Origin of the sequence: Micromonospora sp. NPDC050795, assembly GCF_044456785.1 — a bacterium.
GTDB lineage: Bacteria > Actinomycetota > Actinomycetes > Mycobacteriales > Micromonosporaceae > Micromonospora.
Genome location: NZ_JBITGE010000030.1, coordinates 1 through 99,661, shown reverse-complemented (window position 1 = coordinate 99,661; position 99,661 = coordinate 1). Strand labels below are relative to the sequence as shown.

The window sequence follows — 99,661 nt, the reverse complement described above, 5'->3', positions numbered from 1 at the left end:
CCCGGATCATCCGAACAACAGGGGAAGGAAGTCATACCGGGCCGGGCGACCGAGGGTCCCCGGCTGGGGACGATCAAAAAGGTAACGGGGGGGGGGTGACGGCACGATGCCGATGGCCGTCGGCGACCCCGGGATTCCCGACGCTGAATCAGACAACCGGTCATAGAAATGTGAAAACCGGATTTGGCGGCGCATATTCCGCTAAGCAGTTAGGGGACGTTCGTGGCCCCTGACCTGCCCTGGGTCATCTTCGGCCACGGACAGGACAGGGAGTCGTAGATGCCGCCGGAGATACAACGGGTTGAGCAAACGGCGCCGACAGCCACCGGCCGGGCCAGGGTGAGTCGTCGGACCGCCATCTTCCTCGCCGCCGACGCCCTCGGCTGGGTCGGCGGGTTCACGGTCGCAGGCTGGGCGAGGTACGAGCTAGCTCTCACCATCGATCAGGCGGTCAACGCGATACTGCTCGGCGGCGGAGCCGCCGTGCTGCACGTCGGCGTCAGCGCACTGCGTCGCATTCGGTCCGGTCGTCAGCCCCTCGGCACCGTCGAGGAGGTTCGGGGGCTCGCCGGCACCACCGCCACCACGGCGGCTATCGTCCTCGTCGCCCTTCTCGCGCTGGGCGAACGTCCGGTGCCGGCCAGCACCCCGGTGATCGGTGCCGCGCTGGCGCTGCTGTTGATGCTCAGCTGCCGTCTCCTGCACCGCCACCGGCGGGACCGTGCGATGCGACCGGACGCCCGCTCGGCGACCCCGGTGCTCCTCTTCGGTCTCGGCGAGGCCGGGCAGGGGCTGGTACGCGCGATGCTCAGCGACCCGAAGGGCCGCTACCTACCCGTCGGCGCGCTCGACGACGACCCCGGCAAACACGACCTGCGCATCGCCGGTGTCCCGGTGCTGGGCGGCCGGCAGCACCTCGTCGACGTGATCCGCCGCACCGGCGCCACCACGGTGATCTTCGCGGTGGCCAACGCCGACGCCACGCTGATCCGCGAGGTGCGGGAGGCGACCCTGCGCACCGGCACGGCGTTCAAGGTCCTGCCACCGGTCCGGGAGTTGGTGGATCACCGGATCACGGTCAGCGACGTGCGGGACGTCCAGATCAGTGACCTGCTCGGCCGACGCCAGGTGGTCGGCGACCTGACCCTGGACGACAACGGGCTCACCGGTCGACGCGTTCTGGTCACCGGCGCCGGGGGCTCGATCGGCTCGGAGCTGTGCCGGCAGATCATGCGCGCCAACCCCGGTGAGCTGATGATGCTGGACCGGGACGAGTCGGCCCTGCACAGCCTTCAGATGTCGCTCACCGGGCGGGCGTTGCTGGACGGCCCCGAACTCATCCTCGCCGACCTGCGGGACGATGAGGCTGTCCGGCGCATCATGCGGGAACGCCGCCCCGAGATCGTCTTCCACGCCGCCGCGCTCAAGCACCTGACCCTGCTGGAACGGCACCCGGGCGAGGCGGTCAAGACGAACGTCTGGGGAACGCTCTCCGTGCTGGACGCGTGCCGGGACGTCGCCCGTTTCGTCAACATCTCCACCGACAAGGCCGCCGACCCGATCAGCGTTCTCGGCTACTCGAAGCGCATCACCGAGATGCTGACCGCGCACGCGGCGGCGACCTACCCGGGCACCTTCCTGAGCGTCCGGTTCGGCAACGTCCTGAGCAGTCGTGGATCGGTGGTGACCGCCTTCCAACGGCAGATCGAGGCGAGGCAGCCGCTGACCGTCACCGACCCCAACGTCACCCGTTACCTGATGACCGTGCAGGAGGCGGTGCACCTGGTCCTCCAGGCAGCCGCCATCGGCCGCGACGGAGAGGCACTGGTACTCGACATGGGCGAGCCGGTCCGGATCGACGACCTGGCCCGCCGCATGGTCGAGCAGGCGGCCAGCCCGGTCCCGATCGTCTACACCGGGCTACGCCCCGGGGAGAAGCTGCACGAGGACCTGCTCGGTCGGGGCGAGGCCGACCACCGACCGCTGCACCCGCTGATCTCGCACGTGACGGTACCGGTCCTGGACCCCTTCGAGGTGAGTGGACTGGACCCGTTCGACGAACCCGACAAGGTCACCGACCAGCTCGCCCGACTCTGCGGCATCCTGCCCGGTCCGCTTCCCGACCGACGCGCCGGGATTCCGCTGGCACGCTGACGCCGCCGCAACCGGGGCCGGCGCACTCCCCGCGTCGGCCCCGGCGCGAGCTGACGGAGCCTGCCCACACGACCCACCACCTGTCACAGCCGGCTCCGGCATCGACACGGGCAGCAACGACCCGCCCATCGACCGATTGACAGAGATCAGTCCACACCGAAGGCTCGCGCCTACAGGTCCTTCACCCAAGGAGGCGCGATGAGACCGAGACGACTGGCGATCGCCGGCGTGGTCACCCTGCTCGGCGCACTGGCACTGACCCCACCGGCCAGCGCGCGGCCGCCGTCCGACCCGGGCGTCCGCGACGGCCTGGAGGTGTACGTCGGCACTGTCGACGCGAAACAGCGGGATCAGCTACGCGCGGCGGGGGTCGACCTCGGCCACGACGCGAAGACGGACTCGACCGGCAAGACGACTGTCGAGACGGTGCTCAGCCGCCGGCAGGCGAAACGGCTGACCGACCAGGGCGTGCCGTTGGCGGTGAAGAAGGTGCGTGGCAAAGACGCGTCGCAGGCGCTGCGGGAGCAGGCGGCGGCCGGTTGGACGGCGTTCCGGCCCTATGGGGAGCCGGGCGGCCTGCGGGACGAGCTGAACGCCACAGCGGCTCGGTATCCCAAGCTGACCAAGGTGGAGACGATCGGCCGCACGCAGCAGGGCCAACCGATCGTCGCCGTCAAGGTCACCAAGAACGCGCGGACCGTCGCGGACGGGAAGCGGCCCGCCGTGCTCTACGCCGGCGCGCAGCACGCCCGCGAGTGGATCACGCCGGAGATGACCCGCCGACTGATGCACCACGTCCTGGACAGCTACGGCACCGACCGGGAGATCACCAGACTCCTGGACACGACCGAGCTGTGGTTCCTGCCGGTGGCCAACCCGGACGGCTACGACCACACCTTCACCTCCGGCAACCGCCTGTGGCGCAAGAACCTGCGGGACAACAACGGTGACGGCCAGATCGGCTCGGGCGACGGCGTCGACCTCAACCGCAACTTCAGCTACAAGTGGGGGTACGACAACGAGGGTTCGTCACCGGAGCCGAACGGCGAGACCTACCGCGGCCCGGGGCCCAACTCGGAGCCGGAGACCAAGGCACTGGACCGGCTCTTCAAGCGGGTCGGGTTCGAATTCTTCGTCAACTACCACTCGGCCGCCGAACTGCTGCTCTACGGCCTCGGTTGGCAGGTGAGCACTCCCACCCCGGACGACGAGATCTACAAGGCGATGGCCGGTGACGACGCGCACCCGGCCGTGCCCGGCTACGACCCGGACATCTCCGCCGAGCTTTACACCACGAACGGTGACACCGACAGCCACGCCACCGTTCGGTACGGCACGCTGGGCTTCACCCCGGAGATGTCCACGTGTGAGGCCGCCTCGGCGGTCGACCCCGACGACGAGTGGCGCCCGGAGGACTGCGTCAGCGGCTTCATCTTCCCCGACGACGAGGAGTTGATCGCTGGGGAGGTGAGCAAGAACCTGCCCTTCGCGCTGGCCGTGGCCAAGTCGGCGGCGGACCCGGACGAGCCGGTCTCGGTCGTCGGACGGAGCACCCCGGACTTCGTGGTGGACGCCTTCGACACCTCGTACGGGCGCACCCAGCAGGTCGCCGCGATCACCAGGCGGGCGCTGAAGAACGTGAAGATGCACTACACGGTCAACGGTGGGCGGCCGAAGACCGTCGCCGTCCGCGAGTGGCGCGGCGGTGAGCGGTACGGCGGCACGCACGACGACTACTACGCGGAGCTTCGCGGCAGGGTCGGCGGCACGAAGCCGGGCGACCGGGTGGAGGTCTGGTTCACCGGCAACAAACCCCGGTCCGGGGTGGTCGCCAGCGTTCACTTCACCTACCGCGTGCACACCGACGTCGGAGGGGACGTGCTGGTCCTCGCCGCGGAGGACGTCACCGGCCTCAGCCCGGCACAGACCGGCACCACCGCGAAGTACGCCGACGAGGTCGCGGCATCGCTGAGCGCCGCCGGGCGCACCAGCGACGTGTACGACTTCGACACGATGGGCCGCAGGGCCCCGCACCCGCTCGGTGTCCTGTCGCACTACAAGGCCGTGGTGTGGGAGACCGGTGACGACGTGATCATGCGCTCCCCCGGCCAGGTCGCCGGCACCACGTCCAGGGCCGCGCTGGACACCGAACTGGCCGTCCGTGACTACCTGAACGAGGGTGGGAAGCTCCTGGTCAGCGGCCAGTACGCGTTGTTCGCCCAGGGTGCCGACGGTTCGTACGTCTACCACCCGGACGCACCGCCGGAGTGCACGAACGCCGACGATCCCGTCTGCCTGCCGCTGCTGAACGACTTCCAGCAGTACTGGTTGGGGGCGCACACCTACGTCAGCGACGGCGGCACCGCGCCGGAGGGAGAGCCGTTCCCGGTCGCCGGACGCGACGACGCGTTCACCGGTTTCACCGGTCAGCTCAACGCCCCCGGTTCGGCGGAGAACCAGGGACACACCGCGTCGTTCCTGACCACGTCGAGTTTCCTGCCGCCGGACGAGTTCCCGCAGTTCGCCAGCTCCGCGCCGGTGGGCTGGAGCCGACCGGGTGGCGCGCCGTTCGACCCGCGCACGGGTGAGTGGTACCTGCACAGCGGGCAGGCCGACGAGTCGTACAAGCGGCTCAGCCGCACCGTGGACCTCAGTGGGGCGAGCAGCGGGGAACTGCGCTTCTTCACCTCGTACGAGATCGAGCAGGAGTGGGACTTCCTCTTCGTCGAGGCGCACGTGGTGGGCAGCGACGAGTGGACGACCCTGCCGGACGTCAACGGCAAGACCAGCACGGTCACCGGGGAGAGCTGCGCCTCGGGTTGGGGCCTGCTGCACCCGTTCCTCGCCCACTACCAGGGTGCGGGCTGCTCCCCCACCGGCAGCACCGGAAGCTGGAACGCGGCGACCGGGACGTCGAGCGGCTGGAAGGAGTTCGTTGTCGACCTGACCGCGTACGCCGGCAAACAGGTCGAGGTGTCGATCACGTACGCCTCGGACTGGGCCACCCAGGGTCTTGGCGTCTTCCTGGACGACGCCCGGGTGGTGGTCGACGGGTCGACAGTGGCGGAGACCTCCTTCGAGTCCGCCGACCTGGGAGGTTGGACGGTGGCCGGGCCACCGGCCGGCTCCGGTGGCAACGCCAACGACTGGTCGCGCAGCCAGCAGGCCTTCGAGGAGGGTTCGGTGGTGGTCACCGGGGACACCGTGTATCTGGGCTTCGGGTTGGAGGGCCTCCCCCCGGCGGCCCGCGACGACCTGGTCGCCCGCTCACTGACCCACCTCACCGGGCAGCCCCGCCCCTGATGGCGGCGAGGTGCGCCGACGGTCCGCGGGCCGTCGGCGCACCTTCGGTGTACGCCGGGTACGGTCGCCGCCGATGTGGTGAGCTGTACGGGTGTCGGGGCTGGGACTTGTGCTGCACCCCACCCGGGATGTCACCGAGGTGGTCGGGATCATCGAACGGTGGGCGACGCGTCACCGCAAGACGTTGTACGTGTCCGAGGAGGACCAGCACCGCGTCCCGTCCTCTGTCGAACCGGTGCCGGCGGACCAGGTGGCGTCCCGCGCCGACGCTTTGATCAGCATCGGCGGCGACGGCACCATGCTGGGTGCGCTGCGATCCGCCGTCCTCGACCCGAAGCCGGTGCTCGGCGTACACCTGGGTCGGGTGGGTTTTCTCGTCGAGATCGAACCGCCGGGGCTGCCCGAGGCGCTGAGCCGGCTGCTGTCGAGAGACTTCACGATCGAGTCGCACGCCTGCCTCGCCTGTGACGTGTGCGGCGACGACGTCGTGGCGTTCAACGACATCGCGTTGGTCCGTCAGCCGGGCGCCGGTTTCGTCAGCGTCACGCTCGCCATCGACGGCCAGCAGTACGGCTACTACCGCAGTGACGCCGTCGTGGTCGCCACGCCGATCGGCTCGACGGCGTACAGCTACGCGGCCGGTGGTCCACTGATCTCCCCGGCGGCGGACTCGGTGGTGATCACGCCTGCGGCGCCGATGGCCGGCATCTCCCGGGCGGTGGTGCTCTCCCCGGACGAGAAGATCCGGTTGGAGTTGCAGCCGAACTCGTCGCCGGTCGTCGTGGAGATGGACGGGTTGGTGTTCCGCGACGCCGCGACGGACGGGGCGGTGGACATCTCGTACCGGCGCGACGCCGGTCTGGTGGTCCGCTTCGACCCGCTGCGCTACCAGGAGCGCAACCAGTTGAAGATGACGCTGCTCGACCTGCCGTTCCTCCCCGAGCAGCTCCGCGAACTGCTCCCCGAAGAGCTACGCCGACGCGGCCAGGAACTACCCCCACCCGCCGACCCTCCACCCTGCTAACCCCCACCCCCACCTTGGACCTGGTTGATCATGAAGTTATTGCCATGACACGCCGTGCCAAATGGCAATAACTTCATGATCAACTGCGGCGGGGGTCAGGACTGGGTTAGGGCTTGGTCTACCAGGTTCTTGGCTTCTTCCTGGATCTGCTTGAGGTGGTCGGGGCCCTGGAAGGACTCGGCGTAGATCTTGTAGACGTCCTCGGTGCCGGACGGACGGGCGGCGAACCAGCCGGACTCGGTGCTGACCTTGAGGCCGCCGATCGCCGCGCCGTTACCGGGGGCGGTGGTCAGCGTCGCGGTGATCGGCTCACCGGCGAGCTCGGTGGCGGTGACCTGCTCCGGGGAGAGCTTGCCGAGCACGGCCTTCTGCTCCCGGGTGGCCGGAGCGTCGATCCGGGCGTACGCGGGCGCGCCGAAACGCTCGGCCAACTCCGCCCAGTGCTCGCTCGGGCTCCGGCCGGTGGTGGCCTGGATCTCGGCAGCGAGCAGGCAGAGCAGCAGGCCGTCCTTGTCGGTGGTCCACGTCGAGCCGTCACGCCGCAGGAACGACGCCCCGGCGCTCTCCTCGCCACCGAAACCGACCGCGCCGTCGAGCAGGCCGGACACGAACCACTTGAAGCCGACCGGCACCTCCAGCAGCGGACGACCCAGGTCGGCGGCGACCCGGTCGATCATCGACGAGGAGACCAGGGTCTTGCCCACCGCGGCGTCCGGCCCCCACTCGGTGCGGGTGCGGAACAGGTGACCGATCGCCACCGCCAGGTAGTGGTTGGGGTTCATCAGCCCGGCGTCCGGGGTGACGATGCCGTGCCGGTCGGCGTCGGCGTCGTTGCCCGTGGAGATCTGGTAGTCGGCCCGCGCGGCGATCAGCGACGCCATCGCATTCGGCGAGGAGCAGTCCATCCGGATCTTGCCGTCGCCGTCCAGGGTCATGAACCGCCAGGTCGGGTCGACAGTCGGGTTGACCACTGTCAGGTCCAGGCGGTGCCGCTCGGCGATCTCACCCCAGTACGCCACGCTCGCCCCGCCCAACGGGTCCGCGCCGATGCGGATCCCCGCATCGCGGATCGCGTCGATGTCGATCGCCGCCGGCAGGTCGTCGACGTAGTTGGCGAGGAAGTCGTACTCACCGGTGGTGTCGGCGACCCGCGCCCGCGCGTAGGTGATCCGGCGGACCTCCTTGAGCCCGGCGGCGAGGATCGCGTTGGCGCGGTCCTGGATCCACCTGGTCACGTCGGTGTCGGCCGGCCCACCGTTCGTGGGGTTGTACTTGAAACCGCCGTCGTCGGGCGGGTTGTGCGACGGGGTGATGACGATGCCGTCGGCGAGCCCGCTGGTCCGCCCACGGTTGTGCGTGAGGATCGCGTGCGACAGCGCCGGGGTCGGGGTGTAACCGTCGCGGCTGTCCACCAGCACGGTAACCCCGTTGGCGGCGAGCACCTCCAGGGCGTCCACCGCGGCCGGCGCGGAGAGCGCGTGGGTGTCCCGGGCGAGGAAGAGCGGCCCGTCCAGCCCCTGCTCGCGCCGGTAGTCGCAGAGCGCCTGGGTGACCGCCAGGATGTGGTCGGAGTTGAACGCGTTGCGCAGGCTGGAGCCGCGGTGGCCGGAGGTGCCGAAGGAGACCTGCTGGGCCGGGTCCGTGGGATCCGGATGCTCGGCGTAGTAGGCGGTCACCAGGCGCGGCACGTCGACCAGGTCGGCGGGCTCGGCGGGCTGGCCGGCACGGGGGTGGGTCACTGCGGGATCCTCCTCGGGGAGTGCCTGTCGGTCACGGCTCGACCTTCTGGCCCTTGCCGATCACCACGATGCCGTTGTCGGAAACGGTGTAACGCTGCCGGTCCTTCTCCAGGTCGACGCCGATCTCGACGCCCTCCGGGACGAACACGTTCTTGTCCAGGATGGCCCGCCGGACCACCGCGTGCCGGCCGATCTCCACACCCTCCATCAGCACCGAGCCCTCGACGTGCGCCCAGGAGTGCACCCGCACCTTCGGCGAGACGATCGAGTTCTCCACCAACGAGCCGGAGATCACCACGCCCGGGGAAACCATCGAGCCGACCGCACGGCCGACCCGCTCACCCCACTGGTGGACGAACTTCGCCGGCGGCCACGGCGGCTGCTCGGTGTAGATCGGCCAGTCGAAGTTGTACATGTTGAAGACCGGGTGCACGTTGATCAGATCCATGTGCGCGTCGTAGAACGAGTCGAGCGTCCCGACGTCGCGCCAGTAGCCACGGTCCCGGTCGGTGCTGCCCGGCACCTCGTTGTCGCGGAAGTCGTAGACGTTGGCCTCGCCCCGCTCGACGAGCATCGGGATGATGCTGCCGCCCATGTCGTGCTTGCTGGACTTGTCCTCCGCGTCGCGTTCGACCGCCTCGCACAGTGCCCGGGTGGTGAACACGTAGTTGCCCATCGAGGCGTAGATCTCGTCCGGCGCGTCGGGCAGGCCCACCGCGTCGGTCGGCTTCTCCCGGAACGCGCGGATGCGCTTGCCGTCCTCGCCGACCTCGATGACGCCGAACTGGTCGGCCATCGACAGCGGCTGGCGGATGCCGGCGACGGTCACCGCCGCGCCGGACGCGATGTGGTCCTCCACCATCTGCCGCGGGTCCATCCGGTAGATGTGGTCGGCGCCGAAGACGATCACGTAGTCAGGCTGCTCGTCGTTGATCAAGTTGAAGCTCTGGTAGATGGCGTCGGCCGAACCGGCGAACCACCACGGGCCACGGCGCTGCTGCGCGGGCACCGGGGTGACGTAGTTGCCGAGCAGCGTGGACATCCGCCAGGTCTTGGTGATGTGTCGGTCGAGGGAATGGGACTTGTACTGGGTCAGCACGACGATCTTCAGATAGCCGGCGTTGGCCAGGTTGGAGAGGACGAAGTCGACCATGCGGTACATCCCGCCGAACGGGACGGCCGGCTTGGCCCGGTCCGTGGTGAGTGGCATCAGGCGCTTGCCCTCCCCACCCGCCAGGACGATCGCGAGCACCTTGGCAGCCATGCCCCGACGCTATCCACCCGCGTCCCACTTCACCACTCGTACGGGGAGTCTTCTGCACTAGGGTGCGCACATGACCGACTCCTCCCCGGCCACCGGATCCCTGCGCGTCGATCTGCTCACCCGCGAGTACCCACCGGAGGTCTACGGCGGCGCGGGCGTGCACGTCGAGTACCTGGCTCGGGAGTTGCGCGGCCTCGCCGACGTACGGGTGCACTGCTTCGGCCTGCCGCGCACCGAGCCGGGCGTCACCGCGTACGCCGAACCGCCGGGCCTGACCGGTGCGAACGCCGCGCTGCGCACGATGGGCGTGGACCTGGAGATGGCCGCCGGCGCGGCCGGCACCGACGTGGTGCACAGCCACACGTGGTACGCGAACCTGGCCGGCCACACCGCGAAGCTGCTGCACGGGGTGCCGCACGTGGTGACCGCGCACAGCCTGGAGCCGCTGCGGCCGTGGAAGGCTGAGCAGCTCGGCGGCGGTTACGCGCTCTCCTCCTGGATCGAGCGCACCGCGATGGAGGCCGCCGACGCGGTGATCGCGGTCAGTGGCGGGATGCGCAACGACGTGCTCACCGCGTACCCGCAGATCGACCCCGACCGGGTCCGGGTGGTCTACAACGGCATCGACACCGTCCAGTACGCCCCGGATCAGGGCACCGACGTGCTCGACCGGCTCGGGGTCGACCCGTCCCGCCCCAGCGTGGTCTACGTGGGCAGGATCACCCGGCAGAAGGGGCTGCCGTACCTGCTCCGGGCCGCCCGGGACTTGCCGGCGGACACCCAGCTCGTCCTGCTCGCGGGCGCGCCGGACACCGCCGAGATCGCCGCCGAGGTGGAGGAGTTGGTCGCCGAGCTGCGGGCCAACCGTTCCGGCGTGGTCTGGGTGGCCGAGATGCTGCCCAAGCCCGAGGTGATCCAGGTGCTGACGCACGCCACCGTGTTCGTCTGCCCGTCGGTCTACGAACCGATGGGCATCGTCAACCTGGAGGCGATGGCCTGCGAGACGGCCGTGGTGGCGACCGCGACCGGCGGCATCCCCGAGGTCGTGGCCGACGACGAGACCGGCCTGCTGGTGCCGATCGCGCAGGCCACCGACGGCTCCGGCACCCCACTGGACCCGGAACGCTTCGTGGCCGACCTGGCGGCCGCGATCAACACGCTGCTCGCCGACCCGGCGCGCACCGAGCGGTTCGGCCTGGCCGGCCGGCGGCGCGCGGTGGAGCATTTCTCCTGGGACGCCATCGCCCGGCAGACCCTGGAGGTCTACCGCTCCGTCGGCGCGGCCTGAGGAGGACGGACGTCAGATCGGCGCGCTCGCGGCGATGCGGATCAGGTCGATGTTGACCCCGGCGGCACGACCGCATCGTCGAGGCCCTTCGTGACCGGTACGCCCGCTGTGGGCAGGTCACAGTCCAGCCGGGGAAAGTTGTTGGGTGCCAGGAAGATCGCCTCGCGTCGTGCCGGTGCGCAACGGAGAGTGACCTCCGCGCGAGGCAACACCCCGGCGAGCGTGATGTCCCTGAGTCATCAAGATGCCCCTGTGTCATCACGCTCACCGCAACGTCCGTCCCCAGGGCTCGACCCGCCGAGGCGAGCAACGGGCCCGGTTCGGGGAGAGTCCGACCGCCATTCCTCACCAGCCACCAGCCACTCGGGTCGGGCCGACGCCGCGTAGGCGGTCCCGGCAGAAGTCCGGCGGTATGCCGTTCGCGCTGTGGCGTGCGGCCAGTTCTGGTCCGGTGATGATGTGGTTGGTGTTGTGCGGCATCGGGTCCGTGAGAGCCCGCACCGCCACCTCGGCGATGTCGGCAGGGTCGACGAAAGCCGACCCGAGCAGCGTCCGCCGCCCGTCTGACTCCCGGGTATTCGCTCGACGCTGGGATGGCCGGCTGCCACGATGCTGAGCCATGGCGGCGGACGGGTTGAGGCACCTCCTCGACCGCATCCCTACGCCGGCTGACGCGCCGACGTGGAAGCTGCCGCGTGGACGGGGCATTGAGGCAGCAACTTCCCCGCAAGTGCGCGGATCTTGCCGTGCGTCCCCAGGTGTGGGGCGGACCGGCAGGCTTGACCGCGCGAGAACGGATCTCGCGCAGTAGGTTGGCGGGGTGACTGGACGGTTCCCGATCGAAGACGTCTCCCCCGTCGTCTCGTGCGGGCGATACCCGGCCAAGGCGGTGGTCGACGAGCCGGTTCCGGTGTCGGCGCGCGCCTACCGGGAGGGGCACGACGCGCTGGGCTGCAACGTGGTGTGGGCGGGGCCGGACGGCGCGAGCCGGCCGTTCACCCGGATGCGCCCCGGCGAGCCCGGCCAGGACCGCTGGCACGCCACCATCGCACCGGACGCCGTCGGCTCGTGGACCTTCTCCGTCGAGGCGTTCCAGGACCCGTACCTGACCTGGCAGAACGCGGTGACCAAGAAGATCGCCGCCGGGCAGGGGCCGGAGGACTTAGCCAACGACCTGGCCGAGGGCGCCCGGGTCCTCGCCGCCGCCCGGGGCCTCGTGCCCGCCGCCGACCGGCCCCGGGTCGCCGATGCGCTCACCGCGCTGGTCGACACCGACCTGCCGCTGGCCCAGCGGGTCGGCCCGGCGCTGGCCCTGGCCGACCTGCTCTGGGAGCACCCGGTGCGGGAGCTGGTCACCGCCGGTGACACGTACTCGATCTGGGTTGACCGCAAGCGGGCGCTCTACTCGGCCTGGTACGAGTTCTTCCCCCGCTCCGAAGGAGCGGCGGGCGGCCGGTCCGGCACCTTCGTGACCGCCACCGAGCGGCTGCCAGGGGTGGCCGCGATGGGCTTCGACGTGCTCTACCTGCCGCCGATCCACCCGATCGGCCGGGTCAACCGCAAGGGCCCGAACAACGCGCTCACCGCCGGGCCGACCGACGTGGGCTCACCGTGGGCGATCGGCGCCGCCGAGGGCGGTCACGACACGATCCACCCCGGCCTGGGTACGCCGGCGGACTTCCGGGCCTTCATCCAGGCGGCGGCGGCACAGGGCCTGGAAGTGGCGATGGACCTGGCGTTGCAGTGCGCGCCGGACCACCCGTGGGTCACCGAACACCCGGAGTGGTTCACCACCCGCGCCGACGGCAGCATCGCGTACGCGGAGAACCCGCCGAAGAAGTACCAGGACATCTACCCGGTCAACTTCGACAACGACCCGGAGGGCATCCGGGCCGAGGTGCTGCGGGTGGTGCTGCACTGGGTCGGCGAGGGCATTCGGATCTTCCGGGTGGACAACCCGCACACCAAGCCGTTCGACTTCTGGCACTGGCTGATCGCCGAGGTCAAGGCGGTCGATGAGGACGTGCTGTTCCTGGCCGAGGCGTTCACCCGGCCGGCGATCATGCACGGCCTCGGCAAGATCGGCTTCACTCAGTCGTACACCTATTTCACCTGGCGCACGACGGCCGCCGAGATGCGGGCGTACTGCGAGGAGTTGATCGAGGCGGCCGACTACATGCGGCCGAACTTCTGGCCGAACACCCCGGACATCCTGCACGAGTCGTTGCAGCACGGCGGCCCGCCGATGTTCAAGATCCGGGCGGTGCTGGCCGCGCTGCTCTCCCCCTCCTGGGGCCTGTACGCGGGCTACGAGCTGTTCGAGCACGTGGCCCGGCCGGGCGCCGAGGAGTACCTGGACAACGAGAAGTACGAGCTGCGACCCCGGGACTGGGCCGCAGCGGAGGCGCAGGGCCGTTCGCTGGCACCGTTCCTGACCACCCTCAACCGGGTACGCCGGGACAACCCGGCCTTGCACCAGCTTCGCAACCTGCGCTTCCACGAGATCGACAACCCGGCGCTGCTCTGCTGGTCGAAGCACGACGCGGAGACCGGCAACACGGTCATCGTGATCTGCTCGTTCGACCCGCGCGCCGTGCAGTGGGGCAACACGACGCTCGACATGCCGGCGCTCGGTTTCGACTGGCATGAGCGGTTCACCGTGTACGACGAGGTGACCGGCACGAGTTACGACTGGGGTCAGCGCAACGCGGTACGCCTCGACCCGTACCTGCAACCCGCGCACGTGCTGACCGTGCGCCGCCCGGTCGCACCCGCCGCGCCGGAACCCGCCGGCGTCGAACCGGCGGATCTCACCGTCGCCGACGTCCCGGCGGAGCTGTCCGGCGGCACCGCGCCGACCGCACCCGTGCCGACTCCGCCCCGCCGGTCAGGCCCTGTTCCGACCCCTCCGCGCCGGTCGCCCGCCCGCCCGCCCGCCTCCGCACCGACCGACGCCGCCCCGAAGGACGACCGATGGACCAGCTGATCTCCGGCGCGACGCACGACCCGCACGCGCTGCTCGGCGCGCACCCCGCCGACGGCTCGACGACGATCCGCACGATGCGCCGGGGCGCCGGCGACGTCGCGCTGCTCGTCGGCGACGAGCGACACCCGATGAAGCGGGTGCACGACATGGGCGTCTTCGAGGCACAGGTCGACGGCACGGTGCTCGACTACCGGGTCGAGGTCGACGGCACCGCCCACGACGACCCGTACCGCTACCCGCCGACCCTCGGTGAGCTGGACCTGCACCTGATCCGCGAGGGCCGGCACGAGCGACTGTGGGAGGCGCTCGGCGCCCGGGTCTTCGACGAGGGCGTGGCGTTCAGCGTCTGGGCACCCAACGCCCGTGGGATGCGGGTGATCGGCGACTTCACCGGCTGGGGCCCCGACGACGGCTGGCCGATGCGGTCGCTCGGCTCCAGCGGGGTGTGGGAGCTGTTCGTCCCCAACGCCCGGGTCGGGGCCCGCTACAAGTACCGGGTACTGGGCGCCGACGGGCAGTGGCGGGACAAGGCCGACCCGCTCGCGGCATACGCCGAGGTGCCGCCGGCCACCGCCTCGGTGGTGCACCACTCGACGTACCGGTGGAACGACGCGGACTGGCTGGCCCGGCGGGCCGAACGGCAGCCGCACCAGGAACCGATGAGCGTCTACGAGGTGCACCTCGGCTCGTGGCGGCCCGGCCTGGGCTATCGCGAGTTGGCCGAGCAGCTCACCGCGTACGTCACCGAGCTGGGCTTCACGCACGTGGAGTTCCTGCCCGTCATGGAGCACCCGTTCGGCGGCTCCTGGGGCTACCAGGTGACCGGCTACTACGCGCCGACCTCCCGGTTCGGCGACCCGGACGAGTTCCGGTACCTGGTGGACCGGCTGCACGAGGCCGGCATCGGCGTACTCCTGGACTGGGTGCCCGCGCACTTCCCGAAGGACGAGTGGGCCCTCGCGCGGTTCGACGGCACCCCGCTCTACGAGCACCCCGACCCACGGCGCGGCGAGCACCCCGACTGGGGCACGTACGTCTTCGACTTCGGCCGCAACGAGGTCCGCAACTTCCTGGTCGCCAACGCGCTCTACTGGTGCGACCAGTTCCACGTCGACGGGCTGCGGGTCGACGCGGTCGCCTCCATGCTCTACCTGGACTACTCCCGCAACCACGGCGAGTGGGCCCCCAACAAGTACGGCGGCCGGGAGAACCTGGAGGCCATCGCGTTCCTGCAGGAGGTGAACGCGACGGTCTACAAGCACCACGCCGGCGTCGTCATGATCGCCGAGGAGTCCACCGCCTGGCCGGGGGTCACCCGCCCCACCGCCGACGGCGGGCTGGGCTTCGGGTTCAAGTGGAACATGGGCTGGATGCACGACACCCTGCTCTACACCTCGAAGGACCCGATCTACCGCCAGCACCACCACCACCAGCTCACCTTCTCCCTGGCGTACGCCTGGAGCGAGAACTACGTGCTGCCGATCAGCCACGACGAGGTGGTGCACGGCAAGGGCTCACTGGCCGGCAAGATGCCCGGCGACACCTGGCAGCGGCTGGCGAACGTGCGGGCGCTGCTGGCGTACATGTGGGCGCACCCCGGCAAGCAACTGCTCTTCATGGGCTCCGAGATGGCCGACGACCGGGAGTGGAGCGAGGAGCGCGGCCTCGACTGGTACCTGCTCCACGACCCGGCCCGCGCCGGTGTGCAACGACTCGTCGGTGACCTCAACCGGGTCTACCGCGACACTCCGGCGCTCTGGGCACAGGACACCGAGCCGGCGGGCTTCCGCTGGATCGCCGGCGACGACGTCGCCAACAACACCGTGTCGTTCGTCCGGATCGCCCCGGACGGCTCGACGCTGGTGTGCGTGGCGAACTTCTCCGCCCAGCCGCTGCACGACTACCGGATCGGCCTGCCGGCCGGCGGCACCTGGCAGGAGGTGCTCAACACCGACGCCCACCACTACGGCGGGTCGGGGGTGGGCAACCTGGGCGAGGTACGGGCCGAGGACGTGCCGTGGCACGGGATGGTGGCCTCGGCGGCCCTCCAGGTCCCGCCGTTGGGCGCCGTCTGGCTCCGCCAGGGCTGATCCCCGGTCAGACCAGGCCGGCGTCGCGGAGCAGTTGCCAGAGGCCGGCGCCGTCCGGGGCGGACAGCCACTTCTGCCCCACCGGCCCCGACGACGGGCGGCCGGCGGGGGCGGGCAGGGTGCCGGCCAGCACCGACTGGGTTGGGGAGAGGCGGCGGATCGCCACCCCGGCGACGTTCTCCGGGTGGGCGGCGGCGAACTCCCGGTAGATCTCCTGGTCGTGCTGGCCGTCGTCGCCGACGAGCAGCCAGCGCACGTCGGGGAACTCCTTGGCCAGCCGGGCCAGGGTGGACCGCTTGTGTTCCATGCCGCTGCGGAACCAGCGGTCGGCGGTCGGGCCCCAGTCGGTGAGCAGCAGCGGCCCGGCCGGGTAGAGGTGGCGGGACAGGAAGCGGGTCAGGGTCGGGGCCACGTTCCAGGCGCCGGTGGAGAGGTAGAAGACCGGTGCGCCGGGGTGCGCGGTGACCAGCCGCTCGTAGAGCACCGCCATGCCGGGCACCGCGTTGCGGGCGTGCTCGTCGAGCACGAACGTGTTCCATGCGGCGAGCAGCGGCCGGGGCAGCGCGGTCACCATCACCGTGTCGTCGATGTCGGAGATGATGCCGAACTTGACCTCCGGGTCGAGGATGCGCACCGGGGCGTCGACCGGCTCGGCGTCCGGGACGCTGAGCCGGACCGTGCCCCAACCGGGCGGCAGGTCCGCCTCGACCAGCGTGTCGACGAAGCCGCTGCGGTCGGCCCGCGTCTCGTGTCGCACCCCGCCGGCCTCGATGGTCACCGTGACGTGCTTGTTGGGCAACGTCGTGAAGCTGCGCCAGCCGCGGACCTTGTCGAGCCGACCCCGCTGACGGGTGTCCGGACGGCCCAGCAGCACCCGACACATCACCCGCACCCAACCCGGCGCGCCGTAGCCGGTGTACGCGACGATGTTGACCCGCCAGCCGGTGCGGCGCAGCCGGCGCTCGACGAGCTGGTGCACGGCGTCCTCGATCCGCGCGGCCCGGTGCAGGTTCGGAACGGCCAGTTGGCCGGCGGGAGTGGGTGGCACGGGCCAACCCTGCCACACGTCGACAGCCACGGCCACGCGAGCAGAGCTCGGCCGCGCCGGTCCGGCCCCGCCCCCGGGTGGCCGACCCGGCCCCACCGGGCTGCGCCGATCGGCCTCGGCGGCCCGGCCGAACGTGAAACACTCCGGTCGGGACGACGACGGGGGCGTTGGTCGTGTCGCATCCAGAGCAGCACCGTGGGCGATGGCGCCCGCGACTCGATCGACCGGCGCTCGCCGCGCTGCTGTTCGGGCTCGCCGGTGTCGTCTACCGGCTGGTCCTGACGCTGTTCACGGTGCCGGTGTCGAACAGCGACGAGGCGACGTTCGGTCTCGCCGCGCTGCACATCGGGCAGGGTCGGGAACGCCCGGTCTTCCTCTACGGCCAGCACTACATGGGGATGCTGGAGTCATACCTGGCCGCTCCCCTGGTGGCGGTGGCCGGGCCGAGCTGGCCGGTGCTGCGCCTGCCGATGCTCGCGCTGTACGCGGTCTTCCTCTACCTGATCCACCGGTTGACCCGCCGCCTCTGCACCCCGTGGTTCGCCGCCTTCGTGGTGGGTCTGCTCGCGCTCGGGCCGGAGCGGGTGGTGCGCGACCAGCTCACCGTCGTCGGCGGGCGGCCGGAGGTGAAGCCGGCGGTGCTGCTGATGCTGCTGATCACCGTGGGGCTGGCTGCCGGCACGGTCCACCGACGGCGGTTGGCGGTCGGCCTCTTCGGGCTGCTCGTCGGGCTGGCCGTCTGGTCGGACTGGCTGATCCTGCCGTACCTCGCGGTCGCCGGGTTGGCCCTGGTCTGGGCGCTACGGCGGGAGCTGCTCGGCTGGTCCGGTCTGCTGCTGGTGGCGGGGGTGGTCGTCGGCGTCGCCCCGATGATCGTCGACAACGTTCGGGCCGGGCCCGGTGACGACTCACTGTCAGTGTTCCGGCAGGTCAGCACCAAGGTCGGCCCGCAGCCGCCGTGGTCTGACCGGGTCCGGGGCGGCCTGTTGGAGGGCGTGCCGCTGGCGCACGGGCTCTGCCCGGTGGACGGTTGCGGACGCTGGCAGCAGTGGTTTGGTGTGTTGTACCCGGTCCTGCTGCTGGCCGGCGCGGCACTCGCTGTGCTCGCGTACCGGCGCGCCGCCGGGGCGCCGCGTGCGGAGCGGGTCGGACGCGGGGCCGGCGGGCTGCGTGGGGAGCGGGTCGGGCCGGTCGTGCAGCTCGCGTTGGTCGCCGGCGCGGCGTTGACACTGCTGTCGTACGTGCGCAGTCCGCTCGCCGCGACCAGCCCGCTGGACAACGCCCGCTACCTGTCGGTGCTGCAACTGTCGTTGCCGGCGGTGCTCTGGCCGCTCTGGGTGGCGGCGTTGACGGCCTGGCGGGGCACCAGCAGCGTGCTGGGGCGATTCACCGGCGCGCTGTCCGCCGCGGTGCTGGCCGCGCTGACCGTGACCACCCTGGTGATCACCGTGCTGTTCGCGGCCACCGGCACCGCGGCGTCGCGGACCGAGGAACGCCAGGCCCGGGAGCTGGCCGCCGCGCTGCGCGCCGACGGACCCCATGAGGTGTACGGGGACTACTGGACCTGCAACCGGTTGATCTTCAACACGGATGAGTCGGTGGTCTGCGGGGTGCTCGACGGGAACCTGTCACCGGGGCAGAACCGCTACCGACCGTACTGGCGGCAGGTGGGGCGGGCCGAGCGGCCGGGCTACGTGGTGGAGATCGACTCGCCGATGGACCGGCGGTTGCGGAGGCTGCTCGCCGACCGGGCCGACGCCTCGCCGGTGCGGGAGGTCGGCGGCTATCGCGTGTACCACCCCGACACCCCGGTGCGGCCCTGGCGGTAGGGGCTGGTCGTACGCTGGCCGGGCCGGCGCGTGGGGCGCCGCCGTTTCGCCCGTCGAGGAGACCCATGCTCATCCTGTTGCCGCCCTCGGAGGGGAAGGCCGACGCCGGCACCGGACGGCGTTGGACCCCGGACCGGCTCTCGCTGCCCGAGCTGAACCCGGCCCGCGAGCGGGTGCTGGACGCCCTGGTGGCGCTGAGCGCCGGGCCGGACGAGGAGGCCGCGCGGGCGGCGCTCGGCCTCAGCGAGGGCCAGCGGGGCGAACTGCGGCGCAACGCCCGGCTGCGGGAGGCGGCCACCGCGCCGGCCGAGCGGCTCTACACGGGGGTGCTCTACGAGGCGTTGGACCTGGCCTCGTTGCCGGCCACGGCGCAGCGGGCGGCCCGCCGGTCGATCCTGATCAGCTCCGGGCTGTGGGGCGCGGTCCGACTGGCCGACCGGATTCCGCCGTACCGCTGCCCGATCGGTGCCCGCCTGCCCGACGTCGGGGCGCTGTCGACGTACTGGCGCAGGGAGCTGACGCCGACGGTGGACGGCGCCGCCGGGCGCGGCCCGGTGCTGGACCTGCGCTCCGGCGCGTACGGGGCCACCTGGACGCCGCGCGGCGAGCTGGCCGAGCGCACCGTCACCGTGCGGGTGCTGCACGAGCGGGAGGTCGACGGCGTGCCGGTCCGCTCGGTGGTCAGCCACTTCAACAAGGCGACAAAGGGGCGACTGGTCCGGGACCTGCTCGTCGCCGGCGCCCGGCCGCGCACCGCCGCGGAGCTGGTCGGCACGCTGCGGGAGCTGAAGCACACAGTGGTGGAGCAGTCCACCGCTCCCGGACGGATGCGGCAGGTGGATCTGGTGGTCACCGACCTCTAGCGGCACCGCAGCCGCAAGATTTGCTCAAGGCTGGGCCGGAGGAGTTCCGTAACGGCGTGGCAGGGGCCACGGTAGGGCAACCCAGACTCCGACAAGGGAGCCTCCGTTGACCCACGAACCCGCCCTGCTCGACCGGCCGCACACCCCGACCACCCCATCCCCGTTGGGCTGGCTGACCCTGGGCGACGCGTTCGAGGCTGCCTGCCTGCTGCGCTGCACACCACCACCGACCGCCGCCCGGCCCAGCGCGGTCCGGGCAGAGCACACCGCCGGGGTGGAGTTCAACCGGGAGGACGCCGCGCAGCGGATGCGGCAACTGCTCAACCGGCTGGACATCCCGGTCACCCACGAGGTGGCCGTCGGCGGCCTGCGTCGCCGCTACGAGCTGCACCGGCTGTGGGTGCCCCGGGAGCACCAGGGCGCGTACACCCGGATGTTGGACGCGGGCTGGTGGCAGGGGCGACGCGAGCTGCTCGGCGGGCCGCTGCCCGGTGCCTCACCGGCCCGCCGACGGTTGGTGACCCGCCTGGCGGAGGCAGCCTGGCGCTCGGCGTTGCTGGCCGCCGGGCGGCACGTCCGGCGGCACATCCTCGGTGTCCGGCTCACCGACCGGGAGCTCGCCGCGGTGCTGATCCGGGGAGCGGCCGTGCTCGACGTACCGGCCCGGCTCCGCCCCGGCACCGGTTGCTTCCTGGTCAGCGTGGCCGACGGCCCGGACCGGCAGCGGATCCTGCGCAGCGCGGCGTTGGAGCCGGCGCGCGGCCCGATGGCGGAACCCGGGACGGCGACGGCGCGCGGGATGACCCCGGCGTCGGCACGGGGCGTGGTCGTGGCGCCGGCAGGTCGCGCGGCCTGCTGATCGGGTCCCGACCGTCCGGCACATCGCCAACCGGGGCTTGCGCGCACCCGCCCGACGGCGCACAGTGCACCGCGTGAGTCGTACCTCGTCCCGCCGCGCCGGCCTGGCCGCCCTGTCGACGGTGCTGCTGATCGCGAACCTGGCCATCGCCAGCTGCCGGGACGCCCCGACCGAGCCGACGTCGATCCGGATCGCCACCGGCAGCCCCACCGCTGTCTACTACGCGTTCGGGCGGTCCCTGGCAGCCATCCTCAACCGGGAACTCCCCGACGTGCGGGCCAGCGTGGTGATCACCGCCGCCTCGGCGGAGAACGTCCAACTCGTCGGCTCTGGCGGGGCCGAGCTGGGCTTCACCCAGGCTGATGTGCTGCCCACCAGCACGGCGGGAAGCCCTGCTGTCGACGCCGTCGCCCGGGTGTACGACGACCAACTGCACCTGGTCACCACGAGCGGCGGCCCGGTCCGCACCGTCGCCGACCTGCGCGGCCGGCGAGTCTCCGTCGGCGCGGCCGGCTCGGGCACCGAGATCACCGCGACCCGGCTGCTGGAGGTGGCCCGCCTCGGTGGTGACGAGGTGCGCCGGGAACGGCTCGGACTGGACGACTCGGTGGCGGCGCTGCGCTCCGGGCGGATCGACGCGTTCTTCTTCTCCGGCGGGTTGCCGGTACGGGGAATCGAGGAGCTGGCCGAGGCCAGCGCCATTCGGATCGTTGACCTCAGCGAGTGGACCGAGCCGCTGCGCTCACGGTACGGCCAGGTCTACGTCTCCCGCGACATCCCCCGCTCGGTGTACGGGGTGGATGCGGTGACCACCGTGGCCGACCCGAACTACCTGATCGTCCGGGCCGACCTGCCGGAGCCGTTGGTCCGTGAGGTGACCCGGCTGCTGATGGAACGCCGGGCCGAGCTGGCCGCCGCCCATCCGGCGGCGGGACGGATGAGCCCCCGCTCGGCGATCGTCACCGCGCCGCTGTCGCTGCACCCCGGCGCCGCCTCCTGGTACCGCGCCACCAAACCGTGACGGCCGGGCCTCACCGCGCCGGGGAGGGTCGCAGGTCGGGGGCCGGTTCCTCCGCCGCCGGCTCCACCGGAGGGGCCGGCGTCGGGAACCACAGGGCGGCGATCAGCCCCCGCGACTCCCCCGGGCGCATGGTGAGCCGCCCGTCCGAGGCGTCCACCAGCACGGCGGCAATGGTCAGACCGAGCCCCGCGCCGTCCACATTCTGCGCGTCCGGGGCCCGCCAGAACCGCTCGGTCGCCTGGCCGAGCTGACTCTCGGTCATGCCGGGGCCGGAGTCGCGGACCTCCAGCGTCACCCCGCCGTCGCGACGGGCCACCGTCACCGTCACCGCCCCGCCCGCCCCGCTGAACTTCACCGCGTTGTCGATGAGGGCGTCCAGCGCCTGGTCGACGGCGGTCGGCACGGTCTGCGCGTACGCCGGGGCGTCGGTCGTGGCCAGCCGCAACGCGACCGACCGGTGCCGGGCCAGCGGCGCCCACGCGGCCACCCGGGAGGCGGCCACCGCGGCGGCGTCCACCGTGACGCGCTCGTTCTCCTCCCGTTCGGCCCGAGCGAGGGTCAGCAACGCGTCGAGCACCAGCGCGAGCCGGTCGGTCTCCTCCAGGGCCAGCCGGTGCTCGGACCGACCGTCGGGGTCGGTGAGACTGGGCCCCAACTCCTCCACCCGCAGCCGCAGCGCGGTGAGCGGGTTGCGCAGCTGGTGGCTGGCGTGGGCGACGAAGGCACGCTGCCGGTCCATCACGTCGGAGACCACGTCGGCCATGTGGTTGAAGCTGGCCGCGAGGCGGCGCAGCTCCGGCGGTCCCAGCCGGTGCTGTACCCGGGCACCCCGGTCGCCCTCGGCGATCTCGTGGGTGACCGCGTCCAGTTCGGTGACCGGGCGCAGCACCCAACCGGCCAGCCCGAACGCGGTGAGCACGCAGGCCAGCACGGCGAGCAGACCGGCCAGGGCGAGCAGCAGCCACCACGAGACGACCGCTCGGCGGATCGAGCCGGCCGGGGTCACGATCACCACCGCCCCGAGCACCTCACCGCCGTCGTTGATCGGTACGGCCACCACCACGGGGTCGGTCGTCCAGGGCCAGACCGACTCGGGGGCGCTGGTCTGCTGCCCGGACAGGGCGACGTCCAGCACGGTTGCGGTCCCCGGGCTGGCCTGCCAACCCGGCGACGAGACCGGGATGTTCCGGTCCCGGTCGACGATCGCGGCGCTGATCGCGTACAGGTCGTCGTAGCTGGTCAGCTCCGACTCGATCGGGCCGGGCCCGCCGTCACGCAACGCCGGTCCGGCCAGCGAGGCGAACCGGGTCGCGTCGGCGAGGCGGTCGGCGCGGACCCGTTCGGTCTCGCGGCTGGCCATGGTGGCGGCCAGTGGTGTCTCCAACGCGATGAGGACGAGGACCATCAGCAGCAGATAGCTGATCACCAGGCGACGGCGCACGTCAGCTCCTCACGAGTCGCGCAGCCGGTAGCCGACGCCGCGTACGGTCTCCACCAGGCGGGCGTCGCCGAGTTTGCCGCGCAGCGACCCGACATGCACCTCGACGGTGTGCCGGTCGGCCCAGGTGGTGCCCCAGGCGTCGAGCAGGATCCGATCGCGGGGCACGGCCACCCCGGGCTGGCGGGCCAGTGAGAGCAGCACGTCGAACTCCTTGCGGGTCAACGTGACGGCACGGCCCTCGACGGTCACCGTCCGCGCGGCCACGTCGATGCGGACCGGTCCGGCCTCGATGAGGTGCCGCTCGGGCGCGGCGTTCGCGGCGCGGCGCAACACCGCCTCGATCCGGGCCTGCAACTCCACCATCGAGAACGGCTTGACCACGTAGTCGTCAGCGCCCAGGCGCAGACCCAGCACCCGGTCACGTTCCTCACCCCGGGCGGTCACCGCGATGATGCCGAGCTGGCTGCTGCGCCGACGCAGCTCGCGGCACAGGTCCGTGCCGTCCCCGTCGGGCAGGGTCAGGTCGAGCAGTACCAGGTCACAGGGCGCGGCGGAGAGCGCGGCGGCGACGGTGGCGGCGTGCTCGACCTCGTACCCCCGGCGGGTGAGGGCCGAGGACAGCGCGGCGGCCACCCGGCGGTCGTCCTCCACCAGCAGGATCCGCACCCGTGCCCCCGTCCCTCGCAGCGCTGTTCTGCGAATGGTGGCAGAAGTGCGCGCGGACCGGGAGGCCGCCCACCCGCCCTGGGCGGGCTACAGGCCGAAGGTGTCGTCGGCGGTGGCGTCCCGGACGCCGTCGGTGAAGCCGCGGAAACCCGGGTCCTCGTGGCTGGCCGGCACGCTGGTGACGGTGACCCCGCCGGCCTGGGTGACCGCGTCGACCAGGGGCGGGTAGTCGATCTCGGCGTCCTGGAAGGCGTCGTCGTCCGCCTCCGCCAGGTTGATCACGTACTGCACGTCCTCGGACGGGGTGTCCGGGTCCTCGGCCCACTCACCGCCGGCCCGGTAGCACTCGTCGTACAGCGCGCGCTGGCTGTCGGTCCAGTCGTCGTCGTAGCTCTGCATCGCCCATCCCTCCGCGGCCCTTGACCTGAGCATGCCCGGCGGGAGGCGACGGGCGCGGCGGTACCGGCGAAAACCGGGCGGGCGCTTCGACCACCGCCCCGTACGCTGCTGTGGTGATCTACAAACTGCTGTCGAGCGCCGAATGGGACGACGCCCTCGCCGCCGGTGCCTTCACCGGCTCCGCGGTGGACCGGCAGGACGGGTTCATCCATCTCTCCGGTGCCGACCAGGTGGTCGAGACGGCGCGACGGTACTTCACCGGGGCGACCGGGTTGACGATGCTCAGCGTCGAGGAGGAGCGATTGGGCGACGCGCTGCGGTGGGAGCCGTCGCGCGGCGGGCAGCTCTTCCCGCACGTGTACGGCCCGCTGCCGGTCGCGGCGGTGGTGGCGGCGCGGGCGTTGCCGGCGGACGTTCCGGTCGCCGACGCGGTGGCCGCCCTGCTGGGCTGACCCGGTGGCCGCCCTACCGGCCGACACGGACGCGCCCGACCCGACAGTGTCGGGCCGGGCGCGATGCCGTAGCGGCGGGGTTCAGCGGCAGAGCCGCTCGATCTCCTGCTGGAAGCGGTCCATCGGGTTCGCCTCGGCCGGGCCGAGCAGGTAGGTCTTCAGCTCCCGGCGGGCCTCGGTCATCGGGTCGTCACCGGCCCGGGTGACCGACACGATCTTCTCCAGCTCGCCGCAGTCCTTGGAGAGCAGGTACGCGGCCCGCGCCGTCGGGTACTCGCGGCGGAAATCGTCCTCGGACAGGCCGGCCGGGTTGGCCACCACGTACGGCCGCTGGCTCTGCACGAAGTCGGACACCACACTGGACACGTCGCTGATCAGCAGGTCGGTCTGGTTGAAGCAGTCGAACAACGCCGGTGTGCGGCCGGTGACCACCAGGTGCTCGGTGCCGTCCAGGGAGGACGCGTCCGGGTTGCCGCCGGCCGTGCGGATCGCCGAGACGATCCGCTCGTGCACGGCCTTCGCCGCCTTGGACCGCGACCCGGTGAGCGGGTGCGGCTTGTAGATCAGGCGCACCCGGGGATTCGTGGCGAGCAGCCCCTTGACGATCCGCTCACCCATCAGCACCAGTGAGGTGTGGTACGGGTCGTCGTCGAGCCACCCCTCCCAGGTGGGCGCGTAGAGCACTGTGAACGGCCGGTCCACCGACTCGGCGCCGAAGGTGTGCACCCCGGCGAGCTGCGGCCGGCCGATCTCGACGATGTCCGAGTCGAGCACCCCCACGCCGGCCCGCGCGTAGCGCTCCCGGCCGGCCAGGCCGGCGACCCAGACCTCGTCGTACACCTTGCTGTAGGGGTTGACGCTGGCCTGCTTGTCGCTGTCGCCGTGCCCGACGAAGACGTGCTTCGTACCCGGCTCGCGGAGCATGTGGATGTTCGCGCCGACGTTCGCGGCGTAGAGCGCCGCGCGGATGCCGCCGAGGTCGAGGTTCATGAAGTCGACGCCGGCCGGTACGCAGATCACCGGCAGCCGGGTGTCGGCCAGTTCGAGGAACGCTTCCCGGCTGCGCATCAGCACCACCGCGCGCTGCTGAAGCGCCTCGGTCGGGGCGAGCCACATGTTCGCCTGGTAGACGTCCTTGGCGGGGCCGGCGAAGTAGAGCGCCACCTCCGGCTTGTAGTTCTCCATCCAGCGCTGGACCGCCGGCAGCAACGGACCCTGCCCGCTGCCCCGACCCCGCAGCCAGGTCAGCGCGATGATGGCGCCCACCAGACCCGTCGCCACGACCGCCACCGCGCCGGCCACGAAGAACGGCGTGGGATCGTGCTGCACCGCGGCGGCCACGCCGGCCGGCACCAGCAACAGGTTGAGCAGGGGCATCCGGTCACCGGCGACCGCCGCCGCCCAGGCGGGCGGTTGGGGGGCGCTGGACAGTGGACCCAGCTCGATGTTGCGCACCATGGCGGAGAGCGGGTTACGACGCTCGATCATGGTGGAGAGGGCACCCGCGAAGACCGACACGACCCACACCGCGGCCGGCAGCACCAGCAGGAGGGTCAGCTCGCCGCCGCTGAGCCGCACCTCGGCGACGACCAGCAACACGGCGGCGAGGTCGCGGGTCAGCTGCCGGTACGACCAGTGCAGGCCCACCTTCTCCAACAGCAGTTGCGACGGCGGTGACCAACGGGCGACGGCGAACTCGCCGATGATGGCGGCCAACCCGGCGACGGCGAACAGGCCGATCCAACCGAATACGCCACCGACGAGCATGACCAGGTAGGCCAGTACCAGTAGCGCACTCTGGGCGGCCACCCCGAGGCGTGCTGTCAACGTGCCGAACAAACGAGTTCGCTCCCTACGAGATTTCGTTGCGGGCGGTGCCCGTGATGGACCGACGTCACTCCCCCGTCGCGCAGCGGCTCAGTCGCGGCCGGCTGCGTGTGACTGCGACCTTAACGCGAGGGGACAGCTCGGTGTCGCTCGGGTATCCGGCACCATTTCGGGCAAAGTTGCGCACCGGGGCGCGCCCGACCCGCTCACGGGGTCGGGCGCTCGACGCGGGTGAAGCGCTCAGCCGATCCGCCGGAAGCAGGTCATCGCACCGGGCGCCTTGCGCTTGGCGAACTCCTGGTAGCCCAGCTGCGGCACGGTTTCGCGGGCGTACCGGTTGCCGTTGTAGACGCAGATGGTGCCCACGTCGAGGCGGTCCAGTGCCGGCGTCAACTCGGCCGGCGTCGGGCTGGCGGCGCCGTCCGCGAAGCCGGCGAGCAGCAGTCGGTCCTTCGCGAACTGGGAGTTGAGGTCGTACTCGACGAGGTAGAAATCACGAGGCAGGACAACCCGGACCTCGCTGGTGACGATCGGCGTGGTGCGCATGATCGTCTTCGGGGCGAGCAGCAGGCCCTGCGGACGGTCCAGGTCCTTGATCCAGAATGCGATCGCCTGACGCTGCTGCGGAAGCTTCCAGGTGGGGCGGTCGTGCACGTCGACCCAACTCTTCGGCGACCACATCGGCGTGGCGAACAAGGCGAACGAGGCGACCAGCAGCACCGCGATCCCCCCGGACGCCGCCCGGCGCAGCGCCGGAGTCGGTGCCGGCACGCGCACGGTGCAGAGCAGACCGATCAGCGTCGGCAGGGCGAGCAGCCACGGCACGCGCCAGAGCACCACCGAGATGCCGCTCAACGCGCTCAACAGCTCCAGCACGCCGGGTACGAACAACACGCTCAGCGCGAGGGCGGCGCCGGCGGCGAGCAGGGCCGGCGTACGCCGACGGGCGAGCAACGCGCCGCACCACAGCGCCAGACCGCTGATGACCCCGACCACGCCGAACAGCAGGGTTCGCCGGTAGGTGTACGCCGCGTCGAAGAAGGCGTCGTCCGCGCCGGTCGCGCTCATCCCGCCGAGCACCAGGCGGGAGACCACCAGCGAGCCGATCGGGTACGCGAGGGCGGCGACCGCCGCGATCACGGCCGCCTTCCACCGGCCGACCAGCAGCATGGCGAACCCGGCGGCGCCGACCAGCATCGGCAGGATGATCGCCGCAGTGTTGGTGAGCCCGATCGCGGTGATCGAGAGCGCCACGATGAGCAGCAGGCTGCGCCGCGACCGGTTGTCGAACCACTCGGTCAGGTAGAGCCACATCAGCGGGATGACCGCCGAGACGAACATGCCCTTGCCCTCGTGCAGCCGGGGAAGGTGGAACGTGCCCAGTGCGGCGTCCCCACCCGCGACGAGGTAGAGGTACGCGATCGCCACGGTGAAGGCGAGCACCGGACGGCGCGGGGCCCACCGGTGCGTCAACCGCCACAGCGCCAGCACTGCGAGCACCGCCATGATCGGCAGCAGCACGAACCAGAGGGCCGAGCTGGCGTGGATGCCGACGACGTTGGCGAACGCGCCGTCGAACACCTCGATCGACGGGATGGGCGGCTGCGAGCCCATCGACGGCAGCACGTTCTCGGAGAACAGGAAGTCGTTGAGCGGGATCAGGTCACGCTCGGCGATCCACACCGACTTGCCGACGTAGTAGACGTCGTCCGGGGTGTTGCGAGCCATGAAGAACGACGAGATGCCGACCAGGACCGAGACGACCAGCGCGTACGCCGACTGCGCCGGGGTGGGTGCCGGGGCGGCCGGGGTGGGCGTCGGGCCGCTCAGCCAGGCCTGGCGCACCAGCAGCAGCCCGCCGACGGCCGCGAGCAGGCCGGACACGGCCGGGATCCACCAGGAGACGTTGACGCTGGTGTTGGCCAGGCCGGCGGAGACGGCGGCCACGGCGGCGGCGACCAGCACACCGACGAGCAGGCGACGGTCGGCGGCGGGCCGCGCCCCGGCGGGCTCCTCCTGTGCCGCCGGCGCGCTGCCGGCCGGGGTGCTGTCGGCCGGGGCACGGCGGCGGGCGCGCAGCACGGCCACGACCGCGAGCACCACACAGGCCACCAGCCAGATCCGGAAGGTGACCGAGGGACGCAGGTCACCCAGGAAAGCCAGGTGGTAGAGCACGGTGAAGAGCGCGAACGCGATCACCGCGCCGTCGGTGAGCACCGCCGGGGCGACGGCCACCAGCGCGCGTACCCGGGACAGCCCGCCTCGGGCGTCGGCGGGCCGGGATGCCTGCCCGGGCCGCGGCGTCGGATCCGGTTCGGCGGGCGCTACGGCGATGCTGTCGACGTTGGCCACGGGCGTCCTTACTCGTCAGGCGGATGAGGGGCATCGGCACGGTGACGGCCGGGTGTCAAGGGGGCAGCGTAGCGGAATCGGGCAGGGAGACCGGTGCTGCCGGCGACCGGGTGTCGGAGGGCCGGTCAACCCGCCATCGGGGCCGCCCGGGGACGGGGCAGCACGCTGTCGGCGCCGAGCCCGGCCGCCACGGATTCGACGAGGTTGTCGAGGTAGCCGTCGGTGAGTGGGAGACGGGCGATGGCGAGCCGCCAGTAGAGCGGCCCGACGATGAGGTCGATCGCGGCGTCCAACTCGGTGTCGGCGGGCAGCTCGCCACGCTGCACGGCACGGGTGACCAGCTGACCGCCGATCTCCTGCTGCCGGGCGTGCAGCACCTGACGCAGGGTCGCGTCGATGCTGGGGTTGCGGGCGGCCTCCGCCAGGAGATCCGGAATGATCTGCGACGCCAGCGGGTGGCGCAGCGCGTGCGCCACCGCCTGGAACAGCAGCGCGAGGTCACCGCGCAGCGTGCCGGTGTCGAGTGCGGGGAGCTTGCCATGCGCCGCGGCGGCGACGACCTCCAGCACCAGGTCGAGCTTCGAGCTCCACCGTCGGTAGATCGCCGTCTTGCTGACGCCGGCCCGCCGGGCCACCGCCTCGATGGAGAGCCGGCCGTAGCCGACCGCGGCGAGCTCCTGCATCAGCGCCCGCCGGATCGCCGTGGTGATCTCGTCGCGCAGCACCGCCGCGCCGGCCGGCGCCCGCCTCTTCTCGGTGGTCATCGAGGGCTCTTATCGCAGGTCACGCCGGACAGCGTAGCGCAACGACGGTACGGTTGCGTCCCGACGTGTTTCGGACTACTGTCCTCGCAGCGACGAGGCGGCGCCCCGCGCAAATTTCCCACTAGGATTCGATCGTCGCGAGCAACCCCCGTCTGCACGAAAGATCGGAGCGCCATTTCCATGGCCACCACCGCGCTGGTCGACCCCGACACGGGCCTGACCCAGGCGCAGCTGGCCGCTCGGCACGGGCTACGGGTCGCCGGTGAGCGTCCCAGCCTCGTCGAGTACAGCCGCCGACTCTGGGCCTACCGGCACTTCATCGCCGCGTACGCCAACGCCAAGCTCGTCGCCTCGTACAGCAACGCCAAGCTGGGTCAGCTCTGGCAGGTGCTCACCCCGCTGACCAACGCGGCGGTCTACTACCTGATCTTCGGGGTGGTGCTCGCACAGAACAGCATCCCGAACTTCATCGCCTACCTGACCACCGGGTTGTTCATCTTCAACTTCACCCAGAGCGCGGTCCTGGCCGGCACCCAGTCGATCAGCAGCAACCTGGGGCTGATCCGGGCGCTGCACTTCCCCCGGGCCAGCCTGCCGCTGTCCACCACGATCACCCAGTTCCAGCAACTGCTGGCCTCGATGGTGGTCCTGGTCGGCATCGTGCTCGCCACCGGCGAACCGCTCACCTGGGAGTGGTTGCTGCTGGTGCCGGCCCTGCTGCTGCAGGCGGTGTTCAACGCCGGCGTCGTGCTGCTGGTGGCCCGGCTGGGCTCCAAGTCGAGTGACCTGAAGCAGGTCATGCCGTTCATCATGCGGACCTGGATGTACGGCTCCGGCGTCCTCTACAGCGTCACCCTCTTCGACCGGCTGCCCGGCTGGGCGACGACCCTCGTGCAGTACAACCCGCTGCTCGTCTACATCGAGCTGGCGCGCTACGCCCTGCTCGAGGAGGCACCGCTGCTCAACGAGTCGCTGACCCAGCTCTGGCTGGTCGGCGCCGGTTGGGCGCTGGTGGCCGGCATCGGCGGTTTCATCTACTTCTGGCGCGGCGAACAGGAGTACGGCCGTGGTTGAGCACTTCGACGCCCCCATCGAGGCGAGCGCGACGATGACCCGGACCCAGGAGCGCATCCCGACAGTGGTCGTGGACGACGCGCACATCATCTACCGGGTGCACCAGGGTGCCGCCGGTGGCACCACGCCGGTTGCCGCGCTGCGCCGGCTGGTCAAGCGCACCCACGCGCCGAACGTCCGGGAGGTGCACGCGGTCAAGGGCATCTCGTTCACCGCGTACCGGGGCGAGGCGATCGGGCTGATCGGCAGCAACGGCTCCGGCAAGTCCACCATCCTGCGGGCCATCGCGGGTCTGCTGCCGGTGAACCGGGGCGCCATCCACACCCAGGGTCAGCCGTCGCTGCTGGGCGTCAACGCCGCCCTGCTCAACGACCTCTCCGGGGAGCGCAACGTCGTCCTCGGGTGCCTGGCCATGGGCATGCACCCCGACGACGTGGCCAAGCAGGCCGCGGGGATCATCGACTTCTCCGGGATCAACGAGCGGGGGGACTTCGCCAGCCTGCCGATGCGGACGTACTCGTCGGGCATGGCGGCCCGGCTGCGGTTCTCCATCGCCGCCGCCAAGAAGCACGACGTGCTGCTCATCGACGAGGCGCTCGCCACCGGCGACAAGGGCTTCCGCAAGCGCAGCGAGCAGCGGGTGCGGGAGCTGCGGGAGGGCGCGGGGACGGTGTTCCTGGTCAGCCACCAGCTCTCCTCCGTCCGGGACACCTGCGAACGGACGATCTGGCTGGAATCGGGTGTCATCCGGATGGACGGCCCCACCGACGAGGTCATCCGCGCGTACGAGGCGTACGCGAACAGCAAGTAGAGTTCCGGCGAACGTCCGGCATCGACACGGCACCTGAGGACCGCGTCGCCCGCGTTGGGGCGACGCGGTCCGCGCGTTAAGGTTCATTCCGTCGCCGCTCGGGCGGAACCTTCCCTTAACGCATCCCTGAGAGTGAGGATCCGGCAATGACGCAGGACCAGACCCCTGGCCCGGACGCCGAAGCGGGAACCCCGACGCCGTGGCGGCCCTCGCGGACAGTGGCGGTGGTTCTGGCCGGCGGCACCGGGACCCGGCTGGGCCTCGGCATCCCGAAGCAGCTGCTGAAGATCGCCGGCAAGCCGATCATCGAGCACACCCTGACGGTCTTCGAGGCAGCACCGGAGATCGACGAGATCATCGTGCTGATGGCCACCGGCCACGTCGAGGACGCCCAGCAGATCGTCGAGAAGGCCGGCCTGCGCAAGGTCACCAAGGTGATCGAGGGCGGTGACACCCGCAACGCCACCACCCGGATCGCCCTGGACGCGGTCGGCCCGGAAGACTGCAACATCCTCTTCCACGACGCGGTACGCCCGCTGCTCAGCGGCCGGATCGTGCGCGAGTGCGTCAACGCGCTCTGGAGCTACGACGCCGTGGACGTGGCCATCCCCTCCGCGGACACGATCATCCAGGTCGACGAGAACGACTGCATCACCGACATCCCGGTGCGCTCCCGGCTGCGCCGTGGTCAGACCCCGCAGGCGTTCCGCTCCCCCACGATCCGGGCGGCGTACCAGATCGCCGAGGACGACCCGGACTTCGCCGCCACCGACGACTGCGGCGTGGTGCTGCGCTACCTCCCCGGCACCCCGATCAAGGTGATCGACGGTTCGGACGAGAACATCAAGGTCACCCACCCGGTCGACGTGCACCTGGCAGACAAGCTCTTCCAACTCGCCGCCGCGCAGGCCCCCCGGCTGACCGACCACCGCAGCTACAGCGAGGAGCTGACCGGCCGGACCATCGTGGTGTTCGGCGGCAGCTACGGCATCGGCCACGAGTTGACCGAGCTGGCCCGTCGCTACGGCGCCCAGGTCTTCCCGTTCAGCCGTTCCAGCACGGGCACCCACGTGGAGCGGGCCGAGGACGTCGAGGCCGCGCTGACGACCGCCTTCCAGGCCACCGGCCGGATCGACCACGTGGTGGTCACCGCCGGCATCCTGGAGAAGGGCGCCCTCGCCGAGATGGACGAGGAGACCATGGACCGGCTGCTCCAGGTCAACTTCGTCGGCCCGGTGACCATCGCCCGCCAGGCCCTCCCGTACCTCCAGCAGACCAAGGGCCAGTTGCTGCTCTACACCTCCAGCTCCTACACCCGGGGCCGGGCCCGCTACGCGCTCTACTCGGCCACCAAGGCCGCCCTGGTCAACCTCACCCAGGCGCTCGCCGACGAGTGGGCCGACGTGGGCGTCCGCGTCAACTGCATCAACCCGGAGCGCACCGCCACCCCGATGCGGACGCGGGCCTTCGGCGAGGAGCCGGAGCACACCCTGCTCGCCGCTGAAGCCGTCGCCCAGTCGTCGCTGGACGTGCTGATCTCCGACCTGACCGGTCAGGTGATCGACGTACGCCGGGCACCCGGTGACGGGCCCACGCCGAGCGTGCCGGTGCAGTCCGGGCCGGGTCGGGTCGAGGCACCGGCCGGCGCGACGTCCGCCAACTGACGCCGACGGCTGCGGAACCACGAACGGAGCGACATGCGCGGCGACCTGGTCCGAAAGCTGGCCGCCCGGTGCCTGACCACCGGGTTGGCCGTGCTGGCCTTCGTCGTGCTGGCGCTGACCGGCGCCACCGGCTGGGGGCTGGCGTTGGCAGTCGCCGCGCTGGCCGCCTCGGCCGCCGAGCAGCGGATCCGGCCCGGCGCCGACCTGGTGGCGGAGACCGCGTTGATCGCCGCGGCGATCATGGTCGGTTACTCCCGGCGGCTGGACGACGGGCTCGACCTCGCGTTGGTCGCCACCGGGCTGGTCCTGCTGGGTCTGGTGCTGCTGGTGGGGCCGCTGCGCACCGCCGGCGGTCTGGAGATCCGCACGGCCAACCTGCCGGTACGCGCCTGGACGCCGCTGATCGCCGACCGGCTCGGCACGGCCCTGCTCGGGCTGCTCGCCGCCCTGGCGCTCGCCGCCGCGCTCGCCCTGCCGGCCGGTGTGGCCCTGGCCGCCAGCCTGCTGGTCGGGGCGGGCGCCGGTGCGGTCGCGCTGGACCTGGCCCGGCGACGGTTCCGGCCACGCGCCGGTGGCGGGTCGGTGGCCGCCGCGCTGCGCCGGCACCAGCCGGAGTTCCTGCTCTACTTCTCCGCGCCTCCCGGCTCGGAATACCAGGTCACCATGTGGCTGCCGTACCTGGAACGGATCGGCCGACCGTTCCTGGTCGTGCTGCGTGAGCCGGAGTTCCTGGCCCCGATCGCGGCGGCCACCGACGCGCCGGTGGTCTACTGCCCCACCCTGGGGGCGATGGACCAGGCGTTGGTGCCGAGCCTACGGGCGGCGTTCTACGTCAACCACGGTGCGAAGAACAGCCACTGCGTCCGCTTCACCCAGCTCACCCACATCCAGCTGCACCACGGCGACAGCGACAAGGCGCCGAGCGCCAATCCGGTGTCGGGGATCTTCGACCGGATCTTCGTGGCCGGGCAGGCGGCGATCGACCGGTACGCCCGCGCCGGAGTGCAGATCCCGGCCGACAAGTTCGTGGTGGTGGGTCGTCCACAGGTCGAGTCGATCGAGGTACGCCCGGAGCCCGCACGAGGGTTGGCGCACCCGACGGTGCTCTACACGCCGACCTGGACCGGGCACCACGCCGACGCCGACTACTGCTCGCTGCCGGTGGCCGAAAGCCTGCTGCGCCGACTGTTGGAACGCGGCGCGACGGTGATCCTGCGAGCCCACCCGTACACCACGCAAAACCCGGCCTCGGCCCGGCAACTGGGCCGCCTGACCGAACTGCTCGTCGCCGACCGGGCCCGCACCGGCCGTCAGCACGTGGTCGGCGCGGCGGCTCGGGAGCTGAGCCTGACCGAGTGCGTCAACTCCGCCGACGCGCTGGTCTCCGACGTGTCCGGAGTGATCTCGGACTTTCTCTACTCCGGCAAGCCGTACGCGGTCACCGACATGGGCGACGAGGGCGACCGGTTCGTGGAGCGGTTCCCGCTGGCCGGGTCGGGTTACGTGCTGCGTCGGGACATGTCCAACGTGGACGACGTGCTGACCGCCCTGCTGGACACCGACCCGCTGGCCGAGGCCCGCTGGGCCACCCGCCGCCGCTACCTGGGTGACTTCCCGGCCGAGTCGTACGCCGAGGCGTTCCTGGCCGCCGCCCGCCGGGAGCTGGCACCGGCCGAGGCGCTCACCGCGACCGCACCGGCATAGCCGCTCAGCGGTACGGATCCAGCAGCGCCAGCACCGCCGCCGGGTCCTCCACGTGCGCGTTGTGTCCGAGACCGGGCAGCGTGGCGACCGGTACGCCGTACTCCTTGAGCTGTTCGTCGGCGACCATCGGGTCGTTCTCCCCACGCGCCAGCACCACCGGCACGTCGGTCGCCGCCAGCAGCGCGGCCAGGTCGGGCTCGCCGACGGCGAAGGCGGCCGGGTCCATGGCGAGGCGCCACCGGCCGTCGACCTGGCGCAGCCCGGCTTCCACCACCGGGTGGTCCGGCGGGACCAGACCGGTGAGCCCGGCGACGCGCAGGTAGCGGCGAGCCGCCTCGGTGCGGGTGGCGAACCAGCTCACCGGTCGGGCAGCGAGCTCGGCGGCGCGGGTCAGCTCAGCGGGTGACCACTGTGCCTTGATGCCGAGGCCGACGACCGCGTCGACCGGCATCCCGGCGTCGCGGGCGGCCAGCGCCAGGCCGACCACCCCACCCAGCGAGTGCCCCAGCACGACGAGCCGGTCGTCCGGAGCGAGGGCCTGCCCGATCCGTTCCGCGAGACCGGCGAAGGAGTACGAGGGCAGTGGCGACGCCCAGCCGTGGCCGGCGAGGTCCGGTGCCAGCCACCGCCCGGGCCAGTGCTGCTCGAGGTACGGCGCCCACCGCAACCACACGTCTCCGGTCGCCCCCATGCCGTGCAGCAGCAGCAGAACCGGCCTTCTACCACCCGATTTCTCCACCACGGCCGCAGTGTCCCACGGTTCACCGCCAGGTACGAGAGGCGTCACCCGCGCTACGAAGATCCACTGTAGTCTTCGCCCTCGGACCGGGAGCGCCGTCCGTCGATCCCGCCCCGGAGAGGAGCCCACCGTGCTCAGAATTGTCGGACCAGCGCTGGTGGCGGCCCTGACGGCCGCCACGCTCGGCGCGCCGCAGACATCCCACGCGCCCGTCGCGTCGTCGACCGCCGGCTTGGCTGGTGCGTCGGTCGCGGCGGCCGACCGGGTCCTGCGGGTCTACAACAACAACATCGAGAACCTGGTGGTGAACAACTCCGACGGAAGCTGCACCCGCATCTCCGGACCGGACCACCTGAGCTCGATCCTGGTCGACGACGCCGGTCGCACCGGCACCAGCGGCGTGCTGGCGCCCGACATCCTGATCGTGCAGCAGGTGCGCGGCACCGGCCAGGCCGAGGCGTACGCCGACCAACTGTCGGCGAAGTTCGGCTACCCGGCGGGCAGCTACGGGGCGATCGTGGCGTGGGACGACCCGGAGCCGTGGGGAAGCACGCACCGGTGCAGCTCGGCGTCGCTCGGAGACCTCAAGAAGAAGCAGACCAACGCCATCGTCTGGAACAAGCGGACGCTCAACCTCGCCAGTGGCGACATCTCGAAATACTGGAGCGCGGGCTGGCTCAAGCCGGGCACGGCGTACGCCAACGGCGCCGGGTGCACGCTCTACAAGCCGCCGAACAGCGACCCGGACAGCACCGACTACTACAAGTGGAAGCGGACCAGCGCCATCGCGGCCCGGTTCACCATCAAGGCGACCGGCGCGAGTGTGTTCGCCGCGACCATGCACCTGCCGCAGGAGAACCGGCAGAACGCCTGCGCCGGCGACGGCGACCGGGGTATCGCCGACAGTGGCATCCACCTCGGTGCGGACGCGACCGCGCTGCTGAACGCGTCCACCATCCGCGTGGTGGGGATCGACGCGAACCGCACCGGCATCGCCCCCGGCACGCTTGGCGGCTACGGCATGACCGGGTACGGTTCGGCGGCCACCAGCGGCTCCAGCAAGATCGACTATTTGTTCGTCAAAGGCAGCGTGCAGTCGTCCGCAGTCGACCACACGGTCGTCGGGACGAAGTCGAACCACAAGGCGCTGTACGGCTTCATCACCTACTGACCGCACAGCCGACGACGCCGCGGGCGCCGGCCCCTTGTGGGAGACGGCGCCCGCGGCGGTCAGGGTGCCCGGGTCAGGCGGAGTAGCCCCGGCTGGTGATCCAGTTGGCCAGGTCGATCGTGGTGATCCAGTACGACGGGTCGGCCGGGTTCGCCGAGTCGGCGATCCGAACGGTGCGACCGTTGTCCTTGTAGCCCACCACGGCGATGTAGTGCCCGCCGCCGTAGGAGTGCCACCCGCCGTCGGTGTCGACGGCGTCCCCGACGACGTTGGCGACCACGCCCCGGCCGTCGGTGACGGCCTTCACCACGTCGGCCTGGAGGCGGTCCATCTGGGCCGGGCTGGGCGCGCCGGGGAACATCCGGGTCCGGTACGGGGAGCCCTTCACCTCGGCGTTGAGCACCCGGGTGGTGTCCTCGGCCGAGTTGGTGCCCATCTCGGTGGTGCCCAGTTCGGCACCGAGCTCCTCCTGGGTGCGGTCGATGCCCGCGGCGCTGAGCGCGTTCCGGGTGGCCGCCGGGCCGCAGTTGTAGTAGGTGTTCTGCGCCTCGTAGTCGTAGTCGAGGACCTTCGTCGCGGGCGGCTTCGGCGGCGTGGGCTTACGGGTGAGGTCGGGGTTGCTCTTGGCCTTGGCGGCGGGCGACGCGGCGCTGGTGGCCGGGGCGGCCGTGGTCGGCGCGGCGCTGGCCGAGGGGGACGCGTCCCGGGCCTCACTGCGGGAGGCGGCGACGTCGCTGCGCATCTCGGCGACGGTGGTCGCGGTGCGCTGGCCGGCCGGGGCGTCGTCGGCAGTGGTGAGCAGGGCGCCGGTGGTGGTGGCGATCGCGAGGGCTGCGGCGGAGGCGGCGACGATCTGGTACGGGCGCTCGGTGGCGAGGCGACGGAGCTGACGCTGCAGGGTGTGCTTCACGGGGTCCTCCACGGATCGGGGGGTGAGCGGCACACCGGGGCCGGACCGGTATCCGGGCAGGCGCCAGCGCGCGGACCGTGGTCCGCGGGTGTGAACCGCTCAGGGGAACGCCCGGATCGGCCGGGCGGGAAAGGCGATGACCCGGGGGTCAGCTCACCGTCACGCGACGAATGAGCGGGTGCACCGCCGCGCCGTGGAGGCGAGGGAACAACCGAGGGGTGGAAAGGTGCTGCACGAGGATGGGACTCCTTCCGACACCGCCTACCGGGTTAGCTGACGGATTCGGGCGGGAAGACGCCCTACCGCGGGCCGTGGCTCGCGGATTCACCCCGGACTTACTGGTGGGTCCCCGGTTCGTTGATCACGATTAAGCGGGTCGATGCGGCGTCGCGTCTTGCGATCGGTTACCGCACCGGACGGGACGACACTACTGGCGTCTCAACGCCCTGCCAAGCCAGGTTCACCTGCGTAAACCCCAATTGGCACCACAATTTCTGCGCGTAATGCCGATGATGTGACTCGATGGGACAACCAGTTACGGCGACGCCTACGGGCGACAACCGGACAGGCCGCAAAGAACGCGGCCAGAATCGCGCGAACAATCCCATCGATCGCGTCGGACGTCCGATTTCTTGATTGGGTGACCGGCCTCACATAACGGATTGGGCTCAACCCACCCGGGCCGGGCGCCACAGTGCCACGACGGCGGGACGCAACGCCCCGGCGACCGTGCGGCGCGCGGGGACCAGGGTCGGGCGGAGCCGGGACGCCGCCGCGTACGCCTCCTCGGCGAGGGCACGGGCCGACTCGGCGGCCAACTCCGCGTCGCGCCAGGCGACCCGCTCACGGTCGGCGGCCACCCGGTAGTCGGTCGATCGCGCATCCCGGATCACCCGGCTGATCAACACCTCCTGCTCGACCGGGTGTCGCCGGGGATCCCAGCCGCGCCGGTGTCCGAACACGTCGCCGAGCTGCGCCATGGTCAGGCCACCCCGCCAGTACGCCGCCATCGCCGCCCGGTGCAGATAGCGTTCCCGGGCGGCGTACTCGGCGGGGGTGTGCGGGGTCTGCGGGGTGGGCAGTGCCCCCGCGCCGGCGAAGCGACGCGCGGCGGCGTCCGCCTCGTCGTACGCGATCCAGGCCTGCTCCAGCTGTTCCTGAGCGGTCAGCCAGGCGGCACGCCGCCGCTGGGCGGTGGTGGCCGCGCGGGCCGCGGCAACGGCCACTTCCTCGGCGTAGCGGCGCCTGTCGACAGCCTCGGCGGCGGCCACCTCCTGCGCGGTGGGCCCGGCCGGGAGCGGGTCGCCGGTGAGCCGGGCCCGTTCGGGGCGGGCGGCCAGCACGGTGAGCAGGCCCAGGGTCAGCAGGAGCAGCGTCGACCAGATGGCGGCGGCCCGCGGCACCTCGGTCACGAACTGGTAGAAGACGACGGTCTCCATGGTCGGCACCTCGGGGAGAGAGAGCAGTGCGATGGAAAGCCGCGCCGACCAGCGGGCCACGGCGGGCCACGGGTCGGCGGGTCAGGGAGCGGGGTGGGTCGACAGGGCGCGGCGGCGGGACGGTCGTCCCGGTGGCTCAGCGCCCGGGTGGGGCCCGGGAAGCCCGACCGCTCGCACTGTCGACGAGGGGCAGCCGGTCAGATTCGGCCGCGCTGGCCGGCAGCACGCCGGCCGTCATGGTGCCCTGATCGCCGGGGAGCGCCACCGGCGCGTCGACCGACCAGGTCGGGGCCGCCTCCTCGGTGGCCTTCGCCGGGGCCGGACGGGCCGCGCCGGGTGACCCCGACCCGACGGCGTCGGCACCACCGTCGCCCGGCGCACGGCCGGCGTTGGTGACGGTTGACCCCGTTGGCCCGACGTGTCGGCAGGAGGCCGCCAGCGAGCCGGCGACAGTGGTCGGCACCACGCTCGACGTGGGCCCCGGGCCGGGCGTCGACGTGGCGGCCGTGGCCGGGCCTGCGCCGAGCGCCAGGGCCGCGACGACGGCGAGGCTGGTCAGCACCCGAGTCGCCCAGCGCGCCACCCACCACAGCGGACAGGTGAACGCAACCGGAAGCACGTCCCCACGCTACGCCTCGCGCCGACCCGGGCGCATCGACCACGGGCGTGTCGGATCACGCCGCGCCGACCCCCTTTGACCAGGGTGGACGCCGTCAGCGCAGGTCGACGTACGGTGATCGACCGCCGGCCTGACCGACCTCGTCGGCAGGTCCGTCGACCTTGCCTGGGGCGATGCTCGCGGGGTCTCGTGCGTCGTCGCCGGCCGCGCGTTGTCGGGGGACGGGCGCTGGACGGGCCGCGCGCCGCGGCGCGAGCCGGCGCATCATCGGGGTTTCGACGAAGCGGTGCAGCAACCCGGCGAGGATCAGGTTCGCCGCCAGGAAACCGAGCACCACGGCCGGGCCGCGCCAGCCTCCGAAGCCGATCCCCCAGGTTCCGCTCCACCGCAGCACGCTCGTCATCACCAGCACGTGCACCAGGTAGAAGGCGAACGAGACCTCACCGAGCCAGACCAGGGGCCGGGACCGCCACGGCGAGCGCCGACCCCGCACGTCCGCGTCCGCGGCAGCGGTGATCACCAACAGGTACGCGACCGCGAGCAGCGTGGTCCACAGCTCGGCGCGGATCCACTGCGCGGCCACCACCCAGGTGACCAGGAAGATCCCGCTGGCCACTGTCAGTTTGGGACCGCGCCAGAGCCCCCGGCGCATCAACTCGGCCGCCACCGCGCCCAACCAGAACTCCAGCGACCGCACCGGCGGGAAGACCTGGGTGAACCACCAACGGCTTACCTCCGGCACCAACTCCTGTGCCGGCCAGAGCGCGAGGATCAGCAGCGGCAGCGCGACGATCAGCGCCCAGAGCAGCTTCGGCCGGGCCCGGCGCAGCAGTGGCAGCGCCAGCGGCAGGCAGAGGTAGAAGAAGAACTCGCAGGACAGCGACCAGCTGACGGTGTTGATGCTGTAGAACCAGCCCGGCCGGGGGTCCCACGCCTGCAACAGCAGCAGGTTCTCCAACGCCGCCGCCGGCAGGACCGGGTCGGCGAACCACCAGGCGACCACCAGCGTCGCCACGAACAGCACCAGGTGGTTCGGGTAGATCTTGGCGATCCGTCGCCGCCAGAAGGTCCGCCGCGAGTCGCCCTCGCGGGCCGACCAGACCAGCACGAAACCGCTGAGGATGAAGAAGAACTGCACCCCGGAGAGACCGAGGGTGAACAGCGCGTCGATGACGGCCTTGTAGTCCGGCTCGGCGATGATCCGCATGGTGCCGGCGTGGAAGCCGAAGACCAGCAGAGCGGCGATCCACCGCAGCCCGGTCAGCGAGGGCAGCCGGGGCGGGGCCGGTGCGGGCTGGGCGGCCGACGTCGCGGCGACGCTCGTCATGCCGGGATCCCGGCGCTCGGCAGGGTCACCAGCACTGTCGTAGCCTCCTCGGCGCGGCGTCGGACGGCGCGACGGCGACGCCCACGACGACCCGGCAGGGCCGCACCGAGGCACCCTACCGGGTCACTCCCGGGTGAACCGGACGCATCCCACCCGCCCCACGAGCCCCCGCTCCCCGGGCCGGGAACCGCCCACCGGCTCGGCGTTAACCTCCCGCTGGGCGGGAGTTCAGAGAGTCCACCATCGGCGGCAACGTCAGGTTCCGGGCCCGGCCACCCGGGTCGTCGAAGGTGGCGGACGTGGTCAATGAGCCGACGCACGCACCGCTGCTGAGCATCGTCGTGCCCGTGTACGGCGTCGAGGCGTACCTGTACCAGTGCCTCGAGTCGATCCGGGCCGACATCCCGGCGAGCGAGTCGGACGCGGTCGAGCTGATCGCCGTCGACGACGCCTCCCCGGACGGCTGCGGCGACATGCTCCGCTCGTACGCGGTCAGCCGTGACGGCGTGCGCGTCGTGCACCTGAGCAGCAATGTGGGTCTGGGGCTGGCCCGCAACGCCGGGCTCGACGTGGCCAACGGCCGGTACGTCTGGTTCGTCGACAGCGACGACTGGTTGCCACCGGGCACGATCGCCGCGGTGCTGGACCGGCTGCGCCAGCACCAGCCCGACGTGCTGATGCTCGACCACCTGCGGGTGCACGAGGACGGCCGGCGGGAGGTCGACGCGAGCAGCCCGCTGCTGCGCGGGATCACCGGCGTGACCCGGTTGGCCGACCGGCCGCACCTGCTGCGGGTGCAGCACACCGCCTGGAACAAGGTGGTCCGCCGGGACTTCATGGACGAGCTGGAACTGCGGTTCTTCCCCGGCTGGTACGAGGACATCCCGTTCAGCCACCCCCTGCTGATCGGGGCCGAGAAGATCTCCGTGCTGGACCGGGTCTGCTACCTGTACCGCCAGGGCCGCCAGGGCGCGATCACCTCCACCCGCAGCGGGCGGCACTTCGACGCCTTCGCCCAGTACGAGCGGCTGATGGACTGGGTCGCCCGGAAGCACCCGGACGAGCGGTTGCAGGCCGAACTGTTCGAGCTGATGATCAGCCACTACCTGGTGGTGGTGGGCAACGATGGCCGGCTGCACCCACACCTGCGGCGCGACTTCTTCCACCGGGCCGCCGCGCACTACCGTCGCTACCTGCCGACCGGCGGCTACCCGCTGCCCCCGGGCGCGACCGGGCTCAAGCACCGCCTCGTCGGGCGGGGTGACTGGCTGGCGTACTCGGCGCTGCGCCAGGCCCACCGGGTCGCTGGTCGCCTGCGTCGATCCGGCCCGCTGGGCAGCGCCGAGGGCGGTTCGGTCGCCGCCGACGAGGACCCGGGGCGAGGTACGAGCGCAGGGTCGACGCGCGACGGTGGGCTCGCGCCGGAGCGGCGTGACGCGCTGGCCGGCGGCCGGCTGCCGTGATCGCCCCCACCGCTGAGCACGCCGGGAGTCGGGATTGCTCCCGGCGCCCTGATTTTCCAGGTCTTCCGCCCGCCGGGTGGACGACGACAGCACCACCGCACCCCGGTGCGGGCGTACCTGAGCAGAGGTCGGAATGACAGCGACAATCAAGATCGGACCGCACGCGGTCGGTGCCGGGGAGCGACCGTTCGTGGTCGCCGAGATGTCCGGCAACCACAACGGCGATCTGAACCGGGCGCTGGCCATCGTCGACGCGGTGGCAGCGAGCGGGGCGCACGCCCTCAAGCTCCAGACGTACCGGCCGGACACCATCACCATCGACGTCGACACCCCGGCCTTCCGAATCTCCAGCGGGCACGAGCTGTGGGGCGGGGAGAACCTGTACCGCCTCTACGAACGCGCGCACACCCCGTACGAGTGGCACGCCCCGATCTTCGAACGGGCCCGCGAGCGTGGCCTGACCGTCTTCTCGTCGCCGTTCGACGCGACCGCCGTGGAGCTGTTGGAGTCGCTGGACGCGCCCGCGTACAAGATCGCCTCGTCGGAGCTTGTCGACCTGCCGCTGATCCGGCTGGTGGCCAGCACCGGCAAACCGATGGTGATCTCCACCGGAATGGCGACGGTCGCCGAGATCGACGCCGCCGTGCGCACCGCGCGGGCCGGCGGCGCGGCGGGCATCGTCCTGCTGGCCTGCACCGCGTCCTACCCGGCCCCGCCGGCCGACAGCAACCTGCGCCGGTTGCCGGTGCTGGCCGGCGCGTTCGACGTGCCGGTCGGACTCTCCGACCACACCCCCGGCATCGGGGTGGCGGTCGCCTCGGTGGCGCTCGGTGCCTGTTTCATCGAGAAGCACGTGACGCTGGACCGGGCCGACGGCGGTGTGGACTCGGATTTCTCCCTGAACCCGGCGGAGCTCACGGCCCTGGTCGCCGAGTCCGGCCGCGCGTTCGAGGCGCTGGGCGGCACCGCGATCGGACCGACCCCCGCGGAGCGGGAGGGGCTCCGGTTCCGCCGGTCGCTCTTCGTGGTCGAGGACGTCCGGGCCGGCGATCCGGTGACGGCGCACAACGTCCGCTCGATCCGGCCGGCCGGTGGGCTGGCCCCCGTGGAGATCGACCGGGTCCTGGGCCGCACCTTCACCACCGACGTCCCCCGCGGCACCCCCCTGAGCTGGGACCAGATCTAACCCCAGGCCCTAACCCGCCCCGCCCTGTCCCGCCCGGCCCTGTCCCGCCCGGCCCCGTCGATCTTGCAGTTACTGTCCCGACGTAAGGCGTGAATGCCGCGATTCGGCGTCAGAAAGTGCAAGATCGCCGGGTGGGAGGGTCGGGGCGAAGCCGACGGTGATCACCAGGTCGGCCAGCCGCAGGGTCCGCCAGACTGCCGGTCCGTCGGCCGGCGTGCCCAACCCGTGCCGATGCCACCAGGACGCCACGGGCATGTCGGCCAACTTGCAGTAGCACTCGGCGCGGGTCCACCGGGCCCAGAAGTCGTTCGTGCCGAACCGGCGGGCCAGCGCAGGGGGCACCGGGGCGTCGGCGCGTTCCGCGTCGATCGCCACCCGCCAGCCGGGCACCGACGGGCCGTACCAGCCGACGCAGCGCCCGTCGTCGAGGTGACTGCGGGTCACCGCATCGGCAAGGGCGGCCGGTGACCCGCAGCGCAGGTGCCGCTCGGCGGCGGCCAGTAACGCCGGCACCGGACGGGTCACGGCGGAGGCGCTCACCCTTGGCGACACGGCCGCCTGGGCACCGACAACCGGCCGCGCCGGATCGGCCACGCCGCCCACCCCCGGCGACACGGCCGTCAGGGCACCGACAACCGGCGGCGCTGGTTCCGCTGGGAGGAGACCCGGCCGCTGGTCAGATGGCGGCGGCACCGTCCACCACGATGACCTGGCCGTTGATGTTGGTGTGTTCCCGGAGCAGCATCCGCACGACCGGGGTGACCTCCACCGGCTCGGTCAGGTGACCGGTCGGGGTGCGGCGCACGATCTGGTCGAGCTGGGTCGGACCGAGCACGGCGGACATCTCCGAGGCGAAGAAGCCGGGCGCGACCGAGTTGACCAGCATCCGGCCGCCCAGTTCGCGGGCGAGCGAGCGGGTGGCGGCGTCCATGCCGCCCTTGGTGGCCGAGTACGCGACGAGACCCGGGAACCCACGCTGCCCGCAGATCGAGGTGATGTTGACGATCCGCCCGCGCAACCCCTTGGCGAGCATCCGGCGGATCACCAGTCGGGTCAGCTGCAGTGGGGCCGTCAGGTTGGTCTCGATGATCCGGGCGATGTCGTCGGCGGCGGTGTGCGCGTGCAGGGAGTCCTGCCCCATGGCGGCGTTGTTGACGATGCCGTCGATCGGGCCGAGGTGCTGCTCCACCTCGCGGACGAAGCTCTGCGCGGCGCGCAGGTCGGTGACGTCCACCGAGCCCACGTGCACCCGGTCGGGGTGCTCGGCGGCGAGCTTCTCCAACTCCGGGGTGATGGTGCGGGCGAACGCGGCGACGCGTACGCCGGCGTCGAGCAGGTCGGTGACGATGGCCAGGCCCAGGCCACGGGAACCGCCGGAGACGAGGACCACGGAGCTGGGCGGGACGAGCTGGTTGTCGGCTGGCTCAGACATCGCTCTTCAGGGTCTCCTTGACGGGAATGTCGGTCAGGACGCGAATGCGGCGCGGCACCGCGTGCTCGGGGAGCCGGTCGGCGCACCAGCGGACCAGCGCGGCCTCGTCGGTGTCCACAGAGGATGAATCGAGGACCACCTCAGCGACCACCATCCGCCCGAGCACCGGGGCGCGGCGGCCGGTCACCCGGGCCCAGGCCACCGCCGGATGAGCGGCGAGCACACCGCGGACCACACCGGCGGAGACCTTGCTACCACCGACGTTGATCTCGTCGGAGTCGAGTCGGCCGGTGATCAGCACGCGGCCGTCGAGCACCTGCACCCGGTCCCCGGTGCGGATCGGGCCGGCGAGACCGGCCCCGTGGTACGGGGAGGTGACCACCAGTTCGTCGTCGTGGACGGAGAGCGTCGGTCGGCCCGGGGTTTCCCGGCCCAGCCAGTCGACCGGGAACCCGGCCCGTCCGTCGTGCACCACAATGGACGCCCCCACCTCGGAGGACGCGTAGATCCAGGAGATCCGGGCCGTCGGGAAGACCTCCCGCAGCTGGTCCAGGATCGCCTGGTCCACCGGTTCCCCGCCGAGGGTGATCTGGCGCAGCGGCACCCGGGCGAGGGCCTCGGCGTCGCGGTAGAGGGTGCGCCGCCAGAAGGTCGGGGTGCCGGAGGCCGCGTCCACCCCGTGGGTGGCCGCGACGGTGGGCCAGTCGTCCAGCTCGTCGGGCTCGACCACCACCAGGTGCTGGCCGGGCTGGGTCAGCGACAGGGTGACGACCTGCCACCAGGCGTACGTGCCGGGGGCGTACGGGCAGAGCCAGGTCCGGTCGGGCTGGTCGGCCCGCACTGTGGTCAGCGTGTCGAGGGTGTGCCCGACCCGCTTCGGACGCCCGGTGGAGCCCGAGGTCAGCAGCCAGAGTCGGCCCGGCTCGGCGGCTCGCGGCCGGGCCGGTGCGCTCGGGTGCACGCCGTCGTCGTCGAGGACGCCGACGGTGAACCCGGCCTCCAGCAGCTCGGCGCGCATCACCGCGTCAACCCGACTCGCGGTGCTGAGCAGCAACTCGGTGCCGTGCACGGCATGCTGCCGCGCCGCGGTGAGCGCGTGCACGGCCGAGCGGGCGAGCACCGCCGCCGGGTCGGGCAGTGTGGGCGTCGGCAGCGAACGCCAGGCCAGCGTGACGCCACCGACGACGAGCCGGTTGTCGACACCGGCTGGCTCCGGGCTGGCGGGGGTCGGGGGGCGCGACGTCGCGACGGTCACTGGTGTTGAAGCTCGACGAGGAAGTCGAGGACGTCCCCGACGGTGGCGATGCGACGGAGCCCGGGGGCGTCGAAGTTGAGCTCCTCCCCCGTCTCGTCCTCCACCCGCAGGGCCAGCTCGGAGAAGTCGAGCGACCGGAAGCCGATCTCCCGCAACTGCGCCGCGTCGTCCGCGGGCAGCTCCTTGTCCTGATTCTTCAGCACCTGAGCCATGAGGTCGCGGATCTGCGCGCGACTCAATTCGTTCATGCGCCGAAGTCTACAACCCAACGAATGCGTATCCGATTTCCCGGTAGGCCCGGGTAAGGTGCCGGGACCCGACGTGAACGGCTAGGAAAGCGAGACGCACGTGCTGCGCGAAGCGACGGCGGACGACGTTCATCTGATGTTGTCCTGGCGTAATCAGGAAACCAATCGACAGGTCAGCAAGACCAGTCACGAGATCACCGCCGTTGAGCACGCCCGCTGGTGGTCGGCGGTCCGCGACGACCCGTCCCGGCGGGTGCTGGTGTACGTCCGCGACGACCACCCCTGCGGTGTGGTCACCTTCTTCGACCTGCGGTTGGACGGCCCTCGGACCGGCGCGTGGGGCTTCTATCTCGACGCCGACGGTCTGGACGCCAGGGGCGAGACGCTGCCGGCCTGGCTGGGCGTGATGCGGGAGGCCGTCGAGTACGCCTTCGACGGGCTGCACCTGGATCGACTCGACGGCGAGGTGCTCAGCCACAATACCGTCGTACGACAGATGAACCGACGTTTCCGATTCGTCGAGGGCACGCCGCGACAGGAACTGTCCGACGGCCGGGAAATCACCGTCGTGCCGATTTCCCTCGCTCGGGCGGACCGTCGCCAGCGCTGATTGGCGGACCATTTTCCGAAATGGACCGGAACCATTAACCGACAGTGCTCCCGGTGGACATCCGCCGTTCACGAATAGCGGTGTCCACCGGGGTGCGATCGGTCAGACGCGCCGCCAGGCGGCCCAGTGCTGGGCCGGGTTACCGCCGAGTCGAACGAAGCCGTAGGCCGCCCCGTCCCAGTCGTCGGCCTGTCCGGGTGCCCAGCGGGCGAACACGACCTGGGCCGCCGCCGGCGGCTGCCCGACACCGAACCACCGGACGTCGGTCCAGGTCACCTGGTGGCTGAGGTTGAACCGCAGGACGTAGTGCACGCCGGTCGAGGCCCACACGCGCTCGCCGGGGCGTACGCCGACGTCCGCCACCCGGGGCGTCGGGGCGGTGCTCTCGACGGCCGGTCGGACGATCCGTTGGTCGATCACCTGCATCGTGACGAGGTTGACCACCACGAGGGCGCCGAGGATCGGCAGACGCAGGCGGGGCACCCGGGCCGCGGCGACGAGCACCACACAGCCGGCGATGCCGACCAGCGACCCGACCACCGGTCGCAACTGATGCCAGCCCCCGGTCAACGCCACCAGGTCCGGCGCGCTGAAACCGCCGTAGCGCAGCTGGTGGCCCTGGCTGGCCACGTACGCGAGTCGGGCCGCGATCAGCGCGCCGCCACCGACCAGCAACGCCACCGCGACCGCCGCCCGGCGCAGCACCACCCGCCAGCCGGCGGTGAACAGCACCCCCACGCCGACCAGCAGCCAGAACGGCGCGAGCATCTGCACGTACCGGCCGTAGATCGCGTCCAGCGGCTTGCCGGTGATGCCGGACAGGATCACCGACGCGCCGCCGGCCACCCCGACGGTCACCACCAGTGCCACGCCCATCGTCCAGCGGGCCGCGTCACCGTGCCGCGGACGCCACAGCTCGCGGACCGCCCCGGCCCAGGCCACCCCGGCCAGTCCGAACGTGATCACCACGAGGTACCAGAGCTGGGTGGTGACCGCGGCGCTCACCCGGACCACGCCCTGGGCGGAGGCGATCGCGTCGAGCGTGCTGCCGCCGGGAGTGCTGCCGAGCAGGTAGACCTTGCCGCCGAGGTGGCGGATGGCGGCCTCGTTGACGAGTGCCATGGCGAGCACCGGCAGCAGCGCCGCGAGCACGACGGGCGGGTTGATCCGGCGGCGGACGAACAGCAGCAGGACCAGCCCGGCGTGCACGGCCACGATCACCAGGCCGCGGGAGTGCAGCAGGTGGAACCCGCCGACGAGCAGGCCCACCGTGGCGGCGGCGAGCGGGCCGGTCCGGGTGATCCAGCGGTGCACGGCGAGCAGCCAGGCGACCACGAGCGGCGCCATCACCGCGTCGATCATGGCGACGCCCGCGTAGAAGGCGGTGGCCGGCAGGGTCGCCGCCGCGACCGCGCCGAGCAGCGCGTACGAGCGGCGCAGCTGAAACAGACGACGACCGAACAGGTACGCCAGCGGCAGCAGCGTCGAGTTCACCATCGCATTGATCAGCTGGACGATCCGGTAGCTGTCGGTGAAGTCACGGTCCCCGAGGAACGCCGGCGAGATCAGCATCGGGTAGCCGACCCGGCGCAGCAGGTCGTTCTCGCTGCTGAAGCCCCCCGGACCGCCGGCCAACGCGCGGGCGGTGTTCAGATAGCTGTCCTCGTCGGTGTGCGCGATGGGCAGCGCTATGTGCCGGGACCACCACATGCGCCAGGCCACGCTGAGCACCCAGCCGACGACCAGCAGCAGCGGCACCAGCCACCGTCGGGCGGGCGGGTCGCTCGGCGTCCCGGCCGCCACCACCGGCCGTTCGATCACGTCACTACCGGGTGCCATGAACGCCTCCAGAATTGCCGGCCGTACCGGGCCCGCGCGGATCCGACGGGCCCCGGCCGGCGTCGGTGACACCCGGGGTGGCCCGCTCGCACCGAGCCGGTGTGGATGTCGGGTGAACGCCGGACCCGGCTGCGCGCCGGGCTGCCGGGTCGTTCGCGCGGTCACTGTAACGGCCCGGTCGGGCCAGGTCAGCCCACATCCGGGACGGTCGGAAGTGTTCGCCTGCGCGGTGTTCGGCATTCACAGGAGCAGAGGTTGCGGTTCACCCGCGAGCGCCGGGGAGTTAACCCGCCATGGCTAGCGTGTCACCCCGGTCGGCCGGCCCAGGGCCGCTCGTTCATCCACGAACACGGGAGCACCACATTGAGTGAGTTGAATGGATCGTCCATTCTGATCACCGGGGGAACTGGTTCCTTCGGCAGGACGTTCCTCCGGCACATCCTCAACGAGGCCGACCCCGCCCGCGTGGTGGTGTTCTCCCGCGACGAGCTCAAGCAGTACGAGCTGCGCCAGCAGCTCGGTGACGACCCGCGGCTGCGCTGGTTCATCGGCGACATCCGGGACCGGCACCGCCTCACCAGAGCCATGCACGGCGTCGACCACGTGGTGCACGCCGCCGCACTGAAGCAGGTGGACACCGCGGAGTACAACCCCTCGGAGTACATCGCCACCAACATCACCGGCTCGCAGCACGTCGTCGACGCGGCGATCGAGGCCGGCGTCAAGAAGGTCATCGCGCTCTCCACCGACAAGGCGTCCAGCCCGATCAACCTGTACGGCGCGACGAAGCTGGTCGGCGACAAGCTGTTCGTCTCGGCCAACCACTACGCCGCCCAGCACCCCACCCGGTTCTCGGTGGTGCGCTACGGCAACGTGGTGGGCAGCCGCGGCTCCGTGGTCCCGCTGTTCCGCCGGCTGGCCGCCGAGGGCAAGAGCCTGCCGATCACCGACAAGCGGATGACCCGCTTCTGGATCACCCTGGACCAGGCCGTGCAGTTCGTCATGGACTCGTTCGACCAGATGCAGGGCGGCGAGCTGTTCGTACCCCGCATCCCGAGCATGCGCATCCTCGACCTGGTCGAGGCCGTGGCCCCGGACGCCACCACCCACGAGATCGGGATCCGGCCGGGCGAGAAGCTGCACGAGGAGATGATCGCGCCCGACGACAGCCGGCGGACGCTGCGCGCCGACGGTCGGTTCATCGTCCAACCGACCATCGCCACGTGGGGCTACCAGGCGCCGATCGACTGCGACCCGGTGCCGGACGGCTTCGCCTACCAGTCGGACACCAACGACGAGTGGCTCACCGTCGAGCAGTTGCGCGACATGCTCGGCATCAACGGATGACGGGGATGCTCCCGTACGGCCGGCAGTCGATCAGCGAGGACGACGTCGCAGCCGTCGCCGACGTGCTGCGCGGCGACTGGCTCACCACCGGTCCGCAGGTCGACGCCTTCGAGGCCGACCTCGCCCAATGGACCGGCGGAGTCGGTGTCGCCGCCGTCTCCAACGGCACCGCGGCGCTGCACGTGGCGTACGCGGCGGCCGGGGTGGGGCCCGGCGACGAGGTGGTCGTGCCGCCGATGACGTTCGTGGCGACCGCCAGCAGCGCGGTCGCCCTCGGCGCGAAGATCGTGTTCGCCGACGTCGAGGACGAGACGTTCTGCCTCGACCCGGCGGCGGCCGCCGCCGCGGTCACCTCGCGCACGAAGGTCGTCGCCGCCGTCGACTACGCGGGCCACCCCGCCGACTACGACGCGCTACGCACGTCGATCGAGGGCAGCGACGCGCTGCTGCTCGCCGACGCGGCGCACTCCATCGGCGGGACGTACCACGGTCGGCCGGTCGGTTCGCTCGCCGACCTCACCACGTTCTCGTTCTTTCCCACGAAGAACCTGACCACCGCCGAGGGTGGCGCCGTCGCGGCGCTGGACCGGGAGATCCTGAAGCGCGCCCGCCGGTTCCGTGGCGTCGGCGTGGTCCGCGACCGCGACGACCTGCGGTTCCCGGACGAGGGCGGCTGGCACCAGGAGGTGCACGAGTTCGGGCTGAACTACCGGCTGCCGGACGTGCTCTGCGCCCTGGGCCGCAGCCAACTACGTCGGCTCGGCGAGTTCACGGCCCGCCGCAGCGCCCTGGTCGCCCGCTACGACGAGGCACTGGCCGACCTGGACGGCGTACTGCTGCCCAACCGCAGGTCGTGGGCCGACCCGGCCTGGCACCTCTACCCGATCCGGGTGCTCGACGGACGTCGCCGCGAGGTGTACGACCGGATGCGCGCCGCCGGCATCGGCGTCCAGGTCAACTACATCCCGGTGCACTGGCACCCGGCCTTCGCCGACCTGGGTTACCGGCGCGGATCCTGCCCGGTGGCCGAGTCGTTCTACTCCCAGCAGCTGTCGCTGCCGCTGTACCCGGGGCTCAGCGACGCCGACCAGGACCGCGTCATCGACGCGCTGACCGCCGCGGTGCGCGGCGGCCTCGTGCGTCCCGCCGCCTGATGGGAACCTGATGCACCACGCCAACCACTTCTACGGCCACGCGCACGTTCTGGCCCGCTACGCCGGCCTCGGCGACCGGCACCCACCCCGGATCAACGGGTACGTGCAGCACGGCTGGAACATCGGTGACGGCCTGGCCCCCGGCCACCCGTACGCCGAACGCACCCCCAGCCTGCTCTGGTCGGAGCAGACCCGCCGCCGGGCCTGGTCGGTGGGGCGACGCAACGTGGTGGTCATCGGCGCGCCGTTCAGCTACCTGTTGGCCATGCGACCCGAGGAACCACCGGCCGAGGAGCGGGAGGGCACGATCTGGTACCCGTTCCACGGCTGGGAGGGTCAACACGTCAAGGGCGATCACCGCAAACTGATCGCCCTCATCCAGGACACCGAGCCCGGCCCGGTCACGGTCTGCCTGTACTGGCACGAGTACCGGATGCGCAACGTACGCCGGCTCTACGAGCGCGCCGGGTTCCGGGTGATCTGCCACGGCTACCGGGGACACTGGTGGAAGGACACCGATCCGGAGTTCCTCGACCGGCAGCTCACCGAACTGCGCCGCCACCGCCGGGTAGCATCCAACCGGCTGACCAGCGCGATCTTCTACGGCATCGCGGCCGGATGCGAGCCGGCGGTCTATGGCGACCCGATGATCCTGTCCAACGAGGACCCCACCTTCGGCGGCACCGCTCGGATCCGACGGCAGTGGCCGCAGCTGCACGGCACCACTCTCGACCTGCCCACCGCCGTCGAGATCGCCCGCGCCGAGCTGGGCACCGACCACCGCTGCACCCCCGCCGAGCTTCGCGAGCTGCTCGGTTGGGCGAACCTCCAGGAGGAAGAGGAAGACAGTGACGACTGAGACCGCACCCGCCGACCGGATCACCCTGCCGGGCGGCGAGATGCTGGCCTGGTCGGACCTGCCGCAGGAACGGTTGGCCAACGGCGGGCCGCTCGCCGCGCTGGCCGCACTGCTGGTGCCGCCCGGCGCCCGGGTCCTGGTGGCCGGTCCACACGACCCGGCACTGCTCGACCAGCTCACCCACGCCGAGGTCACCTGCCTGCTGCGCAGCCACCCGGACGCGGTGGCGCTGGCGGACCGGGCCGCCCGCGTGGTGGTGGGCGGCCCGGCCGGGCTACCCGACGACGAGACGTACGACGTGGTGATCGCGGCTGCCGGGCTGGACCCGGTGGAGTCGGTGGAGGGCACCCGGCTCGGCTGGGACGCCGTGCTGGCACGACTCGTCGCCGCGATCCGGCCGGGCGGCGCGTTGCTGCTGCGCCTGGACAACCCGCTGGGCCTGCACCGGCTCGTCGACACCAGCCCCTGGTACGCCCGCCGCGACGACTCCGCCTGGACCATCGGCGGCGTGCTGGACCGCGCCCACCCGGCCAACCGGGACCAGCTGCGCGAGCGGCTCGGCGCGGCGGGGCTGCGACCGGCCGCGTGCTGGGCCGCGTACCCCGATGTCAGCACCCCGACGGCGCTGCTGGACGCCGACCACCTCGACCGGGACGCGGGCTCCGGCCTGTTCGACGCCGTGCTGCACGGCGCCTGCGCCGGGGGTTTCACCAGCGCCACGGTGCTCCAGGACCCGGCCCGGCTGGCGGTGGACGCGCTGCACGCCGGTCGCGCCGCCGACCTCGCACCGGGCTGGCTGACCCTCGCCCACCGGCCCGCCGACGGCACCGACCCGACAGCGCCGACCGCCGGGGCGGACCTGCCGGTGGCTCTCGTGCAGACCGGTCGCCCCGGCATCGGCGTGCTGGAGGTGCTGCACGGCCCGTCCGGTTGGCGCTGGGGGCTCATCCCGGCCACCGACGCGACGACCCCGGCCGCCGCGCCGTTCGCCAGCCGCCAGGCCGCCTACCGCGACGCCGACGCGGTATCCGGACCGGTGCCGTCCGGCCGGCTGCTGCGTACCCTGCTGCTCGACGCCTCGCTGCGCCGCGACCTGACCACCCTGCGCGCGCTCCTGCACGGGTACGCGGGCTGGCTCGCCGGCCAGGCCGATGCCGACGGCCGGATCGCCGGAGCGGCGGCGTTGGCCGGCACCGACAACATGGTGGTCGACGGCGAGCGGTACGCGGTGCTCGACCCCAGCTGGCGGGCCACCGCCGCGTTGCCCGCCGACGTGGTGCTCGCCCGCGGGCTGTGGCGCTTCGCCGCGGGCCTGCTCACCGGCGGGTACGCCCACCCATGGTCGTCCACTCTCGACGTCGCGGGCCTGACCGTGGTGCTCGGCGGACTCGCCGGCCACGACCTCGACCGCGCGACAGTCAGCGAGGCGATCGAGGCCGAGGCGGCCATCGCCGCCGCGCTGCACGGGCTCGACGCCGACGGCACTGTCGGCCTCGCCACCGAACTGCACGCCGTCACGCCGACCGACCCGCCGGTCGGCGGGCACAGCTACCAGCAGCTCCGCGAGGCGTGGCTGCGCCAGCGCGAGGAACTCACCCGGTTGGCAGCGCTGACCGCGTGGACCGAGGAACTGCTCACCTCGCGGGAACGGGCGCTGCGCCGGGCCGAGACGACGATCAGCCTGCTCAGCGGGTCGCTCAGCTACCGGGTGGGCCGGCTCGCCATCACCCCGGCCCGGCTGGCCAAACGGGGTGCCCGCGCCGCCAAACGCCGGGCCACCGCGGTGCTCGCACCCAAGCAGGAGGAGCAGCAGTGACCCGCGTACCGGTGCCCGAGGCCCCCACGGACGACGCGGGGCTGCGGATCGTCGGCATCGTGCAGGCTCGGATGGGTTCGTCCCGGCTGCCCGGCAAGGTGCTCCGCCCACTCGCCGGACGCTCAGTGCTGGGCCGGGTCGTACGCGCCGCCCGGGACAGCGGCGTCCTGGCCGACCTGGTCGTCGCCACCAGCACCGACGCGGTCGACGACGCGGTGGCCGCCGAGTGCGAGCGGCTCGACGTGCCGTGCCACCGCGGGCCGGTCGACGACGTGCTCGACCGGTTCGTGGGCGCCCTCGCGGCGCACCCGGGAGACGCCGTCATGCGGTTCACCGCCGACTGCCCCCTGCTCGACCCGGAGATCATCACCCTGGTCGCATCGGTGTACCGGGCGGTCCCCGGGCTGGACTACGCCAGCACGTCCATCGCCCGGACCCTGCCCCGAGGGCTCGACGTCGAGATCATCCGAGCGGAGACGCTACGCACCCTGGGCCGGCTCGCCACCGACCACCACCGCGTTCACGTCACCTCGTACGCGTACACCCATCCGGAGCTGTTCCGGGTGCTCGGGGTGACGCTCACCCCGGACCGCTCCGCGCTGCGGCTCACCCTCGACACCGAGCAGGACTGGACGCTGGTCAGCGCGATCATCGACCACTTCGGTGACGTCAGCGTGCCGCTGGCCAAGCTCGCCGACTGGCTCGACGGCCAGCCCCGGCTGCGCGCGCTCAACGCCGACGTCCGACAGAAGCACCTGGAGGAATCCTGAGCACCCTGAGGGTCGGGTTGCGCTGCGACGCCGGTCCACGGCGCGGCGTCGGCCACCTCGTCCGCTGCCTGGCGCTCGCCGAGGAGTTCCTCGCCCGGGGCGCCGAGGTCACAGTGTTCGGCACCGTCGAACGGCTCGACTGGGCAACCGCGGAGCTGGCCGCGCGGGGCATCCCGCTACTTCCCGGCCCGGAGTCGGCGGCCGACCTGGTCGAGGCGGCCCGCCGTCACCACCTGGACGTGCTGGTCCTCGACTCCTACGAACTGGACCCGGCCGGAGCCGGCGCCGTGCGCGCCGCCGGCGTCCACACCCTCGCCATCATCGACGGCGACAGCCGGGGACAGGTCGCGGACCTCTACCTCGACCAGAACTTCGGAGCGGAGCTGCCCGAGCTGGGGGCCACCGCGGCACTGCCCGGCCGGCTGCTCGCCGGCAGCGGGTACGCCCTGCTGCGCGACACCGTGATCAGCGCCCGGCCGCCGGTGGCCCCGCCCGCCAGGGCGGTCAGCCGCCCCCGGGTGCTGGCCTTCTTCGGCGGCACCGACGCGGTCGGCGCGGCCCCGGTCCTGACCCGGGTGCTGGCGGCCACCGGTCACCCGATGGACCTCACGGTCATCGTCGGTCGACCCGAGATCGAGGCGGAGGTCGACGATGTCGCCCCCGGCCGGGGGCAGACCATCCGGGCGGTCCCGCCCACCACCTCGCTGCCGGCGCTGATCACCGAAGCCGACCTGGTGGTGAGCGCCGCCGGCACGTCCACCTGGGAACTCTGCTGCCTCGGCGCACCCGGCGCACTGGTCTGCGTGGTCGACAACCAACGTGAGTCGTACACCCGGGTGGTTCGTCACGGCCTGGCCGCCGGGCTGGGCGAGCTGCCGGAACTGACCGCGAGCGGCGTCGCCGGACGAGCCGCCCGCGCGACGGCGGCGCGGACCCTGCACGGGCTGCTCAGCTCGCCGCAGCGGCGCGCGACACTCGCCGCGCGCGCCTGGTCCACCGTCGACGGCCAGGGCCGGGCGCGGGTGGTGGACGCGGTGTTCGACGCCGTACGCGCCGCCACGGTCCCGAACTGACCGCGTAGTCCCCCTCGAACGCGACCTGATCCGGGATCGGGCACGATCTTGGCCGGGGTTGACGCCGGACGCCACTAGCACGGGTGTACGAAAGTGCTGCTAGGGTGGCCGTATGACGCAGGCCGCCTACCAGCCGTCGATGCTCGACCTGGCCGACGCCGGGCCGACCCTGGGGCCACTGCCCGGCCAGATCCGCCGGCACCAGCTCAGCCGGGGTGCCTGGGTCGACCACCTCCCCGGCTGGGTGCGCGGCTCCGACACCGTCCTCGACACCCTGCTCACCGAGGTGCCCTGGCGTGCCGAACGGCGCACCATGTTTGACGCCGAGGTCGACGTGCCCCGACTGCTCTGCTGGTACGACGGTGCGAGGCAGCTCCCCCACCGCGTCCTCACCTCCGCACGGGCCGCACTCACCGAGCACTACGCGCCCGAGCTGGGCGAGCCCTTCGTCACCGCCGGCATGTGCCTCTACCGGTCCGGGCGCGACAGCGTGGCCTGGCACGGCGACACCATCGGTCGCTCGGCGCACACCGACACCATCGTCGCGATCGTCTCCTTCGGATCACCCCGGCCGCTGCTCCTACGCCCACGCGGCGGCGGCGGCGGCGAGAGCCTGCGCTTCCCGGTGGGCCACGGCGACCTGATCGTCATGGGCGGCTCCTGCCAACGCACCTGGGAACACGCCATCCTCAAGACCACCCGTCCGGTGGGCCCCCGGGTGAGCGTCCAGTTCCGCCCCCACAACGTCGCCTAGCCCAAACCCACCCGACCCCTGCCCTGCCCTGCCCCGCCCCGCCCCGCCCGCCGATCTTGCACTTTCGGACGCCTTTATGCACCTCTTGCGGTGCTTTGCCGGTGCAGGAAATGCAAGATCGGCGCGAGCGGGGCCGGGCAGGGCGCGCGGGGCCGGGCAGGGCGCGCGGGGCCGGGCAGGGCGCGCGGGGCCGAGCAGGGGGCGGGTGAGGGCGCGGGGGGGGCTGGCTAGAGGAGGCCGGCTAGTTTGTAGAGGACCAGGGAGCCGGCTACCGCGACGTTCAGGCTGTGGCCGTGGCCGACCATGGGAATCTCCACCGCCGCGTCCAGCTGGTCGAGCGCCTCGGGCGGGATGCCGGTCGCCTCGTGGCCCAACAGCACCACGGTGCGGCTCCTGGCGGCGGGCAGATCACCGAGCCGGACGGCCTCGTCGGCCAACTCCACCCCGAGGACCCGGGCACCGGCGGCCCGTTCGGCGGCCAGCCAGCGCAGCGGACTGCCGACCCGGTGAACGCAGCTCGGCCGGCGCAGCGTGTTGCCCCGGGCGACGGCCTCGTCCACCCAACGGAACGGGGGTACGGCGAGGCAGGCACCGACCGCGTCGCACGTACGCAACAGGGTGCCCAGGTTCGCGCCGTGCAGCGGCCAGAGTGGCGCGGCGATCAGGTGACCCCAACAGCGGTGTGGCCGGGGGCGGCGGGCGGCACGTAGCTCACGCCTCGGCCGGACCCGGATGGCGGCGCTCACGCCGCGCCGGCGACTCCGCCGGACAAAGAAGAGATCATGTTGAGGGGTGCTTCGCGGTGCACCCGGACCCTCACCGACAACAGAGGGCACCACCATACCGCGCCGGCGGACGCCCCACTCCGCATGATCGTGCTTGATCCAGGATCGAGTGGCATCACCGCGTCGGTGAAACCACTACTTCCTGGATCGAGCACGATCTTCGGCGGCTCGACCGTCAAGATCCCCACAACTTAAGGAAAAGTGCGGCACCCCGGAAGCGGCAACTTTCCCCACGTTGTGCGGATCTTTGGGCCGAGCACGCCCCGAGGCGGCACGACAACGCGGATGAGGGGTCAGTCGCGTTCGATCAGGTGGCCCACCACCGTTGGGCCGAGCATCACCGCGAAGCCACTGCCGTCGCGGCGGGGGTCCGCAGCGGGCAGCTCCACCGGGTCGCCGGTGGCGGTCGCGCCGACCGGTCGCGGGCCAACCCAGGCGACCGCCACGTCCGTCTCACCCTTGAGGAAGCGGTGCGCGCGCACGCCGCCGGTCGCCCGGCCCTTTGCCGGGTACGCCTTGAACGGCGTCACCTTGACCGTCGCGCCGGTGGAGGTGACCACCATCGGCTCGCCGTGCCCCGGGTCGTCGGTGCGCACCGCGCCGAAGAACGCGACCCGCGCCCCGACCGGCAGGTTGATGCCGGCCATACCGCCGCCCTTGAGGCCCTGCGGCCGCACCAGCCCGGCGGGGAAGCGCAACAGCGAAGCCTCCGAGGTGACGAAGGTCAGCGTCTCGGTGCCGTCGGTCAGCCAGGTCGCCCCGACCACCTCGTCACCGTCGCGCAGACCGATCACCTCGAACTCGTCCGAGCGCACCGGCCACTCCGGAGAACAGATCTTCACCGCGCCCTGTCGGGTGCCCAACGCCAGCCCCGGTGAGCCCTCCGCCTGCCCGCCGAGCGGGGCCAGGCCGACGACGGTCTCCCCCGCCGCCAACGGCACCAGCTCGGCCGCGGACATACCACCACGCAGTGACACGGTGCCCGCCTGCTCGGGCAGCACCGGCAGCGGCAGGACGTCGACCTTGAACGCCCGACCGGCGCTGGTCAACAGCAGCACCCGACCACGGGCGGTGGAGTGCACGGTGGCGCGTACCGTGTCGTGCTTGACCCGACCGTTGCGTCGGCGCCCCTCGGAGCTCTCCTCCGACTCGGCCGCGGTCCGGGCGACGAGCCCGGTCGCGGAGAGGATCACCTGGCACGGGTCGTCGGCGACCTCCAGCGGGCCGGCCGGCGCGGACGCGGCCAACACCTCCTTCAGGTCACCGTCGACAAGGGTCGTACGACGTTCGGTGGCGAACTGCTTGACCACTGCCGCCAGCTCGTCGGAGACGACCTTCCGGAGCACCCGCTCGTCGTCGAGGATCTTGCTCAACTCGGCGATCTCGGCGCGCAGCCGCTCCTGCTCGGCCTCCAGCTCGATCCGGTCGAACTTGGTCAACCGGCGCAACGGAGTGTCCAGGATGTACGTGGCCTGGATGTCGGAGAGACCGAACCGGCTCATCAGCCCGTCCTTCGCGGCCTGCGCGTCGTCGCTGCCCCGGATCAGCCGGACCACCTCGTCGATGTCCAGCAACGCGATCAGCAGACCGTCGACCAGGTGCAGCCGCTCCTGACGCTTGCGCCGACGGTACGAGGTGCGCCGGGTGACCACCTCGTACCGGTGGGCCAGGAAGACCTCCAGCAGCGCCTTGAGGCCCAGCGTGCGCGGCTGCCCGTCGACCAGGACCAGGTTGTTGACGCCGAACGACTGCTCCAGCGGGGTCAACCGGTAGAGGTCGGCGAGCAGCGCCTGTGGGTTGACCCCCACCTTGCACTCGACGACGAGCCGGGTGCCGCTCTCCCGGTCGGTGAGGTCCTTGACGTCCGCGATGCCGGTCAGCCGCTTGGTCTTGGTGACCTCGTTGGTGATCGCGGCGATGACCTTCTCCGCGCCGACGCCGTAGGGCAGCTCGACAACGGTGATCGCCTGACGGCCCCGGCTGCCCTCGATCGGGCCGATCTCCACCTTGCCGCGCATCCGCACCACGCCGCGGCCGGTCTCGTACGCCCGGCGCACCTCGTCCAGGCCGAGCAGCACCCCGCCGGTGGGCAGGTCGGGGCCGGGGACGAACTCCATGAGTTTGTCCAGAGTGGCGTCCGGGTGGTTGATCAGCCAGCGCGCCGCGGAGACGACCTCTGCCAGGTTGTGCGGGATCATGTTGGTGGCCATCCCGACCGCGATCCCGGACGCGCCGTTGACCAGCAGGTTGGGGAAGGCAGCCGGCAGCACTGTCGGCTGGGTCAGCGACCCGTCGTAGTTGGGCTCGACGTCGACGGTGTCCTCGCCCAGCTCACCGACGAGCAGCATGGCCTCGCGGGACATTCGCGCCTCGGTGTTGTGGTTGACGAAACCGCCAGCGAGGAAGGAGTGGTCCTCGGATCTGACCCGAACCGAGTAGACCTCGGCCGGCTCGCAAGGTGTCACTTCGGTGACGCGCTCGAACCGGTAGCCAGAGTCCATGATCGGCAGAATGGTCGCCAGAAGTTCCGGCTCTTTGATGCGATCGATGATCCGGAGGCGCTCGGTTTCCCATCGCTCGACGCGATCGAAGTTGTGCGTCGTCAACCACTTGCGGCCGCTACCACGGCGGTCGAAGTCCAAGGTGTCACGCACGTAGGTGGCAACGAAGGGAACATGGTCCTTGCTCAGCCGATGCGGACGCAACGGCGCATGTCGCAGAACCTTGTTCAGCTTTGCCTGCTTGGTGCGGAGGAACCCTACCCGATTCGCGAATGCCTTGATGTTTCGCAGACCGGAAATCACCAGGCGATGCTCGATCGAGCCGCTGGGGCGCGCGTAACGGCGCCAGGAGGCGACGACGCCGAATTCGGTGAGCAGCTCTTGAACCTCTCTGGTAAGCCGCTCGCTGTAACTCGCGTACTGGATGGTGAAGCTGTCCTTCGCGACCCGCACCCCGCCGTCCCCTTCAAAAAGGGACATCAGGAAGGCCCGCTTAACCCCCCAGCCACCGTTCCAGACGAATTGCGGAACGAACTTGCCACGGGCCTGGTGCCCGATAAATTCAGCCAACGGGCTTGCTCGAAAAGCATCCATACCGCCGGCATGAATCTGAACATCGATTTCTTGAATACGCTTTCGGTCGCGACGGGTCTGCCGTTCGCTGACGTAACGCCGACCACCAACCACTTGATCGTATGCATGCAGAACCTCACCGAAGAAGTGCTCGTCGGTGTTGTTGAACCCGGCCCTGGACTCACTCGCGAAGCCCTCGGACGCCCACGCGCCGCCGAGGACGCCCAAAGAGTATTCGCGAGAGGTGGGTATGACCTGGGACCAAGCGTTGCGTGCTACACAGACGATCGAGCCGACTGTAAGCTCGTCGAGCCGTCGCCATTGAAAAATGGGAACGCCCATGGGCGCCTCAAGACAGAGCAGCAGGTGATTCTCACTTCCCCGAATCGAGAAACCGGCCTCCGTGCCGATCCGGACCGTCGGGTGAACGCCGGAGTTGAACACCTTGTCGACCTGGACAGCTTTACCGTCTTTGTCGAGCACCTCGAAGTCGACATCGGCTTCGCTGTCCTCAGAGAGGCTTACCAGATCAGCAATGCGAGGGCTGGTGCCGTCAGCAAGTCGAATGCGGGTGTCTCCGGTAACGCAGTATCTTGACGCGGCCGGGCCGTCGTCGGGGCTGCCGAAGTTTCCATGCCCGTCGATGAGCGGCACGTTGAGGGAAAAGTCCTGCGCGAGACGGACCATAGCGTCGTAAATGGCCGTATCACCGTGTGGATGATACTTACCCATTGTGTCGCCGACGATCCGGGCGGACTTCACATGCCCACGGTCGGGGCGGTAGCCCTGCTCGTACATGGACCAGAGGATGCGCCGGTGCACGGGCTTGAGGCCGTCGCGGGCGTCGGGCAGGGCGCGGGAGTGGATGACCGAGAACGCGTACTCCAGGTAGGAGTCGGAGACCTCGGTGACCAGCGGGTTGTCGAAGACCCGCGCGCCGGCCTGGTCGAACGAGGAGAGGTCGACCTTGTTTTCCTTACGGCGTGCCATGACTCAGCTCTCCACTGGAACTGGAACTGGAACTGGAACTGGAACTGGAACGGGCGCTCATGCGTCGATCGCATCCCGGTCGACGCGGTCGGCGGAGTCGATCAGCCAGTTGCGGCGCGGCTCGACCTTCTCGCCCATCAGCAGTTCGAGGATGCGCTCGGCGGCGTCGACGTCGTCGAGGGTGATCCGGCGGACGGCCCGGGTGGCGGGGTTCATCGTGGTGTCCCACAACTCGTCGGCGTCCATCTCACCCAGACCCTTGAACCGTGGGATGGGCGTGACGATCTGCTTGCCGGCCTTCTCCAGCTTGCGGACCGTCGTCTCCATCTCGGCCTGGGTGTAGGTGTAGACGGTCTGCGGGCTGCGCCCCTTGGTGGTGATCTTGTGTAGGGGCGGCATCGCGGCGTAGAGCCGACCGGCCTCGATCAGCGGCCGCATGTACCGGGCGAAGAGGGTGATCAGCAGCGTACGGATGTGGGCGCCGTCCACGTCGGCGTCGGCCATGATCAGCACGCGGCCGTAGCGCAGCGCCGAGAGGTCGAAGGTGCGTCCCGAGCCGGCGCCGAGGACCTGCACGATGGCCGCGCACTCGGCATTGTCCAAAACCTGCTGGAGGTTGGCCTTCTGCACATTGAGGATCTTGCCGCGGATCGGCAGCAGCGCCTGGTATTCCGAGGAACGGGCCATCCGGCTCGTACCCAGGGCACTGTCGCCCTCGACGATGAACAGCTCGCTGCGGTCGATGCCGGTGGCCCGGCAGTCGACCAGCTTCGGCGGCATCGACGCGCCCTCCAGGGCGGTCTTGCGCCGGGCGGCGTCCTTCTGTTGCTTCTGGGTGAGCCGCACCCGGGCGGCGTCGACGATCTTCTGCAGGACGGTGCGCGCCTCGGCCTTGGTGCGCCGGTCCTCCAGCCAGGCCTTGATGTGCGCGTCGACCAGGGACTGGAGAACCTTGGTGATGCCGGTGGTGGAGAGCTCGTCCTTGGTCTGCGAGGTGAACTGCGGCTCGGGAATCCGCACGTGCACCACCGCCGTCATCCCCTCCAGGACGTCGTCCAGGGTGGGTGGCTCCTCCTTGGCCTTGAGCAGACCGCGGGTGTTGCGGATCGCGTCGGCGAGCGCGCGGACCAGGGCCCGCTCGAAGCCCTTGCGGTGGGTGCCGCCGTGCGCGTTGCGGATGGTGTTGGTGAAGCATTCGACGGTGCGCTCGTAACCGGTGCCCCACCGGAAGGCCACCTCGACCTCGGCGCGCCGCTGCACGTTGGACTGCATCACACCGTTGGCGTCGGCGGCGTTCTCCCGGTAGGTGCCCTCGCCGTTGACCAGCAGGGTGCCGGACACCGGCCGGTCGCCGGCCGGGGCGAGGAACTCCACCATGTCGCTGAGCCCGTTGGGGTAGTGGAACCGCTCCTCGGCGGGAGCCTCGCCGGTCAGGTCGCGCAGCAGGTAGGTCACGCCGGGGACCAGGAACGCGGTGTTGCGCAGCTTCATCCGGACGGCGTCGACGTCGAGCGCCGCGCCGGTCTCGAAGTAGCGGGCGTCGTGCCACCAGCGGATCGAGGTGCCGGTGCGCTGGCCGCGCTTCATGGCGCCGGTCACCTGGAGCCCGGGGCCGGCGGTGAAGAGGGCGTCCGGCCCGTCGCCGTCGAAGATGCCCGGTACGCCGTGCCGGAACGACATTGTGTGGATCTTGCCGGCCCGGCGGACTGTCACGTCGAAGCGGCGGGACAGCGCGTTGACCGCCGACGCGCCGACGCCGTGCAGACCGCCGGAGGTCTTGTAGCCGGAGCCGCCGAACTTGCCGCCGGCGTGCAGCCGGGTCAGCACCAGCTCGACGCCGGAGATGCCGGACTTGGCGTGCACGTCGGTGGGGATGCCCCGGCCGTCGTCGTCGACCTGCACCGAGCCGTCGGCGTGCAGGATCACCTCGACGTGGCTGGCGTGACCGGCGACACCCTCGTCGGTGGAGTTGTCGAGGATCTCGTTGACGAGGTGACCCACGCCACGGCTGTCGGTGGAACCGATGTACATGCCGGGCCGCTTGCGGACAGCGTCCAGCCCCTCAAGGTGGGTGAGGTCATCGGCCCCGTACAGGGTGTCTGGCTCTGCGGTCAACTGGTCGTACTCCCCGGTCTCGGCGGTGTGCTGCCGGTCACCGGCGACATCAGCCGGCGTGGCGCGCCGCAGCGAGCCTAGCCCGAGGCTAGGACAACTCCCGGAGGCCCCGCACGACCCGCCGCGCGCGACCCTCCGGACGTGAGCCAACGAACAGCGTTCGGGTGATCATGAAACCACGCAGAGACGCCGCCACCGGCGGCGCGGGGCCAACTCCGGTGCGGTAGCCCGCCATGCCTACGCGCCCGTGTCTTTCGTCGAACGAATCTGTTACGGGCCATTGACGCCTGTCGCGCCGGGGTGATCTGATCGCGCTCTCAGAGAATCTTTCATCTTTCGATGGTTGGGGGCCCCATGCCCAGGTTCCGGCGTACCGCGCTCGCCGCGGGACTAACGATCGCCATGGCCGCGTTGTCGACCGCCGTCGCGCTGCCCGCACCCGCGGCTGCCGCGCTGCCCACCGCGGCGGTGGCACTCGGGGACAGCTTCATCAGTGGCGAGGGCGCCGGGGCGTACACCCCGGTCGTCGACGTCAACGGAGTCAGCCAGGGCTTCCCCGGTTGGACGGCGGCGAACAACAACGCGTTCTTCTGCCACCGTTCGGCGAACGCCTCGCTCAACCAGGCCAACCTGCCGGGCATCCAGAACCGGTTCAACCTGGCCTGCTCCGGTGGCCAGCCACACGACATCGCCAACGCCTCCCAGGCGCGGACCAACGGTCGTACCGTGGCCTCGCAGCTGAGCCAATTGCGCGCCGTCGCGCAGACCCAGGACATCGACCTGGCGCTGATCGGCCTCGGCTCCAACAACAGCTCGTTCACCTTCGGCAGCGTCGCGGAGAAGTGCGCCAACCGGTTCATCGCCGACGCCTGGACCGGCTGGTGGGAGTTCTGGGCGTACCTGAACGGGCCGGTGGAGCAGAAGCCGTGCAGCGACGCCGACCTGGCCACCGCCGCGCAGCTCAGCGCCGCGACCGCGGAGACCACCGCGGCCGTACGCCAGATCCTGACCACCCTCGACCAGGTGGACGCGGACGGGCAGCACCGGGTGGTGTTCCAGGACTACACGAACCCGCTGCCGCTGGACCTCAACCAGCAGTTCCACGAGGAGGACAGCCGGGACGACACCCGGGACAAGTTCCGTGACCTGGGTGCCGAGCGGTACGCGGCCGGTTGCCCGATCCACCGGGCCAGCCTGGCGCCGGGGCACCGCTTCTCCCAGGGTCTGGGCGGCATCGTGCAGTCCACCCGGGACACTCTGGCCGCCGAGTTCCCCGCCGACGACCTGGTGTACCTGAACGTGCAGCAGGCCTTCAACGGTGCCCGGCTCTGCGAGCAGACCAGCAGCCCGAGTGGCGCGTTGGCCACCCCGATCCGGCTCCAGGACGGCGCGACCGGCACCTTCGTCACCAGCCTCGCCGGCAAGGACAAGATCGCCATCCAGCGCATCGCCAACACCTGCGTCAGCTACTTCCAGACCTGCCAGGAGTCGTGGCACCCGAACGCCACCGGGCACCAGGTGCTCGGCCAGTGCCTGAGCGGCGCGGCCTCCACCAGCGCCCGAGCGGTGGCCTGCGTCCGGGCCAGCAACGGGGCGATCTCGGTCTCCTGACCACAGCGTCCTTCGGAGGGCTCCGCCGATCGGCGGGGCCCTCCGTCGCGTCCGGCGAGCGCGCGGCACCTCTGCCCGTCGCTGTCGTGGGCCGCACGGCCGGCTACTACCCGCCGGTAACGTCAGGTCGTAGGCTGGGTCGGTGAACGGGGACCCGGAATACGCGCAGGAGTTCGTCGACGTCGACGGTGGCCAGCTGGGTGTGCAGGTCTATCCGGAGCCGCCCGGGGTGACCGGCGCGCCGGTGGTGGTGATCTGGCCGGCGATGGGGGTACGGGCCCGGTACTACCGGCCCTTCGCCGCCGAGCTGCGCGCGGCCGGGCTCGCCGTGGTCGTGGCCGACCTGCGCGGCACCGGGGCGAGCACGCCCACACCGAGTCGGGCGGACCGGCACGGTTACGCCGAGCTGGCCACCGACGTGGGCGCCGTCCTGGCCGCTCTCAAGCCGCGACTGGACGGGCGCACCCGACTGCTCCTCGGGCACTCACTCGGCGGGCAGGCCAGCCTGCTGCATATCGCCCTGCACGGGACCGACGAGGTGGACGGCCTGGCGCTCGTCGCGGTCGGCATCCCGTACTGGCGGACCTACCCGGGCCGGCGCGGCCTCGGCGTGCTGCCCCTCACCCAGGGGATCGCCGCGACGGCGGCGGTGCTCGGGGTCTGGCCAGGCTGGGGCTTCGGCGGTCGGCAGGCGCGCGGCGTGGTCCGCGACTGGGCGTACACGGCGCGGACCGGCCGTTTCCTCCGGCTCGACGGTACGGACACCGAGGCGGCGGTCCGCGCGGTGCGGACCCCGGTGCTGGCCGTCAGTGTGGACGACGACCAGTACACCCCGCACGAGACAATGGACCACCTCTGCGCGAAGCTCGCCGACGCGCCGGTGGCCCGGGAGCGCTACACAGTGGCGCAGGCCGGGGCGACGTTGGACCACTTCACCTGGGTCCGCGCGAGCGCCCCGCTGGCGCGGCGGATCGCCGGTTTCGTCGGCGACCTGCCGCCCCGCTGAGCCGTACCGGCCGGTCGACTCACTCGTCCTGGTCCAGCGGCACCAGCTTCCCGTCCCGTTCCACCTGGATCTCGGCGTGCTCCTTGCGGGGTGGGACCTCCGCGGTGTTCCGGTGTGGGTCGTTGTCGGGGTGCATGAGCACCGCGTCTGTTTTGGGGGTCTTCTCCCGGCTCTCGTCCGGCTGCGACATCGCGTTCCCCTCTCGTCGGCGTCGCTCGGGATCTACCCGCCGCCGGGCGAACGACTCCTGCCCGGCGAAGGTCGACCCGCCGACGCCGCTGATGTCCGGTAGCGGCCCGCCACGGCGGTGATCGGCCCGCCCGGGGCGGGGTTAGCCGCTCGACCGGCGGGTAAGCCGCACCGCCCGACACGGCGGAAGGGGATCACATGTCCGAACGGCATACCGCACTGCGCTCGATGCACGATCTGGGCCTGGCGGCCTGGTTTGGCGGCTCCCTCATGGGTGCCTTCGGCGTCAACGGCGCAGCGGCGAAAATCAGCGACTCGACCCAGCGGCTCCCGGTCGCCTCGGCCGGATGGTCCAAGTGGACACCGGTCAACGCGGCCGCGATCGGCGCCCACCTGGCCGGCGCCGTCGGCGAGCTGGTGACCGAGAGCCCACGGGTGGCGGCCCAGTCCGGCGTGGGCCGGGCCAGCGCCATCAAGACCGCGTTGACCATCGGCGCGTTGGCGGTCACCGGTTACAGCCGGTTGGTCGGCATGCGGCTGGAGAAGGCGGGCGGTCCGTCGGTGAGCGGTGCCACCGAGCCGAACCACCAGACACCGGCCAGTGTGGCCTCGTCGCAGCGGCAGATGAAGCTGCTCCAGTGGGCCATTCCGGCGCTGACCGGGACCCTGGTCGTCGTCACCGCGTACATGGGTGAGCAGCAGAAGCCCGGCCAGGTGTTCCGGGGGATGCTCGGCCGGGGCGGCGGGGCGAAGAGCATGATCAAGATGGCGGGAATGAGCAACGGCAAGCGGCCGATGGCGATGGCCGGACGCTGATCGGCAGGCCGGTCGGCGTCCCGCCGCCACCTCGACGGCGGGGCGCTGACCGGCCTGCGCGCGCACCGGAGCGATGACGGGTCGCGCGCGCGACAGGCGTGCCGGCGACATGTCGTACGCCACGCTCGGGCGGGCGGTCCCGGCCCGAGGACGGCACATCGTCCGCCGTGGCGGCGGACCGACGAGCGGGGTGGCCATGACGGCGCACGAGGGACGCAGCGGGAACAACGACCGGCTGGAGCCGGAGGCGACCAGGCCGTGGGGCACCGGCGACGGCTTCGACGCCGACGCGCCCTGGGGCACTGGCGACGACTCACCGATGGACGAGGGCAGCGAGGAGACCGCGGTGCCCGAGGGACGGCGCGGAGAGCGACGCGCGGGTGCCCCGGTGGGCCGGTCGGACCCGGCGGGACGACACGGCTTCGGCTCGGTCGAGCCGACCCGTACGACGATGGCCGGACCCGGTGCCCCACCCGATCCCGCCCCCAGCGGCAGGAGCTTCCCCGACGACGCGGACATCGGCGAGTCGACCCAGGACGCCCTGCGCAGCCGGGGACGGCGGTCCTGAGCGGACCGGCGTCCGGCCGGGTGGCCGGTGCGGAGATCAGCCGGTCGCCGGGACGGCCTGCTCGACGAGCATCGTCTCGGCGAGCAGTTGCGCCAGCCGGGTGGCGTCGCGCTGGGCCTGCCCGGCGCAGCAGTTGTTGAACAGCACGTGCAGCTCGTCGGAGAGGTCGGCGAACTCGGCCAGCAGCCCGGCCCAGTGTCGGAGCTCGTCCTCGGCGTACGCGTACCGGAACTTCTCCTGCTTGTCGCCCTCGCACCAGGCGTCGCTGTGACCGTGGAACCGGACGATCGCCGGCTCCGCCGTCATGGTCAGGATCGGCGGCACCGACGACGGGTGCCCCTGTGGCATGTCGACGCAGACCAGGGACAGGTCGTGGGCGCGTAGCAGGTCCAGAGTGTCCGCCGCCGCGTCGTCGTCCAACCAGGAGCCGTGTCGCAGCTCCACACCGACCCGCCACGGGCGGCAGCGCTGCGCCAGCTCGACGATCCGGCGTTCGGCAGCGGGGCTGCGCACCAGCCACGGCGGGAACTGCAACATCACCACACCGAGCTTGCCGGCCGCCGCGATCGGGTCGAGGGCCGCGCGGAACCGGGCCCACAGCTCGTCGTACGCCGGCTCCGGCAGGTCCCGGCGGCGGATCCGGCTCGGGCCGCCGGCCGGTCGCAGGTCCCGCGGCAGCACGGCGACCGGTGTCGGGTGACCGGTGAAGAGGCTGAACGCCTTGACGTCGAAGGTGAAGTCGTCCGGTGTGGCGTCCACCCAGCCCTGGGTCGTCTCCGGCACCGGGATGGCGTAGTAGGACGTGTCCACCTCGACCATCGGGAACTGGCTGGCGTAGAAGCCCAGTCGACGGGCCGGCGTGCTGGCCGAGCGTGGGTACCACCCGGAACGCAGCAGGGACTGGTCCGCCCAGGACGACGTGCCCACCTTAATCACACCCATGTCATTCAGTGGACCGCCACCGGCGCGGATCGGCAACCGCTGGCGGGTCTTCGGTCGAGGAGGTGTCGTGCCCGGGAAGTGTCGGTGCCTCGCCCTACGGTGGCACCGGGTGGACATCAACGAAGGGTGGCGGCATGACCAGCACTGAGCGGCTCACCGGTGAGCGCGCCGATCTCCTGCAGACACTCCGCAGGCACCGCGGTTTCCTCCTGCAGACGGTCGACGGGCTCACCGACGAGCAGGCGGCCAGCCACCCCACCGTCAGCGGGCTCTGCCTCGGCGGCCTCATCAAGCACGTGTCCGGCGTCGAGCACCGGTGGATGCTCTTCGCCGCCGGTGGCGCGGAGGCGATGAACCGCGAGGAGATCGACTGGGTCGGTCAGTTCCAGATGTTGCCGGGCGAGACCCTCGCCGGGCTGGTCGAGCGCTTCCAGGAGGTGGCCGCCCGGACCGACGAGTTGACCGCCACCCTCGACCTGGACGCGGCGCACCCGCTGCCGCAGGCGCCCTGGTTCGAGCCGGGAGCGAGCTGGACGGTCCGGCGGGTGCTGCTGCACCTGATCGCCGAGACGTCCCAGCACGCCGGGCACGCCGACATCCTGCGGGAGTCGATCGACGGTGCCAAGACCATGGGCTGACCCGACACGCGCGGGCGGGTCGCGCGGTGGTCGCCGGCAAGCCTCAGTGGAGTCGGGTGCGTGCCCGACTCTCGGTGGTGCGGTCCCTGGCGTAGGCGTCGGAGTGGCCCCAGCGGCCCGGGATGTCCAGCAGCTCCAGCCGACCGAACCCCTCGGGCACCGCCGGGTTCACCAACAGGTTGTCGCCGGTGGGTCGCAACCCCAGGGTGGTGCTCAACAGCATCAGCAGCGCCCCGGACGACCACGACTGCGGGCGGGCGGCCCCCGGCAACTGCACCGGATACTTCGTCAGGCTGCGCTCGTGCCCGGCGATCGCCTCCGGCACCGCGCCGCCGAGAGTCTGCGCCAGGTCGAAGATGCCGCCCGCGATCGTGGCCGCGTGCGTGTCGCAGCCGTAACGGCGCAGACCGGCGGCGACCAGGGCGTTGTCCGCCGGCCACACCGCCCCCAGGTGGGCGCCCACCGGGTTGTACGGGCGCTGCCCAATGGCGAAGGTACGCACCCCCCAACCACTGAACAGGCGCGGTCCGACCAGGTGCTGGGCGACCGTCTCCGCGCGGTCGTCCGGGACGATCCCGCTCCAGAGCAGATGCCCCATGTTGGAGGCCAACGCGTCGACCGGCTCACCGTACGGGTCGAGCGCCAACGCGTAGTAGTCCCGGTGGGGCAGCCACCAATCCCGGTTGAAGCGGTCCTTCAGCGCCGCGGCTTCCCGCTCCAGCCGGTCGGCGTACGCGGGGTCGTCCCAGAACTCCCGGGCCAGCCGGGCGCCCCGCCTCTTCGCGTCGTACGCGTAGCCCTGCAACTCGCAGGTGGCGCGGGGAAATGCGGGTTGCCTGTCGTCGGCGCTGGTGATTCCGTCCGGGGAGTCCTTCCAGCACTGGTTGACGGCGCCGTGGCGCTCGTTGCGACGCTGGTAGCGCACATACCCGTCCCCGGTCAGGTCGCCGTACTCGTCGATCCAGTCCAGCGCCATCCGGGCCGGGTGGCGCAACTCGTGTACCAGGTCCCCGTCACCGGACCACCGCTCGTACTCGTCGAGCAGGACGACGAAGAGCGGGCTGGTGTCCGCCGAACCGTAGTACAGCGCGTTCGCCCGGTCGCCGAACGCGCCGGACTCGCCGTAGCGCAGGTGGGCCAGGATCTTGCCCGGCTCCTCGTCCAGGTCGTCGTCGAGCTGGGCTCCCTGCAGGAACGCCAGCATCCGCAGCGTCGCGGGGGTCAACTCGGGAGTGAACGCCACCGTCTGCAGGCACGTCATGATGGTCTGGCGTCCGCACAGCCACATCGTCCACGGCAGACCGGCGATCGGCACGCGATCGGGGGACGACCACGGTTTGTAGCGCAGTGCCGCCAGGTCCGCCAGGGCACCGCAGTACATCTCCTCCAGGCCGTCGCGTTCGGCGCTCAGCGTCGGAACGGCGTCCATCCAGTCGGCCAGGTCCTCCCGCATCCCCACCCGCACAGCCCGCTGGTGCGCCTCTAGGGAGGCGCGTACGTCCTGGCCGCCCTCGCCGCCCATGTTCATGGCGATGTGCAGGTCGGTCTCCCACTTGCCTTCCGGGGCGATCCGGATCCGGAACGTCATTCCCCCCTCGTCCACCTCGGTCGGAGCGGTGCTCTGCACCGTGGTCTGGCGGACGAACCGCTGCCGCTGGTAGCGCAGGACGAGCTGGCGGTTGGCCGAGTCCGGGGTGACCTGCACTGCCCGCTGCCGAAGGTGCCCGATCTCGGCGATGTCGGTGAAGTCGCTGCCCATGTCCAGTCGTACCGTGAACTCGGCGGGCGCCGCCGAGTGGTTGAGCACCGTGATCTTCTCGTGCATGCAGTCGTGCACCGAGCGGTGCCGAATGATCGACACGTCGGCGTCGACGTAGTGGCTCGCCGCACCGGGGACCAGGACGAACCGGGTCTCGAAGTACGTCAGGTCGTCGCGGGACAGCGCGTTGATCCGTTCACCGTCGATCGTGAGCACCCAGTGGGACAGGAAGCGGGTGTCGTACGCGAAGACACCGACAGGGGCCTGCGGGTCGGGTTCGATGTCGCCCTGGGCGTCGCTGATCGCGAACACGTTTCCGGCGATCACGTGCAGCAGTTCCTGCTTCACGACCGAACCTCCCGAGCGCCCGTCGCGGTCCGGCCGGCCAGGGCGGCCCGACCCAACTCCCGAGGGTGGCGGGCCCCGGCCGGCCCCGCGAAGATTCGCCGCAGCACCAGCAGCAGGCGCATGTCGCCCTGCATGGTCAGTTCGTTGCGCAGCATGGCCGCGCCGGGATGCAGCTCACCGTTGACCATCTGGTCGACCACCCAACGATCCACGCGGACCACCAGGTCGGCGTCGTCGGCCGAGCGGGTCACCCGGACGTGTTGGTCGGCGATGGTCAGGTACCAGTGTTCGGTGCTGCCGTCGTCGCGGACGTCCAGCCGCAGCGTTCCCGCTGTGGTCTCCGGCAGGTCGGGCCGCCGACCGGTGTCCAGCTGTCGCAGGTACTGCTCCGCCGTCGCGCCCATCGGGTCCCCTCCCCACGGTTCCCCGCAGGATCACCCGCGTCGGGGTGATGCCGGCTCACCCGCAACGGGTGAGGGACGCGTCAGCCGGCTTCGATCAGGCCGCGCGCGTAGGCGGCCTGGCCCACGTGTTGAAGGTCGTCGTCGACGATGCTGACCAACCGGACGCCGAGGGTGACCGGCGGGTCCCACCCCTCGTCGACCACGCGGTCCAGGTCCGCCGGCCCCAGGCCGGCCAGCAGGCTTCCGGTACGCGCCGCGACCGCCTGGTAGTAGTCGATCAGCGCCTGCGCGCTCTCCGGCCGCACGGCGGCGACCTGAGCGGGCGAGTGCCCGTAGCCGGTGTTGTCGGGGTCGGCGGCGAGCCCGAACCGACCCGCCCAGTCGCCGCTGACCCAGAGCTGCTCGGCGTCGAGCAGGTCGGCGACGTGGTGGTCCTGCACCCGGGTGAGGTGCCAGACCAGCCAGCCGACCGAGTTGGCCCCGGTCCGGGCTGGTGGCGCAGTTGCTCGGGGCTGAGGCCGTCGACCGCCGCGCGGACGAGGTCGGGCAGCCTGTCGTACGCCTCGGTCAGCAGGTCACTCACGTCCATGGGTACGCCTTCCCGGTCGGTTTCCGAACAGGTACCGCCGGACCAGGGCGCGCAAACCTCGGCCGCTACGGTGATCGAATGGTCGCCGCGGTGGAGTTGTACCTGGACCCGGACGCCACTCGCCGGATCCGGGTGCTCTGGGACGCGCTGGAGGCCGAAGGGGTGCAGAGCATGCGCTCGCTGCTGGAGCAGCGCCACCGTCCGCACGTCTCGCTCATGGTGGCGCCCCGTTTCGACAGGGAGCAGGTCGCCGAGGCGCTACAGGGGACGGTGGTGGCCGCCCCGCTGCGGCTCGACTTCCAGCATGCCGGCCAGTTCGTCGGTCGGGTGCTCTGGCTCGGGCCGGCGCCCACCCCGGAGTTGCTGGCGCACCACCGGCTGGTGCACGACCGGCTCGCCGCCGCCGGCATCGCCCTCGCCGAGCACTACCGGCCGGGGCGGTGGGTGCCGCACTGCACGCTCTCCATGCGGGTGCCGAACACGCTGATGGCCGCCGCGGTGCGCCGCTGTCTGGAGGTGTTGCCGCTGAACGCGACAGTGGTCGGCGCGGCGCTCACCGACCACGCGCGAGGAATCGCCCACCCGCTGCAGTGACCGCACCTCGACCGTCGGGGCGTAATGTCCGGTTTGGCGGGCGACAGTCGGAGACCCGAAAACAAGCGGTGCGGATGCGGCCGGGCGTGGGAAGGTTCGAGTGGCTGACGTACCGGTGGTGGGCTGCTTCCAGGCGGTCCGCCCGGCCGGTGTGGCGCGGGCTCACCCCGCGCCACCCACGGCGGCTTCGACGAGGAGAGGCAGGGCCCATGCAGGCTCAGCGCAGGCCACCGCGCACGGAGCGGAGCCAGACCCGGGAAGACCGGACCGGCGGGGGAATGACCGGGTCGGCCACGCCACTGACGATCTGGGCGGCCGCCGTACTGCTCGGCCGGATCAGTGCCGGCGACGACGACGTCGAGGACGAACGGCACATCCTGCGCGGCATCGAGTGAATCCCGGCCGCGCGGGTCAGAGCCAGCCGCGCCGCTTGAAGATCACATAGAGGGTGCCGCAGACCAGCAGCATCAACAGCAGCGCGAAGAGGTAACCGAAGCGCCAGTTCAGCTCCGGCATGTGGACGAAGTTCATGCCGTACACGGTGCCGATGAGCGTGGGAGCGAAGAGGATCGCCGCCCAGGAGGAGACCTTCTTCAGCTCCTCGTTCTGGCTGTAGCTGGCCGCGGTGAGGCTGCGCATCTCCTCGTTCTGCTGCTGCGAGACGAGGGTGGCGTTGACGGTGAGGATGTTCTGCAACAGGTGCCGGAAACCGTCCACCCGCTCCACCACCTGGGTCAGGTGGTCGGTCACGTCGCGCAGGTAGCGGCGCAGTTCCTCGTCCGCGCTGGCGCTGCCGGCGCCGTCGGCGAGCGCGTCGAGCACGCTGAGCAGCGGGCGGGCCGCCCGCTGGAACTGGATGACCTCGCGGCTGAGCCCGTAGATGCGGCGGCTGGCGTTCGGGTCGCCACCGAACACCTGGGTCTCGATCTCGTCGATGTCGTTCTCCAGTCCGGCCACCACCGGCGCGTACCCGTCGACGACCTGGTCGAGGATCGCGTACAGGACCGCCTCCGGTCCGCGGGCGAGCATCTGCGCCTCGGTCTCCAGCCGCCGCCGCACCGCGGCCAGGTCGGGCGCCTCACCGTGTCGGACGGTGACCACGAAGCCCGGGCCGATGAACAGGTGCAGCTCGGAGAACTCGACCTCCTCCCGGAGGTCGTCGTAGCGGGCGGCGCGCAGCACCACGAACAGGGTGTGCCCGTAGCGCTCCAGCTTGGGCCGCTGGTGGGCGTTGATCGCGTCCTCGACCGCCAGGTCGTGCAGCCGAAACTCCCGGGCCAGCGAGGTGATCTGCTCGATGTCGGGCCGGTACAGCCCGATCCAGGCCATCGCGCCGTCCTGCTCCTGGAGGCAGCGGTACGTCTCGGCGAGGCCGGACGGCGAGGCGAACCGGTGCCCCCGGATGTAGACCGCACTGTCCACCAGGCCGCCGTGGGACGCGGGGGCGGGTGACTCCGTGGGCGGCGGCACACCGACCCTCGTCTCGTACTCGTCGAGTTGGCGGCCGAAGCCCCCACCCGGGCGGAAGCGACGGCCGCCGACCATGCCCTGTCCCCTCCCCCGGTGCCGTCCCGCGACCAGCCCGGGGCGCTGTTTCCCCTCTGTCCCGGGCCCTGAAACCCGCAGTGGCGTCGGCTGGGTTCCGCGCACCGGCGGACGGGGCCGGCCCGCCGGGCGGATACTCACGGTGACCGTGAGCGGGATGACGGGGGACGCGCCGGTGAAGGTCGACAGACGCACCGGCCGGTTGCGAGGGTGGCTGCTCGATGCCGGCTCGGACCAGGCCGTGCAGCACCCGGGGCCGCACGGGCGCCCGCCGGAGCACCGGCACCACCCGTGGTGGAAGGTGATGTGCCTGACCGGGTCGACTACTTCTCCACGCTGGGTTACCAGCCGGGCATCGCGGCGCTGGCCGCCGGGGCGCTCTCACCGGTGGCGACCCTGGTGCTGGTGCTGGTGACACTGCTGGGGGCGCTGCCGGTCTACCGGCGGGTGGCGGTGGAGAGCCCGCACGGTGAGGGCTCCATCGCGATGCTGGTACGCCTGCTCAGCTACTGGCCGGGCAAGTTGCTGGTGCTGGTGCTGCTCGGTTTCGTGGCCACCGACTTCATCATCACCATCACCCTCTCGGCCGCCGACGCGACGGCGCACATCGACGAGAACCCGTTCTGGCCGAGCGGGCTCAAGGGTCACGAGGTACTGGTCACACTGCTGCTGGTGTCGCTGTTGGGCGCGGTGTTCCTCAAGGGATTCACGGAGGCCATCGGGATCGCCGTCGTCCTGGTCGCGGTCTACCTGACGCTGAACGCGGTGGTGGTGGCCGACGCGCTGTGGCGGGTGGCGACGCATCCGAGCGCGGTCGGCGACTGGACCACGATGCTGACCACCGGGCACGGCGATCCGTGGCTGGTGGTCGGGCTGTCGCTGTTGGTCTTTCCGAAGCTGGCGTTGGGTTTGTCCGGCTTCGAGACCGGGGTGGCGGTCATGCCGAGCGTACGGGGTGATCCGCAGGACTCGGAGGCACGACCGCTGGGCCGGATCCGCGGCGCGCGCCGGCTGCTCACCACCGCAGCGGTGATCATGAGCGTCTTCCTGATCACCAGCAGCGTGACGACCACGGTGCTCATCCCGCCGGAGGCCTTCAAGCCGGGCGGTCCGGCGAACGGGCGCGCGTTGGCCTACCTGGCGCACGCCAACCTCGGCGAGGTGTTCGGCACCATCTACGACCTGTCCACGATCGGAATCCTCTGGTTCGCCGGGGCATCGGCGATGGCTGGTCTGCTCAACCTCGTGCCGCGTTACCTGCCCCGTTACGGCATGGCGCCGACCTGGGCGCGAGCCGTCCGGCCGCTGGTGCTGGTCTTCACCGCCGTGGCGTTTCTGATCACGATCGTCTTCAAGGCCAGCGTGGACGCGCAGGGCGGCGCGTACGCCACCGGGGTCCTGGTTCTGATCACCTCGGCCGCGACGGCGGTGACGCTCGCGGCGCGCCGGCAGCGTCAGCGCGGCCGCACCATCGCGTTCGGCGTCATCGCGGTGATCTTCGTCTACACCACGTCGGCGAACGTGGTGGAACGCCCGGACGGTGTCAAGATCGCGGGCTGCTTCATCGGCGGGATCATCCTGGTGTCGGTGCTGTCCCGGCTGATGCGGGCCTACGAGCTGCGCGTCGACCACGTCGAGTTGGACCACACCGCGGCCCGGATGATCGACGAACGCGCCGGACGACGGATCCGCCTCATCGCGCACGAACCCGACCGGCGCGACGAGGCGGAGTACCGCGCCAAGCTGGCGCAGACCATGGCGGACAACGAATTTCCCGACGACAGTGACGTCATCTTCGTCGAGGTCACTGTCACCGACCCGTCCGACTTCGAGACCGAGCTGATGGTCTGCGGCGGGGTGGTCGACGGCCGCTTCCCGGTGCTCAGCCTGGCCAGCTCGTCGGTGCCCACCGCGCTCGCCGCCCTGTTGCTGGAGATCCGCGACCGCAGCCGTCGACGCCCCCACATCTACTTCGAGTGGTCCGAGGGTGGCCCGACCCGCAACTTCCTGCGCTACCTGGCGTTCGGACAGGGCGCCATCGCCTCGGTGACCCGGGAGATCCTGCGCCGCCAGGAGCCCGACCCGCACCGTCGACCGCACGTGCACGCCGGCTGACCTGCGAGCCGGCAGCCCGTCGCGCACAGTGAGCGTGGTCATACCGGCTGGACGATCCACCCGTTCCTGCTGCTAGCCTCGGCGCAGGTCATGAGCGCCAGCGCGAAGCCCCGGCTCGCTGGCCGGCAACCCTCCTCCGCGGTGGGGTGCCCCGGGTGAAGACCAGGCACCGGCAGGACGTCGGCGCAAGCGTGGCCTGGCACCCAGGTCAGCACAGACCCGGGAGAACCATGCGCATCCTCAGCACCGCCCCACCGACCGACGTCGCGGACTCCCGCACCGGTCGACCCTCGCCCGCACTGATCCGGCGACGGCACGTGGACATGATGCGAATGTGCAGCGCCGCCTGTCGTCGCGGCACCGCGCTCTAGCACCCCCTTCCCGAGCTCCTTTCCCACCGGTACGCCCATCGGGCACGCCGTCGGTGGCGCACGTCCGTGCGCGCCGAGACACCACCCTTCGGAGACACCAGTGCGATTCCTTCCTGCCCTGACCCGCGCCGCCGCCCTGGGCGCTGTCACGATCCTTGCCGCCACCGCCCTCACCGCCTGCGGAGACGACAGCTCCTCCGACGCCGACGCCAACCCGTACGGCCTGGCCCAGTCGGGCGTGCTGCGAGCCGGAACGCTGACCGACGCCCCGCCGAACGTGTACCTCGAGGACGGCAAGTTCACCGGCTTCGACAACGACCTGCTGACCGCCGTGGCCGGCAAGCTCTCCCTCAAGGTCGAGTTCGTCGGCACCGACTTCTCCGCGCTGCTCAGCCAGGTCAACAACCGCAAGTTCGACGTGGGCAGCTCCTCGATCACCATCACCGAGGCCCGCAAGAAGACCGTCGACTTCGGCAACGGCTACGACTTCGGCTACTTCGGCCTGGACGTCCCGGCCGGCTCGCCGATCACCGGCTTCGACCAGCTCGCTGGCAAGCGGGTCGTGGTGGTGCAGGGCACCGTCCAGGACGACTACGCCACCGGCAAGCAGCTCAACCCGGTGCGGGTGCCGGACTACAACGGCGCGATCAACCAGCTCAAGGCGGGCACCGCCGACGCCTGGATCGCCCCGGCGGAGATCGGTGAGAAGTCGGCCGCCGACAGCAAGGGCAAGATCACCGTGGCGGCCAAGCAGCTCAGCCCGGCACCGACCGCGTACGCGGTGGCCAAGGGGAACGACAAGCTGCGCGAGGCGCTGAACAAGGCCCTCGACGAGGTCATCGCCGACGGCACCTGGACCCGGTTGCAGGCCCAGTACTACCCGGGCCGGCCGATCCCGGCGGACTTCGCCCCGGGCAGCGGCGCGGTCAAGGTCGCGCCGTCGGCGTCCGCGTCGGCCGCGTCCTGAGCCGGTGACGAGCGAGCGGGGCGGTAGGAGGAGCAACCGATGGATCCGTTGAGCACCCTGTGGGAGACCTTCTTCGACTGGGACGCGATGCGCGAGGCGCTGCCCGAGATGCTGACCGTCGGGTTGCCCAACACGCTGATCCTGGCGGTCTCCGCCGCCCTGCTCGGCTCGGTGCTGGGCCTGTTGCTGGCCGTCGCCGGGATCTCCCGCAGCCGCTGGCTGCGCTGGCCGGCGCGGGTCTACACCGACGTGTTCCGGGGGCTTCCGGCTGCGGCGACGATCCTGCTGATCGGGGTCGGGCTGGCCCCGCTGGGCATGCAGGTGTGGGGGCCGGATCCCTACCCGTTGGGCATTCTGGCGCTGTCGCTCATCGCCGCGGCGTACATCGGTGAGATCTTCCGCTCGGGCATCCAGTCGGTGGAGGCCGCCCAGTTGGAGGGCGCCCGGGCGCTCGGCTTCTCCTGGGCCGACGCGATGCGGCTGGTGATCATTCCGCAGGGCATCCGGCGGGTGCTGCCGGCCTGGGTGAACCAGCTCATCGCGCTGATCAAGGACTCCAGCCTGGTCTACTTCCTCGGCCTGGTGGCCAGCCAGCGGGAGCTGTTCCGGATCGGGCAGGACTACGCGGCCACCACCGGCAACGAGTCGGCGCTGCTGCTGGCGGGGCTCTTCTACCTGGCGTTGACAGTTCCGCTGACGCACGTCGTCAACTGGATCGACAGGCGGCTGCGCAACGGTCGGCCGGCCACCGCGCCTGACGACGAGGACGACGAGCCCCTGTTGCCCACCGCCACCCAGGGAGACCGGCGATGACCACCACCGAAACGACCACCTCGGTCAGCCTCGACGTGCGCGACGTCCACCTCGCCTTCGGGCCGAACCGGGTACTGCGCGGCGTCGACCTGTCGGTGCCTCGGGGCGCGACGGCCTGCGTCATCGGCCCGTCCGGGTCGGGCAAGTCCACCCTGCTGCGCACCATCAACCGGCTGATCGAACCGGACCGGGGCGACGTGCTGCTGGACGGGCGCAGCGTGCTGGGCGACGACCCGGACGCGCTGCGGCAGCGGGTGGGCATGGTGTTCCAGCAGTTCAACCTCTTCCCGCACATGAGCGTGCTGCGCAACGTCACGCTGGCGCTGCGCCGGCTGCGCAAGCTCGACACGGACGAGGCGGAGGCCGTGGCCCGGGCCCAGTTGGAGCTGGTGGGGCTGGCCGGCAAGGCGGATTCCCGGCCGGCGCAACTCTCCGGTGGTCAACAGCAGCGGGTGGCGATCGCCCGCGCGTTGGCGCTGCGCCCCGAGGTGATGCTCTTCGACGAGGCGACGTCGGCGCTCGACCCGGAGCTGGTCAAGGGCGTCCTCGGGGTGATGGCCGACCTGTCCGCCGCCGGCATGACCATGGTGGTGGTGACCCACGAGATGGGCTTCGCCCGGCAGGTCGCCGACACCGTCGCCTTCATGGACCGGGGCGTGGTGCTGGAGGCCGGCCCACCCGAGGCGATCTTCGAAGGGGCCGAGCATCCCCGGCTTCGCCGGTTCCTCGACCAGGTGCTCTGAGCACTCGGTCACTCGTTGGATCCGCGGCCCAGCAGCCGGATCTCCTCGTTGTCCAGCGCGGACTGGAGTTCCTGGAGCACCAGGTCGTCGATCTCCCGGTTGTCGCGCAGTCGGGTGACCTCCCGCCTCTTGTGGGCGAGGACGCCGAGGCGCAGTCGGTGTTCCAACCGGCGATCCTCGGCGGTGTTCCCGCCGCTCTCGTTGAGGTCCTCCAGATGCCTCCGGTACTCGGCCTCCAGCCGGCGCACCGAGTCGTCCTGGGCACCGACCTCCGCGGCGACCTGCGGTAAGGCGGCCAGGCCCACCTCGGTGGCCCGCCGCCGGGCGTTGCGGGCCTCGTCGACGCGTTCCGGGTCGCCGGTGACCCCGGCCCAGCGCACCACCAACGGCAGGGTGGTGCCCTGGAGCAGCATGATCAGCACGATCACCAGCGCGGTGACGAAGATGATCAGGTCGCGTTCGACCACCGGCCGACCGTCGACCATCGCCGTCGGGACGGCCAGGGCGGCGGCGAGCGACACCGCGCCCCGGAAACCGGACCAGCCCGCGACGGTTCCGACCCGCCAGCTCGACGGCCCCTGGCTCGGGTCCATGATGCGGCGACGCCGCAGCCTCGCGATCTGTGCGGTGAGGTAGACGAAGAGCAGCCGGGTGCCGATCACGACGAGGGTGACCACCAGCACGATCACCAGAGCCCGCTGGGGCGAGGTGCTGGTGATCCCCCGGACCGCGCGGGGAATCTGCGTGCCGAGCAGGACGAACAACCCGCCGTTGATCAGGAAGGTGGACAGGTCCCAGAACGCGTACGCCAGGACCCGGGACCGGGCGCGGATCACCCGTGGGCCGGCATAGGCCAGCACCAGGCCGGCGACCACCACCGCCAGCACACCGCTGGCGTGCACCGAGTCGGCGAGAAGAAAGGCACCGAACGGGGTCAGCACGCTGAGCGCGCCCTCCCGCAACGGATCGTCGAGCCGTTTGCGGATCAGCACCACTGCGCCCCCCACCAGCAGGCCGGCGACCACACCGCCGACGCTGGCACCGACGAACTCCTCCCCGATGCCCAGCACACCGGGTTCGGCGCTGTGGCTGAGCAGCCCCACGGCCACAGCGAAGACCACCAGCGCCGTGCCGTCGTTGATCAGGCTCTCCGCGTGCAGGGTGGTGAGCAGCTTCCGGGGCAGCCGCTTGGCCAGGCCGGTGACCGCGGCGGCGTCGGTCGGCGCGAGGACCGCGCCGAGCACCCAGGCGGCGGCGGGGTTCACCCCGAACGCCTGCGCGGCGAACGACACGGTGACCATGGTGAGCACCACCAGCACCACGGCGAGCAGCCCGATCACCGGCAGGTTGGCCCGGATCTCCCGAAGGCTGATGGTGAGGCTCTCCCGGTACAGGATCGCCGGCAGGAAGATCAGCAGGACCAGGTCGGGTTCCAGGGTGACCTCGGACAGCGGCGGCGTGAGCCCGAGCAGCACACCCAACGCGATGAGCAGGACCGGCGGAGCGACCCGATACCGGCCGCCGAGGGTGGTGCCGACGAGGACGGTGACGCCGAGTGCCACGATCAGGATGAGCGCCTCCACGCGTACCCCCTCGGATCATGGCCGACGGTGGACGCGCCGGTGGTTCCATCTGACCGCACCCCACGGCTGGTTCCGGCCGAAACCGGCAAGTCGCCGGGTAGCCAGAGCGCGTTGGCCAGGCACACCCGCCTCGGCGCTCAGGATGGGTCGTCGGCGCGGACGCGTGCCAGGAGCACCCGGGCGGTACGGCGATGCTCGGCGGCTTCCTCGTCGCGGCCCAGCGCGGCGGCCAGATCGGCGAGGTGCGCGGCCACCGGGCCGACGGTGACCACCCCGCTGCCGGCAGCCAGTTCGGTGGCCGCCGGGCGGAGCGCGCGGGCCACGCGTTCCATGGTGGGACGGTCGCCGACGGCCAGCGCCGCCCGCGCGGTGAGGCACAGCCGCACCTCCCGAAGCAGGTCGTGCGGCCCGTCCGGCAGGGCCCGCAACGCCGCTGTGGCAGCACCGGGGTCGTCGGCGGCAGCGAGCAGCAGGGGCCGCACCCAGGGCTCATGCGGGCCCCAGTCCAGCCGCTCCCAGTCCTCGTCGTCCGGCCCGGGAATCGGCCGCGGTACAGCGGCCATCCGGGGGTCACCTGCCGGCGGGGCGTCACTGGCCGTGTCGGCCAGGCGCAGGCCGAGCAGGGCGAGCGGCAGCAACCCATGGGCCAGGCCCGGCATACCGTCGGCGGGCAACTGTTCGGCGGCAGCACGGTACGCGGTTGCCGCGGCGTCCCGATCGCCCCCCAACGCCAGCCGCAGCGCGGCGTACCACCGGGTGAAGACACCGACCAACGGCAGCTCGTACGCCTCGGCGAGGCGGTCGGCGGCGCGGGCGTGCGCGTCGGCGGCGGGCCGGTCGGCCAGCGCACAGTTGGCCTGGACCAGGACGAGGTGGCCGAGCACCTCGAAGGTCACCAGGTGGTGCCGGGCGGCCAGCTCGACCAGTTCCACGCCGATCCGGGCCCGCGCGTCGGCCAGACCGACGCGGTGGAAGGCGTGCATGAAGCGGGCGTTGAGCGCGAACGCCACCAGAGCGGGATCGCCGATGTCGCGGGCGATCGTCTCGGCCTCGGCGGCGGCGCGGCGGCCACGGTCGGTGGTGGTGCCGCGCAGCTCCAACGCGAGAGTGCTCAGCAGCCGGCTGCGCTGCGCCGAGCCGTTCGGGCCGAGCGCGATCAGGGCGTGTTCGGCTGCCCGGACGATGTGCCCGGAGAGCAGGTCGTCGTCGTTGCGCGTCCAACTGGCGGGCACGTCGAAGCCAGCTAGGGCCTCCTGGATCAGCAGGGGGTCGCCGGTGGACTCGGCGACGGTGATCGCCTCGGCTCGCCGTAGCCGCGCCTCGGCCAGCCGGCCCGTCACGGCCAGCGCCCGCCCCAGGCCGAGCAGCGCGGTCACCCGCCCACGCGGCTCCATCCCGCCGGCACTGTCGTACGCGTCGATCGCCTGGCCCCACAGGCGGGCCGCCTCGTGAGGGTTGCCGCCCCGCTCGGCCCGCTCGGCCGCCACCTGGGCGTACGTCGACGCCTCGGCGGCGTGGACCGGCCCGCCGGCGCGCAGCAGGTGGTACGCGAGGGCGGCCGGTTCAACGGGTTCCCGCTGTCGCAGCACCTCGGCGACGGCGGCGTGCCAGGCGGCGCGGCGCGGCGCTGACAGGTCGGCGTAGAGCGTGTCGCGGACCAGGATGTGGGTGAAGCGCAGCCGCCCGTCGGACTCCCGCTCGCTGAGGAACCCGGCCGCCAGGGCGCGGTCCACGGCGTCCAGCGCTGTCGTCGGGTCACCGGCCAACGCGCCCAGCACGTCCGGGTCGAGGTCCCGACCGAGCACGGCCGCCTGCCGCAGCACGGTACGGGTCGAGGCGGGTAGCTGCGCCAACCGGTGCCGGATCACGTCGCGTACCCCGGGCGGCACGGCTGCCAACCCCGCCTGCCCCGTGCTCGCGTACAGCTGGGCCAGTTCGCGGACGAAGAACGGGTTACCGCCGCTGCGCCGGTGGATCGACCGGGCGGTGGCCTGGTCGAGTTCCGCCCCGACGATGGCGCCGGCCAGCTCGCCGGTCGCCGACGCGGGCAGGCCGGCAAGATACTCCCGGACCGGCTCCAGCCCCGCGGCGCGGGCCAGCGTGGCGGTCAGCTCCGTGCTGAACTCGGTGGCCCGGTAGGTGCCGAGGATCAGCACCGGCCCGCTGGCCGGCTGCGGGCCGGTGAGCAGTGCGGTCAGCAGGTCCAGGGTGTCGCCGTCGGCGCGGTGCAGGTCGTCGAGGACCAGCAGGACCGGCTCCCGGTCGGCGACCGCCGCGATCAGCGAGGCCACCGCGCGGTGTCGACGGAATCGTACGGTGGCGGGGTCGGCCGGTGCGTCGGCCGAGCCGTCATCCGGGTCGGCAGCGACGGCGGCGGGCGGGACGGCGGCGGGCACGACGGCGGTCCCGGCGAGCGTGTCGGTGATCTGGGTCCAGGGCCACGCCGGTGGGGCGCCCTCGTACTCCGGGCTGCGTCCCCACGCCGTGGCCCAGCCCTCGGCGGCGAGTTGCCGGGTCAGGGCCTCGGCCAGCGCGGTCTTGCCGGCACCCGGGTCGCCGCTGAGCAGGGCGAGCGTGGGCTGGCGGCGGCGGGACGCGGCCTCGGCGGCGTGCCGCAGCCGCTCCAGCTCCGTGTCGCGGCCGACGAACGGACGCTGCTCCGTCTCGACGGGTCGCGCGGGTTCCCCGGGACCGGGGGTGGCGACCCGGTCGAGGGGCGGGGCGAGGTGCGGCGCCTGGGCGAGGATGTCGGTTTCCAGCCGTCGCAGCTCGGGCCCCGGGTCCACCCCCAGCTCGGTCACCAGGACGTGGCGGGCCTCCCGCAGCGCGGCCAGTGCGTCGCCCTGCCGGCCGGCGCGGTACCGGGCCGTCGCGAGCAGCCGCCACGCGTCCTCCCGCAGCGGATGGTTGGCCAGGTGTGCCGGCAGGTCAGCGGCGGCCTCGTCCGGCCGGCCCACCGCCAGGAGCGCCTCAGCCCGCCGCTCGACGGCGAGCATCCTCAGCTCGTCCAGCCGGTTGATCTCCGCGACCGCCCAGGACTCGTTGGCGCAGTCGGCATACGCGGGCCCTCGCCAGAGCCCGAGCGCCGAATCCAGCGCGGCCAGGGCCGGCGCGGGACGCCCGGCCGCCAGCATCCGGGCCGCCTCACCCACGGCCGCCTCGAACTGTCCGGCGTCCACCGCGTCCGGGGCGGCCTTCAGCGCGTACCCGGGCGGCTCGGTGACCAGGATCCGGGGCGGCTGCCGGGGTGGCCGATCAGGCTCCAGGGCCCGGCGCAGGTCGGCGACGAAGGTCCGGATCGCGCCCACCGCGCCGTCCGGTGCTACCTCCCACAGGTCGTCGACGAGACGATCCACCGGCACCACCCGACCGTGGGCGATCAACAGCCGGCCCAGCACCAGGCGCTGCCGGTGTCCCCGCAGGGCGACCGGGCCGCGCTCGGTCGCGGCGATCACCGGCCCGAGTACGCCGAAGGTCACCGCGACGGGCGCCGTCAGCTGCCTGGTCACGGCACCAATCTAGGCCGTTGGCTCGGCCGGCACTGATCCGACGCTGACCGGCTGCTGATCACCGCCGGGCAGGCTCGGTGAGGTACGACGGCGACGGGCCACCGCCCCGCCGGGACTGCTCACCAGGAAGGTTCCCCGTGGACCCGAAGATCAACGGATTCGACTACCGACGCGTCACCGTCGCCGACGGGGTGACGCTCAACGCCGCCGTGGGCGGCTCCGGGCCGGCGATCGTGCTGCTGCACGGCTTTCCGCAGACTCACCTCATGTGGCGGCACGTCGCCGCCGATCTGGCCGCCGACCACACGGTCATCTGCCCGGACCTGCGCGGCTACGGCGACAGCGACAAGCCCCTCGACACCGATGGCACCGGGTACGCCAAGCGCACCATGGCCGCCGACATCGTGGCGCTGGCCGGCGCGCTCGGTCACGAGCGGTTCGCCCTGGCCGGGCACGACCGGGGCGCCCTGGTCGCGTTCCGGGCCGGCCTCGACCATCCGGCGGCGATCAGCCACCTGGCCCTGCTCGACGTGCTACCCACGCTGGACATGTGGGACGTGTTGCATGGCGCCAGCGCCGCTGTGGCGTTTCACCTCTATCTGATGGCGCAGCCACCCGGCCTGCCCGAAGAGCTGATCGCCGGCAGCCCCGACGCCTTCTTCGGTCATTTCCTGGACGTCTGGACCCGCGATCCGGAGGCCCTGCCGGCTGAGGTGCGTGCCGCGTACCTGCGCGCGTCCCGCGCCGCCGTCCCCTCGATCGTCGCCGACTACCGGGCGTCGGCCGGGATCGACGTGGCCCACGACGCCGTTGACCGGGCGGCCGGCAACCAGCTGCGGATGCCGGTGGCGGTGCTCCAGCAGGACTGGGGCGCGGCGCTGGGCTACGACGCGGCGGCGGTGTGGCGGGCCTGGGCGTCGGATCTGGACCACCAGACGGTCAGCTGCGGGCACTTCATGGCGGAGGAGGCCCCGGCCGAGGTGCTCCGGGCGTTGCGCGCCCTGCTCGCTCGTTGATCGACCGGCGACCCGGCCACCACTGTCACCCTGGAGAAGATATCCGACACTCGCTGTCACCGGGCGACAGTGCGGCCGGGTCGCCGCGCTTCGCACTTCCCACCGCCCAAAAACCAGCGGGTCATGCCCCTTGACCTGCGGGAATGCGACGTTACACAGGTGGACGCCAACCGGCGATCGGTGATACACAGGCAGATACCGGCAGCCAACGACGTCGAGTCGCTCCATCTTCTCGCCCAACGACCGTCCACAGGCAACGCACACCGGGCTCCGCCGCACGGTTCGCGGCTCCACGGCCGCGACCCACCGAACGGCACCGGCCCACCGGGCGCTGCCGGACGCCGGTCCTCGACCAAGGAGTTGCCGTGGGAAACCTTCGTATCCGATCCCGCCACCAGCCGTACGAGATCGCCGTCCTGACCGCGGCGCCGCTCTGCGGAATCTTCATGATGACCCTCAATGTCCGGCCGACGTCCGTTCAGACGTCGATGCCGGAGCCCATCCAGGTCGCCTGGGAGCTGGGTCTGGTCGCGGTGGGCGTGGGTGGACTACTGGGCATCCTGTGGCCAGGCCGGCTCTCCACAGGGCTCGGCCTCGAACTCGCGTCGGTGCTGGTGCTCGGCACGATCACCGGCATGTACGCGGTGGCCCTGGTGGTCATGTCGGGCCGAAATTCCATCGTGGCCACGTCGTTCGTGATTGCGGTGACGGTCGGGTCGCTCTGGCGGGCCGTACAGATCGCCATCGACCTACGTCGACTGGCCCGAGCATGCGAATTTGTGACCTACGAACAGTTGCAGGCAGGTGTCACGTGATTACCGCACCCGCGCCGGCTGCCCGCACTGGGTGCAAGTGGCGCTCAGCGTGCTCGGCATCCTCGGCGGGGGCACCGGCCTGGCCGCGATCGCCACCGTCGTGGTGCAGCGCGGCAAGTTCAGGGCCGATGCCGCCGACACGCTCACCGAGGCCGCCCTCACGCTGGTTCAGCCGTTGCAGACCCGGATCACCCAGCTGGAGGGCGAGGCGTTGAGCGCCCGGTCCGAGCTGGGCACGCTCCGCGAGCAGGTCAACCAGTTGCAGTTCGTCGTCCGGGTGCTCACCCGGACGTTGGACCGCTGGCGGGCCGCGATCCGGGCCCCCGACGCCACCCTGCGCAAGGTCCGCGCGACGGTGGCGGAGTCCGACCGGATTCCTGAGATGGATCGTTGACCGGTGTCGCTGCCCCTGCGGCCGGTAACCCTCAACCGGCGTCGCGAAGGCGTTCGGTGAGTTCACGCACCGCCGCCCGGAACTCGGGGTCGGTCTCGCCCGGATGATGCCCCCGCAGCGGCGGAGCAGACCGCTCTCCCGGCGTCGGCAGCAGGTGCGCCGGGTCCCGCAACCGCCTGTCGACCTGGCCCGCCGGATCGGCCGGGTCCGGAGCTGGATCACCGGGTCGGTGTGCGGCGAACACCCAGCCGCCGACCGGGTCGGTCTCCCGCCAGAGGTTGAGCCACCGCCACTCGACCCGCTCCCCCACCTCCCGCAGCACCTGCTCGTTGAGATAGGCCGGAAAGAGCCGGGCGTACAGGCGGTCCAGCGGTGAACCGTAGGTGAGCAGCGCTACCCGCCGGCGTACGCGCGGAGGCAGCCGCAGCACCGCCAACGCCAGCAGCGCGGACCCGTGGCTGTGCCCGCAGAGCAGCACCCCGGCGTGCCGCTCGGCCAGTCGGCTGATCCGGTCGGCAAGCTCCGGCACGGCCCGGTCGGCGTAGCTCGGCGGGGCGAACGGGTGCGCGGCCCGGGGCCAGAAGGTGCCCAGGTCCCACAGAATGCCGACGTGCCGGCGGAACCACGCGGTCCGATAGGCGAACACACCCCCGGCCAACAGTGTGAGAAGCAGTCCGGCGAGGAGGTAGGTGCTTCCGGTGAGCCCCATCTCGACGGCTCGTGGCGGCAGCCCGAACACCTGTCGCGCCAACTGCTCCGGCTCACGCCCGGTACGCCCCAGCAGGCTCGTGATCAGTCCGATCAGCGCGAGCACCGCGTACGTGGTCGCGATCAGACCCAGCCACTCGGTGAACCTCGCCCGGGCGATGGTCGTCATCGTCAGCCGCAGCCGCCCCGCCGCCTCCGGCGGAACCACCGGGAAGTCGCGACGGGTGATCGCCGTTGCCGCAACGCGTCGTCTTCGCCGCGACAGGAGGGTCAGGGCGCCGCACACCAGCACCGCCGCGACCACGTGCAGGAAGAAGGCCAGGAGCGTCCAGCGGTACGGCAACGGCGGCCCACCGTCGCCGGAGTAACCGCCGAGCAACTGCCCAATCTGGTAGACGAGGCCGGCGGAGAGCCCGCCGGCCAGGCCGACCGCGAAGGCGGCGACGACCGCCGCGCCCAGGCCACGTCGCAGCGTGGACCGTCCGCCCGGATGGCCGCGATGCCACAGCACCAGCCCGCTGAGCGCCACCAGCAGGGTCATCTGACCGAGCAGGGCCGCGGCCGCGATCCCGCCGTAGCCGGGCATCCCGGTCGACGACGGCCAGCCATGGTCGTCACGCGCGACAACGACGAGGGTCGCCACACTCATGCTGACAGCCAGGACGCCTGCGGTGCGGGCGGTCATTTCCGCCGTTCGCGCGGTCGCGGCCCGGTCGATCAGCCCGGGGGCGGCGAGCAGGCCGACGCACGCCAGCAGCACCACCACGCTGAGGGTCAGCAGCAGCGTCGTCCCGACCGTCGCGCCAGCGGCGTGACGGGCCACCAGCAGCATGAGATCGAGTACGGCGAGCGCGGCGGCGACGTGGATCGCTCGCAGCCGCTGCACCAGCGGTTCCACGGCCCACACCCCGTTGCCGACCGAAGGGGACCGACGCGTGCCGATGAGCATGAGGAACGCGATGGCGGCGATCGGCAGGAGCGCCAGCACGGCCAACCGCTGCCCGACGTGCCGGCCGTCGAGCCCGGCCATCGTGTCGAAGGGCCCACGGCAGCGGACCGCACCGAGACACCGCCAGGCGAAAAGGTCGAGCGCGACCCCGGCGATGGCCACCACGTACAGCAACGTGAGGTTGAGCGCGAGGAGCCGGCACAGCATGGTGACCCCGACGGCACGGCGGCGGCCGGTGGGTCGCATCCACACGGCCACGTTGCTGAACATGAACGGCAGCAGGAAGACCATGGAGAGGGTCCGGGCCACGGTGCCCGCGGGCAGGTCCCCCCAGCGGTACGCCTCCAGCGTCACCCCGTCCGGGTCGGTGCCCTCCGGCCGATCGGGGCGGTGGAAGCCGCCGCTGTCGTCGCCGGCGACCTGCCGGACTCCCGGGCGGTCGAGGATGACGGTGGGGTCGCCGCCGGACACGCCGTGCACCCGCACCTCCACCACGTCGGGTCTGCGCGGTTGGTCGTGGTCCGGCTCTCGCTCAGGCATCGGGCCGCTCCCCGTGCCGCCGTTGGTCTGACCCGTCCCGTCCGCTGATCTGTCGCGCGTATCCCCGCAGGCCGGGCATCCCGTCGACCAGGACGATGAGCAGCAGCACTCCGGCGACGGCGGCGCTGTTGACGAGTTGCGGCAGCTTCACTGTCGCCAGCCCGGCTACGACGATCGCCGGCACCCCGATGAGACGCGCCCAGGGCCGGCTGCCGTCGACCACTGCCGCGAGGTGGATCCGCGCGGTCAGGAACAGCGCCGGGCCGATGACGCCCAGGGCCAACTGCCCCGTGTCGTTCCCTCCGGGATCGTCGATCGTCATCTCCATGGCCACTGAGGTGGACAGCACACCGGCGATCATGACGAGGTGCAGGTAGCCCGCCTTGAGTGTCACCTTGCTGCCGGGCGGGCCGTCCGCCTCGATCCTCGTGGCCAGCCGTGCGCCGGCGGGCACCAGGTAGAGCCGGGCGAGGGCCACCGCGGTGGCGAACGCCAGGGCGAAGGCCAGCGTGCTGTCCTGATCCATGCCGGACTGGCTGTAGGTGACGCCGGAGATCAGGATCAGCTCGCCCAGGGCGATGATGAAGATCTGTTGGTACCGCTCGGACAGGTGTCTGCCGTTCACCTGGAGTTCCGGCCAGGTGCTGCGTCCGAGCCGTGGGAACGGCCAGCGCAGCCGGGCCAGGAGATACTCCAGCACGAGAGCCAGTGCCCAGAGCACCTCGCGGGCCGGGGCCACGACCGCCCCGACCACCCAGAGCACGCCGGAGATCCCGAACCAGATCGCCACCCGCAGGCTGCGAACCTGTAGCGGGTGCCCCCGCAGGGCGGGGATCAGGATCGCTCCCCGACCCAGGTGGATGGCCACGTAGGCGACAGCGAACACCAGGGCGTGCCCGTCGAACGCCTTGGGTACGGCCGCGGCCATCAGCAGGCCGCCGAACATCACCCAGAGCAGCAGGGCGACGATCAGCGGGGCGCGGGGGTCGAACCAGTCCGCCGACCAGGCCGTCACGAACCACACCCACCAGAGCGCGGCCAGCATCAGCGACACCTGGAAGCCGCCGGTGAGGCTGGGATCGTCGAGCAGCGCGCGGGACAGCCGGGTCAACGCGAAGATGAACGCCAGGTCGAAGAAGAGCTCCAGGAACGACGCCTTGCCCGGGTTCTCCCGCCGGAGCAGCAGCCGTCCCGGAAGCCCGCCTGCCATCGCCATCCTTCCCCGGCCCGCAGCTGCCACCGCCGTCCCAGTCGTACCACCCCGACTGCCGGGCCCGGAGTGGTTCCGCCGAGCCTGGCCGGCCGGCGGCGACGCCGCGCTACGACATCAGGTCCGACGCCACGTCCCAGAGCCGCGCGGCGTTGCCGGGGTCGACCGCGTACGCGGCCACGCCGCTGTAGTCGGCGGGCCGCTCGGTGACGACCGGGGCCTCGGCGCAGTCCTCGAAGTAGCGACCGCCGACACCGTCCAGCAGGGGGGACGCCGCGAGCAGGACGGAGGTCGCCGCGCCCTGCTGCGGAGTCTTGTGCATCTCCCTGGGCGACTTCAGCCCACCGGTGTGCTTCTGCAACCCGGTGGCGATGGCGCCCGGGTTCAGCGCGTTGGCGTAAACGCCCTCGCCGGACCAGCGGCGGGTGGCTTCCACGGCGAGCAGGGCCTCGGCGCTCTTGGACTGCCCGTAGGCCAGCAGCGGGTCGTACGGCCGGAACGCGAAGTGCAGGTCGTCGAAGATCACCGGGGAGAAGAGGTTGCCGCTGGAGCTGACCGACACGACTCGGGCGCCGCCGGCCGCGGCGAGGGCGTCGTGCAGGCCGACGGTCAACGCGAAGTGCCCCATGAAGTTGGTGGCGAACTGCATCTCCCAGCCCTCGGCGGTGCGCTCCAGCTCGGGCAGCGCCATGATCCCCGCGTTGTTGACCAGGATGTGCAGCGGCTGGTCCCAGCCGGCGACGAACTGGCGTACCGAATCCTGGTCGGCCAGGTCCAGCGCGCGGACGGTGACCCGCTCCGCGCCGATGCTGGCCGCGATGTCGCCGGCGGCCTGATCACCCGCCGCGACCCGGCGGACCGCGAGCACGACCTCGGCGCCGGCAGCGGCGAGCGAACGGGCCGTCTCGATGCCGATGCCGGCGGCACCCCCGGTGACGATGGCCCGCTTGCCGCTGAGGTCCACCCCGGCGATGACCTCGTCGGCGGTGGAGGCGAAACCGAAGGGGGTCGTGATGCGCTCTGTCATTGCTGTCCCGTCTCTCGATCACGCTTACTCCGACACTGTCACCCGGGCGGCAGGCGTTAGCCGGTTCCCTGTTTTTCCTGGTAGTGGCAGGACCAGGATGGGCGGTCGGTGGCGGCTCCTACGATGGGCGGGTGAGCGCGGCCGGCCCGCTGGGCGAATACCTGCGTGCCCGGCGCGAGCTGATCGGGCCGGGTGACGTCGGCTTGCCCGCGCACGGCCGTCGGCGGGTCCCCGGCCTGCGGCGCGAGGAGGCCGCCCTGCTCGCCGGCATCAGCGCCGACTACTACCTGCGGTTGGAGCAGGGGCGTGACCGGCACCCGTCGGCGCAGGTGGTCGAGGCGCTGGCCCGCGCGTTGAGGCTGGACGCGGACGCGGCGGCACACCTGCACGCCCTGGCCCGGCCGGTGCCGGCCCGCCGGGCGGCGCGACCCTCGGAGCGGGTGCCGGTGGGCATCCGGCAGTTGGTCGGTTCGTGGGCCGAGACGCCGGCCTTCGTGCACGGTCGACCCCTGGACGTGCTCTTCGCCAACCCCGCCGCGACCGCGCTGGCGCCGATCTTCACCGCCGGGGTGAATCTCCTGCGCGCGGTCTTCCTGGACCCGAGCATGCCGGCGCTCTACCCGGCTCTGACGGCTGTCGCGGCCAACGCGGTGGCCGGCCTGCGCGCACAGGTCGGCCCCGAGGTGGACGACCCCCACCTCGTCGAGCTGGTGCGGGAGCTGACGGCCGGCAGCGAACGGTTTCGGCGGTTGTGGGCCCGGCACGACGTCACGGCCCGCGCCGGCGGCGGGGTGCGGGTGTTCCAGCACCCGGAGGTGGGCGAGTTGGCGCTGCGCTACGAGAAGCTCACGATCAGCGGCACCACCCAGTCGCTGGTGGTCTATCACGCCGAGCCGGGCAGCCCGTCGGCACGCTCGCTGGCCCGGCTGGCTCGACGGGCAGCACCGCGCTAGCGGCTACCGGTTGGCCGCCCGCTCGGCGACCACCACCGAGATCCCGTCGAGGACGCGTTGCAGACCGAACTCGAACGCGTACTCCGGGCCGTACGCGGCACCGTGCTGCTGGCCGGCCGCGGTGCCGACCCTGGACGCGGTCGGGTAGGCGTCGGGCTTCAGGAATGTCTCCAGCCAGGGCGCGTGCGACTGCCACCACTGGCCATCTGTCATGCCGGTCTCGCGCTCCAGGTCGACCACCTCGGAGGCGGCCCGGGCGGCGCTCTTCACGTGGCCCAGCACGAGGGTGAGCACGGCGTCGACCTCGACGTCGGTGAGCCCGATGTCGACGAGGGCGCTCAGCTCGTAGTCGTACTTGGCCATCAGGTGCGGACCGAGCACCGGTCGGGTCGTCTCGGCCCGCAGCATCCAGGGATGCCGCTGGTAGAGCGCCAGATTGTCGCGGGCGATCCGCTCCAACCGCGTCCGCCAGCCACCCTCGACGGCGGGGCGTGGCATCTCGCCGTACGCGGTGTCGATCATGACGGCGACGAGTTCGGCCTTGCCCGGCACGTAGGTGTAGACCGACATCGTGCCGACCCCCAGCGCCTCACCGACCCGGCGCATGGTCAGCGCGTCGAGCCCCTCGGCGTCGGCGATGTCGATCGCGACCCGGACGATCCGGTCGACGCTGAGCGCCGGACCGGCGCTGCGGCTGGTCGGCTCCCGGGTGCGCCAGAGAAGGGCCAGGCTGCGGGCCGGGTCCGCGGTCGCCTTGCGCTCAGTCGCCATGGTGCGGCCATCCTAACAACGAGACCGTACGTCGTACGCGGCCGCGGCGGCCCTGCTCCGGGGGTGCCGCGCGGTGTCAGAGCGCCTCGCGGTCGTCCGACAGCGTCGGGCCGGCCGCGGCGGGCACCAGGTGTCGGACCTCCGGTTCCCCGTCGGTCAGCTCCCGGGCCCGTTGCTCGGCCGCGCGATCCTCACCTGTCAACCGGCCGCCGTGCTGGCGCAGGTGCTCGTCCCAGGACGGCACCAGGTACACCTCGACGAACCGGTCCACCGTCTCGGCCGGGCGGAACAGCCCCCAACGCATCGCGCCGGTCCGCTGCCGCGCGCCCCGCACCAGGTCCATCGCCGCCAGGAACCGTTGGGTCCGCTCCGGCCGGACCGTGTACTGCACCGTCACCAGCACCGGCCCCACCCCCGGGTCCGGCTCCCGCGCCAGGTGTAGTTGCGGCCAGTAGGCAGCCGGTTCCCGGTTGACCGAGCGCAGGTCCGGCAACGGCCAGATCCGACTCGTCAGGGTGCCCAGAAGCATCAGGGCCGCCGCCGCCAGGTACGCGGGGAGCAGCCCGGCCATCTCGGCCACCAGACCCCACAGCAGCGCACCGGCGGCCTGCCCACCGGCGAAGCACACCTGGTAGACGGCCAGGCCCCGGGCCCGTACCCAACTGGGCAGGAAGAGCTGCATCTCGGCGTTGACGTTGGCCAGCACCGTCACCCAGGCCATCCCGGCGGGCAGCAGGGCGAGCAGCACCAGCGGCACCGCCCGGACGGTGCCGACGACGGTCAGCGCCACGGTGAACAGCGCCCCGGCGATCAGCAGGAGCTGGTTGGCCGTCAGCCGGGTGCGGATCACGGCCAGCAGAACGCCACCCGCGATGGCGCCCACGCCGAGGGCGGCCAACAGCACTCCGTACCCGCCGGAGCCCAGCCCCAGCCGCCGACTCGCCACCAACGGCAGCAACGCCCACAACGCGCTGGCCGGGACCACGAAGACCAACGCACGGCGCAACAGCCGGCGGACGATCGGCGAGTGGCGTACGTAGCGGCTGCCGGCGCGCAACGCGGCGGTGAACCGCTCCGGCACCTCGACCGCGCGGGCGTTACCGGGTCGCCAGCGCCACAGCGCGTACGCGAAGATCGCGAAGGCGACCGCGTTGATGCCGAAGACCGGGGCGACGCCGGTACGGGCGATCAGCACGCCGGCCACCGCGGGTCCGACCGCCCTCGCCACGTTCACGCTTATCGACCCGAGCGCGGACGCCGACCGGAGTTGTTCCTGCGGCACCAGCTCCGGGATCACCGCCGCCCAGGCCGGCAGGGTCAGCGCCTGCCCGACACCGAACGCGAAGGTGAGGGTGAGCAGCAGCGCGGGCGGCATCCGGTCGGTCAGGGTGAGCAGCGTCAACACGACCGCCACCGCCACCAGGAACAGCTGCACGGCGATCAGCAGGTGCCGGCGGTCGAAGCTGTCGGCCAGCACCCCGGCGGGCAACGCCAGCAGCAGCACCGGCAACAGACCGGCGGTCTGCACCAACGCGACGAGGGTGGAGGCGTTGGAGTGGTTGATCAGCAGCCACTGCGCGCCGACGGTCTGCATCCAGGTGCCGATGTTGGCGGCGAGCAGGGCCAGCCACAGGTTGCGGTAGACCGCCGTCCGCAGCGGCGCCCAGGCCGAGACCGGACGGTCGGCGGGTCCGACTGCGGCCGTCACCACCGCCCGTCCGCGCGCAGCACGCGCTCACCGGAAACGTAGAGGTCGTCGGGTTCGAGCAGCAGCAACCGGACGACCTCGGTGGCGACCTGTTCGGGCATGGCGTACACCTCGTCCAGGAACTCGGCACCCACCCGTTCCTGTAGCCGGGTCGGCATCGGCCCGGGATGCAGCTGCATCACCTTGACCCGGTTGCTGTGCTGACCCTCGGCCAGCGAGTCGACAAGGCTGCTGCCATAGCTCTTGGTGGCCCGGTAGACGGGGATGCCGGGCCGGGGTGCCGCCAGCGCCATCGCGCCGATGTAGACGACGTTGCCGTGGCCCTGCCGGTGCAGGTGCTGCACCGCCTCCCGCAGCAGGTAGGTGATGCCCAGAACGTTGATCTCCACGGCCTTGCGGATGTGCTCGACCGACAGGTCCCCCAGGTCGCCGCCCGCCCACATCGAGGCGCAGGCCGCCACCCCGTCGATCGTGCCGTAGCGCTCGACCACCTCGGCGAACCCGTCACGGACCTGCTCGTAGGAGGAGATGTCGCAGACGGCGCCGTCGCAACCCAGCTCGTCGGCCGCGGCGGCGACCTCGGCCGGCACGTTGCCGAACACCACCACGTGATGCTCGTCGACGAGCAGTCGGGCCACCGCGAGGCCGAGACCACTGGTCCCGCCGACCACCACGAAAGTCTTGGCACCCATGTCACTCCAGCCGCCGCCCAGCACAGGTCACGCGAGCCACGTGACGGCCCGTTCTTCCCGTTTCCGGACCCCGCACACCCGTTCGCCGGTAGTGCTGGGCATACCTCGAAGAGTGGATCTGGACGGCTGGGGCACCCGGTCGCCCCCGATTAGCGTCTGCTGCATGACCACGGAACACCCTTCGCACCTGGCCGAGGCGCTGCGCCGCCGCCGCTGGCTGATCTCCGCGTGGCCCTGGCGCGCGCTGGCCTACCTGGTCACCACGGTGCCGATCGCCGGCGTGCTCGGCGTCGGGCTGCTCGTCATCGGCGCGCCGCTACTGGCCGCCGCCAACGGGCTCCGCCTGCACGGCCGACCACCGAGCATCGCGCTGATGCTGTTCCTGGCGACCGGCAGCCTCACCCTGTTGGCGTTGGCCCCGCTCGTGAGCTTCCCGGTGGCCGTCGTCGAGCGGTGGCGGGTCGGGCTCGTCGACGGTCGCCCGCTGCCCTCGTCGCCCTGGCCGGGCCTGGTCGCCCGCTACCGCAACGCCGCGACCTGGCGGGAGGTGGCCTACCTGTTCTGGCTGGGCGGGTTCACTCCGGTCGCCTACTGGGTGTTCCTGGTGCTGGTGCTGCTCGACCTCGGAATGATCTCCAGCCCCTGGCTGGCCGGAGACGCCAACCAGCCGGTGGTGATCTGGCAGCCGATCGACAGCACCGGCGAAGCCATCCCGTACGCCATCGTGGGGGTGCTGCTGATCCCGGTTCTCTGGTACGCCGTCGGTCTGCTCGCCGCCGCCCAGGCAGCCGTGGCCCGGTGGTTGCTGGCCCACCCGGTGGACGCGGCGGCGCTGCGCGAGGTCACCCGCTCCCGCACCCGACTGGTCGGCGCGTACGAGGCCGAACGCCGTCGGATCGAGCGCGACCTGCACGACGGTGCCCAGCCGCGGCTGACCAGCCTCACCCTCCAGCTCGGGCTGGCCCGGCTGGACGTACCCGAGGACTCTCCCGCGTCCCGCCCCCTCGCCGTGGCGCACGACCAGGCCCGGGGCCTGATGGTGATGCTGCGGCAGTTGGTGCACGGCATCCGGCCGCAGAGCCTCACCGACCTCGGCCTGGCCGGCGCCGTCCGCGAGCTGGCCGACGCCGCCACCATCCCGGTCGCCGTGCACGCCGACCTGCACGACGAGCTGCCGGAGATCGTGGACACCACCGCCTACTTCGTGGTCTCCGAGGCGCTGGGCAACGTGGCCCGGCACGCCCGGGCGACCCGCGCCGACGTACGCCTCAGCCGGGTCGGCGGTGACCTCGTCGTCGAGGTGACCGACGACGGTCACGGCGGCGCCGACCCGGCCCGGGGTACCGGCCTGACCGGGCTCGCCGACCGGGTCGCCGCGGTGGACGGCCGGCTGCTGCTGTCCAGCCCGCCCGGCGGTCCTACAGTGGTCCGGGTGGAGCTGCCATGTCGTCGGTGACCCGGGTGGTGCTCGCCGAGGACGAGGTGCTGCTGCGGGAGGGTCTGGTCGCGCTGCTGACCCGCTTCGACTTCACCGTGTGCGCGGCCGTCGGCTCCGCACCGGACCTGCTGGCGGCGGCCCGCGACCACCAACCGGACCTGGTGCTGACCGATATCCGGATGCCGCCGGGCCGCCGCGACGACGGGCTGCGCGCGGCCGTCACGCTGCGCACCGAGCGACCTGACCTCCCGGTCGTGGTGCTCAGCCAGTACGTACAGACCGGGTACGCGGCGGCGCTGCTGGACAGCGGCGACGGCCAACGCGTCGGCTACCTGCTCAAGGACCGGGTCGCCGAGGTCACCGAGTTCGTCGACACGCTGCGCCGGGTCGCCGACGGCGGCACCGCCATCGACCCGGACGTGGTCCGGCAACTGCTGCACCGCCCCCGCGACCCGCTCGCCGCGCTGTCCGCCCGGGAACGCGAGGTGTTGGCGCTGCTCGCCGAGGGGCGGTCCAACGCCTCGATCGCCGGCCGGTTGCACGTCAGCGAGGCGGCGGTCGGCAAGCACGTCGGCAACATCCTGCTGAAGCTCGACCTGCCCCCCAGCGACGACACCAACCGGCGCGTGCTCGCGGTCCTCACCTACCTGCGCGCCGACCCGGTGACCTGACCGGCACCGGGCCGAGATCGGGCCCGACCGCCCCCGGCGTAGATTCTTCTCAGCGGTACCGGGCCAGATCAGGGCGCGGACCAGGGAGACGGGGGCACGGCATGGCGAAGGCGCTGCGGGTTGGTCTGCTGGGGTACGGGCTGGCGGGCCGGGTGTTCCACGCGCCGCTGATCGCCGCGACCCCCGGGCTGCGGCTCGACGCCATCGTGACCCGTGATCCGCAGCGACGCGAGCAGGCGCGGCAGCACTTCCCGGACGCCCGCCTGGTCGACGACGCCGACGAGCTGTGGCGTACCCCGGACGCCCTGGACCTGGTCGTGGTGGCGACGCCGAACCGGCAGCACGTGCCGATGGCGCGCGCGGCGCTCGCCGCCGGCCTGCCGGTCGTCGTCGACAAGCCCCTCTCCCCGACCGCCGCGGAGGGCCGCGCGCTGATCGACGAGGCGACCGAGCGTGGGGTGCCGCTGACGGTCTTCCAGAACCGGCGCTGGGACGGCGACTTCCTGACCGTCCGCCGCCTGGTCGAGCAGGGCGAGTTGGGGCAGGTGCTGCGCTTCGAGTCCCGGTTCGAGCGGTTCCGTCCGACGATCAAGCCGGGCTGGCGGGAGCTGGCCGGTCCGGAGGAGGCCGGCGGCGCCCTCTTCGACCTCGGCGCCCACCTCGTCGACCAGGCGGTGCAGCTGTTCGGCCAGGTCGAGAGGGTGTACGCGGAGGTGGACCGTCGCCGGGCGGGCGCGGCCGTCGACGACGACGCCTTCGTGGCGTTGACCCACGCCAGCGGGGTCCACTCGCACCTGTGGATGGGTGCGGTGACCGCTCAGCTCGGGCCGCGCCTGCGGGTGCTGGGCGACCGGGCCGGCTACACCAGCTACGGGCTGGACGTGCAGGAGGCGGCGCTGCACGACGGTGGCCGCCCGGACCAGCCGGGCTGGGGTGAGTTCCCGCCGGACCGCTACGGCCTGCTCGGCGTCGACGGTGACCTGCGGCCCGTGCCGACCGAACCCGGCGCGTACCAGAGCTTCTACGCCCAGGTGGCGGCTGCGCTGCGCGACGGCACGCCGATGCCGGTGGACCCACGGGACTCCGTCCACACTGTCGAGTTGATCGAGCTGGCCCACCGGTCGGCGGCCGAGGGCGTGGTCCTGCCGGTCCCGAAGGACTGACCGGTTCGCTCGTCCCGCCACCCGGGCTCCTGACGCGTAAAACCAGTGGAGCGGCGCCGCCGCGCGCCGTTACCGTGCTGCGCAACCAGGTCGTCTAGGCAAGGACGTGCCGTTGTACACCCTGTGAGACCTCCCGAGAGCTGATCTGTCGCGCGTCGCGCCTGTGCGCCGCGCTCCTTTTTGCTGCGGACTTCTCACTGAAACCGGTGTACCTCTGTGCTCATTCACTGGGCCGTCGTGCCCACCTGCCTGCCGATCGTCAACCGCCGTTGCCACGCGTGCCCGTCCCAACGCCTTCGGGCGAGCGGCAAGTTCCGTGTCAACGCCAACCACAAGCTCCTCGACGTCTGGCTTCTCGTGCTCTGCACCGAGTGCGGGGAGACGGCGAAACTCACCGTCCTGGAACGGATGACCGTGCGCACCATCCCACCCGAACGGCTGGACCGGCTCCACACCAACGATGGTGGCCTGATCGCCGAACTGCTCCAGGATCCGGCCGTCCAGCACCGGAACCGATTCGCCCTGGACTGGACCGACGCCTGGCGTCTCGACACCGGCGGATCGGAGCACCTGGACCTCGACGTGATCGACGTCGCGGTCCGCAACGCGGCACGGGTCCCGGTCCGACCGACCCGGCTGGTCGCTGAGGGTTGCCGTCTGTCGCGCGGCGAGGTCGACCGACTGATCATGGAGGGCAAGGTCGTGTCGGCATTCCGGTTGAGCGGCAAGCCCTCCGGCGACTTCACCTTCACGCTGAAGCGCTGAGCCGATCCTCGGGGCCTGTCCGGCAGGACGCCGGGCAGGCCCTAGACGAGTAAGTCCGAAGTTGGTTCAGTGGTCGTAGGCGATCAGGGATCTCGTCACGGGCTGGCCGGTGGTCCGGTTGTGCCAGATCGCGG

General features: G+C 71.7%; 80 protein-coding genes, 3 pseudogenes and 2 riboswitches. Of the genes and pseudogenes, 45 read left to right on the top strand and 38 right to left on the bottom strand.

The window, feature by feature from the left end; genetic code table 11:
* Positions 1–279 precede the first annotated feature (279 nt).
* The 3 genes from ACIBEF_RS24390 (at position 280) to ACIBEF_RS24380 (ending at position 6,481) form a co-directional block, all read left to right on the top strand.
* Complete coding sequence (locus tag ACIBEF_RS24390; protein ID WP_396795454.1) at positions 280–2,154, top strand: polysaccharide biosynthesis protein; 1,875 nt, start codon at positions 280–282, stop codon at positions 2,152–2,154.
* Between the two features lie 198 nt (positions 2,155–2,352).
* A complete protein-coding gene (locus ACIBEF_RS24385; RefSeq protein ID WP_396795453.1) occupies positions 2,353–5,457 on the top strand; it encodes a M14 family zinc carboxypeptidase in 3,105 nt (1,034 codons plus the stop codon).
* 100 nt (positions 5,458–5,557) lie between these two features.
* On the top strand, positions 5,558–6,481 hold the full coding sequence (locus ACIBEF_RS24380; RefSeq protein ID WP_396795457.1) for an NAD(+)/NADH kinase: 924 nt from the start codon (positions 5,558–5,560) through the stop codon (positions 6,479–6,481).
* Positions 6,482–6,576: 95 nt separating this feature from the next.
* Here ACIBEF_RS24380 and pgm read toward each other — a convergent pair whose 3' ends face one another.
* Positions 6,577–8,220 (bottom strand): phosphoglucomutase (alpha-D-glucose-1,6-bisphosphate-dependent), encoded by a 1,644-nt coding sequence (gene pgm, locus ACIBEF_RS24375; RefSeq protein WP_396795452.1) that lies wholly within the window; start codon positions 8,218–8,220, stop codon positions 6,577–6,579.
* 31 nt (positions 8,221–8,251) lie between these two features.
* On the bottom strand, positions 8,252–9,484 hold the full coding sequence (gene glgC / locus ACIBEF_RS24370) for a glucose-1-phosphate adenylyltransferase (protein WP_355007131.1): 1,233 nt from the start codon (positions 9,482–9,484) through the stop codon (positions 8,252–8,254).
* 70 nt (positions 9,485–9,554) lie between these two features.
* Here glgC and glgA point away from each other — a divergent pair, with 70 nt between their 5' ends.
* The 3 genes from glgA (at position 9,555) to glgB (ending at position 15,848) form a co-directional block, all read left to right on the top strand.
* Complete coding sequence (gene glgA, locus ACIBEF_RS24365; protein WP_396795451.1) at positions 9,555–10,772, top strand: glycogen synthase; 1,218 nt, start codon at positions 9,555–9,557, stop codon at positions 10,770–10,772.
* An 820-nt stretch (positions 10,773–11,592) separates the two neighbouring features.
* The gene (locus ACIBEF_RS24360) at positions 11,593–13,758 is read left to right on the top strand and encodes a maltotransferase domain-containing protein (protein WP_396795450.1); all 2,166 of its coding nucleotides are present in this window, start codon (positions 11,593–11,595) and stop codon (positions 13,756–13,758) included.
* Positions 13,746–15,848, top strand: a complete 2,103-nt coding sequence (glgB, locus tag ACIBEF_RS24355) for a 1,4-alpha-glucan branching protein GlgB (protein ID WP_396795449.1) — start codon at positions 13,746–13,748, stop codon at positions 15,846–15,848. Before ACIBEF_RS24360 ends, glgB begins: the two co-directional genes overlap by 13 nt.
* Before the next feature lie 7 nt (positions 15,849–15,855).
* On the opposite strand, the gene ACIBEF_RS24350 is transcribed toward glgB, so the two are convergent.
* Positions 15,856–16,896: a phosphatase domain-containing protein gene (locus tag ACIBEF_RS24350; protein ID WP_357200355.1), complete on the bottom strand. Its 1,041-nt coding sequence runs from the start codon at positions 16,894–16,896 to the stop codon at positions 15,856–15,858.
* Positions 16,897–17,069: 173 nt separating this feature from the next.
* On the opposite strand from ACIBEF_RS24350, the gene ACIBEF_RS24345 reads away from it, so the two are divergent.
* The 4 genes from ACIBEF_RS24345 to ACIBEF_RS24330 all read left to right on the top strand — a co-directional run bounded on the left by ACIBEF_RS24345 (position 17,070) and on the right by ACIBEF_RS24330 (position 21,468).
* Positions 17,070–18,725 carry an ArnT family glycosyltransferase gene (locus ACIBEF_RS24345; RefSeq protein WP_396795448.1) on the top strand — a complete coding sequence of 552 codons (1,656 nt, stop codon included), beginning with the start codon at positions 17,070–17,072 and terminating at the stop codon, positions 18,723–18,725.
* Between the two features lie 65 nt (positions 18,726–18,790).
* On the top strand, positions 18,791–19,588 hold the full coding sequence (gene yaaA, locus ACIBEF_RS24340; RefSeq protein ID WP_396795447.1) for a peroxide stress protein YaaA: 798 nt from the start codon (positions 18,791–18,793) through the stop codon (positions 19,586–19,588).
* A gap of 106 nt (positions 19,589–19,694) precedes the next feature.
* Positions 19,695–20,447 (top strand): hypothetical protein, encoded by a 753-nt coding sequence (locus ACIBEF_RS24335; protein WP_396795446.1) that lies wholly within the window; start codon positions 19,695–19,697, stop codon positions 20,445–20,447.
* A gap of 64 nt (positions 20,448–20,511) precedes the next feature.
* Positions 20,512–21,468 carry a TAXI family TRAP transporter solute-binding subunit gene (locus ACIBEF_RS24330; RefSeq protein ID WP_357200346.1) on the top strand — a complete coding sequence of 319 codons (957 nt, stop codon included), beginning with the start codon at positions 20,512–20,514 and terminating at the stop codon, positions 21,466–21,468.
* 10 nt (positions 21,469–21,478) lie between these two features.
* Here the strand turns inward: ACIBEF_RS24330 and ACIBEF_RS24325 are convergent, their stop codons facing one another.
* The 3 genes from ACIBEF_RS24325 to ACIBEF_RS24315 all read right to left on the bottom strand — a co-directional run bounded on the left by ACIBEF_RS24325 (position 21,479) and on the right by ACIBEF_RS24315 (position 23,974).
* On the bottom strand, positions 21,479–22,909 hold the full coding sequence (locus tag ACIBEF_RS24325) for an ATP-binding protein (protein ID WP_396795445.1): 1,431 nt from the start codon (positions 22,907–22,909) through the stop codon (positions 21,479–21,481).
* Positions 22,910–22,918: 9 nt separating this feature from the next.
* Positions 22,919–23,575 carry a response regulator transcription factor gene (locus ACIBEF_RS24320; protein ID WP_357200340.1) on the bottom strand — a complete coding sequence of 219 codons (657 nt, stop codon included), beginning with the start codon at positions 23,573–23,575 and terminating at the stop codon, positions 22,919–22,921.
* Between the two features lie 87 nt (positions 23,576–23,662).
* On the bottom strand, positions 23,663–23,974 hold the full coding sequence (locus ACIBEF_RS24315) for a hypothetical protein (RefSeq protein ID WP_366611600.1): 312 nt from the start codon (positions 23,972–23,974) through the stop codon (positions 23,663–23,665).
* Between the two features lie 113 nt (positions 23,975–24,087).
* On the opposite strand from ACIBEF_RS24315, the gene ACIBEF_RS24310 reads away from it, so the two are divergent.
* The gene (locus tag ACIBEF_RS24310; protein ID WP_396795444.1) at positions 24,088–24,426 is read left to right on the top strand and encodes a DUF952 domain-containing protein; all 339 of its coding nucleotides are present in this window, start codon (positions 24,088–24,090) and stop codon (positions 24,424–24,426) included.
* Between the two features lie 81 nt (positions 24,427–24,507).
* On the opposite strand, the gene ACIBEF_RS24305 is transcribed toward ACIBEF_RS24310, so the two are convergent.
* The 3 genes from ACIBEF_RS24305 to ACIBEF_RS24295 all read right to left on the bottom strand — a co-directional run bounded on the left by ACIBEF_RS24305 (position 24,508) and on the right by ACIBEF_RS24295 (position 29,369).
* The gene (locus ACIBEF_RS24305) at positions 24,508–26,265 is read right to left on the bottom strand and encodes a CDP-glycerol glycerophosphotransferase family protein (RefSeq protein WP_396795443.1); all 1,758 of its coding nucleotides are present in this window, start codon (positions 26,263–26,265) and stop codon (positions 24,508–24,510) included.
* 228 nt (positions 26,266–26,493) lie between these two features.
* Positions 26,494–28,605 carry a DUF6077 domain-containing protein gene (locus tag ACIBEF_RS24300; protein WP_396795442.1) on the bottom strand — a complete coding sequence of 704 codons (2,112 nt, stop codon included), beginning with the start codon at positions 28,603–28,605 and terminating at the stop codon, positions 26,494–26,496.
* A gap of 125 nt (positions 28,606–28,730) precedes the next feature.
* Entirely contained in the window at positions 28,731–29,369 is a 639-nt protein-coding gene (locus tag ACIBEF_RS24295) for a TetR/AcrR family transcriptional regulator (RefSeq protein WP_396795441.1), read from the bottom strand.
* A gap of 180 nt (positions 29,370–29,549) precedes the next feature.
* On the opposite strand from ACIBEF_RS24295, the gene ACIBEF_RS24290 reads away from it, so the two are divergent.
* The 4 genes from ACIBEF_RS24290 to ACIBEF_RS24275 all read left to right on the top strand — a co-directional run bounded on the left by ACIBEF_RS24290 (position 29,550) and on the right by ACIBEF_RS24275 (position 34,622).
* Positions 29,550–30,443 (top strand): ABC transporter permease, encoded by an 894-nt coding sequence (locus ACIBEF_RS24290; RefSeq protein ID WP_355007110.1) that lies wholly within the window; start codon positions 29,550–29,552, stop codon positions 30,441–30,443.
* 34 nt (positions 30,444–30,477) lie between these two features.
* Positions 30,478–31,254, top strand: a complete 777-nt coding sequence (locus ACIBEF_RS24285; protein ID WP_036412239.1) for an ABC transporter ATP-binding protein — start codon at positions 30,478–30,480, stop codon at positions 31,252–31,254.
* A gap of 146 nt (positions 31,255–31,400) precedes the next feature.
* Positions 31,401–32,918 (top strand): D-ribitol-5-phosphate cytidylyltransferase, encoded by a 1,518-nt coding sequence (locus ACIBEF_RS24280; protein WP_396795440.1) that lies wholly within the window; start codon positions 31,401–31,403, stop codon positions 32,916–32,918.
* A 33-nt stretch (positions 32,919–32,951) separates the two neighbouring features.
* Positions 32,952–34,622: a CDP-glycerol glycerophosphotransferase family protein gene (locus ACIBEF_RS24275; protein ID WP_396795439.1), complete on the top strand. Its 1,671-nt coding sequence runs from the start codon at positions 32,952–32,954 to the stop codon at positions 34,620–34,622.
* A 4-nt stretch (positions 34,623–34,626) separates the two neighbouring features.
* Here the strand turns inward: ACIBEF_RS24275 and ACIBEF_RS24270 are convergent, their stop codons facing one another.
* Positions 34,627–35,364 (bottom strand): alpha/beta fold hydrolase, encoded by a 738-nt coding sequence (locus ACIBEF_RS24270; protein WP_396795438.1) that lies wholly within the window; start codon positions 35,362–35,364, stop codon positions 34,627–34,629.
* Positions 35,365–35,491: 127 nt separating this feature from the next.
* Here ACIBEF_RS24270 and ACIBEF_RS24265 point away from each other — a divergent pair, with 127 nt between their 5' ends.
* On the top strand, positions 35,492–36,532 hold the full coding sequence (locus ACIBEF_RS24265) for a hypothetical protein (RefSeq protein ID WP_396795437.1): 1,041 nt from the start codon (positions 35,492–35,494) through the stop codon (positions 36,530–36,532).
* 73 nt (positions 36,533–36,605) lie between these two features.
* On the opposite strand, the gene ACIBEF_RS24260 is transcribed toward ACIBEF_RS24265, so the two are convergent.
* The 4 genes from ACIBEF_RS24260 to ACIBEF_RS24245 all read right to left on the bottom strand — a co-directional run bounded on the left by ACIBEF_RS24260 (position 36,606) and on the right by ACIBEF_RS24245 (position 40,827).
* Complete coding sequence (locus ACIBEF_RS24260) at positions 36,606–37,454, bottom strand: C39 family peptidase (protein ID WP_357261542.1); 849 nt, start codon at positions 37,452–37,454, stop codon at positions 36,606–36,608.
* A gap of 231 nt (positions 37,455–37,685) precedes the next feature.
* Positions 37,686–37,826, bottom strand: a riboswitch (cyclic di-AMP (ydaO/yuaA leader).
* A 284-nt stretch (positions 37,827–38,110) separates the two neighbouring features.
* Complete coding sequence (locus ACIBEF_RS24255) at positions 38,111–38,881, bottom strand: hypothetical protein (protein ID WP_396795436.1); 771 nt, start codon at positions 38,879–38,881, stop codon at positions 38,111–38,113.
* A gap of 136 nt (positions 38,882–39,017) precedes the next feature.
* Positions 39,018–39,500, bottom strand: coding sequence for a hypothetical protein (locus ACIBEF_RS24250; protein WP_396795435.1), 483 nt, complete (start codon positions 39,498–39,500; stop codon positions 39,018–39,020).
* Between the two features lie 94 nt (positions 39,501–39,594).
* The gene (locus ACIBEF_RS24245; RefSeq protein ID WP_396795434.1) at positions 39,595–40,827 is read right to left on the bottom strand and encodes an acyltransferase family protein; all 1,233 of its coding nucleotides are present in this window, start codon (positions 40,825–40,827) and stop codon (positions 39,595–39,597) included.
* A 299-nt stretch (positions 40,828–41,126) separates the two neighbouring features.
* Here ACIBEF_RS24245 and ACIBEF_RS24240 point away from each other — a divergent pair, with 299 nt between their 5' ends.
* Positions 41,127–42,290 carry a glycosyltransferase family 2 protein gene (locus tag ACIBEF_RS24240; RefSeq protein ID WP_396795433.1) on the top strand — a complete coding sequence of 388 codons (1,164 nt, stop codon included), beginning with the start codon at positions 41,127–41,129 and terminating at the stop codon, positions 42,288–42,290.
* Between the two features lie 133 nt (positions 42,291–42,423).
* Complete coding sequence (pseI, locus tag ACIBEF_RS24235; RefSeq protein ID WP_396795432.1) at positions 42,424–43,476, top strand: pseudaminic acid synthase; 1,053 nt, start codon at positions 42,424–42,426, stop codon at positions 43,474–43,476.
* Between the two features lie 69 nt (positions 43,477–43,545).
* Here pseI and ACIBEF_RS24230 read toward each other — a convergent pair whose 3' ends face one another.
* The 4 genes from ACIBEF_RS24230 to ACIBEF_RS24215 form a co-directional block, all read right to left on the bottom strand.
* Complete coding sequence (locus tag ACIBEF_RS24230) at positions 43,546–44,001, bottom strand: hypothetical protein (protein WP_396795431.1); 456 nt, start codon at positions 43,999–44,001, stop codon at positions 43,546–43,548.
* A 151-nt stretch (positions 44,002–44,152) separates the two neighbouring features.
* Positions 44,153–44,908, bottom strand: coding sequence for an SDR family NAD(P)-dependent oxidoreductase (locus ACIBEF_RS24225; protein WP_396795430.1), 756 nt, complete (start codon positions 44,906–44,908; stop codon positions 44,153–44,155).
* Positions 44,901–46,163, bottom strand: a complete 1,263-nt coding sequence (locus ACIBEF_RS24220; RefSeq protein WP_396795429.1) for an AMP-binding protein — start codon at positions 46,161–46,163, stop codon at positions 44,901–44,903. Before ACIBEF_RS24220 ends, ACIBEF_RS24225 begins: the two co-directional genes overlap by 8 nt.
* On the bottom strand, positions 46,160–46,411 hold the full coding sequence (locus tag ACIBEF_RS24215) for an acyl carrier protein (RefSeq protein WP_091401397.1): 252 nt from the start codon (positions 46,409–46,411) through the stop codon (positions 46,160–46,162). The genes ACIBEF_RS24220 and ACIBEF_RS24215 overlap by 4 nt, the downstream gene beginning before the upstream one ends.
* Before the next feature lie 100 nt (positions 46,412–46,511).
* Between ACIBEF_RS24215 and ACIBEF_RS24210 the strand changes: the two genes are divergently transcribed.
* On the top strand, positions 46,512–47,021 hold the full coding sequence (locus ACIBEF_RS24210; protein ID WP_396795428.1) for a GNAT family N-acetyltransferase: 510 nt from the start codon (positions 46,512–46,514) through the stop codon (positions 47,019–47,021).
* Positions 47,022–47,123: 102 nt separating this feature from the next.
* Here the strand turns inward: ACIBEF_RS24210 and ACIBEF_RS24205 are convergent, their stop codons facing one another.
* A complete protein-coding gene (locus tag ACIBEF_RS24205) occupies positions 47,124–48,860 on the bottom strand; it encodes a hypothetical protein (RefSeq protein ID WP_396795427.1) in 1,737 nt (578 codons plus the stop codon).
* Between the two features lie 363 nt (positions 48,861–49,223).
* Between ACIBEF_RS24205 and pseB the strand changes: the two genes are divergently transcribed.
* The 7 genes from pseB (at position 49,224) to ACIBEF_RS24170 (ending at position 56,633) form a co-directional block, all read left to right on the top strand.
* On the top strand, positions 49,224–50,207 hold the full coding sequence (pseB, locus tag ACIBEF_RS24200) for a UDP-N-acetylglucosamine 4,6-dehydratase (inverting) (RefSeq protein ID WP_366611567.1): 984 nt from the start codon (positions 49,224–49,226) through the stop codon (positions 50,205–50,207).
* Entirely contained in the window at positions 50,204–51,361 is a 1,158-nt protein-coding gene (locus ACIBEF_RS24195) for a DegT/DnrJ/EryC1/StrS family aminotransferase (RefSeq protein WP_396795426.1), read from the top strand. The genes pseB and ACIBEF_RS24195 overlap by 4 nt, the downstream gene beginning before the upstream one ends.
* A gap of 10 nt (positions 51,362–51,371) precedes the next feature.
* Entirely contained in the window at positions 51,372–52,220 is an 849-nt protein-coding gene (locus ACIBEF_RS24190) for a hypothetical protein (RefSeq protein WP_396795425.1), read from the top strand.
* Complete coding sequence (locus ACIBEF_RS24185; RefSeq protein WP_396795424.1) at positions 52,210–54,036, top strand: class I SAM-dependent methyltransferase; 1,827 nt, start codon at positions 52,210–52,212, stop codon at positions 54,034–54,036. The genes ACIBEF_RS24190 and ACIBEF_RS24185 overlap by 11 nt, the downstream gene beginning before the upstream one ends.
* Positions 54,037–54,077: 41 nt before the next feature.
* Positions 54,078–54,806 carry a cytidylyltransferase domain-containing protein gene (locus ACIBEF_RS24180; RefSeq protein ID WP_396795456.1) on the top strand — a complete coding sequence of 243 codons (729 nt, stop codon included), beginning with the start codon at positions 54,078–54,080 and terminating at the stop codon, positions 54,804–54,806.
* Positions 54,803–55,879 carry a PseG/SpsG family protein gene (locus tag ACIBEF_RS24175; RefSeq protein ID WP_396795455.1) on the top strand — a complete coding sequence of 359 codons (1,077 nt, stop codon included), beginning with the start codon at positions 54,803–54,805 and terminating at the stop codon, positions 55,877–55,879. Before ACIBEF_RS24180 ends, ACIBEF_RS24175 begins: the two co-directional genes overlap by 4 nt.
* 112 nt (positions 55,880–55,991) lie before the next feature.
* Positions 55,992–56,633 carry an alpha-ketoglutarate-dependent dioxygenase AlkB gene (locus ACIBEF_RS24170; protein WP_396795423.1) on the top strand — a complete coding sequence of 214 codons (642 nt, stop codon included), beginning with the start codon at positions 55,992–55,994 and terminating at the stop codon, positions 56,631–56,633.
* Between the two features lie 227 nt (positions 56,634–56,860).
* On the opposite strand, the gene ACIBEF_RS24165 is transcribed toward ACIBEF_RS24170, so the two are convergent.
* The 5 genes and pseudogenes from ACIBEF_RS24165 to ACIBEF_RS24145 form a co-directional block, all read right to left on the bottom strand.
* Entirely contained in the window at positions 56,861–57,379 is a 519-nt protein-coding gene (locus ACIBEF_RS24165) for a TrmH family RNA methyltransferase (RefSeq protein WP_396795422.1), read from the bottom strand.
* 332 nt (positions 57,380–57,711) lie between these two features.
* Positions 57,712–59,793, bottom strand: a pseudogene (locus ACIBEF_RS24160) (DNA gyrase subunit A); the annotation flags it as partial.
* A 441-nt stretch (positions 59,794–60,234) separates the two neighbouring features.
* A pseudogene (locus ACIBEF_RS24155) lies at positions 60,235–60,834 on the bottom strand (LAGLIDADG family homing endonuclease); the annotation flags it as partial.
* A 75-nt stretch (positions 60,835–60,909) separates the two neighbouring features.
* Positions 60,910–61,482 (bottom strand): annotated as a pseudogene (locus ACIBEF_RS24150) (DNA gyrase subunit A); the annotation flags it as partial.
* 57 nt (positions 61,483–61,539) lie between these two features.
* Positions 61,540–63,597, bottom strand: coding sequence for a type IIA DNA topoisomerase subunit B (locus tag ACIBEF_RS24145; RefSeq protein WP_396795421.1), 2,058 nt, complete (start codon positions 63,595–63,597; stop codon positions 61,540–61,542).
* Between the two features lie 354 nt (positions 63,598–63,951).
* Here ACIBEF_RS24145 and ACIBEF_RS24140 point away from each other — a divergent pair, with 354 nt between their 5' ends.
* Together ACIBEF_RS24140 and ACIBEF_RS24135 are read left to right on the top strand one after the other, a co-directional pair.
* A complete protein-coding gene (locus ACIBEF_RS24140; protein ID WP_396795420.1) occupies positions 63,952–65,208 on the top strand; it encodes a hypothetical protein in 1,257 nt (418 codons plus the stop codon).
* Between the two features lie 142 nt (positions 65,209–65,350).
* Positions 65,351–66,214 carry an alpha/beta fold hydrolase gene (locus tag ACIBEF_RS24135; protein ID WP_396795419.1) on the top strand — a complete coding sequence of 288 codons (864 nt, stop codon included), beginning with the start codon at positions 65,351–65,353 and terminating at the stop codon, positions 66,212–66,214.
* 19 nt (positions 66,215–66,233) lie between these two features.
* Here the strand turns inward: ACIBEF_RS24135 and ACIBEF_RS24130 are convergent, their stop codons facing one another.
* Positions 66,234–66,404 (bottom strand): hypothetical protein, encoded by a 171-nt coding sequence (locus ACIBEF_RS24130; RefSeq protein WP_355006797.1) that lies wholly within the window; start codon positions 66,402–66,404, stop codon positions 66,234–66,236.
* A gap of 197 nt (positions 66,405–66,601) precedes the next feature.
* Here ACIBEF_RS24130 and ACIBEF_RS24125 point away from each other — a divergent pair, with 197 nt between their 5' ends.
* On the top strand, positions 66,602–67,219 hold the full coding sequence (locus tag ACIBEF_RS24125; protein ID WP_396795418.1) for a hypothetical protein: 618 nt from the start codon (positions 66,602–66,604) through the stop codon (positions 67,217–67,219).
* Between the two features lie 73 nt (positions 67,220–67,292).
* Positions 67,293–67,787, top strand: coding sequence for a hypothetical protein (locus ACIBEF_RS24120; protein ID WP_396795417.1), 495 nt, complete (start codon positions 67,293–67,295; stop codon positions 67,785–67,787).
* Between the two features lie 36 nt (positions 67,788–67,823).
* On the opposite strand, the gene ACIBEF_RS24115 is transcribed toward ACIBEF_RS24120, so the two are convergent.
* Complete coding sequence (locus ACIBEF_RS24115) at positions 67,824–68,729, bottom strand: DUF72 domain-containing protein (protein WP_396795416.1); 906 nt, start codon at positions 68,727–68,729, stop codon at positions 67,824–67,826.
* Between the two features lie 134 nt (positions 68,730–68,863).
* On the opposite strand from ACIBEF_RS24115, the gene ACIBEF_RS24110 reads away from it, so the two are divergent.
* The gene (locus ACIBEF_RS24110) at positions 68,864–69,367 is read left to right on the top strand and encodes a DinB family protein (RefSeq protein WP_396795415.1); all 504 of its coding nucleotides are present in this window, start codon (positions 68,864–68,866) and stop codon (positions 69,365–69,367) included.
* A gap of 43 nt (positions 69,368–69,410) precedes the next feature.
* Here ACIBEF_RS24110 and ACIBEF_RS24105 read toward each other — a convergent pair whose 3' ends face one another.
* The 3 genes from ACIBEF_RS24105 to ACIBEF_RS24095 all read right to left on the bottom strand — a co-directional run bounded on the left by ACIBEF_RS24105 (position 69,411) and on the right by ACIBEF_RS24095 (position 72,318).
* Positions 69,411–71,474 (bottom strand): glycogen debranching N-terminal domain-containing protein, encoded by a 2,064-nt coding sequence (locus tag ACIBEF_RS24105; RefSeq protein ID WP_396795414.1) that lies wholly within the window; start codon positions 71,472–71,474, stop codon positions 69,411–69,413.
* Positions 71,471–71,878 carry an SCP2 sterol-binding domain-containing protein gene (locus ACIBEF_RS24100; protein WP_396795413.1) on the bottom strand — a complete coding sequence of 136 codons (408 nt, stop codon included), beginning with the start codon at positions 71,876–71,878 and terminating at the stop codon, positions 71,471–71,473. Before ACIBEF_RS24100 ends, ACIBEF_RS24105 begins: the two co-directional genes overlap by 4 nt.
* 80 nt (positions 71,879–71,958) lie before the next feature.
* Positions 71,959–72,318, bottom strand: a complete 360-nt coding sequence (locus ACIBEF_RS24095; RefSeq protein WP_396795412.1) for a DUF664 domain-containing protein — start codon at positions 72,316–72,318, stop codon at positions 71,959–71,961.
* Positions 72,319–72,545: 227 nt separating this feature from the next.
* Here ACIBEF_RS24095 and ACIBEF_RS24090 point away from each other — a divergent pair, with 227 nt between their 5' ends.
* Together ACIBEF_RS24090 and ACIBEF_RS24085 are read left to right on the top strand one after the other, a co-directional pair.
* Positions 72,546–73,061 (top strand): 2'-5' RNA ligase family protein, encoded by a 516-nt coding sequence (locus ACIBEF_RS24090; RefSeq protein WP_396795411.1) that lies wholly within the window; start codon positions 72,546–72,548, stop codon positions 73,059–73,061.
* A gap of 209 nt (positions 73,062–73,270) precedes the next feature.
* Complete coding sequence (locus tag ACIBEF_RS24085) at positions 73,271–73,456, top strand: hypothetical protein (protein ID WP_396795410.1); 186 nt, start codon at positions 73,271–73,273, stop codon at positions 73,454–73,456.
* Positions 73,457–73,472: 16 nt separating this feature from the next.
* Here ACIBEF_RS24085 and corA read toward each other — a convergent pair whose 3' ends face one another.
* Positions 73,473–74,606: a magnesium/cobalt transporter CorA gene (corA, locus tag ACIBEF_RS24080; RefSeq protein WP_396795409.1), complete on the bottom strand. Its 1,134-nt coding sequence runs from the start codon at positions 74,604–74,606 to the stop codon at positions 73,473–73,475.
* Between the two features lie 306 nt (positions 74,607–74,912).
* Between corA and ACIBEF_RS24075 the strand changes: the two genes are divergently transcribed.
* From ACIBEF_RS24075 to ACIBEF_RS24060, 4 genes are all read left to right on the top strand, one after another.
* Positions 74,913–76,721, top strand: a complete 1,809-nt coding sequence (locus ACIBEF_RS24075; RefSeq protein WP_396795408.1) for an amino acid transporter — start codon at positions 74,913–74,915, stop codon at positions 76,719–76,721.
* A gap of 86 nt (positions 76,722–76,807) precedes the next feature.
* Positions 76,808–76,919: riboswitch (SAM riboswitch) on the top strand.
* Positions 76,920–77,192: 273 nt separating this feature from the next.
* Positions 77,193–78,059 carry an ABC transporter substrate-binding protein gene (locus tag ACIBEF_RS24070; RefSeq protein ID WP_396795407.1) on the top strand — a complete coding sequence of 289 codons (867 nt, stop codon included), beginning with the start codon at positions 77,193–77,195 and terminating at the stop codon, positions 78,057–78,059.
* A 39-nt stretch (positions 78,060–78,098) separates the two neighbouring features.
* Positions 78,099–78,872 carry an amino acid ABC transporter permease gene (locus ACIBEF_RS24065; RefSeq protein ID WP_357196873.1) on the top strand — a complete coding sequence of 258 codons (774 nt, stop codon included), beginning with the start codon at positions 78,099–78,101 and terminating at the stop codon, positions 78,870–78,872.
* Entirely contained in the window at positions 78,869–79,615 is a 747-nt protein-coding gene (locus ACIBEF_RS24060; RefSeq protein ID WP_396795406.1) for an amino acid ABC transporter ATP-binding protein, read from the top strand. Before ACIBEF_RS24065 ends, ACIBEF_RS24060 begins: the two co-directional genes overlap by 4 nt.
* A gap of 8 nt (positions 79,616–79,623) precedes the next feature.
* Here the strand turns inward: ACIBEF_RS24060 and ACIBEF_RS24055 are convergent, their stop codons facing one another.
* Both ACIBEF_RS24055 and ACIBEF_RS24050 read right to left on the bottom strand, forming a co-directional pair.
* The gene (locus ACIBEF_RS24055; protein WP_396795405.1) at positions 79,624–81,198 is read right to left on the bottom strand and encodes a Na+/H+ antiporter; all 1,575 of its coding nucleotides are present in this window, start codon (positions 81,196–81,198) and stop codon (positions 79,624–79,626) included.
* A 137-nt stretch (positions 81,199–81,335) separates the two neighbouring features.
* Entirely contained in the window at positions 81,336–84,707 is a 3,372-nt protein-coding gene (locus tag ACIBEF_RS24050) for a BTAD domain-containing putative transcriptional regulator (RefSeq protein WP_396795404.1), read from the bottom strand.
* A 137-nt stretch (positions 84,708–84,844) separates the two neighbouring features.
* On the opposite strand from ACIBEF_RS24050, the gene ACIBEF_RS24045 reads away from it, so the two are divergent.
* From ACIBEF_RS24045 to ACIBEF_RS24035, 3 genes are all read left to right on the top strand, one after another.
* Positions 84,845–85,723 (top strand): alpha/beta hydrolase, encoded by an 879-nt coding sequence (locus tag ACIBEF_RS24045; protein WP_396795403.1) that lies wholly within the window; start codon positions 84,845–84,847, stop codon positions 85,721–85,723.
* Between the two features lie 365 nt (positions 85,724–86,088).
* Complete coding sequence (locus ACIBEF_RS24040; RefSeq protein ID WP_396795402.1) at positions 86,089–86,538, top strand: hypothetical protein; 450 nt, start codon at positions 86,089–86,091, stop codon at positions 86,536–86,538.
* Positions 86,528–86,932: a hypothetical protein gene (locus ACIBEF_RS24035; RefSeq protein WP_396795401.1), complete on the top strand. Its 405-nt coding sequence runs from the start codon at positions 86,528–86,530 to the stop codon at positions 86,930–86,932. Before ACIBEF_RS24040 ends, ACIBEF_RS24035 begins: the two co-directional genes overlap by 11 nt.
* Before the next feature lie 31 nt (positions 86,933–86,963).
* Here the strand turns inward: ACIBEF_RS24035 and ACIBEF_RS24030 are convergent, their stop codons facing one another.
* From ACIBEF_RS24030 to ACIBEF_RS24020, 3 genes are all read right to left on the bottom strand, one after another.
* Positions 86,964–89,129: a hypothetical protein gene (locus ACIBEF_RS24030; RefSeq protein WP_396795400.1), complete on the bottom strand. Its 2,166-nt coding sequence runs from the start codon at positions 89,127–89,129 to the stop codon at positions 86,964–86,966.
* Positions 89,122–90,339 (bottom strand): low temperature requirement protein A, encoded by a 1,218-nt coding sequence (locus tag ACIBEF_RS24025; RefSeq protein WP_396795399.1) that lies wholly within the window; start codon positions 90,337–90,339, stop codon positions 89,122–89,124. The genes ACIBEF_RS24030 and ACIBEF_RS24025 overlap by 8 nt, the downstream gene beginning before the upstream one ends.
* 109 nt (positions 90,340–90,448) lie before the next feature.
* Positions 90,449–91,366 carry an SDR family NAD(P)-dependent oxidoreductase gene (locus ACIBEF_RS24020; protein WP_396795398.1) on the bottom strand — a complete coding sequence of 306 codons (918 nt, stop codon included), beginning with the start codon at positions 91,364–91,366 and terminating at the stop codon, positions 90,449–90,451.
* Between the two features lie 131 nt (positions 91,367–91,497).
* Between ACIBEF_RS24020 and ACIBEF_RS24015 the strand changes: the two genes are divergently transcribed.
* The gene (locus ACIBEF_RS24015; RefSeq protein ID WP_396795397.1) at positions 91,498–92,319 is read left to right on the top strand and encodes a helix-turn-helix transcriptional regulator; all 822 of its coding nucleotides are present in this window, start codon (positions 91,498–91,500) and stop codon (positions 92,317–92,319) included.
* A 3-nt stretch (positions 92,320–92,322) separates the two neighbouring features.
* Here ACIBEF_RS24015 and ACIBEF_RS24010 read toward each other — a convergent pair whose 3' ends face one another.
* The 3 genes from ACIBEF_RS24010 to ACIBEF_RS24000 form a co-directional block, all read right to left on the bottom strand.
* Positions 92,323–93,090: a TetR/AcrR family transcriptional regulator gene (locus tag ACIBEF_RS24010; protein ID WP_396795396.1), complete on the bottom strand. Its 768-nt coding sequence runs from the start codon at positions 93,088–93,090 to the stop codon at positions 92,323–92,325.
* Positions 93,091–93,166: 76 nt separating this feature from the next.
* Positions 93,167–94,798 carry an MFS transporter gene (locus tag ACIBEF_RS24005; protein WP_396795395.1) on the bottom strand — a complete coding sequence of 544 codons (1,632 nt, stop codon included), beginning with the start codon at positions 94,796–94,798 and terminating at the stop codon, positions 93,167–93,169.
* Positions 94,795–95,490, bottom strand: a complete 696-nt coding sequence (locus ACIBEF_RS24000) for an SDR family NAD(P)-dependent oxidoreductase (protein ID WP_396795394.1) — start codon at positions 95,488–95,490, stop codon at positions 94,795–94,797. Before ACIBEF_RS24000 ends, ACIBEF_RS24005 begins: the two co-directional genes overlap by 4 nt.
* 163 nt (positions 95,491–95,653) lie before the next feature.
* Between ACIBEF_RS24000 and ACIBEF_RS23995 the strand changes: the two genes are divergently transcribed.
* From ACIBEF_RS23995 to ACIBEF_RS23980, 4 genes are all read left to right on the top strand, one after another.
* Positions 95,654–96,946: a sensor domain-containing protein gene (locus ACIBEF_RS23995; RefSeq protein ID WP_396795393.1), complete on the top strand. Its 1,293-nt coding sequence runs from the start codon at positions 95,654–95,656 to the stop codon at positions 96,944–96,946.
* The gene (locus ACIBEF_RS23990) at positions 96,934–97,599 is read left to right on the top strand and encodes a response regulator transcription factor (protein ID WP_355006826.1); all 666 of its coding nucleotides are present in this window, start codon (positions 96,934–96,936) and stop codon (positions 97,597–97,599) included. The genes ACIBEF_RS23995 and ACIBEF_RS23990 overlap by 13 nt, the downstream gene beginning before the upstream one ends.
* Positions 97,600–97,700: 101 nt before the next feature.
* On the top strand, positions 97,701–98,762 hold the full coding sequence (locus tag ACIBEF_RS23985; RefSeq protein ID WP_396795392.1) for a Gfo/Idh/MocA family oxidoreductase: 1,062 nt from the start codon (positions 97,701–97,703) through the stop codon (positions 98,760–98,762).
* A 216-nt stretch (positions 98,763–98,978) separates the two neighbouring features.
* Positions 98,979–99,527, top strand: a complete 549-nt coding sequence (locus ACIBEF_RS23980) for a DUF1062 domain-containing protein (protein WP_396795391.1) — start codon at positions 98,979–98,981, stop codon at positions 99,525–99,527.
* Positions 99,528–99,661: the final 134 nt, after the last annotated feature.

Excerpts from the sequence above, each read along its gene's own strand:
- ACIBEF_RS24215 (WP_091401397.1), bottom strand. The coding sequence starts at position 46,411 with ATGAACGAATTGAGTCGCGCGCAGATCCGCGACCTCATGGCTCAGGTG.
- ACIBEF_RS24110 (WP_396795415.1), top strand. The coding sequence starts at position 68,864 with ATGACCAGCACTGAGCGGCTCACCGGTGAGCGCGCCGATCTCCTGCAG.
- ACIBEF_RS24190 (WP_396795425.1), top strand. The coding sequence starts at position 51,372 with ATGCACCACGCCAACCACTTCTACGGCCACGCGCACGTTCTGGCCCGC.
- ACIBEF_RS24065 (WP_357196873.1), top strand. The coding sequence starts at position 78,099 with ATGGATCCGTTGAGCACCCTGTGGGAGACCTTCTTCGACTGGGACGCG.
- ACIBEF_RS24000 (WP_396795394.1), bottom strand. The coding sequence starts at position 95,490 with ATGGGTGCCAAGACTTTCGTGGTGGTCGGCGGGACCAGTGGTCTCGGC.
- ACIBEF_RS24010 (WP_396795396.1), bottom strand. The coding sequence starts at position 93,090 with ATGGCGACTGAGCGCAAGGCGACCGCGGACCCGGCCCGCAGCCTGGCC.
- ACIBEF_RS24020 (WP_396795398.1), bottom strand. The coding sequence starts at position 91,366 with ATGACAGAGCGCATCACGACCCCCTTCGGTTTCGCCTCCACCGCCGAC.
- ACIBEF_RS24120 (WP_396795417.1), top strand. The coding sequence starts at position 67,293 with ATGACGGGTCGCGCGCGCGACAGGCGTGCCGGCGACATGTCGTACGCC.
- ACIBEF_RS24295 (WP_396795441.1), bottom strand. The coding sequence starts at position 29,369 with ATGACCACCGAGAAGAGGCGGGCGCCGGCCGGCGCGGCGGTGCTGCGC.
- yaaA (WP_396795447.1), top strand. The coding sequence starts at position 18,791 with ATGCTCATCCTGTTGCCGCCCTCGGAGGGGAAGGCCGACGCCGGCACC.
- ACIBEF_RS24025 (WP_396795399.1), bottom strand. The coding sequence starts at position 90,339 with ATGGCAGGCGGGCTTCCGGGACGGCTGCTGCTCCGGCGGGAGAACCCG.
- ACIBEF_RS24125 (WP_396795418.1), top strand. The coding sequence starts at position 66,602 with ATGTCCGAACGGCATACCGCACTGCGCTCGATGCACGATCTGGGCCTG.
- ACIBEF_RS24030 (WP_396795400.1), bottom strand. The coding sequence starts at position 89,129 with ATGCCTGAGCGAGAGCCGGACCACGACCAACCGCGCAGACCCGACGTG.
- ACIBEF_RS24100 (WP_396795413.1), bottom strand. The coding sequence starts at position 71,878 with ATGGGCGCGACGGCGGAGCAGTACCTGCGACAGCTGGACACCGGTCGG.
- ACIBEF_RS24090 (WP_396795411.1), top strand. The coding sequence starts at position 72,546 with ATGGTCGCCGCGGTGGAGTTGTACCTGGACCCGGACGCCACTCGCCGG.
- ACIBEF_RS24285 (WP_036412239.1), top strand. The coding sequence starts at position 30,478 with ATGACCCGGACCCAGGAGCGCATCCCGACAGTGGTCGTGGACGACGCG.
- ACIBEF_RS23985 (WP_396795392.1), top strand. The coding sequence starts at position 97,701 with ATGGCGAAGGCGCTGCGGGTTGGTCTGCTGGGGTACGGGCTGGCGGGC.
- corA (WP_396795409.1), bottom strand. The coding sequence starts at position 74,606 with ATGGTCGGCGGCCGTCGCTTCCGCCCGGGTGGGGGCTTCGGCCGCCAA.
- ACIBEF_RS24140 (WP_396795420.1), top strand. The coding sequence starts at position 63,952 with ATGCCCAGGTTCCGGCGTACCGCGCTCGCCGCGGGACTAACGATCGCC.
- glgC (WP_355007131.1), bottom strand. The coding sequence starts at position 9,484 with ATGGCTGCCAAGGTGCTCGCGATCGTCCTGGCGGGTGGGGAGGGCAAG.
- ACIBEF_RS24225 (WP_396795430.1), bottom strand. The coding sequence starts at position 44,908 with ATGTCTGAGCCAGCCGACAACCAGCTCGTCCCGCCCAGCTCCGTGGTC.
- ACIBEF_RS24245 (WP_396795434.1), bottom strand. The coding sequence starts at position 40,827 with ATGACGAGCGTCGCCGCGACGTCGGCCGCCCAGCCCGCACCGGCCCCG.
- ACIBEF_RS24195 (WP_396795426.1), top strand. The coding sequence starts at position 50,204 with ATGACGGGGATGCTCCCGTACGGCCGGCAGTCGATCAGCGAGGACGAC.
- glgB (WP_396795449.1), top strand. The coding sequence starts at position 13,746 with ATGGACCAGCTGATCTCCGGCGCGACGCACGACCCGCACGCGCTGCTC.
- glgA (WP_396795451.1), top strand. The coding sequence starts at position 9,555 with ATGACCGACTCCTCCCCGGCCACCGGATCCCTGCGCGTCGATCTGCTC.
- ACIBEF_RS24390 (WP_396795454.1), top strand. The coding sequence starts at position 280 with ATGCCGCCGGAGATACAACGGGTTGAGCAAACGGCGCCGACAGCCACC.
- ACIBEF_RS24275 (WP_396795439.1), top strand. The coding sequence starts at position 32,952 with ATGCGCGGCGACCTGGTCCGAAAGCTGGCCGCCCGGTGCCTGACCACC.
- ACIBEF_RS24205 (WP_396795427.1), bottom strand. The coding sequence starts at position 48,860 with ATGGCACCCGGTAGTGACGTGATCGAACGGCCGGTGGTGGCGGCCGGG.
- ACIBEF_RS24085 (WP_396795410.1), top strand. The coding sequence starts at position 73,271 with ATGCAGGCTCAGCGCAGGCCACCGCGCACGGAGCGGAGCCAGACCCGG.
- ACIBEF_RS24060 (WP_396795406.1), top strand. The coding sequence starts at position 78,869 with ATGACCACCACCGAAACGACCACCTCGGTCAGCCTCGACGTGCGCGAC.
- ACIBEF_RS24385 (WP_396795453.1), top strand. The coding sequence starts at position 2,353 with ATGAGACCGAGACGACTGGCGATCGCCGGCGTGGTCACCCTGCTCGGC.
- ACIBEF_RS23990 (WP_355006826.1), top strand. The coding sequence starts at position 96,934 with ATGTCGTCGGTGACCCGGGTGGTGCTCGCCGAGGACGAGGTGCTGCTG.
- pseI (WP_396795432.1), top strand. The coding sequence starts at position 42,424 with ATGACAGCGACAATCAAGATCGGACCGCACGCGGTCGGTGCCGGGGAG.
- ACIBEF_RS23995 (WP_396795393.1), top strand. The coding sequence starts at position 95,654 with ATGACCACGGAACACCCTTCGCACCTGGCCGAGGCGCTGCGCCGCCGC.
- ACIBEF_RS24290 (WP_355007110.1), top strand. The coding sequence starts at position 29,550 with ATGGCCACCACCGCGCTGGTCGACCCCGACACGGGCCTGACCCAGGCG.
- ACIBEF_RS24170 (WP_396795423.1), top strand. The coding sequence starts at position 55,992 with ATGACGCAGGCCGCCTACCAGCCGTCGATGCTCGACCTGGCCGACGCC.
- ACIBEF_RS24115 (WP_396795416.1), bottom strand. The coding sequence starts at position 68,729 with ATGGGTGTGATTAAGGTGGGCACGTCGTCCTGGGCGGACCAGTCCCTG.
- ACIBEF_RS24130 (WP_355006797.1), bottom strand. The coding sequence starts at position 66,404 with ATGTCGCAGCCGGACGAGAGCCGGGAGAAGACCCCCAAAACAGACGCG.
- ACIBEF_RS24255 (WP_396795436.1), bottom strand. The coding sequence starts at position 38,881 with ATGGAGACCGTCGTCTTCTACCAGTTCGTGACCGAGGTGCCGCGGGCC.
- ACIBEF_RS24315 (WP_366611600.1), bottom strand. The coding sequence starts at position 23,974 with ATGCAGAGCTACGACGACGACTGGACCGACAGCCAGCGCGCGCTGTAC.
- ACIBEF_RS24280 (WP_396795440.1), top strand. The coding sequence starts at position 31,401 with ATGACGCAGGACCAGACCCCTGGCCCGGACGCCGAAGCGGGAACCCCG.